The sequence below is a fragment of the Pseudomonas sp. Hz4 genome (genome assembly GCF_054898165.1).
In genome coordinates, this window is record NZ_CM142719.1 from 4,756,190 (window position 1) to 4,870,183 (window position 113,994).

General features: G+C 58.6%; 102 protein-coding genes, 2 tRNA genes and 6 pseudogenes (2 of these 110 only partly in view). 55 read left to right on the plus strand and 55 right to left on the minus strand.

The window, feature by feature from the left end:
• The 6 genes from ACYZTR_RS21810 to ACYZTR_RS21835 all read left to right on the plus strand — a co-directional run.
• A protein-coding gene (locus ACYZTR_RS21810; protein WP_461973728.1) for a branched-chain amino acid ABC transporter substrate-binding protein crosses the window boundary here: on the plus strand, nt 1-543 show its final stretch. It extends 585 nt beyond the left edge of the window; 543 of the gene's 1,128 nt are visible here — the last part of the coding sequence; the start codon falls outside the window, past its left edge; the stop codon is at nt 541-543.
• 232 nt (nt 544-775) lie between these two features.
• Nucleotides 776-1,699, plus strand: coding sequence for a high-affinity branched-chain amino acid ABC transporter permease LivH (gene livH / locus ACYZTR_RS21815; RefSeq protein WP_283190101.1), 924 nt, complete (start codon nt 776-778; stop codon nt 1,697-1,699).
• Entirely contained in the window at nt 1,696-2,952 is a 1,257-nt protein-coding gene (locus ACYZTR_RS21820) for a high-affinity branched-chain amino acid ABC transporter permease LivM (protein ID WP_461973729.1), read from the plus strand. The genes livH and ACYZTR_RS21820 overlap by 4 nt, the downstream gene beginning before the upstream one ends.
• Complete coding sequence (gene livG, locus ACYZTR_RS21825; RefSeq protein ID WP_461973730.1) at nt 2,949-3,716, plus strand: high-affinity branched-chain amino acid ABC transporter ATP-binding protein LivG; 768 nt, start codon at nt 2,949-2,951, stop codon at nt 3,714-3,716. Before ACYZTR_RS21820 ends, livG begins: the two co-directional genes overlap by 4 nt.
• Nucleotides 3,717-4,418: an ABC transporter ATP-binding protein gene (locus ACYZTR_RS21830; protein ID WP_461973731.1), complete on the plus strand. Its 702-nt coding sequence runs from the start codon at nt 3,717-3,719 to the stop codon at nt 4,416-4,418.
• A 559-nt stretch (nt 4,419-4,977) separates the two neighbouring features.
• Nucleotides 4,978-5,229: a DUF6124 family protein gene (locus tag ACYZTR_RS21835; protein WP_461973732.1), complete on the plus strand. Its 252-nt coding sequence runs from the start codon at nt 4,978-4,980 to the stop codon at nt 5,227-5,229.
• 40 nt (nt 5,230-5,269) lie between these two features.
• Here ACYZTR_RS21835 and ACYZTR_RS21840 read toward each other — a convergent pair whose 3' ends face one another.
• A complete protein-coding gene (locus tag ACYZTR_RS21840) occupies nt 5,270-6,184 on the minus strand; it encodes a LysR family transcriptional regulator (RefSeq protein WP_461973734.1) in 915 nt (304 codons plus the stop codon).
• A 105-nt stretch (nt 6,185-6,289) separates the two neighbouring features.
• Here ACYZTR_RS21840 and ACYZTR_RS21845 point away from each other — a divergent pair, with 105 nt between their 5' ends.
• The 3 genes from ACYZTR_RS21845 to ACYZTR_RS21855 all read left to right on the plus strand — a co-directional run bounded on the left by ACYZTR_RS21845 (nt 6,290) and on the right by ACYZTR_RS21855 (nt 9,323).
• Nucleotides 6,290-6,889, plus strand: coding sequence for a short chain dehydrogenase (locus ACYZTR_RS21845; RefSeq protein WP_461979834.1), 600 nt, complete (start codon nt 6,290-6,292; stop codon nt 6,887-6,889).
• Between the two features lie 59 nt (nt 6,890-6,948).
• Entirely contained in the window at nt 6,949-7,614 is a 666-nt protein-coding gene (locus ACYZTR_RS21850) for a COG3650 family protein (RefSeq protein WP_461973736.1), read from the plus strand.
• A 95-nt stretch (nt 7,615-7,709) separates the two neighbouring features.
• Nucleotides 7,710-9,323 carry an NAD(P)/FAD-dependent oxidoreductase gene (locus ACYZTR_RS21855; protein WP_461973738.1) on the plus strand — a complete coding sequence of 538 codons (1,614 nt, stop codon included), beginning with the start codon at nt 7,710-7,712 and terminating at the stop codon, nt 9,321-9,323.
• Nucleotides 9,324-9,445: 122 nt separating this feature from the next.
• Here the strand turns inward: ACYZTR_RS21855 and ACYZTR_RS21860 are convergent, their stop codons facing one another.
• The gene (locus ACYZTR_RS21860; RefSeq protein WP_461973740.1) at nt 9,446-10,540 is read right to left on the minus strand and encodes a PLP-dependent cysteine synthase family protein; all 1,095 of its coding nucleotides are present in this window, start codon (nt 10,538-10,540) and stop codon (nt 9,446-9,448) included.
• 250 nt (nt 10,541-10,790) lie between these two features.
• On the opposite strand from ACYZTR_RS21860, the gene nhaA reads away from it, so the two are divergent.
• The 5 genes and pseudogenes from nhaA to ACYZTR_RS21885 all read left to right on the plus strand — a co-directional run bounded on the left by nhaA (nt 10,791) and on the right by ACYZTR_RS21885 (nt 15,192).
• The gene (gene nhaA, locus ACYZTR_RS21865) at nt 10,791-11,978 is read left to right on the plus strand and encodes a Na+/H+ antiporter NhaA (protein WP_461973742.1); all 1,188 of its coding nucleotides are present in this window, start codon (nt 10,791-10,793) and stop codon (nt 11,976-11,978) included.
• Between the two features lie 121 nt (nt 11,979-12,099).
• Nucleotides 12,100-13,281 (plus strand): annotated as a pseudogene (locus tag ACYZTR_RS21870) (colicin E3/pyocin S6 family cytotoxin).
• A 14-nt stretch (nt 13,282-13,295) separates the two neighbouring features.
• On the plus strand, nt 13,296-13,535 hold the full coding sequence (locus ACYZTR_RS21875; protein WP_461973744.1) for a pyocin S6 family toxin immunity protein: 240 nt from the start codon (nt 13,296-13,298) through the stop codon (nt 13,533-13,535).
• Nucleotides 13,536-13,780: 245 nt separating this feature from the next.
• Nucleotides 13,781-14,965 carry a colicin E3/pyocin S6 family cytotoxin gene (locus tag ACYZTR_RS21880; protein ID WP_461973746.1) on the plus strand — a complete coding sequence of 395 codons (1,185 nt, stop codon included), beginning with the start codon at nt 13,781-13,783 and terminating at the stop codon, nt 14,963-14,965.
• Nucleotides 14,962-15,192 carry a DUF7683 domain-containing protein gene (locus ACYZTR_RS21885; RefSeq protein ID WP_461965616.1) on the plus strand — a complete coding sequence of 77 codons (231 nt, stop codon included), beginning with the start codon at nt 14,962-14,964 and terminating at the stop codon, nt 15,190-15,192. Before ACYZTR_RS21880 ends, ACYZTR_RS21885 begins: the two co-directional genes overlap by 4 nt.
• Nucleotides 15,193-15,273: 81 nt before the next feature.
• On the opposite strand, the gene ACYZTR_RS21890 is transcribed toward ACYZTR_RS21885, so the two are convergent.
• On the minus strand, nt 15,274-15,738 hold the full coding sequence (locus tag ACYZTR_RS21890; protein ID WP_131059267.1) for an outer membrane lipoprotein: 465 nt from the start codon (nt 15,736-15,738) through the stop codon (nt 15,274-15,276).
• Between the two features lie 169 nt (nt 15,739-15,907).
• Between ACYZTR_RS21890 and ACYZTR_RS21895 the strand changes: the two genes are divergently transcribed.
• Entirely contained in the window at nt 15,908-16,144 is a 237-nt protein-coding gene (locus tag ACYZTR_RS21895; protein ID WP_461973748.1) for a hypothetical protein, read from the plus strand.
• Nucleotides 16,145-16,149: 5 nt separating this feature from the next.
• Here ACYZTR_RS21895 and pdxH read toward each other — a convergent pair whose 3' ends face one another.
• The 5 genes from pdxH to dinG form a co-directional block, all read right to left on the minus strand.
• Complete coding sequence (pdxH, locus tag ACYZTR_RS21900; protein WP_461973750.1) at nt 16,150-16,797, minus strand: pyridoxamine 5'-phosphate oxidase; 648 nt, start codon at nt 16,795-16,797, stop codon at nt 16,150-16,152.
• 24 nt (nt 16,798-16,821) lie between these two features.
• A complete protein-coding gene (locus ACYZTR_RS21905) occupies nt 16,822-17,949 on the minus strand; it encodes an OmpA family protein (protein ID WP_461973752.1) in 1,128 nt (375 codons plus the stop codon).
• Between the two features lie 114 nt (nt 17,950-18,063).
• Nucleotides 18,064-19,209, minus strand: a complete 1,146-nt coding sequence (locus tag ACYZTR_RS21910) for a serine hydrolase domain-containing protein (protein ID WP_461973754.1) — start codon at nt 19,207-19,209, stop codon at nt 18,064-18,066.
• Between the two features lie 137 nt (nt 19,210-19,346).
• Nucleotides 19,347-21,857 carry a beta-agarase gene (locus ACYZTR_RS21915; RefSeq protein WP_461973756.1) on the minus strand — a complete coding sequence of 837 codons (2,511 nt, stop codon included), beginning with the start codon at nt 21,855-21,857 and terminating at the stop codon, nt 19,347-19,349.
• 95 nt (nt 21,858-21,952) lie between these two features.
• The gene (gene dinG / locus ACYZTR_RS21920; RefSeq protein ID WP_461973758.1) at nt 21,953-24,097 is read right to left on the minus strand and encodes an ATP-dependent DNA helicase DinG; all 2,145 of its coding nucleotides are present in this window, start codon (nt 24,095-24,097) and stop codon (nt 21,953-21,955) included.
• Between the two features lie 98 nt (nt 24,098-24,195).
• On the opposite strand from dinG, the gene ACYZTR_RS21925 reads away from it, so the two are divergent.
• Nucleotides 24,196-24,654 carry a CopD family protein gene (locus ACYZTR_RS21925; RefSeq protein WP_461973760.1) on the plus strand — a complete coding sequence of 153 codons (459 nt, stop codon included), beginning with the start codon at nt 24,196-24,198 and terminating at the stop codon, nt 24,652-24,654.
• A gap of 109 nt (nt 24,655-24,763) precedes the next feature.
• Here ACYZTR_RS21925 and ACYZTR_RS21930 read toward each other — a convergent pair whose 3' ends face one another.
• The 4 genes and pseudogenes from ACYZTR_RS21930 to ACYZTR_RS21945 all read right to left on the minus strand — a co-directional run bounded on the left by ACYZTR_RS21930 (nt 24,764) and on the right by ACYZTR_RS21945 (nt 26,903).
• A complete protein-coding gene (locus ACYZTR_RS21930; RefSeq protein ID WP_461973762.1) occupies nt 24,764-25,522 on the minus strand; it encodes a collagen-like protein in 759 nt (252 codons plus the stop codon).
• Nucleotides 25,515-25,793: a DUF1145 domain-containing protein gene (locus tag ACYZTR_RS21935; protein ID WP_461973764.1), complete on the minus strand. Its 279-nt coding sequence runs from the start codon at nt 25,791-25,793 to the stop codon at nt 25,515-25,517. Before ACYZTR_RS21935 ends, ACYZTR_RS21930 begins: the two co-directional genes overlap by 8 nt.
• Before the next feature lie 148 nt (nt 25,794-25,941).
• Nucleotides 25,942-26,097 (minus strand): annotated as a pseudogene (locus ACYZTR_RS21940) (OmpA family protein); the annotation flags it as partial.
• 110 nt (nt 26,098-26,207) lie between these two features.
• Nucleotides 26,208-26,903 carry an OmpA family protein gene (locus ACYZTR_RS21945; protein ID WP_461973766.1) on the minus strand — a complete coding sequence of 232 codons (696 nt, stop codon included), beginning with the start codon at nt 26,901-26,903 and terminating at the stop codon, nt 26,208-26,210.
• A gap of 189 nt (nt 26,904-27,092) precedes the next feature.
• Here ACYZTR_RS21945 and ACYZTR_RS21950 point away from each other — a divergent pair, with 189 nt between their 5' ends.
• Nucleotides 27,093-27,590, plus strand: coding sequence for a DUF6231 family protein (locus tag ACYZTR_RS21950; protein WP_461973768.1), 498 nt, complete (start codon nt 27,093-27,095; stop codon nt 27,588-27,590).
• A gap of 56 nt (nt 27,591-27,646) precedes the next feature.
• On the opposite strand, the gene ACYZTR_RS21955 is transcribed toward ACYZTR_RS21950, so the two are convergent.
• Together ACYZTR_RS21955 and ACYZTR_RS21960 are read right to left on the minus strand one after the other, a co-directional pair.
• Complete coding sequence (locus ACYZTR_RS21955; protein ID WP_461973770.1) at nt 27,647-30,316, minus strand: autotransporter family protein; 2,670 nt, start codon at nt 30,314-30,316, stop codon at nt 27,647-27,649.
• 350 nt (nt 30,317-30,666) lie between these two features.
• Nucleotides 30,667-31,758, minus strand: a complete 1,092-nt coding sequence (locus tag ACYZTR_RS21960) for a DUF3616 domain-containing protein (protein WP_461973772.1) — start codon at nt 31,756-31,758, stop codon at nt 30,667-30,669.
• 346 nt (nt 31,759-32,104) lie between these two features.
• On the opposite strand from ACYZTR_RS21960, the gene ACYZTR_RS21965 reads away from it, so the two are divergent.
• On the plus strand, nt 32,105-32,785 hold the full coding sequence (locus tag ACYZTR_RS21965) for a polysaccharide lyase family 7 protein (RefSeq protein ID WP_461973774.1): 681 nt from the start codon (nt 32,105-32,107) through the stop codon (nt 32,783-32,785).
• A 288-nt stretch (nt 32,786-33,073) separates the two neighbouring features.
• On the opposite strand, the gene ACYZTR_RS21970 is transcribed toward ACYZTR_RS21965, so the two are convergent.
• Nucleotides 33,074-33,913: an alpha/beta fold hydrolase gene (locus ACYZTR_RS21970; protein WP_461973776.1), complete on the minus strand. Its 840-nt coding sequence runs from the start codon at nt 33,911-33,913 to the stop codon at nt 33,074-33,076.
• Between the two features lie 494 nt (nt 33,914-34,407).
• Here ACYZTR_RS21970 and ACYZTR_RS21975 point away from each other — a divergent pair, with 494 nt between their 5' ends.
• Genes ACYZTR_RS21975 through ACYZTR_RS21985 form a run of 3 tightly spaced genes read left to right on the plus strand, consistent with a single transcriptional unit; the run spans nt 34,408 to nt 35,674 of the window.
• Nucleotides 34,408-34,929, plus strand: coding sequence for a YchJ family protein (locus ACYZTR_RS21975; RefSeq protein ID WP_461973778.1), 522 nt, complete (start codon nt 34,408-34,410; stop codon nt 34,927-34,929).
• Between the two features lie 44 nt (nt 34,930-34,973).
• On the plus strand, nt 34,974-35,468 hold the full coding sequence (locus ACYZTR_RS21980; protein WP_461973780.1) for an LEA/WHy family protein: 495 nt from the start codon (nt 34,974-34,976) through the stop codon (nt 35,466-35,468).
• The gene (locus tag ACYZTR_RS21985) at nt 35,465-35,674 is read left to right on the plus strand and encodes an SEC-C metal-binding domain-containing protein (protein WP_007906737.1); all 210 of its coding nucleotides are present in this window, start codon (nt 35,465-35,467) and stop codon (nt 35,672-35,674) included. Before ACYZTR_RS21980 ends, ACYZTR_RS21985 begins: the two co-directional genes overlap by 4 nt.
• A gap of 122 nt (nt 35,675-35,796) precedes the next feature.
• On the opposite strand, the gene ACYZTR_RS21990 is transcribed toward ACYZTR_RS21985, so the two are convergent.
• Complete coding sequence (locus ACYZTR_RS21990; protein WP_461973783.1) at nt 35,797-36,345, minus strand: cysteine hydrolase family protein; 549 nt, start codon at nt 36,343-36,345, stop codon at nt 35,797-35,799.
• 329 nt (nt 36,346-36,674) lie between these two features.
• Between ACYZTR_RS21990 and ACYZTR_RS21995 the strand changes: the two genes are divergently transcribed.
• The 10 genes from ACYZTR_RS21995 to pdeM all read left to right on the plus strand — a co-directional run bounded on the left by ACYZTR_RS21995 (nt 36,675) and on the right by pdeM (nt 49,581).
• Nucleotides 36,675-39,125: a penicillin acylase family protein gene (locus ACYZTR_RS21995; RefSeq protein ID WP_461973785.1), complete on the plus strand. Its 2,451-nt coding sequence runs from the start codon at nt 36,675-36,677 to the stop codon at nt 39,123-39,125.
• Between the two features lie 137 nt (nt 39,126-39,262).
• Complete coding sequence (locus tag ACYZTR_RS22000; protein ID WP_461973787.1) at nt 39,263-40,297, plus strand: ligase-associated DNA damage response exonuclease; 1,035 nt, start codon at nt 39,263-39,265, stop codon at nt 40,295-40,297.
• Nucleotides 40,294-41,982 carry an ATP-dependent DNA ligase gene (locus tag ACYZTR_RS22005; protein ID WP_461973789.1) on the plus strand — a complete coding sequence of 563 codons (1,689 nt, stop codon included), beginning with the start codon at nt 40,294-40,296 and terminating at the stop codon, nt 41,980-41,982. Before ACYZTR_RS22000 ends, ACYZTR_RS22005 begins: the two co-directional genes overlap by 4 nt.
• A gap of 205 nt (nt 41,983-42,187) precedes the next feature.
• Nucleotides 42,188-42,970, plus strand: a complete 783-nt coding sequence (locus ACYZTR_RS22010) for a transporter substrate-binding domain-containing protein (RefSeq protein WP_449642644.1) — start codon at nt 42,188-42,190, stop codon at nt 42,968-42,970.
• 56 nt (nt 42,971-43,026) lie between these two features.
• Nucleotides 43,027-43,755 carry an ABC transporter permease gene (locus ACYZTR_RS22015; protein ID WP_461973792.1) on the plus strand — a complete coding sequence of 243 codons (729 nt, stop codon included), beginning with the start codon at nt 43,027-43,029 and terminating at the stop codon, nt 43,753-43,755.
• Nucleotides 43,752-44,462, plus strand: a complete 711-nt coding sequence (locus tag ACYZTR_RS22020) for an ABC transporter permease (protein WP_461973794.1) — start codon at nt 43,752-43,754, stop codon at nt 44,460-44,462. Before ACYZTR_RS22015 ends, ACYZTR_RS22020 begins: the two co-directional genes overlap by 4 nt.
• A gap of 29 nt (nt 44,463-44,491) precedes the next feature.
• Complete coding sequence (locus ACYZTR_RS22025; RefSeq protein WP_461973796.1) at nt 44,492-45,610, plus strand: succinylglutamate desuccinylase/aspartoacylase family protein; 1,119 nt, start codon at nt 44,492-44,494, stop codon at nt 45,608-45,610.
• A 13-nt stretch (nt 45,611-45,623) separates the two neighbouring features.
• A complete protein-coding gene (locus ACYZTR_RS22030) occupies nt 45,624-46,388 on the plus strand; it encodes an ABC transporter ATP-binding protein (protein ID WP_461973798.1) in 765 nt (254 codons plus the stop codon).
• 59 nt (nt 46,389-46,447) lie between these two features.
• Complete coding sequence (locus ACYZTR_RS22035; RefSeq protein ID WP_461973800.1) at nt 46,448-48,925, plus strand: ligase-associated DNA damage response DEXH box helicase; 2,478 nt, start codon at nt 46,448-46,450, stop codon at nt 48,923-48,925.
• Nucleotides 48,925-49,581: a ligase-associated DNA damage response endonuclease PdeM gene (gene pdeM, locus ACYZTR_RS22040; protein ID WP_461973802.1), complete on the plus strand. Its 657-nt coding sequence runs from the start codon at nt 48,925-48,927 to the stop codon at nt 49,579-49,581. Before ACYZTR_RS22035 ends, pdeM begins: the two co-directional genes overlap by 1 nt.
• A 46-nt stretch (nt 49,582-49,627) precedes the next feature.
• Here pdeM and ACYZTR_RS22045 read toward each other — a convergent pair whose 3' ends face one another.
• Both ACYZTR_RS22045 and dcd read right to left on the minus strand, forming a co-directional pair.
• Complete coding sequence (locus tag ACYZTR_RS22045) at nt 49,628-49,837, minus strand: hypothetical protein (protein WP_461973804.1); 210 nt, start codon at nt 49,835-49,837, stop codon at nt 49,628-49,630.
• Nucleotides 49,838-49,943: 106 nt separating this feature from the next.
• Nucleotides 49,944-50,510: a dCTP deaminase gene (gene dcd, locus ACYZTR_RS22050; protein WP_282376893.1), complete on the minus strand. Its 567-nt coding sequence runs from the start codon at nt 50,508-50,510 to the stop codon at nt 49,944-49,946.
• Between the two features lie 354 nt (nt 50,511-50,864).
• Here dcd and ACYZTR_RS22055 point away from each other — a divergent pair, with 354 nt between their 5' ends.
• Nucleotides 50,865-51,074 carry a cold-shock protein gene (locus ACYZTR_RS22055; RefSeq protein ID WP_002554837.1) on the plus strand — a complete coding sequence of 70 codons (210 nt, stop codon included), beginning with the start codon at nt 50,865-50,867 and terminating at the stop codon, nt 51,072-51,074.
• A gap of 110 nt (nt 51,075-51,184) precedes the next feature.
• On the opposite strand, the gene ACYZTR_RS22060 is transcribed toward ACYZTR_RS22055, so the two are convergent.
• Nucleotides 51,185-52,192 (minus strand): DUF481 domain-containing protein, encoded by a 1,008-nt coding sequence (locus tag ACYZTR_RS22060; RefSeq protein ID WP_461973806.1) that lies wholly within the window; start codon nt 52,190-52,192, stop codon nt 51,185-51,187.
• A 163-nt stretch (nt 52,193-52,355) separates the two neighbouring features.
• Here ACYZTR_RS22060 and ACYZTR_RS22065 point away from each other — a divergent pair, with 163 nt between their 5' ends.
• From ACYZTR_RS22065 to ACYZTR_RS22080, 4 genes are all read left to right on the plus strand, one after another.
• Nucleotides 52,356-52,709 carry an MGMT family protein gene (locus tag ACYZTR_RS22065; RefSeq protein WP_008153938.1) on the plus strand — a complete coding sequence of 118 codons (354 nt, stop codon included), beginning with the start codon at nt 52,356-52,358 and terminating at the stop codon, nt 52,707-52,709.
• A gap of 44 nt (nt 52,710-52,753) precedes the next feature.
• Nucleotides 52,754-54,313: an AmpG family muropeptide MFS transporter gene (locus ACYZTR_RS22070; protein WP_461973808.1), complete on the plus strand. Its 1,560-nt coding sequence runs from the start codon at nt 52,754-52,756 to the stop codon at nt 54,311-54,313.
• A 143-nt stretch (nt 54,314-54,456) separates the two neighbouring features.
• Nucleotides 54,457-56,172, plus strand: coding sequence for a proline--tRNA ligase (locus tag ACYZTR_RS22075; RefSeq protein ID WP_461973810.1), 1,716 nt, complete (start codon nt 54,457-54,459; stop codon nt 56,170-56,172).
• Nucleotides 56,173-56,189: 17 nt separating this feature from the next.
• Complete coding sequence (locus ACYZTR_RS22080) at nt 56,190-57,143, plus strand: hypothetical protein (protein ID WP_461973812.1); 954 nt, start codon at nt 56,190-56,192, stop codon at nt 57,141-57,143.
• A 124-nt stretch (nt 57,144-57,267) separates the two neighbouring features.
• Here the strand turns inward: ACYZTR_RS22080 and dinB are convergent, their stop codons facing one another.
• Nucleotides 57,268-58,329, minus strand: coding sequence for a DNA polymerase IV (gene dinB, locus ACYZTR_RS22085; RefSeq protein WP_461973814.1), 1,062 nt, complete (start codon nt 58,327-58,329; stop codon nt 57,268-57,270).
• A gap of 301 nt (nt 58,330-58,630) precedes the next feature.
• On the opposite strand from dinB, the gene ACYZTR_RS22090 reads away from it, so the two are divergent.
• From ACYZTR_RS22090 to ACYZTR_RS22105, 4 genes are all read left to right on the plus strand, one after another.
• Nucleotides 58,631-58,707, plus strand: a tRNA-Met gene (locus ACYZTR_RS22090).
• Between the two features lie 220 nt (nt 58,708-58,927).
• Nucleotides 58,928-59,004: transfer RNA gene (locus ACYZTR_RS22095), tRNA-Met, on the plus strand.
• A 277-nt stretch (nt 59,005-59,281) separates the two neighbouring features.
• Complete coding sequence (gene mprF / locus ACYZTR_RS22100; RefSeq protein ID WP_461973816.1) at nt 59,282-61,924, plus strand: bifunctional lysylphosphatidylglycerol flippase/synthetase MprF; 2,643 nt, start codon at nt 59,282-59,284, stop codon at nt 61,922-61,924.
• Nucleotides 61,924-63,219, plus strand: a complete 1,296-nt coding sequence (locus tag ACYZTR_RS22105; protein WP_461973818.1) for a virulence factor family protein — start codon at nt 61,924-61,926, stop codon at nt 63,217-63,219. The genes mprF and ACYZTR_RS22105 overlap by 1 nt, the downstream gene beginning before the upstream one ends.
• A gap of 117 nt (nt 63,220-63,336) precedes the next feature.
• On the opposite strand, the gene ACYZTR_RS22110 is transcribed toward ACYZTR_RS22105, so the two are convergent.
• The 3 genes from ACYZTR_RS22110 to ACYZTR_RS22120 are packed head-to-tail and all read right to left on the minus strand — an operon-like array spanning nt 63,337 to nt 65,472.
• Nucleotides 63,337-64,008: a PP2C family protein-serine/threonine phosphatase gene (locus ACYZTR_RS22110; protein WP_461973820.1), complete on the minus strand. Its 672-nt coding sequence runs from the start codon at nt 64,006-64,008 to the stop codon at nt 63,337-63,339.
• Nucleotides 64,005-64,703: a hypothetical protein gene (locus ACYZTR_RS22115; RefSeq protein ID WP_461973822.1), complete on the minus strand. Its 699-nt coding sequence runs from the start codon at nt 64,701-64,703 to the stop codon at nt 64,005-64,007. The genes ACYZTR_RS22110 and ACYZTR_RS22115 overlap by 4 nt, the downstream gene beginning before the upstream one ends.
• A gap of 1 nt (nt 64,704) precedes the next feature.
• Complete coding sequence (locus ACYZTR_RS22120) at nt 64,705-65,472, minus strand: MarR family transcriptional regulator (RefSeq protein ID WP_461973824.1); 768 nt, start codon at nt 65,470-65,472, stop codon at nt 64,705-64,707.
• Nucleotides 65,473-66,050: 578 nt separating this feature from the next.
• On the opposite strand from ACYZTR_RS22120, the pseudogene ACYZTR_RS22125 reads away from it, so the two are divergent.
• Nucleotides 66,051-66,357 (plus strand): annotated as a pseudogene (locus ACYZTR_RS22125) (DUF3077 domain-containing protein).
• 87 nt (nt 66,358-66,444) lie between these two features.
• Here ACYZTR_RS22125 and ACYZTR_RS22130 read toward each other — a convergent pair.
• Nucleotides 66,445-68,346, minus strand: coding sequence for a potassium transporter Kup (locus ACYZTR_RS22130; protein ID WP_461973826.1), 1,902 nt, complete (start codon nt 68,344-68,346; stop codon nt 66,445-66,447).
• Between the two features lie 289 nt (nt 68,347-68,635).
• Here ACYZTR_RS22130 and rimO point away from each other — a divergent pair, with 289 nt between their 5' ends.
• The 6 genes from rimO to tsaA all read left to right on the plus strand — a co-directional run bounded on the left by rimO (nt 68,636) and on the right by tsaA (nt 73,810).
• Entirely contained in the window at nt 68,636-69,973 is a 1,338-nt protein-coding gene (gene rimO / locus ACYZTR_RS22135; protein WP_461973828.1) for a 30S ribosomal protein S12 methylthiotransferase RimO, read from the plus strand.
• A gap of 126 nt (nt 69,974-70,099) precedes the next feature.
• Nucleotides 70,100-70,573 (plus strand): GNAT family N-acetyltransferase, encoded by a 474-nt coding sequence (locus ACYZTR_RS22140; RefSeq protein ID WP_461973830.1) that lies wholly within the window; start codon nt 70,100-70,102, stop codon nt 70,571-70,573.
• A gap of 189 nt (nt 70,574-70,762) precedes the next feature.
• Nucleotides 70,763-71,473: an rRNA pseudouridine synthase gene (locus ACYZTR_RS22145; RefSeq protein ID WP_401118818.1), complete on the plus strand. Its 711-nt coding sequence runs from the start codon at nt 70,763-70,765 to the stop codon at nt 71,471-71,473.
• Nucleotides 71,474-71,548: 75 nt separating this feature from the next.
• Entirely contained in the window at nt 71,549-72,019 is a 471-nt protein-coding gene (locus tag ACYZTR_RS22150; protein WP_461973832.1) for a YehS family protein, read from the plus strand.
• A 136-nt stretch (nt 72,020-72,155) separates the two neighbouring features.
• A complete protein-coding gene (locus tag ACYZTR_RS22155) occupies nt 72,156-72,926 on the plus strand; it encodes an SDR family oxidoreductase (RefSeq protein WP_461973834.1) in 771 nt (256 codons plus the stop codon).
• Nucleotides 72,927-73,111: 185 nt separating this feature from the next.
• Entirely contained in the window at nt 73,112-73,810 is a 699-nt protein-coding gene (gene tsaA / locus ACYZTR_RS22160; protein WP_461973836.1) for a tRNA (N6-threonylcarbamoyladenosine(37)-N6)-methyltransferase TrmO, read from the plus strand.
• Nucleotides 73,811-73,921: 111 nt separating this feature from the next.
• On the opposite strand, the gene fpr is transcribed toward tsaA, so the two are convergent.
• On the minus strand, nt 73,922-74,701 hold the full coding sequence (gene fpr, locus ACYZTR_RS22165) for a ferredoxin-NADP reductase (RefSeq protein WP_282376913.1): 780 nt from the start codon (nt 74,699-74,701) through the stop codon (nt 73,922-73,924).
• A gap of 149 nt (nt 74,702-74,850) precedes the next feature.
• Here fpr and ACYZTR_RS22170 point away from each other — a divergent pair, with 149 nt between their 5' ends.
• Entirely contained in the window at nt 74,851-75,777 is a 927-nt protein-coding gene (locus tag ACYZTR_RS22170; RefSeq protein WP_461973838.1) for a LysR family transcriptional regulator, read from the plus strand.
• Here the strand turns inward: ACYZTR_RS22170 and ACYZTR_RS22175 are convergent.
• From ACYZTR_RS22175 to ACYZTR_RS22185, 3 genes are all read right to left on the minus strand, one after another.
• Nucleotides 75,774-76,136, minus strand: coding sequence for a diacylglycerol kinase (locus ACYZTR_RS22175; protein WP_282376914.1), 363 nt, complete (start codon nt 76,134-76,136; stop codon nt 75,774-75,776). The genes ACYZTR_RS22170 and ACYZTR_RS22175 overlap by 4 nt on opposite strands.
• A 76-nt stretch (nt 76,137-76,212) precedes the next feature.
• Nucleotides 76,213-76,863 (minus strand): response regulator transcription factor ErdR, encoded by a 651-nt coding sequence (erdR, locus tag ACYZTR_RS22180; RefSeq protein ID WP_461973841.1) that lies wholly within the window; start codon nt 76,861-76,863, stop codon nt 76,213-76,215.
• Between the two features lie 210 nt (nt 76,864-77,073).
• Nucleotides 77,074-77,832, minus strand: a complete 759-nt coding sequence (locus ACYZTR_RS22185; protein WP_461973843.1) for a tRNA-uridine aminocarboxypropyltransferase — start codon at nt 77,830-77,832, stop codon at nt 77,074-77,076.
• Nucleotides 77,833-78,020: 188 nt separating this feature from the next.
• Between ACYZTR_RS22185 and ACYZTR_RS22190 the strand changes: the two genes are divergently transcribed.
• The gene (locus ACYZTR_RS22190) at nt 78,021-78,446 is read left to right on the plus strand and encodes a PA3611 family quorum-sensing-regulated virulence factor (protein WP_461973845.1); all 426 of its coding nucleotides are present in this window, start codon (nt 78,021-78,023) and stop codon (nt 78,444-78,446) included.
• On the opposite strand, the gene ACYZTR_RS22195 is transcribed toward ACYZTR_RS22190, so the two are convergent.
• A complete protein-coding gene (locus ACYZTR_RS22195) occupies nt 78,447-78,641 on the minus strand; it encodes a hypothetical protein (RefSeq protein ID WP_461973847.1) in 195 nt (64 codons plus the stop codon).
• Nucleotides 78,642-79,007: 366 nt separating this feature from the next.
• On the opposite strand from ACYZTR_RS22195, the gene ACYZTR_RS22200 reads away from it, so the two are divergent.
• Nucleotides 79,008-80,126, plus strand: a complete 1,119-nt coding sequence (locus tag ACYZTR_RS22200) for an LOG family protein (protein WP_461973849.1) — start codon at nt 79,008-79,010, stop codon at nt 80,124-80,126.
• Nucleotides 80,127-80,167: 41 nt separating this feature from the next.
• Here the strand turns inward: ACYZTR_RS22200 and recX are convergent, their stop codons facing one another.
• The 6 genes and pseudogenes from recX to ACYZTR_RS22230 form a co-directional block, all read right to left on the minus strand.
• The gene (gene recX / locus ACYZTR_RS22205) at nt 80,168-80,635 is read right to left on the minus strand and encodes a recombination regulator RecX (RefSeq protein WP_461973851.1); all 468 of its coding nucleotides are present in this window, start codon (nt 80,633-80,635) and stop codon (nt 80,168-80,170) included.
• An 8-nt stretch (nt 80,636-80,643) separates the two neighbouring features.
• The gene (gene recA, locus ACYZTR_RS22210) at nt 80,644-81,696 is read right to left on the minus strand and encodes a recombinase RecA (RefSeq protein WP_150709927.1); all 1,053 of its coding nucleotides are present in this window, start codon (nt 81,694-81,696) and stop codon (nt 80,644-80,646) included.
• 83 nt (nt 81,697-81,779) lie between these two features.
• A complete protein-coding gene (locus ACYZTR_RS22215) occupies nt 81,780-82,280 on the minus strand; it encodes a CinA family protein (protein WP_461973853.1) in 501 nt (166 codons plus the stop codon).
• Between the two features lie 168 nt (nt 82,281-82,448).
• A pseudogene (locus ACYZTR_RS22220) lies at nt 82,449-82,582 on the minus strand (glycoside hydrolase family 19 protein); the annotation flags it as partial.
• 357 nt (nt 82,583-82,939) lie between these two features.
• Nucleotides 82,940-83,287 carry a phage holin family protein gene (locus ACYZTR_RS22225; protein ID WP_461973855.1) on the minus strand — a complete coding sequence of 116 codons (348 nt, stop codon included), beginning with the start codon at nt 83,285-83,287 and terminating at the stop codon, nt 82,940-82,942.
• A 1,283-nt stretch (nt 83,288-84,570) separates the two neighbouring features.
• Nucleotides 84,571-85,305: an XRE family transcriptional regulator gene (locus ACYZTR_RS22230; RefSeq protein WP_461979836.1), complete on the minus strand. Its 735-nt coding sequence runs from the start codon at nt 85,303-85,305 to the stop codon at nt 84,571-84,573.
• A gap of 211 nt (nt 85,306-85,516) precedes the next feature.
• On the opposite strand from ACYZTR_RS22230, the gene mutS reads away from it, so the two are divergent.
• Nucleotides 85,517-88,096, plus strand: a complete 2,580-nt coding sequence (gene mutS, locus ACYZTR_RS22235) for a DNA mismatch repair protein MutS (protein ID WP_461973857.1) — start codon at nt 85,517-85,519, stop codon at nt 88,094-88,096.
• Nucleotides 88,097-88,237: 141 nt separating this feature from the next.
• Nucleotides 88,238-88,561, plus strand: coding sequence for a ferredoxin FdxA (gene fdxA, locus ACYZTR_RS22240; protein WP_461973859.1), 324 nt, complete (start codon nt 88,238-88,240; stop codon nt 88,559-88,561).
• Nucleotides 88,562-89,064: 503 nt separating this feature from the next.
• Here fdxA and ltrA read toward each other — a convergent pair.
• The 9 genes and pseudogenes from ltrA to ACYZTR_RS22285 form a co-directional block, all read right to left on the minus strand.
• A pseudogene (gene ltrA, locus ACYZTR_RS22245) lies at nt 89,065-90,484 on the minus strand (group II intron reverse transcriptase/maturase).
• Nucleotides 90,485-90,962: 478 nt separating this feature from the next.
• Nucleotides 90,963-91,970, minus strand: coding sequence for an RNA polymerase sigma factor RpoS (gene rpoS, locus ACYZTR_RS22250; RefSeq protein ID WP_461973861.1), 1,008 nt, complete (start codon nt 91,968-91,970; stop codon nt 90,963-90,965).
• Nucleotides 91,971-92,075: 105 nt separating this feature from the next.
• Nucleotides 92,076-92,933 (minus strand): peptidoglycan DD-metalloendopeptidase family protein, encoded by an 858-nt coding sequence (locus ACYZTR_RS22255; protein ID WP_461973863.1) that lies wholly within the window; start codon nt 92,931-92,933, stop codon nt 92,076-92,078.
• Between the two features lie 209 nt (nt 92,934-93,142).
• On the minus strand, nt 93,143-93,778 hold the full coding sequence (locus ACYZTR_RS22260) for a protein-L-isoaspartate(D-aspartate) O-methyltransferase (protein ID WP_461979838.1): 636 nt from the start codon (nt 93,776-93,778) through the stop codon (nt 93,143-93,145).
• Nucleotides 93,779-93,819: 41 nt separating this feature from the next.
• Nucleotides 93,820-94,569, minus strand: a complete 750-nt coding sequence (gene surE / locus ACYZTR_RS22265; RefSeq protein WP_461973865.1) for a 5'/3'-nucleotidase SurE — start codon at nt 94,567-94,569, stop codon at nt 93,820-93,822.
• Nucleotides 94,557-95,615, minus strand: a complete 1,059-nt coding sequence (truD, locus tag ACYZTR_RS22270) for a tRNA pseudouridine(13) synthase TruD (protein ID WP_461973867.1) — start codon at nt 95,613-95,615, stop codon at nt 94,557-94,559. The genes surE and truD overlap by 13 nt, the downstream gene beginning before the upstream one ends.
• Complete coding sequence (gene ispF / locus ACYZTR_RS22275) at nt 95,612-96,085, minus strand: 2-C-methyl-D-erythritol 2,4-cyclodiphosphate synthase (RefSeq protein ID WP_461973869.1); 474 nt, start codon at nt 96,083-96,085, stop codon at nt 95,612-95,614. The genes truD and ispF overlap by 4 nt, the downstream gene beginning before the upstream one ends.
• 53 nt (nt 96,086-96,138) lie before the next feature.
• A complete protein-coding gene (fghA, locus tag ACYZTR_RS22280) occupies nt 96,139-96,984 on the minus strand; it encodes an S-formylglutathione hydrolase (protein WP_461973871.1) in 846 nt (281 codons plus the stop codon).
• An 8-nt stretch (nt 96,985-96,992) separates the two neighbouring features.
• Nucleotides 96,993-98,105, minus strand: a complete 1,113-nt coding sequence (locus ACYZTR_RS22285) for an S-(hydroxymethyl)glutathione dehydrogenase/class III alcohol dehydrogenase (protein ID WP_461973873.1) — start codon at nt 98,103-98,105, stop codon at nt 96,993-96,995.
• Between the two features lie 107 nt (nt 98,106-98,212).
• Between ACYZTR_RS22285 and ACYZTR_RS22290 the strand changes: the two genes are divergently transcribed.
• From ACYZTR_RS22290 to ACYZTR_RS22300, 3 genes and pseudogenes are all read left to right on the plus strand, one after another.
• On the plus strand, nt 98,213-99,109 hold the full coding sequence (locus ACYZTR_RS22290; protein ID WP_461973875.1) for a LysR family transcriptional regulator: 897 nt from the start codon (nt 98,213-98,215) through the stop codon (nt 99,107-99,109).
• 168 nt (nt 99,110-99,277) lie between these two features.
• Nucleotides 99,278-99,706, plus strand: a complete 429-nt coding sequence (locus ACYZTR_RS22295; RefSeq protein WP_461973877.1) for a hypothetical protein — start codon at nt 99,278-99,280, stop codon at nt 99,704-99,706.
• A 472-nt stretch (nt 99,707-100,178) separates the two neighbouring features.
• Nucleotides 100,179-100,300, plus strand: a pseudogene (locus ACYZTR_RS22300) (LysR family transcriptional regulator); the annotation flags it as partial.
• Nucleotides 100,301-100,332: 32 nt separating this feature from the next.
• Here the strand turns inward: ACYZTR_RS22300 and ispD are convergent.
• From ispD to lpxA, 11 genes are all read right to left on the minus strand, one after another.
• Nucleotides 100,333-101,040 (minus strand): 2-C-methyl-D-erythritol 4-phosphate cytidylyltransferase, encoded by a 708-nt coding sequence (gene ispD / locus ACYZTR_RS22305; protein WP_461973879.1) that lies wholly within the window; start codon nt 101,038-101,040, stop codon nt 100,333-100,335.
• Nucleotides 101,037-101,315 carry a cell division protein FtsB gene (gene ftsB, locus ACYZTR_RS22310; RefSeq protein ID WP_008028992.1) on the minus strand — a complete coding sequence of 93 codons (279 nt, stop codon included), beginning with the start codon at nt 101,313-101,315 and terminating at the stop codon, nt 101,037-101,039. The genes ispD and ftsB overlap by 4 nt, the downstream gene beginning before the upstream one ends.
• Before the next feature lie 172 nt (nt 101,316-101,487).
• Nucleotides 101,488-102,777, minus strand: a complete 1,290-nt coding sequence (eno, locus tag ACYZTR_RS22315) for a phosphopyruvate hydratase (protein ID WP_449644927.1) — start codon at nt 102,775-102,777, stop codon at nt 101,488-101,490.
• A 156-nt stretch (nt 102,778-102,933) separates the two neighbouring features.
• The gene (kdsA, locus tag ACYZTR_RS22320) at nt 102,934-103,779 is read right to left on the minus strand and encodes a 3-deoxy-8-phosphooctulonate synthase (protein ID WP_461973882.1); all 846 of its coding nucleotides are present in this window, start codon (nt 103,777-103,779) and stop codon (nt 102,934-102,936) included.
• Nucleotides 103,779-105,416, minus strand: coding sequence for a CTP synthase (locus ACYZTR_RS22325; RefSeq protein WP_461973884.1), 1,638 nt, complete (start codon nt 105,414-105,416; stop codon nt 103,779-103,781). Before ACYZTR_RS22325 ends, kdsA begins: the two co-directional genes overlap by 1 nt.
• 274 nt (nt 105,417-105,690) lie before the next feature.
• Entirely contained in the window at nt 105,691-107,019 is a 1,329-nt protein-coding gene (tilS, locus tag ACYZTR_RS22330) for a tRNA lysidine(34) synthetase TilS (protein ID WP_461973886.1), read from the minus strand.
• A gap of 146 nt (nt 107,020-107,165) precedes the next feature.
• Nucleotides 107,166-108,113 (minus strand): acetyl-CoA carboxylase carboxyltransferase subunit alpha, encoded by a 948-nt coding sequence (locus tag ACYZTR_RS22335; protein WP_149419691.1) that lies wholly within the window; start codon nt 108,111-108,113, stop codon nt 107,166-107,168.
• 140 nt (nt 108,114-108,253) lie between these two features.
• On the minus strand, nt 108,254-111,775 hold the full coding sequence (dnaE, locus tag ACYZTR_RS22340; RefSeq protein WP_461973888.1) for a DNA polymerase III subunit alpha: 3,522 nt from the start codon (nt 111,773-111,775) through the stop codon (nt 108,254-108,256).
• 216 nt (nt 111,776-111,991) lie between these two features.
• Entirely contained in the window at nt 111,992-112,633 is a 642-nt protein-coding gene (gene rnhB / locus ACYZTR_RS22345; protein WP_461973890.1) for a ribonuclease HII, read from the minus strand.
• Nucleotides 112,630-113,760, minus strand: a complete 1,131-nt coding sequence (gene lpxB / locus ACYZTR_RS22350) for a lipid-A-disaccharide synthase (protein WP_461973892.1) — start codon at nt 113,758-113,760, stop codon at nt 112,630-112,632. Before lpxB ends, rnhB begins: the two co-directional genes overlap by 4 nt.
• 2 nt (nt 113,761-113,762) lie before the next feature.
• A protein-coding gene (gene lpxA / locus ACYZTR_RS22355) for an acyl-ACP--UDP-N-acetylglucosamine O-acyltransferase (protein WP_461973894.1) crosses the window boundary here: on the minus strand, nt 113,763-113,994 show its final stretch. 545 nt of this gene lie beyond the right edge of the window; the window shows 232 of its 777 coding nt (coding positions 546-777); its start codon lies off the right edge, out of view — the gene reads right to left on this strand; the stop codon is at nt 113,763-113,765.

Here is a 113,994-nt window from a genome sequence, read left to right on the forward strand (position 1 = left end):
GTTGCCGTGTTCGAAGGCATCAACGCCGGCGACAAAGACTTCTCTTCGATGATCGCCAAGCTCAAGCAAGCCAACGTTGACTTCGTCTACTACGGCGGCTACCACCCGGAGCTGGGTCTGATCCTGCGTCAAGCCGAGGAAAAAGGCCTGAAAGCCAAGTTCATGGGTCCGGAAGGCGTGGGTAACGACTCGATTTCGCAGATCGCCAAAGAGGCTTCCGAAGGTCTGCTGGTGACCCTGCCGAAATCCTTCGACCAGGATCCGGCCAACATCGCCCTGGCTGACGCGTTCAAAGCCAAGAAAGAAGACCCAAGCGGTCCGTTCGTGTTCCCGGCCTACTCGGCCGTGACCGTGATTGCCGACGGCATCAAGGCTGCCAAGTCCGAAGACACTGCCAAAGTGGCTGAGGCCATCCACGCAGGCACCTTCAAGACTCCGACTGGCGACCTGAGCTTCGATGCCAAGGGCGACCTGAAAGACTTCAAATTTGTGGTTTACGAGTGGCACTTCGGCAAACCTAAAACTGAAGCAAAACCTCAGTAAGGCGCGGCCAAACTGACTGCCAATAAAGCCCACGGCGTGCCGTGGGCTTTGTTTTACGAATGTATTGGGCCGCGCTGGCGTGATCCGCCAGTCTCCCCACCTGAAAATCTCAAAACCGTCATCAGCGGTTCGCTGGCAAACCTCGCGTTCGAAGTGGATGCAGATCCACGGGGCTCGAGCGGGAAAATGACTCCACCAGTGAAATGCGTATCAGGTTTTTAGGAGCGCTGTAATGCCTGACATCTATCACTTTTTCCAACAGCTGGTTAATGGTCTGACCATTGGCAGCACGTATGCCCTGATCGCCATCGGCTATACGATGGTTTACGGCATCATTGGAATGATCAACTTCGCCCACGGCGAGGTGTACATGATCGGTTCGTACGTGGCGTTCATCGCCATCGCCGGGCTGGCCATGATGGGACTCGACAGTGTTCCACTGTTGATGACCGCCGCTTTCCTCGCGACCATCGTCGTGACCAGTGCCTACGGCTACAGCATCGAACGGATCGCCTACCGCCCCTTGCGCGGCAGCAACCGTCTGATTCCACTGATTTCCGCCATCGGCATGTCGATCTTCCTGCAGAACACGGTTCTGCTGGCGCAAGACTCCAAGGACAAATCCATTCCCAACCTGATCCCCGGCAACTTCTCCATCGGGCCAGGTGGCGCACATGAAGTGCTGATTTCCTACATGCAAATCGTGGTGTTCGTGGTGACCCTGGTCGCCATGCTCGGCCTGACGCTGTTCATCTCCCGCTCTCGCCTGGGTCGCGCTTGCCGTGCCTGTGCTGAAGACATCAAGATGGCCAACCTCTTGGGTATCAACACTAACAACATCATCGCCTTGACCTTCGTCATCGGTGCCGCACTCGCGGCAATCGCGGCCGTGCTGCTGAGCATGCAATACGGCGTGATCAACCCGAACGCCGGTTTCCTGGTCGGCCTCAAGGCCTTCACCGCCGCGGTACTGGGCGGTATCGGCAGCATCCCCGGAGCCATGCTTGGCGGGATCGTACTTGGGGTGGCGGAAGCATTCGGTGCCGATATCTTCGGCGACCAGTACAAGGACGTCGTGGCGTTCGGTCTGCTGGTCCTGGTGTTGTTGTTCCGGCCAACCGGCCTGTTGGGCCGTCCGGAGGTTGAGAAAGTATGACTAGGAATATTAAACAGGCGTTGTTCAGCGCCTTGCTGGTGTGGGCTGTCGCCTACCCGGTGCTCGGTCTGAAACTGACCATCGTCGGCATCAACCTCGAAGTCCATGGCACCAGCGACGCCACCCTGATCACCATCGCCGTGTGCTCGGTGTTGATGTTCCTGCGCGTGCTGTTCGACCAGCAGATCAGCTCGGCCTGGCGCTCCTCGCCAAACATGCCACTGATTCCGGCCAAGGCCAGTAACTTCCTGACCCTGCCGACCACCCAGCGCTGGATCATCATTGCGTTGATCGCCGGCGCCCTGGTCTGGCCGTTCTTCGGCTCCCGCGGCGCGGTGGATATCGCCACACTGGTGTTGATCTACGTGATGCTCGGCCTCGGTCTGAACATCGTGGTCGGCCTGGCCGGCCTGCTCGACCTCGGTTATGTCGGCTTCTATGCCGTCGGCGCCTACAGCTATGCGCTGCTGTCGCACTACTACGGCCTGAGCTTCTGGATCTGCCTGCCGATCGCTGGCCTGATGGCGGCCACCTTTGGCTTCCTGCTCGGTTTCCCGGTGCTGCGTCTGCGCGGCGACTACCTGGCGATCGTGACCCTGGGCTTCGGTGAAATCATCCGTCTGTTCCTGCGTAACCTGACTAGCCTCACCGGTGGCCCGAACGGCATCAGCAACATCGAGAAACCGACGTTCTTCGGTCTGACCTTCGAGCGTAAAGCTGCCGAGGGCATGCAGACCTTCCACGAGTACTTCGGCCTGGCATACAACTCGATCAACAAGGTGATTTTCCTTTACCTGGTGGCGTTGTTCCTGGCACTGGCTGCGCTGTTCGTCATCAACCGCCTACTGCGCATGCCTCTGGGCCGCGCGTGGGAAGCGCTGCGTGAAGACGAAATCGCCTGCCGTGCACTGGGTCTCAATCCTACGGTCATCAAGCTTTCGGCCTTCACCCTGGGCGCCAGCTTCGCCGGTTTTGCCGGCAGCTTCTTCGCTGCTCGTCAGGGCCTGGTGACGCCGGAGTCCTTCACCTTCATCGAGTCGGCGATCATTCTCGCCATCGTGGTATTGGGTGGCATGGGCTCGCAACTGGGTGTGATCCTGGCTGCCACGGTGATGATCCTGTTGCCGGAAATGATGCGTGAGTTCAGTGAATACCGCATGTTGATGTTCGGCGCCTTGATGGTGCTGATGATGATCTGGCGTCCTCAAGGTCTGCTGCCCATGCAACGTCCTCACATGGAGCTGCGCAAATGAGCCGCGAGATCCTTAAAGTCGAAAATCTGAGCATGCGCTTCGGCGGCTTGCTGGCGGTTAACGGCGTGGCCCTGACCGTGCACGAAAAGCAGGTCGTGGCGTTGATCGGCCCCAACGGTGCCGGCAAGACCACCGTGTTTAACTGCCTGACCGGCTTCTACAAGCCGAGCGGCGGCAGCATCCTGCTGGACGGCGAGCCGATCGAAGGCCTGCCCGGCCACAAGATCGCCCTCAAAGGCGTGGTGCGCACCTTCCAGAACGTGCGGTTGTTCAAGGACATGACCGCGGTCGAGAACCTCTTGATCGCCCAGCACCGTCACCTGAACACCAACTTCCTGGCGGGCCTGTTCAAGACCCCGGGGTTCCGCAAGAGCGAGCGCGAGGCGATAGAGTTCGCCGAGTTCTGGCTGGACAAGGTCAACCTCACGGCGTTTGCCAACCGTCCGGCCGGCACCCTGGCCTACGGTCAGCAACGTCGTCTGGAAATCGCCCGATGCATGATGACCCGACCGCGGATCCTCATGCTCGACGAACCGGCCGCCGGTCTGAACCCCAAGGAGACCGAAGACCTCAAGGCGCTGATCAGCATGTTGCGTGAAGAGCACAACGTCACCGTGCTGCTGATCGAACACGACATGAAACTGGTCATGAGCATTTCCGACCACATCGTCGTGATCAACCAGGGCACGCCCTTGGCCAATGGCACGCCGGAACAGATCCGCGACAATCCCGAAGTGATCAAAGCCTACCTGGGGGAAGCGTAAATGCTGCAATTCGAAAACGTTTCCACCTTCTACGGCAAGATCCAGGCCCTGCACAGCGTCAACGTCGAAGTCCGTCAGGGCGAAATCGTGACACTGATCGGCGCCAACGGTGCTGGCAAGTCGACCCTGCTGATGACCCTCTGCGGTTCGCCGCAGGCCCACAACGGCAGCATCCGCTACATGGGTGAGGAACTGGTCGGGCAAAGCTCATCGCAGATCATGCGCAAGAGCATCGCCGTGGTCCCGGAAGGTCGTCGGGTGTTTGCCCGCCTGACCGTGGAAGAAAACCTCTCCATGGGTGGTTTTTTCACCAATAAGGGCGATTATCAAGAACAGATGGACAAGGTATTGGGACTTTTCCCACGCCTGAAAGAACGCTTCGCCCAGCGCGGCGGCACCATGTCCGGTGGCGAACAGCAAATGCTCGCCATCGGTCGTGCACTGATGAGCAAACCCAAGCTGCTGTTGCTCGACGAACCTTCGTTGGGCCTGGCACCGATCATCATCCAGCAGATCTTCGACATCATCGAACAGCTGCGCAAGGATGGCGTGACGGTGTTTTTGGTTGAGCAAAACGCCAACCAGGCGCTGAAGATTGCTGACCGCGCGTACGTTCTGGAGAACGGCCGGGTGGTGATGCAAGGTACTGGTGAAGCGCTGCTGACTGATCCGAAAGTGCGCGAAGCGTACTTGGGTGGTTGAGTCTTTGCGGTAAACAAAAAACGGCCTTCGGGCCGTTTTTTTATGCATTGTAAAATCTGACTTGCAGCAGAGAACAACCGGGGTTGGTTACCTTTATGGTCAGTGCGTAGTCTATTGCCTGTTGGACGGTCGTAATTTCTCGGCGTCGTGTGTTGGATCTGAAATAGCCATCGCGAGCAAGCTCGCTCCCACAGGTTTTTTCGGCGTTTTGAGGGTGTGTTTAATCAGTGTCAGTGTTACTTCCTGCAAGCTACAACGCCTTGCGTCGTTGCCTACAGCTACGCCAGAATCCGCCGGCTTGTGCACCTTGGGCCTGGCCTCTATCGTTTGCTTGCCACTGCCATCAGTGGTCGGGTTTAGTCGCTCGGTAGTTCTCCCGGTTCGCAAAAGCGCCAAAAAGTCAGGTCTTCCATCCCTGCACTTGACGGTGGCTGTGTGCAGGGCGCCCTCGGGCGCGCCGATATCCGGGGTTCTCGATCGGTCGACTAACCTGTGCACAGCCGCCACCTTTTCGTTTAGTCGCGAGCGGGTTGCAGCCTCATAGAGAGAGAACCCGTAAATGTTCAAGAACTCACCCAATCCCCCGCACAATCCTAGCCCGATGTTTGTCGTCGCTCCCGGTATCGATGTGCAAACCCTGCTGGGCCGTGCCTGTGAATCACTGGCCTCGGCAAGTGTGATGGCCAGCAATTTCGCCGCGCTCCTGGAAGGCTCGAATCGCAACATGATGCTCGGCATTCAGCAAAGCATCATGCTCGGTGAGCTGGCGGTGAATCAGGCGCTGGACCTGATCGATCCACAAGAGTCCTGAGGTAAATGATCGTTCCCATCCGCGTGGGAACGATCATGTGTTATCGCTGAAGCCGATCCAGCGCCTCGCCACTGCGCTTGAACCAGCCGATCAGATAATCTGCCAGTACTTGCGTACGTTTCGGCAATCCACCCTGATACGGATGCACTAGGTACATCGGCATGCGACGCGTCTGGTAATCACGCAGGAGCCAGCGCAAACGCCCGCCAGCCAAATCCGCTTGCAGTAAGTACGACGGCAACCGCGCAATGCCGGCGCCGGCCAGTGCCGCTTTCTTCAACAAGCTGTAATGATTGCTGGCGAACGGCCCCGAAACCCGTACCCGCAACAACTCGTGTTGCTGGTGATAAAGCCACTCTTCGCGACCGCTGTAATGGCTATTGAGCAGGCAGCGATGTTCAGCGAGTGCCTGCGGCGTCAGCGGTTCACCATATTGCTCAAGGTAGGCCGGGCTGGCGCAGGTCATTTCATGCCAGGCCAGCAGCGGTCGGGCGACCAGGCGCTCGTCATTTCCCACCTCGGAGCGTACCGCCAGGTCAAAGCCGTCGCGGGACAAATCACGATAGCTGTTGCTCAGGTCCAACTCGATCTGCACCTCGGGGTACTTGCCGGAAAACTCCAGCAATAGCCCATCGAAGAACGTTTCCCCCAGCGACACCGGAACCGTCATACGCACCGGCCCAGCCATGTCATCCTTCAACCGCGCCAATGCCTGACGCGCCCTCTCGACCTGGACTACAAGCGCCTGGGCTTGCGGCAACAGCGCCGCGCCCGCTGCCGTCAAGCTCAAGCGGCGGGTGGTGCGTTGCAGCAAGACCACGGAAAAGCGCGTCTCCAGCAAGCTGATACGCTTGGAGAGCTGGCCCTTGCTGCAACCCAATTGCTGGGCCGCCAAGGTAAAACTCCCGGCTTCGATCAACACGGCGAACGCTGCCAGATCATCCATTTCGCTCATGGATTGTTTCCATTTGAAAACCAAAGGTTGCCTATTAGCGCGCTTATCAATGGAAAAAACCACTCTAGACTGAGACCTCATTCAAACCACTCAAGGATCAGCATGATGAAAATTCTTTTGATAGGGGCAGGCGGCACCATCGGTTCGGCGGTCGACAAAGAGCTGTCCGAGCGTCACGAGATCATCCGCATCGGCCGCAACAGCGGTGATTTCCATGTGGATATCAGCGACAGCGCCTCGATTCGCAAGTTGTTCGAACAGACCGGAAAATTTGATGCACTGGTCTGCGCCGCCGGCAACGTGACCTTCGCGCCCTTGGGCGAAATGACCGAAGAAAGCTTCGCGCTGGGCCTGAAAGACAAGCTGATGGGCCAGGTCAACCTACTGCTGATCGGCCGCGAGTACGCCAACGACGGCGCCTCGTTCACCTTCACCACTGGCGTGCTTAGTCACGACCCGATTCGCAGCGGCGCCTCGGCAGCGTTGGTCAATGGCGCCCTGGACAGCTTCGTCCGCGCTGCCGCCATTGAACTGCCTCATGGTCTGCGCATCAATTCGGTGAGCCCGAACGTTCTGGTCGAAGCCATGGGCGAATACGCGCCGTACTTCCGCGGCTACAAGCCAGTTCCGGCAGCCGATGTGGCATTGGCCTACGCCAAAAGCGTCGAGGGCCTGCAAACAGGTCAGACCTTTCACGTGGGCTAAGCCCTTGTGATGAACGGTCAGGCTGCGTAACGTGGCAGCACTTGTCTGGAGACTCAAAGATGCGTGTTGCCCGTTCCTTAGTCCTTGTTGCCCTGCTTCCGCTATTTGCCGCTTGCCAGTTGTTCGAAAGCCCGCGTGAAAGTGCCTCCCATGTGGGCCAGACCCGCATGCAGGGCCAGTTGACGGCGGCCGATGGCAAGCTGTTGTTCCAGCCGTGCAATGAGCAACGTAGTTACGTGGTCAACGACACCGGCGGCACCAGTGTCCTGCAAGAGGCCGCGACCCTGGCCGATGCACAAGGTAAGTTGTTTGCCGACGTACGCGGCCAGATCGTTGCAAGCGGCGCCGATAGCCGACTCGATCTGGAGCAGTTGTACCGCGTCGAGCGCTCGGGCACCGCGTGCGGCGATCCGAATTTCAAACTGCTGATTCTGCGCGCCGCCGGCCATGGGCCGGAATGGAACGTGAAAGTCAGCGGCAAAGGCATGGTCATCGACCGCGCCGGTCAGCCGCCATTGGCCGTACCTTACGTTGAAGAGCAACTGGGCGATGGCCGCTTCAATCTCAGCACTGAAGCCAATAACCAGCACATCGAATTGTGGGTTGCGCCACAACGTTGCGTCGACAGCACCACCGGCAGCGTCCAGCACATGAGCGCCGAACTGCGCGTCGACGGCCAGGTTCAGCGTGGCTGCGGGTATTTCGGCGGATCGCGTAACGACTGATCGTTTTAGCCTCACGGGAATCATTCTTTGAGGCTTATAATCGCGGGCTTCAAACGCCTTGGCGCAGTTGTGCGCCCCGCGAAACGGATCCTGTCATGTTACGAATCACCGAACTCAAGCTGCCGATCGACCATCCCGATGAAGACCTGCGCCCTGCCATCGTGCAGCGCCTGGGCATCACCAGTGATGACCTGCTCGATTTCACCTTGTTCAAGCGCAGCTACGATGCGCGCAAAAAGTCCTCTGAACTGTGCTTCATCTACACCATCGACCTTAACGTTCGCGATGAGGCGGCGGTGCTGCACACGTTCGCCGATGACCGTAACGTCAACGTGGCGCCGGATGTCAGCTACAAAGTGGTCGGCCAGGCGCCCGCTGATCTTGAGCAACGTCCTGTCGTCGTGGGTTTCGGTCCGTGCGGGATTTTCGCCGGGCTGCTGCTGGCGCAAATGGGCTTCAAGCCAATCATCCTCGAGCGCGGCACCGAAGTACGTCAGCGCACCAAGGACACCTGGGGCCTGTGGCGTAAAAGCGTGCTTAACCCGGAATCCAACGTGCAATTTGGCGAGGGCGGCGCGGGGACATTCTCCGACGGCAAGCTTTACAGCCAGATCAAAGACCCGAAGTTCATCGGACGCAAAGTCCTGCATGAGTTCGTCAAGGCCGGTGCCCCGGAAGAAATCCTCTACGTCAGCAAACCGCACATCGGTACGTTCCGTCTGACCGGCGTTGTGGAAAACATGCGCGAGCAGATCCGCGCGTTGGGTGGCGAAGTGCGCTTCCAGCAGCGGGTGACCGACGTGTTGATCGAGGACGGCCAAATGGTCGGCGTAGAACTCAATGGCGGCGAGCAGATTCATTCGAAACACGTAATTCTGGCCCTCGGTCACAGCGCCCGGGACACCTTTCGCATGCTGCATGGCCGTGGCGTTTTCATGGAAGCCAAGCCGTTTTCGGTGGGTTTCCGCATCGAACACCCGCAGTCGCTGATCGACCGCGCGCGTCTGGGCAAGTACGCCGGCCACCCGAAACTCGGGGCTGCCGACTACAAACTGGTGCACCACGCCAGCAACGGACGTTCGGTCTACAGCTTCTGCATGTGCCCGGGCGGCACCGTAGTGGCGGCGACGTCCGAGCCGGGCCGTGTGGTCACCAACGGCATGAGCCAGTACTCGCGTAACGAGCGCAACGCCAACTCCGGGATCGTCGTCGGGATTACCCCGGAAGTCGATTACCCGGGCGGCCCGCTGGCGGGTATCGAGTTGCAGGAACGCCTGGAATCCCACGCCTTTGTGCTGGGCGGCAGCAACTATAAAGCACCGGCGCAACTGGTCGGCGACTTCATTGCCGGCAAGCCGTCCACCGCATTGGGCAGCGTAGAACCGTCCTACAAACCGGGCGTTGCCTTGGGTGATTTGGCGTTGGCATTGCCCCCGTTTGCCATCGAAGCCATTCGTGAAGCGTTGTCCGCGTTCGAGAAGCAGATTCGTGGTTACTCGCTGCACGATGCCGTGTTGACCGGGATCGAGACGCGTACGTCGTCGCCGCTGCGGATTACCCGTAACGAGTCGATGCAAAGCCTGAACGTGAAGGGCTTGTTCCCGGCGGGTGAAGGCGCGGGTTATGCGGGCGGGATTCTGTCTGCGGGTGTGGACGGGATTCGGATTGCCGAAGCCGTGGCCCGCGACATCCTCGGCCTCGAGGCGTGACACCGAGATGATCGTTCCCACGCTCCGCGTGGGAATGCCTCACCGGACGCTCTGCGTCTGCTTTTGGGACGCGGAGCGTCCCTGGCTGCATTCCCACGCGGAGCGTGGGAACGATCATCGGGTCAGATATTGGCGCGCAGTACGGTGGTTGGAAGCGGCTCACCGCGCTCAACACTCGCCGCCACGGCATCCATCAAACCACTCAACTCATACCCCTGAGCCTTGAGCCAATCCTGATCGTAATAGGTGGTGGCATAGCGTTCGCCGCCATCACACAGAATCGCCACGATCGACCCCGACTCTCCCGCCGCCGCCATCTGCTGGGCCGCCATCAACGCGCCGATCAGGTTGGTCCCGCTCGACCCGCCAACATGACGCCCCAAACGCTGCGCCAGGTAATGCATGGCCGCCAGTGACAGGGCGTCCGGCACTTTGATCATCGCATCGATCACCTTGGGCAGGAATGACGCCTCCACCCGCGGCCGACCAATGCCTTCAATCCGCGACCCATGGTCCAGGCACAGGCTAGCATCGCCAGTCTGGTAGTAATCGAAGAACACCGAACGCTCGGCGTCGGCACACAGCACGCGGGTGCAATGCTGGCGATAACGCACGTAACGGCCCAGCGTCGCGGTGGTGCCGCCGGTGCCGGGGCTGGAAATCAGCCAGCTCGGCTCGGGGTGCAGCTCGAAGCGCATTTGCTGGAAGATCGACTCGGCGATGTTGTTGTTCGCCCGCCAGTCGGTAGCGCGTTCGGCGTAGGTGAACTGGTCGATGAAATGCCCGTCGTGTTCGCGAGCAAGACGTTCGGATTCGGCGTAAATCTGTGTCGGATCGTCAACCAGATGGCTTTTACCGCCGTAGAAGGCGATCTGCGCGATCTTCTCCTTGGAGGTACTCGCCGGCATCACCGCAATGAACGGCAAACCCAGCATACGGGCGAAATACGCCTCGGAAATGGCCGTCGAACCACTGGACGCTTCAATCACCGGCGCACCGGGTTTGAGCCAGCCGTTACACAAGGCGTAGAGGAACAACGAGCGGGCCAAGCGGTGTTTCAGGCTGCCGGTGGGATGGCTGGACTCATCCTTGAAATACAACTCGATGCCCGGAAAACCCGGCAACGGCAAGGGGATCAGGTGGGTGTCGGCGCTGCGCTGGAAGTCGGCTTCAATGATCCGGATGGCTTCGCGGGTCCACTGTCGGTTGTCGCTCATGGTGGTTTTCTCGTCGAATCGGGCAAGAGTCGGCCTTGTCGCAAGGCTCAATCTTCAAGCTTAGGAAAAAACCTACATCACGCACAGGTACAGCTGAGGTCCAATACGTTCGGCAACTGCTAGGCTCAGGTCCTTCACGGCTGTTCGCGTTGTAACGGCATATAACAAAAAAGAATATAACTTTTGTTTTAACAACTAACGGTACGGGTTAGGGTATGCCACCTTTTGAATTCATCGATGGAGAGCGACCTTGCCTCTGCGTAGCACGTTCACGCGTTTCTTTCAGTTGGAAGCTGCCAGCGGTCTGTTATTGATCGCAGCCGCCGCCCTGGCGTTAATCATCAACAACTCCCCGCTGTCGTGGCTTTATAACGGCCTGCTGGACACCCCCGTGGTCGCCCAGATCGGCGCGCTGAAGATCGCCAAGCCTTTGTTGCTGTGGATCAACGACGGTCTGATGGCCATGTTCTTCCTGCTGATCGGCCTGGAAGTGAAGCGCGAAGTCCTTGACGGTCAACTGTCGAAACCGTCGCAAATCGTCCTGCCCGGTGCGGCCGCGATTGGCGGCATGGTGGTTCCGGCGCTGTTCTACTGGTTTTTGAACCGCGACAACCCAGCAGCCCTGGGTGGCTGGGCCATCCCGATGGCCACCGACATAGCCTTCGCCCTTGGCGTACTCGCCTTGCTCGGTAAACGCGTGCCGGTTTCGCTGAAGCTGTTCCTGATGACCCTGGCGATCATCGACGACCTCGGCGCCATCATCGTCATCGCGATCTTCTATTCCGGCGCGCTATCGACCCTGTCACTGGCACTGGCCGCGGCGTGCATTGTGGCGCTAATCGCGATGAACCGGCTCGGCGTGGTCAAGCTCGGACCGTACATGATCATCGGTCTGATCCTCTGGGTCTGCGTCCTCAAGAGCGGTGTCCACGCGACACTGGCCGGTGTGACCCTCGCGTTCTGCATTCCGTTGCGCACGAAAAACGCCGAACCTTCGCCACTGCTGACCCTCGAACACGCCCTGCATCCATGGGTGGCCTACGGCATCCTGCCGCTGTTCGCCTTCGCCAACGCCGGCCTGTCCCTGAGCGGCGTGACCATGGAAAGCTTCACCCACCCCGTGCCCATGGGCATCGCGGTTGGCCTGCTGCTGGGCAAGACCCTCGGCGTCTTCGGCCTGACGTGGCTGGCGGTGAAAATCGGCATCGCCGCCCTGCCCCAAGGCGCCAATTGGGGTCAGGTATTGGGGGTTGCGATCCTCTGTGGCATTGGTTTCACCATGAGCCTGTTTGTCGGCTCCTTGGCCTTCGTGCCCGGCGCCAGTGAATACGCCGGGATGGATCGGATGGGGATTTTGACCGGGTCGATATTGGCGGCGCTGATTGGCTATGCGGTGACGGCGGTATCGAGTCGCAAGCGCTCTGCGCTGCAATCCTGAGCGATAGAGAACACTCTTAGCGACATTCAGGATTCGTCCTACAGCCACGATTGGCCACGTTCGTTAACGTCGCGCAGCCCCTTTTTTGAGGGCTGTCGACGTACGAACGCAAGGAAGATCAGTGGCTGGCAATAAGGACATTCCCCGGGTTCAGAATCCACCGTCAGGCGACGGGCATCACGTCACTCACCGTTTTATGACGGCCACCGAACTGGCCGAGCGCGAGGCCCGATAAAACGCTTACGACGCCATGCTCGCGAGGCAAGACGCCTTCGAGCGGAGTCGTGAGGTCGTCGCCAAAAAGCACGAAGCCGTTCGCGCCGGATGCGTCTTTGCCAAGTCCTGCAAACTGCCGGACGCCATCATCGATTACTCCAATCCTTCGGGAATGGTACCCACCGACAGCCTCAAGGACTACGGAGAAGTTGCCTGGCTCGGCGCTCGCGAGGTAGACGATGCCGGGCTGCTGAACCTGGAAACAATCAGCGGCAGCACCCTCGCGCTCGGCATCGGCCGAATAGCGCTTCGCCTTCCGACCCTGCGTGCACTGCCAGCAATCGGCGTTGCTGGAGCCACGGCATTGGCCGGCGTGGTCGCCCTGTTCTGGACCCCAAGCTTGGGCGACAGCGCGCTTTATACCGAAGACCAGTTGCGCGCCCTGAAACAGGCTCGAACTCGCGTTCGTCTAAGGGTCGAACAACAGGCTGATGGCAGTCTCAAGGGATACGGTTTCTACACCGGCAAGAACCGTGATTGGGAAATGGTTGATGTCGTGCAGTTCAGCTTGCGCGGCAGCCAACAGGTGGCGGATCTCGGGGATGGCGTTGAGCTGATCTGGACGCCGGCTGTGGACGGTTCCGACATCCTCGGGATTCCAGCGCTGGAGGCTGCGCCGCAAGCGCCGCACATTTGGGTTTATCCGCCGACGAAAGCGGCTGACAGCATCATCGTGAATCCGGTTTATCCGCCTGAGTACAGGGATTTCATTCTTGTGTTTCCGGCGGATTCGGGGGTGAAGCCGGTTTACATTGTGGTGAGTGCTTCTGATCATAAATATCATCAGGCACCAAAGGGTCTTACTGCGTTTTCTGATGCAGTGAAAGACAAAGCAAGGAACAACGTTCAAGGTGGGGGCGGACTGCGCAAACGCTGGAAAGATCGCAAGGGGCGGATTTACGAGTGGGATAGCCAACATGGGGCGGTTGAAATGTATGACAAGCAAGGAAAGCATCTAGGCGAATTCGACCCTGAAACAGGGGAACAGACCAAGCCCGCAAAACCAGGAAGAACCACTCCTAAATAGACTGAGAGGTAGTTATGTATTTGTGCATCACCGGATTTTTGCCTGACAGTTTTGAAGATAGCTCGCTGAAGTATGAGCTTGATGTAGATACTGCCTTTAACGACCAGATTATGCAGCTCCTCGGCCATAAAAGCCTAAACGAAATGGCAAGCGGAGAATGGCTATTAACAGCTGAGCAAGTCCAGCAAATTGGTGCTTTGATCAATCAACCCATCCCCCGAGACCTTGAAATATTTATTGGAGTTGAGGCGTAGCTCCACGGGCACCAAGACCACTCCGGTGAGTTTGACGAGCCCTGGAAAATTCGATCAACTTTGCAAACGCCTGATTCGTGGTCTGAGAAAGTATTCTGGACAACAGGACCTACTGAATTACCGACACTGTCGAACTCTCCCAGCAATTTTGAAGACTAGTCCTACAGCCACGATTGACCTCGTTCGTTAACGTCGCACAGCTCCTTTTTTTCGGGGCTGTCGACAGGTGAACGCAAGGAAGATAAGTGGCTGGCAACAAGGAAGTCCCCAGGGTTAAAAACCCACCGTCCGGCGACGGTCATCACGTCACGCACCGCTTCATGACGGCCACCGAACTGGCCGAGCGCGAGGCCCGACAAAACGCTTACGACGCCATGCTCGCGAGGCAAGACGCCTTCGAGCGGAGTCGTGAGGTCGTCGCCAAAAAGCACGAAGCCGTTCGCGCCGGATGCGTCTTTGCCAAGTCCTGCAAACTGCCGGACGCCATCATCGATTACTCCAATCCTTCGGGAATGGTACCCACCGACAGCCTCAAGGACTACGGAGAAGTTGCCTGGCTCGGCGCTCGCGAGGTAGACGATGCCGGGCTGCTGAACCTGGAAACAATCAGCGGCAGCACCCTCGCGCTCGGCATTGGCCGCCTTGCACTCAGCGCGCCGGCTCTCGCCGTTCCGGCCACAGCAGTCGGTGCTGCTGGAGCCACCGTATTGGCCGCGGTAGTTGCAGCGTTCTGGACGCCCAGCCTGGGCGACAGCGCCCTTTACACCGAAGATCAATTGCGCACCCTGAAACAGGCCAGAACCCGCGTTCGTCTACAGGTAGAGCAACAAGCTGACGGCAGTCTCAAAGGCTATGGGTTTTACACCGGCAAGAACCGCGATTGGGAAATGGTCGATGTCGTGCAGTTCGCATTACGCGGCAGTCAGCAGGTGGCGGATCTCGGGGATGGTGTTGAGCTGATCTGGACACCGGCTGTGGATGGTTCCGACATCCTCGGGATTCCAGCGCTGGAGGCTGCGCCGCAAGCGCCGCATATTTGGGTTTACCCGCCGACGAAAGCGGCTGACAGCATTATCGTGAACCCGGTTTATCCGCCTGAGTACAAGGATTTCATTCTGGTATTCCCTGCGGGTTCGGGGGTGTCACCGGTTTATATTGTGGTTAGTGTTACTAACCACAAATATTATCCAGCGCCAAATGGACTGACCGCTTTTCCCGATGCTACGAGAGCAACTCGTAAGACCCCGGTTAAAGGTGGCGGCGGCCTTAGAAAACGCTGGAAAACTCCAAACGGAAAAATTTTTGAATGGGACTCACAGCATGGGGCTGTCGAGATGTACGACAAACGTGGCCGTCATCTCGGGGAATATGATCCGACTACTGGCGAGCAGACCAAACCAGCGGATAACACTAGGAAAGTAGAACCATGATTTACGTCATAGAGGCATTTGACAAAAAAACGGAACTCCTCGCATTCGAAGAAGAGCTGCCGAACGGCCACGATAAAGAACTGAAAGCAATTATGGGATGGACAGCGGATCAACAAGGCTGGGAGGGATACAACCTCACGACCGAGCAGCTCGATGCCTTGGAAGAAATACTCGGAAAGAAAATTTATAATCCAGCATTTCTTTTTCAACTCACCTGCAACGTCTAGAAATAGTGCCGTATAATTCTCACGTCAAACAAAAAACCCCGACCAGTCACCTGATCGGGGTTTTCTTTTACCCGTTCCCGCTTAATGCGAAACGCGGCTAGTCCCATCAACAGTAGCAATCCGCACCCGCTCACCCACACGGAACACTTCATTCTCCTGAACCTGTTGCACGTAGGCGCGCATGCTGCCGTCGTCTTCGCGAACAGTGATTTCCACGCCTTGGGCGCGGGTCAGGCCTTCTTCGGTGGCCGAACCGAGCAGGCCGCCAGCGACGGCACCGATAACGGCAGCAACAATGCTGCCACGACCGCCGCCGATGGCGCTACCGCCCACACCGCCGACAACTGCGCCAGCTGCGCCGCCGATAGGTGTTTTGGTGCCTTCGATTTTCACCGGACGCAACGATTCGATGGTGCCCATGCGAACGGTCTGCACGCGACGCGCTTCGTCACGGGAGTAGGAGTCACCGGTCAGGCTCGATTGGCAGCCAGTGAGCAACATCGCCATCGTGGAAAAGGAAGCAACCAGCAGAACAGACTTACGCATAGCATCAACTCCATAGGACAGGTATTCATTAAACTCCGCAGCTTGACGCCTGTCACGGCCTTGCCCGGATAAAATTGGTTTGATTCAGGCCCGGTACAGGGCGCTACCACGAATTTGACACACAGTAGCGGCAAATTCCGCAATCTGCGCCACTGAACCAAGGATTTTCATGGATTACTTCATCATTGTCGTCACCACCGTCGCCGGTCTGTACTTCCACGGGTGGTTGTACGTGCGGATCAAACGCTGGATGGACCGCGATCTGGCGCTGGCACTGGCGGGGAAAGACGAGCATAAAAAGGCTTTCATGCTCCAGCAACTGGCGAACGCTCAAGCGCAGAAGATCAAGCGCCGAGACCTGCCACAGTGGCTGGAAGCCGCTGCGGCAGGCTATCTTGATCGGTAGACTGTTTAGGGCGCCAGACGTTCAAGAATCCAGTTTGCGCCCTGCAAACGGTAGTTGAGGCGATCGTGCAGGCGGCTCGGACGGCCCTGCCAGAACTCGATGCGCTCCGGTAACAAGCGATAACCGCCCCAATGCTCAGGGCAATGAGGTTGCGTGTCGCTGAAACGTTGCTCGGTGTTCTTGAGCAACGCTTCCAGTTCAGCGCGATCGACGATCACCCGGCTCTGAGGCGAAGCCCAGGCACCGAGACGGCTGCCCAGTGGACGGACCTGAAAATAGGCGTCGGACTCTTCAGGCGTGACTTTCACCACCCGCCCTTCGATGCGCACCTGGCGCTCAAGGGCCGGCCAGAAAAAAGTCATGGCCGCGAACGGGTTCGCGGCCAGATGCTGGCCCTTGGCGCTGTCGTAGTTGGTGAAGAAGGTGAAACCCTGCTCGTCCAGCCCCTTGAGCAGCAGAATGCGGCAATGCGGCCGACCGTCCTGATCGACGGTGGCCAGGGTCATGGCATTAGCTTCCACCGGCGGTTGCTCGGTTTTCACCGCGTCGGCAAACCACTGATGGAACAGCCCGAATGGCTCGGCCGGGGCTTGCGCCTCGGTCAGGCCATCACGGGTGTAGTCGCGACGCATATCAGCCAGGCCCTGGGTCATGGCGCATTCCTTCTGGTTAACGAATCACTTCTTTGTGGCGTCGCCGTCGGCAGCAGCGGCGGTGGCTTTTTTCGAGTCGGCAGCGGCTTTGGCCGGAACGGTCTTTTTCGCCGGAGTCGCGGTTTTAGCAGGCGTTTTCTTGGCGGCGGCTTTCTTGGCCGGGGCCTTTTTGACGGCAGGTACTGCTGCTTTCTTGGCGGCCGGTGCAGGAGTAACAGGCTTGACCACTGGCTTGATGTCCGGGGCAGCAACCATCTTCACTGGTGCCGGGGCCGGCATGTTGTACTTGCTCAGCAACGCGACCATGGTGTTTTGCGGGGTCACCAGCAGTTCCACTCGACGGTTCAAGGCTCGGCCTTCATTGCTGTCGTTGGCAGCACGCGGGGCTTCGCCACCCATACCGCGCAGCATCAGGCGATCACGCTGCAGACCGCTGAGGCGGAAAATCGCCGCCACGGCCTGGGCACGCTCCTGGCTCAGCTTCACGTTGGCCGGTGCGGCGCCCGACGTATCACTGTGGCCGAGAACGAGCACGGCAGTCTTTGGATCAACTTCAAGGATTTTCGCGACGCGAGTGAACGGGCCAAGGGTCACCGGCAGCAGCATGGCCGGACGGTCAGGGTTGAACGAGCCGTCTACCGGCGCTGTCACCACCAAGACGTTTTCACGGCGCTCGAGTTGCAGATTGCTGCCCTTGATCGCTTCGCGCAGGCGCGGTTCGTAGTCATCGAGCCAAGCCTGGGTGACTTTCGGATCGGGCATCGGCACGGCTTTGGCGGTGCTTTGCTCTTTGCCACCGAACGGCCACCACCATTTGCCACCTGCATCGGCCTCAGCCTTGGTCACAGCGGCAGGTTTAGCTTCAGGTTTTACTTCTGGTTTTACTTCTGGCTGCGCCGGGGTCTTGTCGGCGGCATCATCGGAGCCGAACGGCCAGTACCAATGGCTGGAGCTTTCAGTCTTGGCTACCGGAGCCGTCGCGGCAGGCTTCAGGGGTGCCGGAGCCTTAGTCGGAGCCGGGTCTTTAGCGGCGACTTTGTCGGAGGAACCGAACGGCCACCAGCTGCTGCCATCCGAGTCATTTTGTGGAGTTTGCGCGCAACCGGTAATTGCTAAGCACAGGGCCAAAGCGAGAGTTTTATTGGAAGACATTGGACATCCACAAAATGAAGGTAATGAAAAATCAGGCCGGATTGACCCGGATAAACAGACGCTTGGAAACCATAAGGGCCTTTGGGTTCCGACCCTGGACCCCCTGAGCGCGATTTACAGACAAGTGGCCAGTGCCCGCACAAGCTTTTGCGCGCGCGGATCCATCAAGACGTACGGCCCTAAGGTATTTGTCACAAAGCCAAAGGCTACATCGTGTTCCGGGTCAGCAAAACCGATGGAACCGCCGGCACCCGGATGGCCGAACGCACGAGGGCCGAGGCCGTAGGTGGCGTTGGGGACGTCCGGTTGATCGAGCATGCAACCCAGGCCGAAACGGGTCCGGGTCAGTAAAGTCTTGTCCTCGCCGAGGCTGTGTTCGCGCGTCAGTTCGTCAAGCATTTCGCTTTCCAGCAAGCTGCCATTGAGCAGACCGGCATAGAACCCGGCCAGGCTGCGGGCATTGCCGTGGCCATTGGCGGCCGGCTGCTGCATGCGTCGCCACTCGGGTTTGTTGGTGCTGGTCATGATAGACGGCGGATTAGTGAACGCCCTCGTGGTCATGGCCGCCGGCTCGCGCATAGTCACTTGCAGCAAGCGCTGGGCGGCGGCGTCGCCGACATTGCCCTTGCCACGGGCGATGTGCGCCACGCGATGGAACTCTTCATCCGCCAGGCCGACGTGGAAATCCAGCCCCAAAGGCTTCGCGACCCGCGCCACGATGGACTCACCCGGACCACGACCGTCGGCACGACGCAACAACTCACCGATCAGCCAGCCGTAGGTGATCGCCGCATAACCGTGGCCTTGACCGGGCGTCCACCAGGGCGTTTCAGCCGCCAGGGCGTCAACCATGGTTTGCCAGTCGTAAAGGGCTTCCGGGGCCAGCAGCTCACGCACCGCCGGAAGACCGGCCTGATGGCAGAGCAATTGACGCAAGGTGACCGACTCTTTGCCAGCGGCGGCGAACGCCGGCCAGTAGCGAGCAACCGGGGCATCCAGCTGCAGTTTGCCCTCGGCCACCAGTTGCAGGGCGGTCACCGCGGTAAAGGTCTTGGTGCAGGAAAACAGGTTGGCGATGGTGTCGCTGTGCCACGCTTCAGCGCCATCCTTATCGGCGCTACCAGCCCAAAGATCGACGACGGTTTCACCGCCGATCTGGATGCACAGCGCCGCACCACGTTCCTGAGGATCGTCGAACAGCGCCGCGAACGCTTCACGCACCGCTTCGAATTTCAGCTCGTAAAAACCCTGAATCTGCACCCGCAACTCCCCTGGATAGACGCTCTACAAAGTGCCGCATTGTTCCAGCCATTGAAGGTTTTGGGAACAGGGCCGGGCCGGGCGGTCGCCCTCCCGCCCGGTGAAACACTCAGAAAATTTTACGTACTTATCAGCAATCAGTGGCCTTTGCCGGAATGCCCACCCGCGTGGCCAGCGCCCTGCCCTGCGCCTTTGCCAGCATCGCCTTTTCTGCCGCCCTCAGCTTCGTGACCGGTGTTGTCCGCCTCAGCCTGGGCCTTCTCGGCGTCTTTACCGAGCTGATCGACGGTCTGCAAATTGCTCTTGCGTACGCTGTCGACGAAGCCCTGGAACGGCAGATCGGTGATGCCCACCAGACCAAAGTGACCGTTCTCGCCATCCAGCAGGCGACCGGTAACCGGTTGATCGAGGTATTGGAACCAGTGCACCCCGACGATCGACGGTTCGCTCATCGCCTGTTTGAGGAAATTGGCGTAAGCCGGCCCACGGTCCTCTTCCTTTGCCAATTGCGTCACGCCGCCCCAGAACGGGCCGCGATCCGCCGAGCCGAAGTTGAACTCGGTGATCAGCACCGGTTTGTCCAGGCTGCGCAGCTTGGCGAAGTCGTAACCGTCCTGCGGTTGCAGGGTGTACATGTTGAAGCTCAGCACGTCGCAATACTGCGCACAGGACTCAACCGCTTCCGGGGTGCTGATGGCAAACCGGCCGCCCAGCAACAGCTGATTCGGCGCGTGCCACTTGAGCGAGTCGGAAATGGTCTTGAAGTACGTGTCGGCGAAGACCTTCTGGAAGTATTTGAAGTCGGCTTCAATTTCCGGGAGTTCGGCGCTTGGCAGCGGCGGCACGAAGCCCGGGTCTTCCATCAATTCCCAGGCCGGCAAATCAATGCCCCAAGCTTTGGAAAGGCCCGCCTGATTGCGGTATTTATCCCGCAGTTGCTTGAGGAACGCGCGTTTGGCCGGGACGTCGGTGGTCATCTTCAACGTGCCGTACGCCAAGGCGTAGCGAGCTTTTGGGTCGTCGCCGGGGCCGGCCCAAGCCAGTTCGTTGTCGGCAAAGTAACCCATCAGCCATGGATCGTCGCGATGGTCGCGGGTGGCAATGGCCACGGCACGTTCAGTGGCCATGGCAAAACGCGGGTCAAACGGGTCGGGCATGCCGCCCCACCAGTCGCTGCCGGTGCTGATGCTGGCGTAATCGCCGACGATCGACAGCGGCAATGTGTAAGGTACACGGTCAGCGTTCGCCAGCGCCGGGGCGCTCCAGTTGCCGACAGTGTTGAAGCCCCAGGCTTGCAGGCGATCAAGGGTGTGGCTGGCCCAGCGCTGTTCATCAACAACCGCTTTGCAGGGTTCGGCAGGTGTCTGCTCAGCCGTTTTTGCGGTTGTCGCGTCGACTGCGCCGGCCTTGGCTGCTTCGGCGACACCGGATTCGGCAGTCGAAGGAACGACAGGTTGCTCAGCGGCCTTATCGGCTGTTGCCTCAACGGCGTCAGCCTTGGCGGCTTCGGCGACACCGGCCTTGGTGTCGCTGCCCAATGCGCAGGGTTCACCATACAAGCGCTGCAGGTTGGCCCCATAGAAGTCGTACCAGCGACCGGCGTTATATCCACGGCCCTGATCGACACCGTTGCCACCGCGGTTGTCGCCTTCGCCATAGTGGCCGGCCAGCGGTTCGTCGGGTTTTGGCAGGGATTCGAACATCCATTCGCGACCGGCGATGTAAGTCTGGTTGACGTCCGGAGTGACGGTATTGACCCCGAGCGAATAGAACGGATGCCCTTGCGGGGTGACCAGGTACCAGCGACCGTCGCGCTTCTCCGTGCGGAAAAACCCGCTGGCCTTGAATGCCGGGCCTTTGTTCCAGCCACCGAACTTGTCCAGGGACGACTTCTCGCGCTCGGCCAGCCAGGTTTTCAGTTGCTGCTGTTCTTTGGCAGCGACGCTTTTCAGTTGCTCGTCGCTGCTGACTTTCTCTGGCCATTTGGTCCGGGTTGACTGGCCGTAAGCGTCTACAAGACCGCCAAAAGCCGCTTGGGTGAGCGTATCGCCGTCCTGCACACCAAAGCGCTCAAGCAGAATACTTTGGGCGACTTTCGGCTGATCCATCGACAAGGTTACCGATACTACTTGGCTGCGCTCCAGTTCACCGACGCTGCTAGCCAGCAATACGCGTTGCCCCTCAAACGTCATCGGCATCGGCGGACCGGCTTTCAGGCCAAGACTCAATGGCGTAAAGGGCTGCAGCGGCACCCATAAAGTTTGCGCAGGGCCGGCCGGCAAGTCGACGCGGCTTATCAGCGTCTTGCCGTCGTTGCTCTGAATTTTCACGTACAGGGTCACGGCCCAGTCCATTGCGCTCTGAATCCGCAAACTCATGAAGCCCGACTGCGACCAGTCCCAGGCGCCGGTCTGCGGGGTCAGACGCAAGGTCGGTTGTGCCACCGGGTTGAACGTCACCCGGCGCAGCACTTCGCCCTCGGCCGTTTGCTCGGCGTTGGATTGCGGCAGGCTGGCGTCCTGAGTCGCCACCTGGACCACGTCGGCGGGGCGCACGAAGTTGAACAGCGTCTGTTGGCCGGCAGGGGCTGCCAGCAAAGGGGCTGCGAACATGAGCGCGAAAACAGCGGGCAACGAACGGCGGATCATAAGAACGAGGTTCTCCCTAACGACCAACAAGGGCCAGTGGAAAAGCGATGGCAGAGAGATAGACAACGGGTTGGGCAAAATTGCCCAGCCCTGTATCAGGAAATTTCACGACGGAAGGGAGGCAACGCATTGAGGATTGCCTTGCCGTAACGCTGGGTGACCAGACGTCGATCGAGCAACGTGATGGTGCCGCGGTCTTCTTCGGTGCGTAGCAAGCGACCGCAGGCCTGGACCAGCTTCAGCGAAGCATCCGGCACGGAGATTTCCATGAACGGATTGCCCCCCCGAGCCTCGATCCACTCGGCCAGGGCCGCTTCGACCGGATCGTCGGGCACCGAGAACGGAATCTTCGCGATGACCACGTGTTCGCAGTACGCACCGGGCAAGTCGACCCCTTCGGCAAAACTCGCCAGGCCGAACAACACACTGGAATCACCGCCATCGACCCGGGCCTTGTGCTTGTTCAGGGTTTCCTGTTTCGACAGGTTGCCTTGAATGAACACTTGCTTACGCCAGTCGCGATCAAGGCCGTCGAACACGTCCTGCATCTGTTTGCGCGAGGAGAACAGCACCAGGGTGCCGCGCGAACCTTCCACCAAGGCTGGCAGGTCGCGGATGATCGCTGCGGTGTGGGCCGGCGCATCACGCGGATCGGCCTTGAGGTCCGGCACCCGCAGCACGCCAGCGTCCGCATGATGGAACGGGCTCGGGACTACCGCGGTTACGGCTTTTTTCGGCAGGCCGGCACGCATGCGGAACCGGTCGAAGGTGCCGAGTGCCGTCAGGGTCGCCGAGGTCACCAGAGCGCCGTAGGCCACGTTCCACAAATTGCGACGGAGCATTTCCGCCGCGAGAATCGGGCTGGCATTGACCTCGATGTCGAACAGCGAACCGCTTTCGGCCAGGGTCAGCCAGCGAGCCATGGGCGGGTTGTCTTCCGGGTCTTCAGCGGTGAACGCGCCCCACAATTCCCAGTTGCCCGAAGAGCGTGACAACAGGCTGCCGAACAGCGGATACCACTCTTCAGCCTGGTTACTGGCGATGCCGATGTTGACCTCGCCGTCCATGCCTTCCTTGAGCAGTTCGGTCAGTCGGGTAAAAACATCGGTCAGACGGGCAAATCCCTTCTTCAGCTCGATGCCCATTTCGCGCATGTGCTCGTGAACGACCCCGCCGACGAAGCGATGACGTGGCCGCTCGCGACCTTCGACGTCTTCGCCGGGCTTGAAATCGGCGACCTGCTCGCAGGCGGTGAACATGAATTGCTGCTGGGTCTTGATCTCCCGCGCCAGTTCCGGAACTTGTTCGATCAACTTGCCCAGATCACCCGGCAGCGGGTGCTGGGCGAGTAATTTGGTGAGGTTCTTGGCGGTGGTTTCCAGCCAGTCGGCGGTGGAGCGAAGACGTGTGTAATGGGCGAAATGGCCGATGGCTTTATCCGGCAGGTGGTGGCCTTCGTCGAACACGTAGATCGTGTCGCGCGGGTCCGGCAGCACGGCCCCGCCGCCCAGCGCCAGGTCGGCCAGGACCATGTCGTGGTTGGTGACAATCACGTCGACCTTGCCCATGCCTTCGCGTGCCTTGTAGAAGGCGCACTGGCCGAAGTTCGGGCAATGACGGTTGGTGCACTGGCTGTGATCGGTGGTCAGGCGTGCCCAATCGGCATCTTCCAGTGCGGTCGACCAACTGTCGCGGTCGCCGTCCCACTTATTGCCGGCAAGTTTCTCGATCATGCTGGTGAACAGCTTCTGACTGGCCTCATCGACCTCGATCTTGAAGCCTTCTTCTTCGAACAACTGAGCCGTGGCGGTTTGCGCGTGACCTTCCTGAAGCAACATATCGAGCTTGGACAGGCACATGTAGCGCCCGCGCCCCTTGGCCAGGGCAAAGCTGAAATTCAGCCCGCTGTTGCGCATCAGGTCAGGCAAATCCTTGTAGACGATCTGCTCTTGCAGGGCCACGGTGGCCGTGGCAATCACCAGACGCTTGCCGGCGGCCTTCGCAGTGGGGATTGCAGCCAGGCTATAGGCCACGGTTTTACCGGTACCGGTGCCGGCTTCCACCGCGACAATCGCGGGGTCGCCACTGCGCCGGCCTTCGTCGTCGGTGTTGATGTCACCGAGGACCTTGGCAATTTCGGCGATCATCAGGCGTTGGCCGTAGCGCGGTTTGAGGCTCTTGGCTTCGAGAAACCGCGAGTAGGCGCCCTGGATCGTGGTTTTGAGTTCGGTGCTGATCATGATTGTCGGGCGCAAAAAACGCTGGATAAATTTTCAGTGGTTCGGATCGGCCGCTATCATACCCCGCTAATTAATCCTGCGCAGAACGGAGTACCTCAATGACACCTTTTGGCATCGTTTACACCCTGCATGTTCTGTCCGCCCTGGTCTGGGTCGGGGGCATGTTTTTCGCCTGGATGGTCCTGCGCCCCGCTGCGATGAAAGCCCTGGAAGGCCCTGCCCGGTTGAAACTGTGGGTTGAAGTGTTTCAAGGTTTTTTTCGCTGGGTCTGGGTGGCGGTGGTGCTGTTGCCGATCAGCGGTGTCGGCATGATCCATTTGCAATACGCCGGATTTGAAGCCGCGCCGCGCTATGTGCAGGTCATGATGGGGTTGTACGTGGTGATGACGGCGCTGTTTATCCGGATTCAGGCGTTGTTGTTGCCGGAGTTGCGCACGGCGGTGGCGGCGCAGGATTGGCCAATGGGTGCCTCGGTGCTGGGGAGGATTCGCAAGTTGGTGGGGATTAATCTGATTGTCGGGATGGGGCTGGTGGCGATTGCTGCGGCGCGGCCGTGATCGTTCCCACGCTCTGCGTGGGAATGCCTCAAGGGGGCTCCGCGTCCAGTGACGCGGAGCGTCACGGGCTGTATTCCCACGCAGAGCGAGGGAACAATCAGTTAAAGGGTTACAACCGCTGCACGGTTACCGAACCCGTCGCACCCGCTGACCCAGACTGGCCATCAACCCCAGGACGACCGCTTTTTCCGCCATCGGCCTTGTAGACGAAGCAGCCCTTGGCCTTGCCACCCGCTCCAGGCTTGCCGCCAGGCCCGGCCACACCACCGGCTCCACCGGCCACCTGAACCTTGATCTGTTCTGCCGGGTACGCGCGCGGCACTTCCAGCCTTACCAGCGCCCCCGGCGCTCCAGACTGACCATCGCTGCCATTACTGCCATCAGCACCGCGACCGGCCTGACCCCAGGTACAACCCGGCGCCTGACCGTTAGCCCCATCGAGACCGACGAAACCTGGTGCGCCCGCGCCACCGCGAGCGTCCACCCACAATTGCGACGCGTTCAGTGCCTTGATCTGCACATTCAGGTTACGCCCGGAGCGGGCCGCCTTGAGGTAAGTCCCCGGCGCACCGCGAGCAGTGATCTGGCTGCCTTCGGACAACTGCGCACGACTGACCTTCAGCTCAAGCGGCTGTTCGCTGGGTACGATGGCGATCCGCGCTTCACGGCCCAGACGCAATTCACCGACGGTGACCTCGGTCACATTCGAGGGAATCAACAACGTGCCGTAATCGGCCACTTCCAGGCGTTCCAGCTGCAAGGTGCTGGCGGTATTGGGCAAGCGCATCAAAGAGTTGCTTTCGACGCTCACCACCTGAGCGCAAGCCAATGGGCTGATGAGTGCGGCGAGCAGACAGAGTTTACGCATGGGAAGCCTTCGGTACGGTGGGAGCCGGGATGGTTTGCAGGTGGAAAACGCCGAAAAAGAGGATCTTCAGGCGATCACGCCAAGGGTGAGCGCGACCTCTGAGACTGCGGTAGCAGAACACCGCCTCCAGAAAATGGAGCAGTGCCAACAGGCTGCCAACCAGATCGACCAATAGATGCAGAGGATTGATAAGCGGCGCGAGCTGATTGACCAGCACCACCAGCCAGAACAGTAGGGTCAACAACTTCCCCAGCCCCCAAAACACGCTCATACGCTCCTCCGTTGCGAATTATTCTTTGCGAGCACAGTACCGGCTTCCACGCGGGATAAGCCAGAGGCCAACGGAAAATTCTTCATGGAGGCCGCCGAATGGCCACCGAACCGACCTCAATTGTCATCCGACGGCTCTATCACGGGGCTCAGCGATGAATGTGCAACTCCACCCGACGGTTCTTCGCCCGTCCTTCATCCGTTTCGTTTTCGGCCACCGGTTGACTTTCGCCCTGGCCCTCGCTGGTGACTTTGTTTGGCGCCAGGCCCTGACTCAACAGGTAGGCCACCACGCTACTGGCGCGGTCCGTGTGAGAACACTCATGGTGAAAGCTCCTGTGTTACCGGCCAATGCCGGTTACACAGGAGTAAAAACCCGCATCCGCGACTGCACAAGCCACGGAGTACGAGGGGCTTAGCGGTTGATTTTGATTTCCGTGCGGCGGTTCGACGAGCGGCCGTCATCGGTTTTGTTATCAGCGACCGGTTGGCTTTCACCGGCACCGGTGACAGATACGAAGCTGCTGCGTGGTACACCTTGGGAAATCAGGTATTCGACCACCGAGTGCGCACGACGGTCCGACAGTTTCTGGTTGTAGGCATCACTGCCCACGCTGTCGGTGTGACCGGTTACGGTCAACTGCGCGGTGCTCGATTCCTGTTTCAGGCGCGTGGCGATGGTGTTGAGTACATCTTTATCGGAAGGGGTAAGTGTGGCTTTGTCGAACTGGAAGTGAACATCGCGAATGACGATGACTTCTTCTTTAACCACGGCCGCTTCTTCGACCACTGGCGCAGGCACCGGTGGAGGGCAGCCGTCGGCATCGACCTGCACGCCTCTAGGTGTACCCGGGCACTTGTCGCGGCTATCCGGCACGCCATCGCCGTCTTCGTCGCCATCACCGTGAACCCAGCAATAGGCCGCAGCCAAGCCGCCGATGGCCAGCGCACCATACCCCGCCCATGACGTGCTTTCAGTGGCACCAAGACCGGCACCCACAACACCACCGACCGCCGCACAGGTCGGCCAGTCGGTTTTCTGCAAACCTGCGCAACCAGTCAACACACTGGTTAGCAGAACCAAGGGTAATGCTGTGCGAACTATGCTCATAGTTTTCTCCTGAGGGGATCGGCTTAGGACCGATTCAGGAAGTAAAGACCCGAGTTTTAATCTCCGCCAGCAATAGGCCATTGCAGTTTTGTCCCGTGTTCACGGTAGATAGACGCTTTTGGGAGAAACCACCTCTAGGCCCGGTCCCTTGAGCAGGCTAGTCTTGGCAGCTCTGATTGAGGATCTTCGATGATTGCAGGTATTTCTTCGCGCACGCCCCAACAGGCGTTGGCCGCTTTGCTTGATCGTTACGCCCCCGCGCGCCTGTTGCTGATTGGCGCCAGCGAATTCCCCGCGCTTGAGGCCTTCAAGCGGGCGCACCCGGACACCTGTGTTGCACACGCGGCACCCGGGGCGTTGCCTGCCGAATTGGCCGCGCGCCGGTTTGACCTGGCGCTGGTGGTCGATTGCCTCGAGCATTTGCCCAAGCGCGATGGCCTGAACTTGCTTGGCGGAATCCGTAACCTCAACGCCAGTCGCATCGCGGTGCTGGCGGATTTGCCGGCCAGCGGCTGGCAGGAGACCGATTTTTTCTCCCTGGCCCTGCAAGCGAGCGAACGTTTCCAGCGCGACGATCAAGTGCTGACCCTGTTCACCTATGACCTGCTTGACTACAAACAAGTACCTGACTGGCTCAACTCACGCTTTTGGGCCAATCCGGAAAACTTCGGGAAATATTGGTGGTAACGCAATAATCTGACACCTTGCAAACGTTAGATTCCCACTGTTTTAGCAGTAGCCCACTACCAGCTCATTCTGAGCCCCAAGTTGCCACTGATACCCTCCAGTTCATTGGTGTCCAGGTGGGTGCTGTAATCGACACTCCCATACACGCTAACGCTAGAAGAAAGTTTGGCGACAATCCCCGCGCCGACGTCCGCCGAAGAGGATTTGTGCTCGCTCTTGATGCGGTCGACGCCGTTGTAGGTGACCGTGTCGTAACCGTTAAAGGTGCGCCAAGCGTTGGCCCTCAAATAGGGCTCAAACGGAATGTTGTGCGCCACATATCGGCCTTTGAGGCGGGCGCCGAGTCGGCCAGTCCAGTAGTCCTGTGAGTCAAATGACACGTCGGAAATACCGTCGTTCTGGTCATCCAGATCGATACGTTGGTTAATCACCTGCGCCTGGGGTTCAATCACCCAGTTTTCCGACACGGGAATGGGGTAACCCACTTCCAGCGACAAGGCGGCGGCATGCCCTTCGGTGTCCATTTTCACCCCACGCTCGGAGCGGTTGTCGCCGTCCAGACTGGACCACATCGCTACGGAATCAACGTACCAGCCGGCGGGGTCAGTCAATGTCCAGTAGCCACCAACGTGATCACCGTCGAGTTTCACCCGGCCTGAGCGGCGGTCGTGAAAGCCTTCGGCAAAACCATCGATATCGCCTTGCAGGTGACTGTGGCCGACAAACAAGCCAAAGCGTTGCACCTGTCCTTCGCCGGTTTGCGAGGCGTACAGGTCATGACCTATCTGGAAACCCTGGAGCGAACCGTCGAAGCTCGGTGCCACAGTGCCGGACCAGCTCTTTTGCAGGTTACTGCCATAGACGCGGCCCCAGCCTGCGGGAACAGCACTGGTTTCGGTGAGCAGACTTTGTTCGCCCTGTCTCTCGTGGAAAGTGCCCAGTGCTTGCAGGGTCATCAATTGAGCGGCGGGAATTACCACGGAGTACACCGGCACTTCCAGGCGATACAACGGAATCGGGTCTGCGCCGGCCACCGCTGTAGGAATCGGTGGTGTGGTGGCGGCCGGTAGAGGGGAAGTCTGCGCGGCGATCTGCGTGGGTGCAGGGTCGGCTGGCTCGGCGGGGGCGACAGGTCGAGCGGTTGGCGGTTCGACCGCGGGCTCATCCGGGTCCACCACCGGCGCAGGTTGCACCATGGGTGGCGGCGCTAGCGGCACTATAGGTGGTGGTGTCACGACTGGCGGGACGGAGGGCGGCGGCACTGCGACGACAGATGAACGCAGGTACCAGTTGTTCTCGGAGCCGGCCGTGACGCCTCCCTTGAACAGGTAGTACTCATAGGCCCCGGCCGATAACGAACTTTTCAATGCGAAGGCATCGCTGCTGCTGGTGGCGCCGTTTCGCGCTTGCACCACTTCGATGCCGTTCTGCTGGGTCAAACTGCCCAGCCCACTCAGGTTGGTCACGCCCAATTGGGTATTGCCGGTGATGCTGCCCTGGGATACCACCAGTTTGTCGCTGGCCGAGCTATCGTCACCTAGCACGGTTTGCAGCAGCAATTGCCCGTTATTGCCGAAGTAGTTGCCGTGGACCGTCAAGGAGTCGGTAGCGTTGTTGCTGCCGCTGATCATGTCGATGACGCCGGCGTTGTTCAGAGTTGCCGACTGGCCTGCAGTAAAGGGGCGGATGCTGCCTCGGGTTACAGCCAGGCTGCTGCTGCCATCAATCGAAAAGACTCCGGTTCCGGTCGCGCTGTCCCCTAGGAAAAGATCCCCAGAAAGATCGAAGTGCGAGTTGTTCGTGAGGTTGAGGCTTTCCCAGCCGAGGTACCGGGCGGCATTCGCCGAAGTGGTGTTGTCGACGTTCAACTGGTCGGTGCCCAAGCCGCCGTCGATAGAAGGCGTGAGGCTCAACAGGCTTTCATTCAGGCCACGGAGCAGCGCCGTATCGTTGCCGTCGCCCATTAGCACCGCTGATTTGATTAAGCCGCCATTGATCCAGGTGAACTGGTCATTGCCGACGCTGGCGCGGATCTCGCCGGATATCACCCCGCCGCTGACTGTGATGCTGTCTTCCCCACCACTGACACTGATATTGCCGCCAATGTTGCCTCCAGAGACGATAATTGCATCGTTGCCGAACCCGACGACCAGATTGCCGAGAATCGAACCGCCGGACATGTCAAAGATATTGTCATCCAGCTTCATGTCGACTCGGCCGATAGTCCCGGCGGTCACTTTGGCCACATCACCGTCTTCATACGCACCGACGATGGTGCCGCCCGTCATCAGAAAGGTATCCCGCCCATCGCCCTGCGCCAGGGACTGGATTTGCCCGCCGCTCATGACGAAATCATCGATGCCATTGCCTTGTGATACCGCTCCGGTGACCGTTCCGGCGCTGATTTGAAAGCGGTCGGCACCGTCGCTCAGGGTGATGGCGCCGAGTATGCGACCGGAGTTCATGTCGATCAGGTCTGTACCGGCACCAAAATTAACATTACCGGCTATGGTTCCAGAGCCGCCGGACGGAAAAACAAGGCTATTGTTGCCGAGTAGATCGCTGAGGCTTCCAGCATGGGTGCCACCGTCACAGACGTAAGAAGTGTTACCTGCCCCAGCGTTCAGGGAGCATGCGGCCTGACTTTGTTGTGCTGCCAGACTTAGTAGCGATAAGGCTCCCACTCGAACGAGTTCATTTTTTCCGATACGAAGCACAGAATGCATAGGGATCGACTCTTATTGAGTGACACAATTTGACTCTGCAGCTATGTCTAGTCCAAGGATTCAAGACCTACAAGCGAAGTGTGTGTTTAGAATTTGCCCTGGTAAGTTTTCGGGCTGCCCATGAATGCCACGTTATGAGAGGACTAGACAGCCGTATATGGACTCCTCCTCATTGCAAGCCCCTTTTCTTTGGCGCCCGTGCCGACTGCACACGTTTAAAGGCAACGCCGAGCCATTTCACCGCGATGAAGACCGACTCGAACTGCAGGGCCAGTGCTGCAAGTCCGAGGGTGGCGACCAGCAGCCCAGGCAAACTGATCTACAGGCCGCGTTGACGTCGATGTGCGTGGCTAATCCAGGATGAACAGGTCCCCTTCCACATCCGTATCGCCGTGTTTACGACTCTGCGCCGCAGAGTCGTAGACGATCATCAGAACCTCCCCAGGCTGCTCGCCCGATTGGAACAGACACATGCCCTCAGCGTGATCGTTGCCTTGCCCGAAAGGCACCTCCAGCACCTTCTCCAATTGATCGGTGAAGACCACGCTTTCCTCGTCGGACGCGAAACCGCCGCGCCAGCGGAAGACCGTTACCGGACCGTCCTGCTCCATGGTGGGGCCCGCCAGGATCAGCAGTTCGTCACCGCGGGTGCACAGGTCACGCAAGCCCAAGCCATTGAGCGCGAAGAAGTGCTTGCGGTAGCGGCGCCCATCCGGACCGATCTTCTTCAGCACCAGCGTGTCAGACGAGGCGTCGTTCAGCTCGGGTTCGATCTCCAACAACACGGCCCAGCCGCGTAGAACCGGTCCACGCAGCCCCAGCAGAAGGCGCGAGCCGATCATCACCAACCCTTCGATATCGAAGCCGTTGTCCTTACCCGGGATACGCAGGAAGTCGCGTAGCTGAGGATCTTCAGCAATGGCCGCGGTCAGGTCGTTACCGACTTCGTTGCCCTGCAGCTGCGCCGCTGTACGTCCATCGGCATCCACTTTCCTGGCGAGTACATAGCTGTTGTTCTGCTGCACCACAGGGATGCGGGCCAGCAGAAAACGATTGCCGTCCGCCTCTACCGTCGACAGGCGCTTGATATTCTTCTGTGCAGAAGTGCCGGCCTCGGACTTCTTGCGCTTCAGGCTATGGGAACCCACCACCCAGAGGTAACCACTGTCACGGCCATAGGCCAAGCCCTCGATATCGATCTCGGCGTCTTGTTTCGGTAGGGGCAGATCCAGATATTCCAGGAGCGGAAACGATTGGTGCTCGTCGCACCTTACGACGCCGCCGGGCGCAGCATCCTGGATTTTCAGGCGTTCCAGGCTCGTGGTTTCGTCGTTCGCCACCCAGAGTGTGTCGTCAATTTGCTGAGCGGCCGAAAGGCCATCGCGCAACGACGCAAACGCCGGATCAAAGCTCAACAGCGCAAAATTGCTTCGGTGGCTCATGAGCGGTCTCCTGTCTTTATGGCGCGGCGCGCCGGTTATTCAAAACCGGATTCTGCGCGTGTTCTTCGTCCAGTGCATGCACTCGTCCTAGCCGACCCGTCCACTGATGGCTCAGGTCCCTTCGCTGCAGCTCCGAAGCAAACCGGATTAGTTCCATCAACTTCCAAAATAGCCGACTAACGGTGCCCCCCGTAGGCACAAAGCCTGCAATAACCATCTCGACGAACATTTGACGTCAATCTACCGCCATACGGATTTCCTAGTCAGCAGACCCAATTGACACAGCTATAGCGTCGGTTCGAGCGCAACTGTGGCCGCAACATTCCCCGCATACAGGATTATTGACATGATCGACCTCGCCACCTGGAATTTAAGCATCCCTGAAGGCAGCCCACCGGCCACCATAGAAACGCCTCGACTGGCGCAAGGCTTCAAGGACCAGTATTTCAGTTCTGAAGCCGCTACCCTTTCCTTCTGGGCACCTGTGACCGGTTCCAGGACAGCCAACGCTGTTTACCCGCGCAGCGAGTTGCGGGAAACCTATAGCGATGGAACGCTGCGCAACTGGCAGTATTCAGCGGCGGACAACAAACTGCGGGCGAGTCTGGCCGTCAATCAGGTACCCAGCACCGGCAAGATCGTGATTGGTCAGATTCACAACAAGGACAGCAACAGCCCCATGGTGAAGCTGGAATACCAGTACAAAACGTCGGCTTCGACGGGGAACATTGTCGCCAAGGTGCGCATGCGTCCCGACGATAAAGAGGGCCAGGTCATCACCATTGCGACGGGTGTGCCGCTCAACCGCAATTTTTCCTACCAGATCCACCTCAGCCCGAAGGGCGCGCTGGGCATCAGCGCAGCAGGATACAACTGGAGAACCACCATCGACCCGAGTTGGAAGACCAAGCCACTGTATTTCAAAGCGGGTGCGTATGTGCAGGACAACACCGGCTATCCCACCGAGGGCGGAAAAGTGACGTTCAGGATGCTGGAGATCCAACACAACATTTCGTCGCTTCTTTAGGTCACTACCGTTGGCACGCCGATCCGAAGGGTGAAGACTTTAGTAAACTTCCTCGTCGATCGGCTACCAAGTGGCTAGCTGTCAGTGAACTCAACCGCGCGAGCCAAAAGCAGTCGTTTGAGACTGGCTAATGGGTGCCCCCTTTTCCCTATGGGACTTACGTTGGGGCTCGTGAACACCGCTTTTTCGGCCGTTTTTGCGTTGTCTTGCCTGCCTCGCCTACGGTTTTCAACGGCCTGCTAGCGGGCTTGCACGACCTTGGGCAAGCCCATTAGCAAGCATCAGCGATCAATTCCGCTCGGATTGCAGCAGGCGTGGCTTAAACATGCCGTTGGCGATCATCGGCGCGGGCTCTTCATCGCCGTGATGCTGGCAGAGGAATTCGCGTATCGCTTCGGCGGTTCGCCTGGCGCTGGTCACCACGAAAAAATGCCCCTCGCCCTGCAGGACGTGCAGTTCGGCACGGCGAATGGTGCGGCGCAGGATGTGCGCGTTGTACAGCCGCACCAGGGTGTCGCGTTCGCCGGTGAGGATCAGCGTGCGCTGGCGCAGTCGGAACAGCCGCAGCAGGCTGGTCCAGCCGACCAAGGCGGTGAGCTGGTGGTAATAGGTTCGCGGGTTGACCGTGAGCATGCCGTTCACCACACCGAAGCGCAGCAGCGTCTGTATCGAATTGCGCGAGCCTTCTTGCTTGCGCGGTTTGGCACTTTTGCTCCTGCCAAAAAAATCCAGGATGTCGGCGGGATTCACCAGCATCGCCGGGCCGGCCGAGGTCGCCGCGAGGATCAGCCGGCGCACCATGCTCGGGTAACGCAGGGCGAATTCTTGCGCCAACGCACCGCCCCAACTCACGCCGAACACATCGACCTGGTCGATTCCCAATTGCTTGAGCATCTCGGCGATCAGGTCGGCATGGCGCGGCAGACGCATCGGCCAGCGGGGCATTTGCGATTTGCCGACTCCGGGCACGTCCAACGTAATGGTCCTGTAGTCCACCAGTTCATCGCGCAGGGGATCGAAGGTACGGATCAAACCACCCAGGCCGTTGAGCAAGAGCAGCGGTGAGCCTTGGCCGCGGATTGAAACGCTCAACTGCAAGTCTTTAATGGTTAATGTGTGCGTTGTCATGGTTTCCCCCTTGACCTACCCGCTGTTAAGACAGCGTCTGGCGTTTGCGTTGCAAAAAAGGGTGACATTTGTTGGCATGGCTCTGCGAATCATCTAGATATCGTCGATTGGCTCCGCGCGGTTTAAAAGTACCGTTGGGCTGGGCATCTGCGCGGCGCGGGTCATACGGCCTATGGCTTTGAACGACCTCGATCTGCGAGAGTTGGTGGGGCGTCTCTGCGAGGCCGAGTTGGTAAGTCGGGGATTGTCTGCTGTACTTGCGCCCTTTTTGGCAAGGTGCACAGCGAAGTTTTTAGCTTACTGAGCGCTATCACCGTCCTCGTTGACTTCCTGAAATCGCGTGCCCTCCCACCGTCATAGACTAACCTCCACCTCTGACGAACGCTCAAATGAGAGGGTTGCCATGGGATTGCAATGAGGCATATTGGCAGTCACTCACTCGTTCCATGCGTACAAAATACTTAAAAAAGTTAGATTAGGTAAGTGACTGATTTATGGAATCTAAAACACATGTAACTGTTAACAAGGCTCCGGAAGCAGTTAGTACATCCATTTGCCCCTGCGGCAGCGGCACCCTGCTGGATGCCTGCTGCGGTCATTACCATGCCGGCCATCCGGCGCCTTGTGCCGAAGCCTTGATGCGTTCGCGCTACAGCGCCTATGTGTTGGGGCTGATCGATTACCTCGTGACAACCACCCTGCCCGCGCAACAGGCCGGCCTCGATCGACAGTCCATCAGCGACTGGAGCGCCCAAAGCACCTGGCTGGGCCTTGAAGTGGAAAGCTCGGAGGTCTTCGGCGGTCAGCCGGAACACGCCTTCGTGACCTTCACCGCGCGCTGGCACGATGGCAGCGGTGAACACAGCCACCGCGAGCGCTCGTCGTTCGTGCAGAACGCCGGCCACTGGTACTTCATCGACCCCACCGTACAACTCAAGTCCGGACGCAATGATGCGTGCCCTTGCGCCAGCGGACAGAAATTCAAAAAATGTTGTGCGGGTTATTTCGGCAGTTGAGGTAATCGCAAGAGACTAGACTGGGCATCAAAGGGAGTCACTCCATGCTCAGTCAACGGCGCGTCTTTCAAACCCTCACCTTGCTCCTGTTTCTGGGGCTCGGCGGCTGCGCGTCCTGGTTCGGCGACGATCTGCCGGAGCCGCAGGTGCATCTGGTCAAGGTCGAAGTGGTCCAGGCCAAGTTGATGCAGCAACGATTCCTCCTGCACTTTCGCGTCGACAACCCCAACGACGGTGACCTGACGGTGCGGGGCATCGAGTACCGCATTCACTTGGGCGACATGCTGCTGACCGAGGGCGAGCACGAGCATTGGTTCACGGTCGGTCCCAAGCGCAGTGCCTACTTTAAAGTGCCGATCCGCACCAATCTGTGGCCCAAGGTCCGGGATCTGGTGAAAATGCTGAAAAAACCCGACCAGCCCATCCCCTATCGCCTGGAAGGTGAATTGGAAACCGGTTTATTCATCGCCCACTACGTGCACCTGGCGCGTAATGGCGTGATAATCCCCGCCGATTTAATTCCGGAGCAAAACCGATGACCCAGCAACCCCATGTCCATGGCCCTGACTGCAACCACGATCATGACCATCACGACCACCATGATCACGACCACGGCCATGTTCACGGTCCGAACTGCGGCCACGCCCACCAGGAACCGGTGCGCAACGCCCTGAAAGACGTCGGTCGCAACGACCCTTGCCCCTGCGGCAACGGCAAGAAATTCAAGAAGTGCCACGGCGCATAACGTACTGACGCACTGCTCTGCGTAGGAGCGAGCGGTGCGCGATCCGACGACTTGCCCGCGAAGAACGATGACGCGGTATGCCTGAATGTCCGAAGCGCCCTTTTCGCTGGCAAGCCTCGCTCCTACAAAATCTGCACGGTGCTCACGACCGTCGCATATTCGCCCTGCAAATTACCCAGCGACATCGCATGCACTTCCTCGGCTGTATGGGCGTTGCCGAAGTAATCAGCCTTGTCGAAGGTAAAACACGCGTCCTCCGCCACCCACGCATCAAACCCCAGGTTCCCGGCCGTTCGCGCCGTGGATTCCACCGAGTTGTTAGTCGCCACGCCAACAATCACCAGTTGATCAATCCCAGCCTCGCGCAAACTCGCCTCCAAACTGGTCGAACAAAACGCATCCGGGACCTGCTTTTGTATGAGCTGCTCGCCGGTTCGTGGCTGGAACCGCACCTGAAACTCCACCCCGGACTGCTCCGGCCAGAACACCGATTCCGGCGACCGGGACAGGTGCTGCACGTGAATCACCGGTCGCCCGGTTCGCCGCCAATGCGTTAGCAAATCGAGGATTCGCTCCTCGGCCCGAGGATTATTTCGGCGACCCAGTTTGGGATGCAGGATGCCTTTTTGTTGATCAATGATGATCAGCGCCGCGTTCGTTTTGAGCTCCATGCCGGTTTTTCTCATGCTGGGTCAGTGAATTTCACGCACTTCAGCATCACCTCCTTTTACAGGCAAGCTATCGAATGCAAACAGGACGAATCCTGAAAAACGACGCAGTCCCCTGTGGCGAGGGGGCTTGCCCCCGTCGGACCGCGTAGCGGTCCGAAACCACCACCGATGAAGAAATAACCCCGCCGCCGCTTGCGCGCCCACCTCCTGCTCACTAACGTAGCGCCTTTAATGTGCCCGGCCTCGGAAGTCCGTTCAACTTTTGACGCCGTCAAAAGTGAACAGCGACGTTCGAGGCCGGGCACCACTACCCCCGCAGGAGCTTTGCCATGGCCTCGCCAGCCCTTATACATTTCCTTCCCCGGTTCGGCGTTGCCGCAGCAGTGGCCAGTGTTTTAAGCCTGACCGGTTGTCAGACCTGGAACACCCAGGACACCCTCCCGTCGACCACCGGCGTGCAGCCGCTCAAGGGCCTGGCGCAGAACGTTTCGGTACGCCGCAATGCCATGGGCATGCCGCTGATCGAAAGCAACACCTTCCACGACGCGCTGTTCACCCTGGGTTATGTCCACGCCATCGACCGCATCACGCAAATGGTCACCCTGCGCCTATTGGCTCAGGGCCGTTTGTCGGAGATGTCCGGTCCGGACCTGCTGGACGCTGACCGCTACATGCGCGCCGTCAACCTGAAGAAAAGTGCCGGCGAGCTGTACAAGGCGTCTTCGCCGCGCCTCAAACGTTTCTTCGAAGTCTATGCGCGCGGGGTCAACGCCTACCTGTTCCGCTACCGCGACAAGTTGCCAGCAGACCTCGCAGCCACTGGTTACAAGCCTGAATACTGGAAGCCGGAAGACTCAGCGCTGATTTTCTGCCTGCTGAACTTCAGCCAGTCGGCCAATCTACCGGAAGAGATTGCCTCGCTGATGCTGGCCCAGACCGTCAGCACCGACAAACTCCCGTGGCTGACGCCGTCTGCCCCCGATGAAAAGCTGCCGCTGGCCGAAGCTGAAAAACTTCAGGGCATCAAGCTCAACGGGCAAATCCCAGGCCTGGCCGACATCAGCAAAGCCACGAGCCAACTGTCCGATCTGAATCTACTGGGCGCCACCTCGTCGAACAACTGGGCGATTGGCCCGCAACGCAGCCGCAGCGGCAAAAGCTTGCTGGCCAGCGACAGCCATGGGCCACTGGGCGTGCCGTCGTTGTTCAGTTACGTACAGATTCGCTCGCCGAAATACCAGGCTTCTGGTGTGTCGATTGCCGGTTTGCCAATGGTGCTCGGCGGTTTCAACGGCAAAGTGGCGTGGAGCATGACCACCGTCATGGGCGACAACCAGGACCTGTTCCTGGAAAAAATCAAACGCCAGGGCAACGGACTTTCCTACGAGGTGGGCGGCAAATGGCAGCCGGCGATCGTGCGTAACGAAACCTACTTCGTCAAAGGCCAGCGGCCGATTCGCGAAGTGGTGTACGAAACCCGTCACGGCCCGCTGCTCAACAGTGCCCAAGGCATGACGCTGGCTAACGGTTTCGGCCTGGCCTTGCAGACGCCAAACTTCACCGACGACAAGACACTGGACGCGTTTTTCGACCTGTCCCGGGCGCAGAGTGTCGAGAAAGCCTCGGACGCCAGCCGTGAAATCCGCGCCATTGCGCTGAACCTGGTATTTGCCGACGCCAGCAACATCGGCTGGCAGGTCACCGGTCGCTACCCCAACCGTCGCGAAGGTGAAGGCCTGATGCCGTCGCCGGGCTGGGAAGGTCGTTACGATTGGGACGGTTACGCCGACCCGATGCTCCATCCCTATGACCAGGATCCGGCCCAAGGCTGGCTCGGCACAGCCAACCAGCGAGTCATTCCCCATGGCTACGGCATGCAACTGTCCAACTCCTGGTCAGCGCCGGAACGTGGCGAACGCATGGCCGAACTGGCGGGTGTGGGCAAACACGACACACGCAGCGTGATCGCCATGCAATACGATCAGACCACCACCTTCGCCGCCAAGCTGAAGAAAATGTTTGCAGCACCGGGCATGTCCCAGCCGCTCAAGCAGGCCATCGAAGCGTTGCCTGAGGCGGATCGCGGCAAGGCGCGCGAGGCGTATACCCGCCTGATGGCCTTCGACGGCAAACTCAGCCCGACCTCCGCCGATGCAGCGATTTATGAGCTGTTCCTGCAGCAAAGTACCCAACAGATTTTCCTCGATGAACTGGGTCCGGAAAGCAGCCCGGCGTGGAAAGCCTTTATCGCCAACGGCAAGTTGTCCTACGCGGCCCAGGCCGATCACTTGCTGGGGCGTGAGGACAGTCCGTTCTGGGATGACGCTCGCACACCGCAGAAAGAAGACAAACCGGCGATCCTCGCCCGCAGTCTGGCGGCGGCGATCAGCGCTGGCGACAGTCAGTTGGGCGGCGATCACAAAGCCTGGCAGTGGGGCAAACTGCACCGCTATGAATGGAAGAATGCCAGTGGCCAGACCGTGCGCGGTCCATTCGCGGCGGGTGGCGATCACACCACGCTCAATACCTCCGCGTTCGCCTGGGGTCAGGATTTCAACACGACCCTGGCGCCGGCCATGCGCTTTATCGTCGACTTCGGCCAGGCCGAACCGCTGATGGGCCAGAACGGCACCGGCCAGTCCGGTAACCCGGCCAGCCCGAACTACCTCAACAGCATTGATCCATGGCTGAAGGGGCAATACATGAGCTTGCCGATGCAGCCGCAGAATTTTGACAAGGTGTATGGTAAGACGCGGTTGACGCTGACACCGGGCAAGTAATCCCTTTCGCGACTGATTGTGACTGATCGTTCCCACGCTCCGCGTGGGAACGATCGGTTAGCGGTTCTGAAACCAATAGAACTTCTCGCCTCGCGCCACCCTCATAGCTAACAAGTCCCTCCATTTTTGGTAACAACATGGACCTTGTTATCGCGCGTCCTGAAGGTTTGTACTGCCCCGCCGGCGATTTCTATATCGACCCGTGGCGGCCAGTCGAGCGTTCAGTCATCACCCATGCTCACGGCGACCATGCCCGTACCGGTAACCAGCATTATCTGGCGGCCGCTCCCGGCGAAGGGATTTTGCGTGCGCGATTGGGTCAGGATATCAACCTGCAAACCCTGCCTTACGGTCAACCTCTGACTCATCAAGGCGTGACCCTGAGCTTTCACCCCGCCGGCCATGTGCTTGGCTCAGCCCAGGTGCGGCTGGAATACGGCGGTGAAGTCTGGGTCGCCTCGGGCGATTACAAGATCGAGCCCGACGGCACCTGTGCGCCGTTCGAACCCGTGCGCTGCGATACCTTCATCACTGAATCGACCTTCGGCCTGCCAATTTATCGCTGGCAACCACAGGCGCAGGTGTTTGCGGAGATCAATCAGTGGTGGCGGGCCAATGCCGCCGCCGACAAAACCAGCGTGCTGTTCTGCTATTCCTTCGGCAAGGCCCAGCGCATTCTCCACGGCATCGACGCCAGCCTCGGCCCCATTCTGGTGCATGGCGCTGTGGAACCACTGAACCGGGTGTATCGCGAGAGCGGTATTTACCTACCGCCAACGATCTATGCCGGCGAGGTCAAAAAGAGCGATCCGATGATGCGCAAAGCCTTGGTCATCGCCCCACCTTCTGCTGGCGGCAGTACCTGGATGCGCCGATTCGGCGACTACAGCGACGGCTTCGCCAGCGGCTGGATGCGCTTGCGTGGCACACGGCGACGGCGCGGCGTGGACCGTGGCTTCGTACTGTCTGACCACGCCGACTGGCCGGGTCTGCTCTGGGCCATCGAACAGACCGGGGCGCAACGGGTCATGGTGACCCATGGTTCGGTGGGTGTACTGGTGCGCCATCTGCGCGAACAGGGTCTGGACGCCCAGAGTTTCAGCACCGAGTACGGCGACGATGAGGAAGAAAATGCAGCCGTCGAACCTGCAAGTGCCGAGGTGCTGCCATGAAGGCCTTCGCCGAGTTATACGCCGAACTCGACGCCACAACATCGAGCAACGCCAAACTCGCGGCGATGCAACACTACTTCGCCAAAGCCGCGCCGGAAGATGCCGCATGGGCTGTTTATTTTTTGTCGGGCGGGCGACCTCGACAACTGGTGCCGGTGCGCATCCTGCGAGAGCTGGCGGTAGCGTACTCCGGCCTCTCGCCGTGGCTGTTTGAAGAGAGTTATCAGGCCGTCGGCGATCTCGCGGAAACCATCTCACTGGTATTGCCCGAAGCGCTGCACAGCTCCAACGATGGTTTGGCGGTTTGGATTGAAGACAAACTGCTGCCACTGCGCGGTGAAACCCCGCAAGTCCTCGCCGAGCGACTGCCAGCCCTGTGGTCGCAACTGGACCGCCAGAGCCTGATGCTCTGCATCAAACTGATCACCGGGAGTTTGCGCGTCGGCGTATCCAAGTTGTTGGTAACCCGTGCCTTGGCGGCCATGGCCGGGCTCGACAGCAAACGAGTGGCCCAACGACTGGTGGGTTACACCGACCTGTCCCACCGCCCGAGTGCGCCCGGTTACTTGAAGCTGATCGCCGCTGAATCAACTGACGAACATGCGCAACGCGGTGGTCAGCCCTACCCGTTTTTTCTCGCCCACGCGCTATCGCAACCCGTTGAACAATTCGAAGCCCTGCTTGGCCCCGCCAGCCACTGGCAAGTGGAATGGAAGTGGGACGGCATCCGCGCGCAGGTCGTCAAACGCGACGGGCGGCTGTGGATCTGGTCGCGAGGTGAAGAGCTGGTCACCGAGCGTTTTCCCGAACTCGATAGTCTGGTTCACTGCTTGCCCGATGGCACCGTGATCGACGGTGAAATCGTTGCTTGGAAAGCCGCACAACCCACCACCGAGGACGCCTTCAACCCTCATTCCCCAGCCTTACCCGCGGTAAAACCTTTCGCTCTGCTGCAACAGCGGATCGGCCGTAAAACCCTGGACAAAAAAATTCTCGAAGCAGTGCCGGTGGTCGTTCTCGCCTACGACCTGCTGGAATGGCAAGGCGAAGACTGGCGCAACCAGCCTCAGGCCACGCGTCGCACTCAGCTGGAACAGGTGGTTAAAACCTGCGCTAACCCGGTGCTGCAGCCCTCCCCTGTGCTCAATGGCGAAGACTGGTTCGAGCTCGCCCGACAACGGGAAGCCTCCCGCAGTCTTGGTGTCGAAGGCATGATGCTCAAAGCCCGGGATGCGCTGTATGGCGTCGGGCGGACCAAGGACATGGGCGTCTGGTGGAAATGGAAAGTCGACCCGTTCATCGTTGACGCGGTGCTGATCTATGCGCAACGCGGCCATGGTCGCCGGGCCAGTCTCTACAGCGATTACACCTTCGCGGTGTGGGACGGACCGCCTGAGGCGAGCAAACGCACACTGGTGCCGTTCGCCAAGGCTTATTCAGGGCTGACCGACGAAGAAATGCGTCAGGTCGACAGCATCGTGCGCAAGACCACCGTAGAGAAATTCGGGCCGGTGAGCAGTGTGACGCCGAGCCTGGTGTTTGAACTGGGATTTGAGGGTATCGCCCTGTCCAAACGACACAAGAGCGGGATTGCGGTGCGGTTTCCGAGGATGTTGCGCTGGCGGCGGGATAAGTCGGTTGAAGAGGCTGACAATCTTGGGACGTTGCAGGATTTACTCAGCTGACGATCAGGTTATGCTCCACGCCAGTGCATCAAATGTTCAACGCCCGTCTTCGTGCACAAATCCCTCCTTGCCATTTCTTGAATCACCTTTTAAAACACTTGTTCGGGACTCTGGTTCGGAAATTGCTACTTTCAGTAGGTCTTACGCTTTCCAGTAACAATAATTCTGCGCCACAAGCGCTCTATTGGTTTTTAGGGATTGAATAATGAAAAAAGCATTGCTGACCCTTTCTGCACTGGCGTTGTGCATGGCTGCCGGCTCCGCGCTGGCCAAGGAATACAAAGAACTGCGTTTTGGCGTTGACCCTTCTTACGCTCCGTTCGAGTCCAAAGCAGCTGACGGTAACCTGGTGGGCTTCGATATCGATCTGGGTAACGCGATCTGCGCCGAGCTGAAGGTCAAGTGCAAATGGGTCGAAAGCGATTTCGACGGCATGATTCCGGGCCTGAAGGCCAATAAATTCGACGGTGTGATCTCTTCGATGACCGTCACCCCGGCCCGCGAAAAAGTCATCGACTTCTCCAGCGAGCTGTTCTCCGGCCCAACCGCTTACGTGTTTAAGAAAGGTTCCGGCCTGACCGAAGATGTGGCTTCGCTGAAGGGCAAGACCGTCGGCTACGAGCAAGGCACCATTCAGGAAGCGTACGCCAAAGCTGTTCTGGACAAGGCGGGCGTGAAAACCCAGGCCTATCAGAACCAGGATCAGGTGTATTCCGACCTGATGTCCGGCCGTCTCGACGCGGCGATCCAGGACATGCTGCAAGCTGAACTGGGGTTTTTGAAGTCGCCTAAAGGCGAGGGCTACGAAGTCAGCAAGCCGGTTGACAGCGAATTGTTGCCGGCCAAAACAGCGATCGGTATCTCTAAAGGTAACAAAGACCTCAAGGCACTTTTGGATAAAGGTATCAAAGCGTTACACGACGATGGCACCTACGCCACCATTCAAAAGAAACACTTTGGCGATCTGAATCTGTACAGCGGCAAATAATGCGCGGCGCCCATCTCACGATGGGCGCTTTTTTTATCCGATCAGGTTGCTGATTTATGTTCGAAAACCTCTTACAAAATCTGGGGCTCTCAGCCTTCAGCCTCAAGGGCTTCGGTCCGTTGCTGATGGAAGGCACCTGGATGACCATCAAATTATCGGCGTTGTCGCTGCTGGTGGCCGTATTGCTCGGCCTGCTTGGCGCCACAGCCAAACTGTCAAAAGTTAAACTGGTACGTGTTCCGGCCCAGCTCTACACCACGCTGATTCGCGGTGTACCGGATCTGGTATTGATGCTGTTGATTTTCTACAGCCTGCAAACCTGGTTGACGTCGTTTACCGATTTCATGGAATGGGAATACATTGAGATCAACCCGTTCAGCGCCGGGGTCATCACCCTGGGCTTCATTTATGGCGCGTATTTCACCGAAACCTTCCGCGGGGCGATCCTCGCCGTGCCTCGGGGTCAGGTCGAAGCCGCCACCGCTTATGGCCTCAAACGCGGCCAGCGTTTTCGTATCGTGGTGTTCCCGCAGATGATGCGTTTCGCCCTGCCGGGCATCGGTAACAACTGGATGGTGATGCTCAAGGCCACCGCGCTTGTCTCGATCATCGGCCTTGCCGACCTGGTCAAGGCTGCGCAGGATGCCGGTAAAAGCACCTATCAACTGTTTTACTTCCTGGTGCTTGCCGCGCTGATTTACCTGCTGATCACCAGCGCCTCAAACTTCGTCCTGCGCTGGCTCGAACGCCGTTACGCCGCCGGTTCCCGGGAGGCCGTACGATGATCGAACTCTTGCAGGAATACTGGAAACCCTTCCTTTATACCGACGGCTATAACATCACCGGCCTGGCCATGACCCTGTGGCTGCTCAGTGCGTCGATCTTCATCGGTTTTCTGGTGTCGATTCCGCTCTCCATCGCCCGCGTTTCGCCGCACTTCTACATCCGCGGGCCAGTGCAGTTCTACACCTACCTGTTCCGCGGTACGCCGCTGTATATCCAGCTACTGATTTGCTACACCGGTATCTACAGCCTGGCCGCCGTGCGCGCCCAGCCAGTGCTTGATGCGTTCTTTCGCGATGCGATGAATTGCACCATCCTGGCCTTCGCCCTGAATACCTGCGCCTACACCACGGAGATTTTCGCCGGGGCAATTCGCAGCATGGCCCATGGTGAAGTCGAAGCGGCCAAGGCTTACGGTCTGACAGGCTGGAAGCTTTATGCCTACGTGATCATGCCTTCGGCCCTGCGTCGCTCGTTGCCTTATTACAGCAACGAAGTGATTTTGATGCTGCACTCGACCACCGTGGCGTTCACCGCGACCATCCCGGACATATTGAAAGTCGCGCGGGATGCCAACTCGGCGACCTTCCTGACCTTCCAGTCGTTTGGCACCGCCGCGCTGATCTACCTGACCGTTACCTTTGCGCTGGTCGGCCTGTTCCGCCTCGCCGAACGCCGATGGCTGGCCTTCCTAGGGCCGACCCACTAGGACCCGCTTTCAGGAATAAAGAGACGAACATGCGCCACCAGATTCATGACCTGCTGGCCCCACTGCCGGGGACCGCACGACAGATTCACAGTTTCCACTTCGGCCCTGAGTCGGCCAAAGGCAAGATCTACATCCAGTCGTCCCTGCACGCCGATGAAATGCCCGGCATGCTGGTGGCCTGGCACCTCAAGCAACGCCTGGCGGAGCTGGAAGTCGCCGGCCGTCTGCGCAGCGAAATCGTGCTGGTGCCAATAGCCAACCCGGTCGGCCTCGAACAAGTGCTGATGGATGTGCCGCTGGGCCGTTACGAACTCGAAAGTGGGCAGAACTTCAATCGCTGGTTCGTCGATTTGAGCGAAGCCGTCGGCAACGAGATCGAAGGCCAACTTGGCGACGATCCGCAGCTCAACCTCCAACTGATTCGCAGCTGCCTGCGCAATGCCCTCGCTCAGCAGACTGCCAGCACGCAACTGCAATCCCAGCGCCTGGCCCTGCAACGGCTGGCCTGCGATGCCGATATGGTGCTGGACCTGCATTGCGATTTCGAAGCGGTCGCTCACCTTTACACCACGCCCGAGGCCTGGCCGCAGGTTGAGCCGCTGGCGCGGTACATCGGGGCTGAAGCCAGTCTGCTGGCCACCGATTCCGGCGGTCAGTCGTTCGACGAATGCTTCACCCTGCTCTGGTGGCAGTTGAAGGAGCGCTTCGGCGAACACTTCGACATTCCGTTGGGCAGTTTTTCGGTCACCGTTGAATTGCGCGGTCAGGGCGACGTCAATCACCCGTTGGCCAGCCTCGATTGCCAGGCGCTGATCGATTACCTGATGCACTTCGGCGCCATTGCTGGCGAACCCGCGTCGCTGCCTGAGCTGCCCTACCCGGCGACACCGCTGGCCGGCGTTGAACCGGTGGCAACAGCGGTCGGCGGGTTGCTGGTGTTCACCGCGCTTCCAGGGGAATACCTCGAAGCCGGGCAACTGATCGCCGAAATCATCGACCCGATCACTGATCGCGTCACCCCCGTTCATTGCACCGCCGCCGGCCTGATGTACGCCCGCTCGCTACGGCGCATGGCCACTGCCGGCATGGTGATCGCGCACGTCGCGGGCACCGAGGCCTATCGCAGCGGCTACCTACTTTCGCCTTGAGGATGCATGCCCCATGTACAAACTGACCATCGAAGGCCTGCATAAAAGCTATGGCGATCATCATGTGCTCAAAGGCGTTTCACTCAAGGCCAACACCGGCGACGTCATCAGCCTGATCGGCGCCAGCGGCTCGGGCAAAAGTACCTTCCTGCGTTGCATCAACTTTCTCGAACAGCCCAACGATGGCGCAATGAGCCTGGACGGCCAGAACATCCGCATGATCAAGGATCGCCACGGCATGCACGTGGCTGACGCCGATGAACTGCAACGGATCCGCACCCGCCTGGCCATGGTGTTCCAGCACTTCAACTTGTGGAGCCACATGACCGTGCTGGAAAACATCACTATGGCCCCGCGAAGGGTGCTGGGTTGCAGTAAGAAAGAGGCCGAAGACCGTGCCCGACGTTACCTCGACAAGGTCGGGCTGGCAGCGCGGGTGGCCGATCAGTACCCGGCGTTCCTCTCCGGCGGTCAGCAGCAACGGGTCGCCATTGCCCGCGCATTGGCCATGGAACCGGAAGTCATGCTGTTCGACGAACCGACCTCCGCACTCGACCCGGAACTGGTGGGCGAAGTGCTCAAAGTGATCCAGGGCCTGGCCGAAGAAGGCCGGACCATGATCATGGTGACTCACGAAATGAGCTTCGCCCGCAAAGTGTCGAGTCAAGTGTTGTTCCTGCACCAAGGGTTGGTAGAGGAAGAAGGTGCACCGGACGACGTGTTGGGCAATCCGAAAAGTGAGCGGCTAAAGCAGTTCCTGAGCGGTAATCTCAAGTAAAACTAATCCCGTGCCGGCGTGGTCACTGAAAGAGGACTTTCAGAGCGCACACGGCCGGCATGGGAACCTCCCCCAACTTCGCAAAACAATGGTTTACCGCTCGCGGCTGGAAGCCGTTCGTCTTTCAGAAACACGTGTGGGCGGCCGTTAAACGCGGTGAGTCCGGGTTGCTGCATGCCAGCACCGGCGCCGGTAAAACCTATGCCGTCTGGTTTGGCGCGCTTAATCGCTACGCCTCTTCTGTAGAACAACCTCGTAAACGAAAAACGCTTGCCGAACCGCTGACGGTGCTGTGGATAACGCCCATGCGCGCCCTGGCCGCCGACACCGCTCGCGCACTGGAAACCCCGCTACACGACCTGCAGATTCCATGGAGCGTCGGCCTGCGGACCGGCGATACCAGCAGCAGCGAACGTGCGCGCCAGAGTCGACGATTGCCCACCACGCTAATCACTACCCCGGAAAGCCTCACCCTGATGCTCGCCCGTGCTGACGCACACACTGCGCTGTCGACCCTGCGCATGGTGGTGGTCGACGAATGGCACGAACTGCTGGGCAACAAGCGCGGCGTGCAACTGCAACTGGCCCTTGCCCGTTTGCGCCGCTGGCATCCGGCGCTGATTGTCTGGGGCGTTTCCGCGACCCTGGGTAATCAGGCCCACGCCGAACAGGTGTTAATCCCACAGGGCACTGGCATCAGCGTCCAGGGCCAAACCCATAAAGAACTACGCGTCGACACGCTGCTGCCGCCCGCCATCGAGCGATTTCCATGGGCCGGGCACATCGGGCTGAAGATGTTGCCGCAGGTCATCGCCGAGATCGATTCCAGCCCCGGCAGCCTGGTGTTCACCAACACCCGTGCGCAATCGGAGATCTGGTATCAAGCCCTATTGGAAGCGCGCCCCGATTGGGCTGGATTGATTGCCTTGCATCACAGTTCACTGTCACGCGACACCCGCGACTGGGTCGAGCGCGCCCTCAAGGAAGGTCAGCTCAAAGCCGTTGTCTGCACGTCCAGTCTGGATTTGGGGGTGGACTTCCTGCCAGTGGAACGAGTGCTGCAAATCGGTTCGGCCAAAGGCGTGGCGCGACTGATGCAGCGTGCAGGTCGTTCCGGTCATGCACCAGGGCGAGTTTCACGGGTGACGCTGGTGCCGACGCATAGCCTCGAACTGATCGAGGCGGCTGCGGCACGGGACGCCGTAGCACAACGGCGAATTGAACCACGCGAGTCTCCCCATAAACCGCTGGATGTGCTCGTTCAGCATCTGGTCAGCATGGCGCTGGGAGGTGGTTTTCTGCCCGATGAGTTGTACGAGGAAGTCCGCGGCGCCTGGGCTTATCGCGACCTTACGCCGGCGGACTGGACTTGGGCGTTGGCTTTCGTTCGCCACGGCGGACTTTCCCTGACGACTTATCCGGATTATCGCCGGGTCGAACCGGATGAACACGGTGTCTGGCGCGTACCCGATGCGCGATTGGCCCGAAGGCATCGCATGAGCATCGGCACGATCGTCAGCGATGCGAGCATTCAGTTGAAGTTCTGGAGCAAAGGCGGTGGTGGCAAGCAACTGGGCAGCGTCGAGGAAGGGTTCATCGCACGGCTCAAGCCCGGTGACGGCTTTCTGTTCGCGGGGCGCTTGCTGGAGTTGGTGCGGGTGGAAAACATGACCGCCTATGTAAAACGCAGCATCGCGAAAAAAGCGGCGGTGCCGCGCTGGAATGGTGGGCGCATGCCACTGTCCAGCGAGTTGGCCAATGCGGTGGTCGCACGCTTTAGCGCGGCGGCGCAGGGCGAGTTCGCCGGGCCGGAAATGCGGGCGCTGCGTCCACTTTTAGAGGTGCAACAACGCTGGTCCGGGTTACCGACCTCGGACACTTTGCTGGCCGAAGCGCTGAAATCACGCGAAGGCTGGCACCTTTTCCTCTACCCTTTCGCCGGGCGTCAGGTCCATCTGGGGTTGGCGAGCTTGTTGGCATGGCGGGTCAGTCAGCAGCAGGCGGTGACGTTTTCTATTGCGGTGAATGATTACGGGCTGGAGTTACTCAGCGCTACCTGCGTGGATTGGTCCGACCCTCTGCCCACAGGACTATTAAGTCCGGAGCATCTGCTCAGGGATGTGCTCGCCAGTCTGAATGCCGGTGAACTCGCGCTTCGCCGTTTTCGGGAAATCGCACGAATTGCCGGGCTGGTGTTTGCCGGCTACCCCGGCGCACCGAAAAGCACCCGCCAGGTTCAGGCCTCGAGTGGCTTGTTTTTCGAAGTGTTCAAGCAATACGACGCCGGAAATCTGCTACTGGCCCAGGCAGGGGAAGAAGTCCTGCGGGAGGAATTGGATATTCATCGACTGAAACAGACGCTGGAGCGGATCAACCGACTGAAACTGGACCTGCATCACATTAAACGTCCTACGCCGCTCGGGTTTCCGCTGCTGGTGGAGCGCATGCGGGAAAGTATGAGTTCGGAAAAACTCGCGGATCGCATCAGGCGCATGGTCACAGATCTTGAAAAAACCGCCGGAACCGGGAAAGCCTGATGAATACGCCCTATCCCGTGCAATTGGCTGGCGAAGAATTGTGGCTGCTGCCAGAAAAAGCCATTTACTGGCCCGCCCAACAAGCGCTGCTGATTGCCGACGTGCATTTCGGCAAGGCTGCGGCCTATCGAAGCCTCGGCCAACCCGTGCCTCATGGCACCACCGCCAGCAACATTGCCGTGCTGGACGGAATACTGGCGGCCCTGCCCTGCCATCAGCTGATTTTCCTCGGGGATTTTCTTCACGGCCCCGGTTCCCACGCAACGGCGACACTAAACGCCTTGGCTGAATGGCGCGCCCGACACCGCGATTTGCCTATGACACTGATCCGCGGCAATCACGACAGGCGGGCGGGCGATCCGCCGGCCTCGTTAAACATTCGTGTGGTGCCCGACCCATTGCTGCTGGGGCCGTTTGCCTTGCAGCATGAACCCGACTCACACCCAGGCCGGCACGTAATCGCAGGCCATGTGCACCCGGTTTTTCGGCTGAACGGCCGGGGACGGCAGCGTCTGCGGCTGGCGTGTTTCAGGCTCGGTATGGAAATTAGCCTGCTACCGGCCTTCGGCGCGTTTACCGGCGGATATCAAGTCGAACGGGACGATAGCTGTAGGATTTTTGTCATCGGCGCCAATGAAATATGGCCAGTTAGCTGAAGTCTTTAAGGACATCAGTTGACTGGCCATTCATTCCAGCAACAGATCAAGCTACAGGCGCGGGAGGCGGTTCATCCGGCAGGGTGGGCTCACCGGGTTCGGCAGGTTGTTCGTTGGGGGTGTCGGGACCAGGCTGACGGGGGATGCCCCCTGCCATGCTGATGGGTGGATGTGCCAACAAGGACCAGGCCAAAACGCCAACCTGATTGGGCTCAAGCCTTGCCAGTTCGGCACTTATTCGGGGATCGATCTTCATAGAGCACTCCTGAGCGATGGCCCCGTGCGCGTTACGCGAACCGGGCAGTACACCTAATAGAGTACCTACCCGCTCAAGAATTCCCACGACTTGCCAAACGAACCGATCAAGTGCGTGGCAGGGTGACGCCGCGCTGGCCCTGATACTTGCCGCCACGGTCCTTGTAGGACACTTCGCACTCTTCGTCGGACTCGAAGAACAGCATCTGGGCCACGCCTTCGTTGGCGTAGATTTTTGCCGGCAACGTAGTGGTGTTGGAGAACTCCAGGGTCACATGGCCTTCCCACTCGGGCTCGAGCGGCGTCACGTTGACGATAATGCCGCAACGAGCGTAGGTACTTTTACCCAGGCAGATCGTCAGCACATTGCGCGGAATACGAAAGAATTCCACGGTGCGCGCCAAGGCAAAGGAGTTCGGCGGGATGATGCAGACATCGCTCTTGACGTCGACGAAGCTCTTCTCGTCGAAGTTCTTCGGATCAACGGTCGCCGAGTTGATATTGGTGAACACTTTGAATTCATCGGCGCAGCGTACGTCGTAGCCATAGCTCGACACGCCGTAGGAAATCACTCGGTCGGCGCCTTCGCCGCGCACCTGGCGCTCTACGAAGGGCTCGATCATGCCGTGCTCTTGCGCCATGCGGCGAATCCACTTGTCCGATTTGATGCTCATGGCGGGTGTCCTGAATAGCGAGGTGGAAAAAATCTGTCCGGCATCTTACCGGGCGCGCGCTTCGTGTTCAAAGTCCGGGGCACAATTCTCGCCAATCCCCCGTAAAATGCGGCCCTTCGCCGCAATCAGGCGCACCGTCAGTCATGAAAACAGAGAAACCTTCGCAGGAAGCATTGGCACGTTCCGGAAAAAGGGTTAAGGTGGCGCCACTGTGCTGCTTGTGTCACTGAGAATCTCTACACGATATGTTGAATTTCGATCCAACCATCTACAAGAATTTTTCCTGCTCTTTGCACTCAGTCTCGGCCAGGGTTCTTCCTGCGTCGCAGTTATCTTTGTTCAAGGAGTTACACCATGTCTAATCGCCAAACTGGTACCGTTAAGTGGTTCAACGATGAAAAAGGCTTCGGCTTCATCACTCCACAATCCGGTGACGACCTGTTCGTTCACTTCAAAGCTATCCAATCCGACGGCTTCAAAAGCCTGAAAGAAGGCCAACAGGTTTCTTTCATCGCTACCCGCGGTCAGAAAGGCATGCAAGCTGAAGAAGTTCAAGTTATCTAACTTGTACTTGCTTTAGTAAAAGCCCCGCCCTTAAAAGCGGGGCTTTTTTGTGCCTGTCTGTTTTGCAGGCAAAAAAAAAATCGCAGCCCATGGCTGCGATTTTTTGCGTCTTACCAGGTCACGCCAAACCCTGCGGTGTATCGAGTCTTGTCCAGATCGGCATCGTCGGTACCGCTGATAATGTCCCGCTCGGCCTTCAGGTTAAGCGACGCCCAATCGGTCACCTTGTAGCGCAAGCCCATTTCGGCATCGAGCGCGTAATCCGCCACGCCCGACAACGGCTTACCCACTTCACCATTCGTGAAGAACTCCACCTTCTTACCGATCAGGTAGCGGTTGTAATCCCACTTCATCGCCAGGGAATAGAAGTTTTCTTTGCCGCCGTCGGCGAACTCATAGTCCGTGCGGTTGACCAGCGAGCCCAGGGAGAATGCGCCCAACTCGTCGTCCCAGAACTGGTAACCGGGGCCTGTACCGACCGTGCGCTGGCGGGAAAGGTCTTCAACCTTGTCGCGCTTATAGACCGCCCGACCTTGCCAGAACCATTTCTCGGTCAGGAAGCGGTCGAGGGAGTACTCGCCCCGCCAGTTGTCCGTAGTGACCACGTCATCCTGGAATTCCCGGTTGTACTCGCCTTCCGCGGTGTGCCGCCACCGACCATGGCGCGCAGTGGTTTTGAAGTCGATGTCATAGTCATCGGTGTCTTTTTCCGCCCGCTGATAATCAAGCGCCGCGTCGACATTCCCCTTCCACACCAAATCCTCAACCACCGGTTTGGGCTTGAGGATCTGTTGGATACTGGCCAACTCGACGGTCTTGGGACCGTCGCCATTGGCCAAAGTAACCTTGCCGTCATCTGCCGCATGCAGCGCCTTGGCCTTTTCGCCCGTGTAGGCATCCTGTTTGACCAGCAATTGCTGATCACTTTCCAGGGTTTTAACCTGCTTCCAGTCGATAGGGACGGCACCGGCGTATTCGGTCTGGATCAACAGCTTGCCGCCATCGAAAACGGTGATCTTGCCGCTCAGCTTGTCACCGTTCTTCAACCAGACGGTATCGGCGAGCAAGGGCGTGGAAGCACTGGCGACAGCGAGGCACAGCAGAGTTCTGGACAACATAAGCAATACAGGCTCAAGTTTGCGAAAAAAAGTCGGCATTATCCATACGAATAAGACCCTAGCAAGGACTGACCCGACTATTTCTATTGAGTTCATTTCTCAATGGGTGATCCAGGATTTACTCTACAGACGGTAAGGCAAACTTTTTTCAGGAACTGCGGACGTGACCGACTCAACCACTGAAACCGATAGTCCGGCGCAAATCCGACGCACGGCGCTCTACCTGACGCTGGCCCAAGTCCCCGAGGGCAAAGTCGTGAGTTACGGCCAACTTGCCGAGCTGGCGGGATTGGGTCGCGCCGCCCGCTTTGTCGGGCGGACACTGAGCCAACTGCCGGGTGACAGCAAATTACCCTGGCACCGCGTACTCGGTGCCGGCGGGCGTATCAGCCTGCCTGCGGGCAGTCCTTCGGGGGATGAACAACGCGCGCGTTTGCGCATGGAGGGCATCAGTATCCTGAACAATCGTGTTGATATTCAGCGCCATGGCTGGCGCCCGGTAGAGCACAGCGGTTAGAGTGCGCGCTTTGTTTCCGTATTTCTTGAGGCAGACTTCAGCCCATGCCCCGTAAAACCTGGCGCGCCGCGCTCGCCGCCTATGCCAGCCCCTCGACGCTCGTACTGTTGCTGCTTGGTTTCGCCGCCGGCCTGCCCTACATGCTGGTGTTTTCGACACTTTCGGTCTGGCTGCGCGAAGCCGGCGTGGCTCGCGAAACCATCGGCTATGCAAGCCTGATAGGCCTGGCCTATGCCTTTAAGTGGGTCTGGTCACCGCTGCTCGACCAATGGCGCCTGCCATTCCTCGGCAAGCTCGGGCGACGACGTTCCTGGCTGGTGCTTTCCCAGGCACTGGTCATCCTCGGCTTGATCGGGATGGGTTTCTGCGACCCGCAAAAGCATTTGTCCTGGCTGATCGCCATTGCCGTGGTTGTCGCCTTCGCTTCGGCGACGCAAGACATCGCGGTCGACGCCTATCGCCTGGAAATCGCCGACGACAGTCGCCAGGCCGCGCTTGCCGCCAGTTATATGTCCGGGTATCGGATTGCAGCGTTGCTGGCCACCGCCGGCGCCCTGTTCTTCGCGGAAGGCTTCGGCTCCACCGGTTTCAACTATAAACATTCAGCATGGGCCGGCACCTACATCCTGTTCGGCGCCTTGATGGTTCCGGCGCTGCTGACCTCCCTCTTCATGCGCGAACCGCCGGTGCCCCTGCGCACGCAACTGCAGGCCGGGCGCTACAGCTTTGTGCATCAACTGGCTTCGGTTTTTGTGCTAATCGTGCTGTTGGTGTCCGTACCGGCCATGTTCACTCAGTTCTATAACACGGACTTTGCCAGCGTGCTGTTCGAAAGCACGAGCGTGCTTGACCTGCTGCTCGACGACCGCGCGTTCCTGCGGGCGATCCTCTACACCACGCTTACTGCCCTGTGCCTTTCGGCCATGGGCCGCCGCGGCCTGGCGCCGGTGCTGACGCCGATCAACGACTTTATTCTGCGGTACCGCTGGCAGGCGTTTTTGCTGCTCGGGCTGATTGCCACCTATCGGATGTCCGATACGGTCATGGGCGTTATGGCCAACGTGTTCTACATTGATCAGGGCTTCACCAAGGATCAGATTGCCAGCGTCAGCAAGATCTTTGGCCTGATCATGACGTTGGTTGGCGCCGGCATGGGCGGCCTGCTGATCGTGCGCTTTGGCATCCTTCCGATTCTGTTCATCGGCGGCATCACGTCGGCCGGCACCAACCTGCTGTTCCTGATGCTCGCCGACATGGGCGCCAACCTGAACATGCTGATTGGCACCATCTCCCTGGACAACTTCAGCTCGGGCCTGGCGACCTCGGCGTTCGTCGCCTACCTGTCAAGCCTGACCAACCTCAAATTCTCCGCAACCCAGTACGCCCTGCTCAGCTCGATCATGCTCTTGCTGCCACGCCTGATCGGCGGTTACTCAGGTGTCATGGTGGAGAAGTTCGGCTATCACAACTTCTTCCTGATCACCGCCCTGTTAGGCGTGCCGACCTTGCTGTTGATCGCCTTGCACTGGTTCCAGGAGAGCCGTCGTGCAGGTCCGACACCAACGCCAGAACCGGTTCCGACCCAGGTCGCGGAAGAATCGTAGGCTCGTAACAAAGGAAGCATCGCAGAGGGTGCGGCGATTCCCGCCCTCCTGCCACACCGCCGACCGCACGCCTGTACGCCAGCAGATCTCGCCCGTACAATGCTCCGTCATTTCTCGTCATCAGCAACCGACAACGGCCAACCATGCGCACCAGTCAATTTTTGCTCGCCACACAGAAAGAAACGCCTTCCGACGCGGTCGTGATCAGCCACCAGCTGATGCTGCGCGCCGGCATGATCCGCAAGCTTGCCTCGGGCCTGTACACCTGGCTGCCGATGGGCTTGCGAGTGATGCGCAAAGTCGAAGCCGTCGTTCGTGAAGAAATGAACGCCGCTGGCTCTCTCGAAGTGTTGATGCCGAGCACCCAACCGGCTGAGCTGTGGCAGGAATCCGGTCGCTGGGAAGAATACGGCCCTGAATTGTTGCGCTTCAAGGATCGCCACGGTCGCGACTTCTGCGCCGGCCCGACTCACGAAGAAGTGATCACCGACCTGATGCGCAACGAGTTGAGCAGCTACAAACAGCTGCCGATCAACCTGTACCAGATCCAGACCAAATTCCGTGACGAAATCCGTCCACGTTTCGGTTTGATGCGCGGTCGCGAATTCATCATGAAGGACGCCTACTCCTTCCACGCTGACCAGCCATCGCTGCAGATCACCTACGACCGCATGCACCAGGCGTATTGCAACGTGTTCACCCGTCTGGGCCTGAAGTTCCGCCCGGTTGAAGCCGACAACGGCTCCATCGGCGGTGCCGGTTCCCACGAGTTCCACGTGCTGGCCGAGTCCGGCGAAGACGATATCGCCTTCAGCAACGGCTCCGACTACGCCGCTAACATCGAAAAAGCCGAAGCCGTGCCGCGCGAAACGTCCCGCGCCGCACCGAGCGAAGCGCTGCGCCTGGTCGACACGCCGAACGCCAAGACCATTGCGCAACTGGTCGAAGGCTTCAATCTGCCGATCGAAAAGACCATCAAGACCCTGGTGGTTCACGCTGAAGAGCAAGGCAAGCTGATTGCCCTGATCATCCGTGGCGACCACGAGCTGAACGAAATCAAGGCCGGCAACCAGCCGGGCGTTGCCAGCCCTCTGGTCATGGCATCCGAAGCCGAACTGCGCGACGCCATTGGCGCCGGTGCCGGCTCCCTTGGCCCGTTGAACCTTCCACTGCCAATCATCATCGACCGCTCTGTCGAGTTGATGAGCGACTTCGGCATCGGTGCCAACATCGACGACAAGCACTACTTCGGCGTGAACTGGGAGCGCGATCTGCCGGTTCCAACCGTTGCCGACCTGCGCAACGTCGTCGCCGGCGACCCAAGCCCGGACGGCAAAGGCACCCTGGAAATCAAGCGCGGCATCGAAGTCGGGCACATTTTCCAGCTGGGCGACAAGTACAGCAAAGCGATGAAGTGCGAAGTGCTAGGCGACAACGGCAAGCCAGTCACCCTGCAAATGGGTTGCTACGGCATCGGCGTTTCCCGTGTGGTGGCGGCTGCCATCGAGCAGGGCAACGACGCCAACGGGATCATCTGGAGCGACACGCTGGCTCCGTTCCAGATTGCTCTGGTACCGCTGCGCTACGAAACCGAACAGGTTCGCGAAGCCACCGACAAGCTGTATGCAGAACTGACTGCAGCCGGCTTCGAAGTATTGCTGGACGACCGCGACAAGAAAACCAGCCCGGGCATCAAGTTCGCGGACATGGAGCTGATCGGCATTCCTCACCGGATCGTGGTCAGTGACCGCGGCCTCGCCGAAGGCAATCTGGAATACAAGAGCCGTACCGAACCCGAAGCGCAAGCGCTGCCGGTCGCTGACGTGCTGTCCTTCCTCCAGGCCCGTATCCGCCGCTGAAACCAGATAGAGAAGTCATGTTCAAGCGAAACACCTTAGGCCTCGGTGGTGCCGCCCTGTGCGGCACCCTGCTGGTCAGCGGCTGTGCCAATCACATGTCGCAACGCAGCGAGCACGAGGAACGTGTCGAGCGCAAATTGCTCGATCACAGCCTGCAGATCGATGTCGGCGAGCCAAAGGTGCTTGAGCTGCCGCAACGTCGGGTGAAGATCCACGAACAGAAGACTTTCGAAGTCACTGAATTCGAAGTCACCCGCCACTACGACCGCTACACGCCTTACCAACCCTGGCGGGAGGCTTACGAAATCCCGCTGGGTGCGGTGGCCGTGGTGGCCGGGGTCGGTGCGAACGTGGTCAACGTGTTCGCCCTCGGCAACCTGCCGGACAGCGTGACGAAAGATTGGTTGAGCTACGGTTTCGCCGGGCTCAACCCGTTCATGAACGCGCAGTCTCATGGTCGCGCGCAACAGAACCTGGCGGGAATCGACGAGGTCCAGCTCGACAAGCGCACCGAATACTCAAGCCTGCCATGGAGCGAGCGTCCGGTTGAGGTCAAGGCCGGCAAGGAAACGTTCAACCTGAGCACCGACAAAAACGGCGTACTGCGCGTGAACCTGCTGGACAGCCCGTTCGCCGAACATGACATCAATCATCTGAGCCGACTGCTGATCAGTGTCGAAGATGCCCAAGACGAAGTGCACACCGATTCGTCCCTGGCGGTCAGCAGTTCCTTGCGTGGCAAGCTGCTCGAAGCTCACGGGCTGATTTACGACGACCTCGAAGACGACGAAGTGAGCCAGTGGGTACACCGGGTCAAACGTCTGTCGGAACTGGGTCTGGAAGAAGAAGCCACCGAGCTGGAACAGAGCCTGATCGAACTGACGCGCAACGATCCTGAGTTGCAGACCGAATTCCTCAAGTCGCTGACCAAGGATGCCGGGCGACTGGTAGCCGATCCGGGACCGAATTAAACCCGGAAAAGCTTCGCGGGCAAGCCTCGCTCCTACAGATTTGGGTTGAACGCGGTATCGCGCACGACACAAATCCGTAGGAGCGAGGCTTGCCCGCGAAGAGGCCATCACATTCACCGCAAATCTACCGCTCAAACAACTCCATCTGCTCAAACCCACCCCGCAAATCCTCCAGCCGCACTCCAATCCCCAACAAACGCACCGGTTTGCCGCCGCGATTGAACGCCTGGGTCAGCAACAACTGATAGCTCCCCAAATCCCGCCCTGCCCCGGCCTGCTCCAGAGTGGTCTGGGTGAAGTCATGGAATTTCACTTTGACGAACGGCTTGCCCGGCCGATAGCTGCTGTCGATTCGCGCCATGCGGCCGGCGAGGGTTTCCAGCAACTCAGGTAATTTATCAAGGCAGCTCAACAGATCCGGCAGGTCCACGTCGTAGGTGTTTTCGACGCTGATCGACTGCCGGCGACTGTCGTTGTGCACTAACCGGTCATCGATCCCACGAGCCAGGCTCCAGAGTCGCTCGCCGAAGCTGCCGAATTCCCGCACAAGCGCCAATTTGTCCCATTCGCGCAGATGCGAGCAATCAACAATACCCAGCTTGCCCAGTTTGTCTGCAGTCACCTTGCCAACGCCGTGCAGCTTGCTCACCGGCAAACCACTGACAAAATCCTCGACCTGATCCGGCGTGATGACAAACAAGCCGTTGGGCTTCTTCCAGTCGCTGGCGATCTTGGCCAGAAACTTGTTCGGCGCTACGCCAGCCGAAACGGTGATGTGCAGCTGATTAGAGACACGACGGCGAATGTCTTGGGCGATCCGCGTGGCGCTGCCGCCGAAATGCGCGCACTCCGACACGTCGAGGTAGGCCTCATCCAGCGAAAGCGGCTCGATCAAGTCGGTGTAATCACGAAATATCGTGTGAATTTCCTTAGAAGCCTCTCTATAGGCCTCCATACGCGGCTTGACGATGGTCAGATCAGGGCACAGCTTCAAGGCGTGGCCGGAAGACATGGCCGAGCGCACCCCATACGCCCGCGCTTCATAATTGCAGGTGGCGATCACGCCGCGCCGATCCGCCGAACCACCCACCGCCAGCGGCTTACCGGCCAGGCGCGGGTCGTCACGCATCTCGATGGCAGCGTAGAAGCAGTCACAATCGACGTGGATGATTTTTCGCTGCGTCATATAAAAGCAGTGTTCATGGTGAAGAAATGGAGTCTTGGCGAGTCAGATCGGCAGTATCTCACTGACACCTGTATATAGCACCAGTACTCAGAATGTTCTTTTCCACTCGTAGGAAAAGTGCCTAATGCATTTATTTTTTCAATCGAAAAGCGCCACCCGATAGAGCTGAAAGCCTTGCCATACCAGCCTTACAGCCAATCACCCACCCTTCTTTTAAAGCTAAGCGATTGAACAGGAAGAGGTTTTCTCTGAATTGAAGGTTGACAGCCCGCCGATCCTCTGTAGAATGCCGACACACAGACGCGGGATGGAGCAGTCTGGTAGCTCGTCGGGCTCATAACCCGAAGGTCGTCGGTTCAAATCCGGCTCCCGCAACCAAACATCAAAAAAGGCTACTCGAAAGAGTGGCCTTTTTTGTGCGTGCTTGTTTTGTAAAAATGAAGTGCTACGCCTACACGGCGCAGAAATGAGAAATGGTTCTAATTCCGAAACCTAGGTCTCCCCCACGACCGTTCGCCGCTCATTTACGCTAATTTGACACTATTCAGGATTAAGGGTTGACACCCAGGCGTATCTCTATAGAATGCCGCCACACAGACGCGGGATGGAGCAGTCTGGTAGCTCGTCGGGCTCATAACCCGAAGGTCGTCGGTTCAAATCCGGCTCCCGCAACCAAACATCAAAAAAGGCTACTCGAAAGAGTGGCCTTTTTTGTATCTGTTGAAAAAGTCCTTTCGCAACAATGACCTGCCACTGTGTAGTCAGCCGTTCGTGATCACCCCTACTTCGAGCCCAGACTAAGCTGAACCGCAGACAAAACCCTCTATGACTGATGACGCACCCTCACCAATACCCGGTGAGAGGCGTTAATATTTGTGATTATTTTTTCTACAGGGATTGGTAACTTGGCTGGATACCCCCATCCTGTCGCGCACAATCCAAGAGGTGATTGATGCGCGCCAACTCGTCTGATTCACAAGACACCGTCACAGCGACACAACCGATCAAGGCCGAGCGTCTGCGCTTGCTTGATCGAATCAGCAAATACCGCCAGCCCATCGGCTTGGCAGCTACTTTGCTGTTGTTCGCTATCGCGCTGATTGCCTGTCGCCACCTGTTGAGCGAACTCGACCTGTACGCTCTGCATGACTCGATTCTCGACGTTCCGAAACCGGCATTATTGGGCGCGCTGGGCGCAACCGTGGTCGGCTTTATTATTCTGCTGGGCTACGAATGGTCGGCCAGCCGCTATGCGGGCGTGACACTGGCGCCGCGAATCCTGGCCCTGGGCGGGTTCACCGCATTCGCCATCGGCAATGCCATCGGCCTTTCGATGCTTTCGGGGGGCTCGGTTCGTTACCGTTTATATGCGCGTCATGGCCTGGGAGCTTCTGAAGTCGCCCACATGACGCTGTTCGCCAGCCTCTCGCTCGGCTGCGCCCTGCCCCCACTGGCCGCCCTCGCCACCCTCAGCAACTTGCCTGCCGCCTCTGCCGCGCTGGGTTTGTCCGAGACGCTGCTTGGCGCGATTGCGGTGGCCGTACTGCTGCTGTTTACGGTACTGGCCATCGGCATCTACCGCCGCCGCCTGCCAGAACAGCCTTATCCGGACAACCTGCTGGTCAAGGCTGGACGCCGCACTTTGCGCCTGCCGGGCCGTCGCCTGACGTTCCTGCAACTGATCATCACGGCCCTGGACGTCGCCGCCGCGGCAACCGTGCTCTATTTGCTGCTGCCTGAAGCGCCGCCCTTTGGCGCGTTCCTCCTGGTGTACCTGCTCGCCCTGGCCGCCGGTGTGCTCAGCCACGTTCCCGGCGGTGTCGGGGTGTTCGAAGCAATTCTGCTGGCCGCCTTCTCCGACAAACTCGGCGCCGCGCCACTCGCTGCCGCCCTGCTGCTCTATCGCATGATCTATGTGGTGCTGCCGTTGCTGGTGGCCTGCTTATTCCTGCTGATCAACGAAGGTCAGCGCCTGTTTCAATCGCGCCAGTCTTTAAGGGTGGCGTCCGGCCTGGCCGCGCCGATTCTGGCGGTGCTGGTATTTCTGTCCGGCGTGGTGTTGCTGTTCTCCGGCGTCACCCCGGAAATCGACACACGCCTGGAACACATCGGCTTTCTGATCCCGCATCGACTGGTCGACGCCTCGCACTTCGGTGCCAGCCTGGTTGGCGTACTGTGCTTGCTGCTGGCTCAAGGGCTGCGCCGCCGACTGTCGGCCGCCTGGATGCTGACCACCATATTGTTGCTGGTCGGCGCCCTGCTCTCGCTGCTCAAGGGCTTCGATTGGGAAGAAGCCTGCCTGCTGACCCTGACTGCAAGCTTGCTAGGGGTTTTCCGCAGCTCGTTCTATCGCCCCAGCCGCCTGACCGAACTGCCGTTCTCGCCGCTGTATCTGGTGGCCAGCCTGTGCGTACTCGGTGCGTCGATCTGGCTGTTGCTGTTCGCCTATCAGGACGTCCCGTACAGCCACCAACTCTGGTGGCAGTTCACCCTCGACGCTGACGCGCCACGGGGCTTGCGCTCGCTGCTCGGCGCCGCGGTCCTGCTGGTGGTGGTGTCCCTGACCTGGCTGTTGCGCACCGCGCGCCCGGTGATCCATCTGCCAACGCCGGATGAACTGGATCGCGCGGTAAAGATCCTCATGGCCTCCGCACAACCGGATGGCGGCCTGGCCCTGACCGGTGACAAGGCGCTGCTGTTTCACCCCAACGACGAGGCGTTCCTGATGTACGCCCGCCGTGGTCGCAGCCTGGTGGCCTTGTATGACCCGATCGGCCCGACCCAGCAACGGGCGGAAATGATCTGGCAGTTCCGCGACCTCTGCGACATCCACCACGCCCGCCCTGTGTTCTATCAAGTGCGCGCCGAGAACCTGCCGTACTACATGGACATCGGCCTGACCGCGATCAAGCTCGGCGAAGAAGCCCGGGTCGATCTGCTTCGCTTTGATCTCGAAGCCAAGGGCAAAGAGATGAAAGACCTGCGTTACACCTGGAACCGTGGCACTCGCGATGGCCTGTCGCTGGAGATCTTTGATCCGGGGCAAGCGCCAATGGATGAGCTCAAGGTGATTTCCGATGCCTGGCTGACCGGCAAAAACGTGCGCGAGAAAGGCTTCTCGCTCGGCCGTTTCAGCGATGACTACCTCAAGCATTTCCGCGTCGCGGTGATTCGTTTCGAAGGGCGCCCGGTGGCGTTCGCCAACCTGCTCGAGACCTACGGCCATGACCTGGCCAGCCTCGACCTGATGCGCGCGCACCCGGACGCCCCCAAGCTGACCATGGAGTTCATGATGGTCGGCCTGATTCAACATTATAAAAATCATGGATACGCACGCTTCAGCCTGGGCATGGTGCCGTTGTCGGGGTTGCAACCCCGTCGTGGTGCACCACTGACCCAGCGTCTGGGCTCGATGGTTTTCCGCCGTGGTGAGCAGCTCTACAACTTCCAAGGTTTGCGCCGCTTCAAAGACAAATTCCAGCCTGACTGGGAACCTCGTTATATGGCCGTGCCCGCCGGACTCGATCCGCTGGTTGCCCTGGCCGACACTGCCGCCCTGATTGCGGGCGGCTTGACTGGATTGGTGAAACGCTGATGATTCAACGCTCCTTGCGGTACGTACTGGCCACACTGGTAGTGTTGGCCCTGATTCTCGGTGGCGGTTACTGGTACCTGAAACGCCCGGCGCCCGAACCGACCCTCGAACGGCTGACCCCGGCCGATGGCGCCGCGATGACCCGTGTCATCCCGGGTAACACGCCACGCGCCCAAGTGCTGGTGGCGGTCGATGAAGACCAGAAGCTCAGCGACAAACAATTGATAACCCTGAGCCGCACCGGCTCGGCGCAGATTGTTCAGGTGATCCTGCCCAAAGACTGCTTGCTGCAAAGTCGCGCCCTGCAATCGGCCCTGAGAGAGCTCAAAAGCCCGGCGACCCTGGTCAGCGGCATCGGCCCTGGCGCCGTGCTGGCGTGGCGCTGGTTGTCCGAGCAGAAGGACGACAAGGCTCAAGCCGTTTCGGTGGATTTGGCCCTGGAAAAAACCGGCTGCACGCACCTGTTGCCGAAAAGCGCCACTCACGGTCACTGGTTGGTGGCCTGGAACGACAACCCGGACGACACCAGCGCCGGCTTCGTGCGCGACCAACCCAACGCCGAAACCAGCATCAGCGACTACGACATCAACCTGCCCCAAGTGCTGAACAACGAACTGCGCAAGATCCTCGTTGGCGGCGATAAAGCTGCGGGCGGTCTGCAGATCCCGGTGGTTGAAGTCCCGGCCGGTCAGGCCAAGGACACTGTCACCCTGTTCCTTTCCGGTGATGGCGGCTGGCGCGACCTGGACCGTGACGTCGCGGGCGAGATGGCGAAGATCGGCTACCCGGTGGTCGGCATCGACACCCTGCGCTACTACTGGCAGCACAAGAGCCCGGAGCAAAGCGCTCTGGACCTGGCCGAACTGATGCAGCACTACCGGCAGAAATGGGGCACCAAACGCTTCATCCTGACCGGCTATTCGTTCGGCGCCGACGTCCTGCCGGCGATCTACAACCGACTGGCCGAATCGGAGCAGCAACGCGTCGATGCGATCATCCTGCTGGCCTTCGCCCGCACCGGCAGCTTCGAAATCGAAGTCGAAGGCTGGCTCGGCAACGCCGGCAAAGAAGCTGCCACCGGCCCGGAAATGGCCAAGCTGCCGCCGGAGAAAGTGGTGTGCATCTACGGAGAAGAAGAAGTCGACGAGAGCGGCTGCACCGACAAGACCGCGGTGGGCGAAGCGATGAAACTGCCTGGCGGTCATCACTTCGACGAGAACTACCCGGCGCTGGCCCAGCGTTTGGTGGACATCATCGAGAAGCGTCAGGCCAAGGACGAGACGGCTCAGGAGTGATCTGAGCCCCACACGAAAAGCCCCCGCTACCTCACGATTGCGGGGGCTTTTTACATGTACAAACATGAAGCGCTACCAGCTAGCCGGACTGCATGTGGATGTTCTGTGCTTCCAAGGCTAAAGCTGAACATCTATCCACGTTACGTCATCTTCAACAGCGATAAAGTCGCTATCCGGTGCTGCCAACAAGCTGCTTTGCTGCGACTCCGTTAACTCCGCCCAGAAGCCATCGGTTACGAACACCAGTCGCTCACCGACGGCCAATTGGTGAAAAACAAAGTCAGGGTCCGGGACACGATTAACCTTCAGGCATCGGGTTACCCAGTTTCGAGCTGGATCTTGCGCCAGCTCACGGTGCGAACGGTCGCGCCTCCAATTGGCCTTGCAGTGGGGCGGCGTAATCCAATCGATCGTGCCTGCCGGTGTCACTACACCGCACGAACAGTCCCCCTCATACGCAAGCGTGAGCTTCCCATGAGCAGCAAAACCGACCAGGTAACAAGTGGTCCCTGTCTGGTCCGCAAACAAAATGGGGTGAAGCTCGGCCAGCACTGAACCAAGTACCCGCTCAACTGCTCCGTGCTCTGTGATATCGCCCCCCTGATCTATGTGTTTCGGGTAGGCGGATAAAACACCTTTTACGAAGCATTCAGCCAGTTGGCCACTACCGGGCTTCGACGTACCGTCCGTGATGACGAACAGCCCTCTGTCGCCGTCGCAGAGAGCTCCAGCACAGTCATGATTGGCTTTCCTGGTCCGTCCTACTACCGATCTGGTGTCGTATCTCATGCGTTGCCCAAGTCCTTCATCCGCATGTGGATGATTCGCCCTCTACCCGGATTAGCCTGCACCGAGCCCGAGCTTTCAATCACGTAGTCGATACCACTGAGCGCCGTGAGTTCTCGAATGCCAGCCGTGATGAATTCCTTGAGCTCAGACTCAGCTTGGCTAATTTCCTCCAGAAGCTCTGGACGACCATCAATCAAGATGATGATGTCTTCGACATCCTTGTGGTAGGGGTTGCCCTCACCGCGACCGCTAAAGGCCTCTAGTTTGGTGGCAAGAAAGTAGGTCGGTTTAAAGATCTGGATAACGATACCGCTGGGCAACGTAAATTTATCAGCCTTCGCCAGCCCTTCCACGAACCAACGATTGGCATATCCGAGAACAGCTGGGTCAGAAGGCATCACGTCGACGACGACGTCGTTGAAGCGAAAACGACAGTTGACCTCATCCTCGCCAGTGATCTTGAAATTCTTAACCGCCAGGCGTTCTGTGAGGCGTTGCCAGGCGCTAATGCCTGCCAGCTCGATCACGAGGTCGACATCATCGGTGAAACGAATGTCGTCCAGCACAGCAGTATCAGTGACCAGCATGGCCGTGGTGCAACCGCCGACAAAGGCAACCTCAGTGAGAAACGCCTCCCCCAAGCCGTCTGCAACAAATTCTATGAGCTCATAGTTGTGATCAGCGTTTGATGACATGTTATTTCAGCCCCATCCCTGCTTTTAGAATGTTAACCGCCACACCACACTCTCGCGGGCCACCAAGACGGATCGCATCAGCAAGCGCAAGATAGTGATAAAGGGTTCTGTCCCTCTTCACCGCTTCCGGCACCGTCTTGTAGAGCGGCTCTATCGCCTGACCACGCTCAGTTCCGAGTGCATCAGGCCAAACCGGAATCAACCCGCCAGCGCTCTTGATGCTTTTGGACAGGGCTGGCGCTGCGAAGCCTGTTGGAATACCGCGAACCATCGCGCCCGGCTTCACGGGAAAAAAGTATTTCAGAGCGTGCTCGGTGATTTTCAGCAGCTCTCGCCGATTAACTTTCGGAAGCCCGGTGTCGTAGTCATTGGCGAGCATTCCGGACTCACGACACCTAGCTATAGAGTTTGAAACCTCGCTTTTGCTTAGCCCAAGAGACGCAGATAACGCACGCAACGAGTAGCCTTCACTCCAGCTCGCCAGCGGCGGAGAAGGTACAGGCTCCGACCACCCTTCCCACCCATCCTCATCGCCCAAGGATGAGTCGAACTCCTGGCGGTGGAATACAGCTTCTTCACCATCAGCGGGATAGGTGATTAGCGGCTGCCCCACTCGCCCCCCTGCCGTCATTCCATTTATCTGCTGGGGCTTCAACAAATCCTCAACCATGTTCGAATTAGACTCAGATTCCATCTTTCCAAAGAGATTCTCTTCCTGGGCGTGCAGGCTGGCCATCTTGAACAAAAGCAAAATGTCTTGACTCTTCATGAAGCTAAAAACTCCAAGTGTCCACATTCCATAAAACGTGGACACTTGTCTCATTAGAAATATCGATCCGTCAAGTACTTTCGGTATTTATCAGTTTTCACTGGGAAACCTGCAGATCGCCTGGCAATTCGCGAACAGGTTGGATAGTGACAATTCCGGTTTCATTCGTCTGCTGCAACAACGCAAAAATCCAGCGAGTTGTAAAATCGCTCGCCGCGTTTAGTTTCGTTTACTTAAGGTGGCGAAATATCGGATGACGCCCGTAGACCTTGTAGGCAAACTCCGAATCGTGCTTTTTGGGCACTTTGATGCCTTGTTGCGCTTTTCTTCGACGGGATACTCTCCGGACTTCGCTGACCATTCAGCGATCGGGCTTGGAAACCCGTCGAACCGCAACGCTACAGCACCCTTCACGAATGCAGCCGATTTCATGGCAGCGATCTTGAGTAATGGCGGCTGTGCGTGGGACGCCTTCGGGCGTGCCGGTTCCTTGGTTCCCGGTTTTCCAACCTGCGTACAGCTGCCACCCATTCGCTTGGAAACGAACGTGGCAGCTTCTCGAACCCAGGAGTAAAACCATGACCAAAACAAATCAATCAGAACCCTCAGAGCTGAAAACCATCGGCCTCACCCCCTTCATCTACTGCTCGAACCAGGCACTGTTCCGTGTCAGTCGAGACGTTCCCCTCGGTGATGCGCTAGCCATGGCCTCTGATTTTCTGTTCCTTGCCAAGGAGCTGACTAAAGATGCTGCCTACGCCCGAGACACCGACCGACACGCCTGGGCCGCGCATTACCTGACGGCAATGTAAGGCAGTGATTGATGATGTAGTGAAGGTGCTGACGCCGCCACCTGCTCGGACAAAGGCTGAATCTAAAAAATAGCTGCCTAAGCGCGATTAAAGGCACCGAGACACCAGACACAAAAAAGCCCCCGCTACCGCAATGGCAACGGGGGCTTTTTGATCCGGCTTACATCTCTACCTGAGTCCCCAGCTCAATCACCCGGTTCAGCGGCAGATTGAAGAAGCGCAGGTTGCCATTGGCGTTCTGCAACATGAAGGCGAACAGCGTCTCACGCCAGCGTGCCATGCCTTCAAGTTTGGAAGCGATGACCGTCTCGCGGCTGAGGAAGTAGGTGGTGCGCATCGGGCTGAAGTCCAGTTCATCGAGATGACACAGCTTCAGCGCTTGCGGCACGTCCGGCTCGTCGACGAAGCCAAAGTGCAGGATCACCCGGAAGAAACCTTCGCCGTGGGATTCGACCTCGAAACGCCGTTGCGCAGGCACCCGCGGGATGTCTTCGTACACCACCGTCAGCAACACCACTTGCTCGTGCAGCACCTGGTTATGCAGCAGGTTGTGCAACAGCGCATGAGGCACGGCATCCGGCCGCGCCGTGAGGAACACGGCAGTACCCTGGACACGATGCGGTGGTTGCACGGCGATGCTGCTGATGAAGATCGGCAGCGGCAAGCCACCCTCGTCGAGACGGTCGACCAGCAGTTGCTTGCCGCGTTTCCAGGTGGTCATCAGCACAAACAGCGCGATACCGGCGATCACCGGGAACGCCCCGCCCTGAATAATTTTCGGTACGTTGGCAGCGAAGTACAGACCGTCCACCAACAGGAAACCGAGCAACAGCGGAACCGCGAGCACCGGAGGCCATTTCCACAGCAGTAATATCACCGCCGACACCAGAATGGTGGTCATCAGCATCGTCCCGGTCACGGCCACGCCGTAGGCCGAGGCCAAGGCACCGGAGGACTCGAAGCCCAACACCAACAGAATTACGCCGACCATCAGCGCCCAGTTCACCGCGCCAATATAAATCTGGCCTTGTTCGGCACTGGAGGTGTGCTGAATGTGCATGCGCGGAATGTAGCCGAGCTGGATCGCCTGACGGGTCAAGGAGAACGCACCGGAAATCACCGCCTGAGAGGCAATGACCGTGGCCAGGGTCGACAACCCCACCAACGGAATCAGTGCCCAACTTGGCGCCAGCAAGTAGAACGGGTTACGCGCCGCTTCCGGATCACCCAGCAGCAAGGCGCCCTGACCAAAATAATTCAGCACCAGCGCCGGCAGCACGAGGATGAACCACGCACGGGCAATCGGCTTGCGACCGAAGTGGCCCATGTCGGCGTACAGCGCTTCGGCGCCGGTCAGTGCCAGCACCACCGCGCCAAGAATGGTCACACCCATGCCTGGGTGTGCGACGAAGAAACGCACGCCCCAGACTGGGTTCATCGCTTGCAACACTTCCGGGTGTTGCAGGATGCCGTAGACACCCAGCGCCCCCAGCACCACAAACCAGGTCACCATGATCGGCCCGAACAGAATGCCGATCCGCGCGGTGCCGTGACGCTGAATCAGGAACAGCGCCACCAGCACGATCAACGACAGCGGCACCACCCAATGGTCAATGCCGTCAAATGCCAGCCCCAGGCCTTCAATAGCCGAGAGAACGGAAATCGCCGGCGTGATCATGCTGTCGCCGTAAAACAGCGCCGCACCAATCAGCCCGCAGACCACCAGAAACCCCCTCAACTTGGGATGCCCCGCCGCTGCCCGCCGAGCCAGTGCAGTCAAAGCCATGATCCCGCCTTCGCCTTGGTTGTCGGCGCGCAGTACGAACATCATGTACTTGATCGACACCACCCAGATCAGCGACCAGAAAATCAGCGCCAGAATCCCCAGCACCCCGTCATGATTGACGGGCACGCCATAGCCACCGGAAAACACTTCTTTGAGGGTGTACAGCGGGCTTGTGCCGATATCGCCATAAACCACCCCGACCGCCGCGACCAGCATGCCAATCGGCTTTGCCGCAGAATGCTCGGCACCCGCTGCCTGACTACTTGCCTGACCCATCCACCACTCCTACTACCCAGTACGGACTTCTTTGGAAGAAGCACTATGCTTTGCCGCGCAGCATGCGCTGTTTTACTTCACGTTACAGACGTTTTGTTGACTGTAAAAAATCGGTAAAGCGTAACGGCGCGAAGCATAGCGCAGCACTCGTCGTATTTCCCTGCATAAAGCTGGTCAAGTGAGCTCCCCATCGCTAGAATTGCGCACTTTTTGATCAGAGGCACACCGAGTGCCCGTCTGTCGCCTTGCCGTTCATGGCTGGAGGCGTCACAAAACACCGAGGTTAGACATGTCCACCACTCCTGCGCCGGCCAATCCAAAGGTTGGCTTCGTATCCCTGGGTTGCCCTAAAGCACTGGTCGACTCCGAGCGCATCCTTACCCAGCTGCGTATGGAAGGCTATGACGTTGTGTCCACTTATCAGGACGCTGACGTCGTGGTGGTCAACACCTGCGGTTTCATTGACTCGGCCAAGGCTGAGTCCTTGGAAGTGATTGGCGAAGCCATCAAGGAAAACGGCAAGGTCATCGTGACCGGCTGCATGGGCGTCGAAGAAGGCAACATTCGCAAGGTGCACCCGAGCGTGCTGGCCGTGACCGGTCCGCAGCAGTACGAGCAAGTGGTCAACGCCGTGCACGACGCCGTGCCGCCGCGTCAGGATCACAACCCGCTGATCGACCTGGTGCCGCCGCAAGGTATCAAGTTGACCCCGCGCCACTATGCGTACCTGAAGATTTCCGAAGGCTGCAACCACAGCTGCAGCTTCTGCATTATTCCGTCGATGCGCGGCAAACTGGTCAGCCGTCCGGTCGGCGACGTGCTCGACGAGGCCCAGCGCTTGGTCAAGGCCGGTGTCAAAGAGCTGCTGGTGATCTCGCAAGACACCAGCGCCTACGGCGTCGATGTGAAATACCGCACCGGTTTCTGGAACGGCGCGCCGGTGAAAACCCGCATGACCGAACTCTGCGAAGCCCTGAGTTCCCTCGGTGTCTGGGTTCGCTTGCACTACGTTTACCCTTACCCGCACGTTGACGAGCTGATTCCGCTGATGGCGGCCGGGAAAATCCTGCCGTACCTGGACATCCCGTTCCAGCACGCCAGCCCGAAAGTCCTGAAAGCCATGAAACGCCCGGCCTTCGAAGACAAGACCCTGGCCCGAATCAAGAACTGGCGCGAAATCTGCCCGGACCTGATCATCCGTTCGACCTTCATCGTCGGCTTCCCCGGCGAAACCGAAGAAGACTTCCAGTACCTGCTGAACTGGCTGACCGAAGCCCAACTCGACCGCGTCGGTTGCTTCCAGTACTCGCCTGTCGAAGGCGCACCGGCCAACCTGCTGGACGCGGCCATCGTGCCGGACGACGTCAAACAAGACCGCTGGGATCGCTTCATGGCGCACCAGCAAGCCATCAGTTCGGCTCGTCTGCAAATGCGCGTTGGCCGTGAAATCGAAGTGCTGGTGGACGAAGTCGACGAGCAAGGCGCCGTCGGCCGCTGCTTCTTCGATGCCCCGGAAATCGACGGCAACGTGTTCATCGACAACGGCAGCAACCTGAAACCAGGCGATAAAGTCTGGTGCAAAGTGACCGACGCCGACGAATACGACCTGTGGGCTGAACAGATCTAAACGCAAAAAATACGAAAAGCCCCGCTCTCTTGACAAGATGCGGGGCTTTTTTACGTCTATCGTTTTATGAGGAAAGGATTCTCAACATTCACAGAAACAGCGAGTAAAAAGAAGGAGCATCCGGCCATGCGCCAACATTCGGTCATCCACACGCCGAAACACAGCGACTACGAAGAGCTCACGCAAGTCTGGGAAGCCTCGGTGCGCGCCACCCATGACTTTCTGCCGGACCGCTACATCGAACTGCTGAAGAACCTGGTGCTGACCCGCTACCTCGACGCGGTGATGCTGATCTGCACCAAAGACTCGCGCCAGCGCATCACCGGGTTTGCCGGGGTGGCGGCGGGCAAGATCGAAATGCTCTTCATCGACCCGACTCACCGTGGCCAGGGCCTGGGCAAGCAGTTGCTACGCTATGCCATGGAACACCTGAATGCCGATGAACTGGACGTCAACGAACAGAACCCGCAAGCGCTGGGTTTCTACTTCAAACAGGGCTTCGAGGTGATCGGTCGCTCTGAGCATGACGGCATGGGCCAACCTTATCCGCTGCTGCACATGCGTCTGCGCCAAAACCAGCAACACTCGCGGCATGGCTGACACAGCGATGAACCACTGTGGGAGCGAGCCTGCTCGCGAAGGGGCCATCAGTTTCACATCAATGTTGACTGATAAACCGCTCTCGCGAGCAGGCTCGCTCCCACAAAAAGCTTTACTGCGCAAATGGACCCGCGATTAACCGGCGCCAGGCAGGTACAATGCCCACCCCTTTTTTGTTACGGCCCTGTCATGACTGACCCGATTCGTCTCTCCAAACGCCTCATCGAACTCGTCGGCTGTTCCCGTCGGGAGGCTGAGCTGTTCATCGAGGGCGGCTGGGTTACCGTGGACGGCGAAGTCATCGACGAGCCGCAGTTCAAGGTCGACACGCAAAAAGTCGAGCTTGATCCAGAAGCCAAGGCCACTGCGCCGGAGCCGGTGACCATCCTGCTGAACGTGCCCGTGGGCATGGATGCGGAAACGGCCATGGCGACGATCAGCGCCGAGACCTTGAGCGAAGAACATCGCTTCAGCAAACGTCCGCTCAAGGGCCACTTCCTGCGCCTGACCGCCAGCACCGACTTGCAGGCCAATGCCAGCGGTCTGCTGGTGTTCACCCAGGACTGGAAGATTCTGCGCAAACTCACCGCCGACTCCGCCAAGATCGAGCAAGAGTATGTGGTCGAAGTTGAGGGCGAGATGGTGGCGCACGGCCTTAACCGCCTGAACCACGGACTGACTTACAAGGGCAAGGAACTGCCGCCGGTCAAGGCCAGCTGGCAGAACGAAAACCGTCTGCGCTTTGCGATGAAGAACCCGCAACCGGGTGTGATCGCCCTGTTCTGCCAGGCCGTAGGCCTGAAGGTGGTCGCCATCCGCCGCATCCGCATTGGCGGCGTGTCCATCGGTAAAGTGCCGTTGGGGCAATGGCGCTACCTGTCCGGCAAAGAGAAGTTCTAATACTTTTCACGCCGCCACACTTTTCGGCGCCGCTGTGTATGCGGCGCCCACTGCTGAATATCAGGATTGCACACCATGATTCATAACGACGTACTGCGCAGCGTGCGCTACATGCTCGACATCAACGACAAGAAAGTCATCGAGATCATCAAGCTCGGCGGCATGGACGTGACCCTGGAAGACCTGGTGACGTACCTCGACAAGAAAGAGGAAGACGAGGAAGGCTTCGTACGCTGCCCGGACGAAGTCATGGCGCATTTCCTCGACGGACTGGTGACCTTCAAGCGCGGCAAGGACGAAAGCCGTCCGCCACAGCCGATCGAAGTGCCGGTGACCAACAACATCATCCTGAAAAAGCTGCGTGTGGCCTTCGAACTGAAAGAAGACGACATGCACGCGATTCTCAAGGCGTCCGAGTTCCCGGTGTCCAAGCCTGAGCTGAGCGCGCTGTTCCGCAAATTCGGCCACACCAACTACCGCCCGTGCGGCGACCAGTTGCTGCGCAACTTCCTCAAGGGCCTGACCCTACGCGTGCGCCCGCAGTAAGCGTCCGCCAGCCTTGAGCTGCAAACCTGTAGCTCAAGGCCAGGCTGTATAGACCCTCATTCCTCGCAAAAATAGTGGCTCCGATTCTGGCGGCTGACGACTAGGGTGTATTGACCCTCAGCTCTCAGGATTCGCCATGCACCCGTACTTTTCCCTGCAAGGCCGCACCGCTCTGGTGACCGGCGGCACCCGTGGTATCGGCAAAATGATCGCCAAGGCTTATGTCGAGGCTGGCGCCACTGTGTACGTGTGCGCCAGGGATGCCGAAGCCTGTCAGCAAACGGCTGATGAGCTGAGTGCGCTCGGTCACTGCCATGCCCTGGTGGCCAATCTCGCCACTGAAGAAGGCGTGCTTCAGTTGGCCACACAATTGGGAGAACAGATCACCCAGCTGGACATTCTGGTGAACAACGCCGGCACCACGTGGGGAGCGCCGTTGGAGAGCTACCCGGTCAAGGGCTGGGAAAAGGTCATGCAGCTCAACGTGACCTCGGTGTTCAACTGCATTCAACAGTTTTTGCCGCTACTGTGTAAGGCCGGTTCGCCAGCGAATCCGGCGCGGATCATCAACATCGGTTCAGTGGCCGGTATTTCGTCCTTCGGCGAACAGGCTTATGCCTACGGGCCGAGTAAAGCGGCCCTACATCAACTGTCTCGGATTCTCGCGCGGGAGCTGGTGAGCCAGCACATCAACGTCAACGTCATCGCACCGGGGCGCTTTCCGAGCAAGATGACTCAGCACATCGGCAACGATGAACAGGCGCTGGCCGACGACACGGCGTTGATTCCGATGAAGCGCTGGGGTCGGGAGGAAGAGATGGCGGCGCTGGCGATCAGTTTGGCGAGTACGGCTGGGGCGTACATGACCGGGAATATTATTCCTTTGGATGGTGGTTTCAGCCTCTAGATCGGCGGTGCGGCCATCGCAGGCAAGCCATGCTCCCACAGGGTTCTCGAGCGAACACAAATTTTGTGTACGCCATGAAACCTGTGGGAGCGTGGCTTGCCCGCGAAGAGGCCGGCTCAGCCACCACCAGACTTGAGGCCGGCCGGGTTATCATGCTCGCCCTCATCCCGCTTCGACCCCAAACCATGACTTACAGCGTTTCCCCCATCGGCTTCGTGCGCTCCTGCTTCAAGGAGAAGTTCGCCATCCCGCGCCAGCCACAACTGGCCCCGGCCGCTCGCGGCGTGCTGGAACTGGTGGCGCCGTTCGATCAGGGTGACGCCGTGCAAGGTCTGGAGCAGGTCAGCCATGTCTGGCTGCTGTTTCTGTTCCATCAGGCCCTGGAAGAAAAGCCACGACTGAAAGTGCGCCCTCCTCGCCTCGGCGGTAACAAATCCATGGGCGTGTTCGCCACCCGCGCGACGCATCGCCCCAATGGCATCGGCCAGTCAGTGGTGAAACTGGACAAGGTTGAAGCCAATCGGCTGTGGATATCGGGAATCGACCTACTCGACGGCACGCCGATTCTCGACATCAAACCCTACGTGCCTTATGCCGACATCATCGATACGGCCTCTAACAGCATCGCCAGCGCTGCGCCTCAGCTGATTCCCGTACAGTGGACAGATTCAGCGCTGCAACAGGCTCACGGGCATGCTCAGCGCCTTGAAGAACCGCTGGTGGCGTTGATCGAGCAATGCCTGGCACAAGACCCACGTCCGGCGTACCAGATTCCTACGCCCGAACGGGAATACGGCGCACAGTTCTGGGATCTGGATGTGCGTTGGCATTACCCCGAGGCGGGGGTGATCCGCGTTCTTGAAGTCATTCCTGCAAATGTCTGAATGCCAGAAACGAAAAAGCCCGCGCTACCTTCTCAGGCAACGCGGGCTGATCGTTCCCACGCTTCGCGTGGGAAGGCATCCAGTGACGCTCTGCGCCACCCAAACAACGTCCTACTTCTCGACGAACGCACGCTCGATCAGGTAATCACCCGGCTCGCGCATCCGCGGCGAAACTTTCAGGCCGAAGCTGTTCAACACTTCGCTGGTCTCGTCGAGCATGCTCGGGCTGCCGCACAGCATGGCGCGGTCGTCCTGCGGGTTGATCGGTGGCAGACCGATGTCGCTGAACAGCTTGCCGCTGCGCATCAGGTCGGTCAGGCGACCTTCGTTCTCGAACGGCTCGCGGGTCACGGTCGGGTAGTAGATCAACTTGTCACGCAGGGCCTCGCCGAAGAACTCATTCTGCGGCAGGTGCTCGGTGATGAATTCGCGGTAAGCGACTTCGTTGACGTAACGCACGCCGTGGCACAGGATCACTTTTTCGAAACGCTCGTAGGTTTCCGGGTCCTGGATGACGCTCATGAATGGCGCCAGACCGGTACCGGTGCTGAGCAGGTACAAATGTTTGCCAGGCTTCAAGTCATCCAGCACCAGCGTGCCAGTAGGCTTTTTGCTGATGATGATCTCGTCGCCTTCCTTCAGATGCTGCAGCTGGGAAGTCAACGGACCATCAGGCACCTTGATACTGAAGAATTCGAGATGCTCTTCCCAGTTTGGGCTGGCAATCGAGTAAGCGCGCATGAGCGGCCGGCCGCTGGGCTGTTGCAGGCCGATCATCACGAACTGACCGTTCTCGAAGCGCAGGCCCGGATCGCGGGTGCACTTGAAGCTGAACAGAGTGTCGTTCCAGTGATGAACACTGAGGACACGCTCGTGGTTCATGTTGCTCATGTACGTGGGACTCCTGGGATTTTGTCTGCGCATGCTCTGCGCCTGCTCAGCGAAAAGTGAGCTGCTGTGCGCAATTGCATCGCATTCTAATGGCAGCCACAATATCTGTTAACTGGATTATTAAGATAAGGGTTATCGGTTATATAGATATGCGATTTACTCTCCGTCAACTTCAGGTATTCGTCGCCGTCGCCCAGCAGGAAAGCGTATCCCGTGCCGCGGGTCTGCTCAACCTCTCGCAATCGGCGGCGAGCACCTCGATCACCGAGCTAGAGCGTCAGTCCAGCTGCCAGCTGTTCGACCGCGCCGGCAAACGGCTGAGCCTCAACGCTCTTGGCAAACAGCTGTTGCCGCAAGCGGTGGCGCTGCTCGATCAGGCCAAAGAAATCGAAGACTTGTTTAATGGCAAGTCGGGATTCGGCTCTCTGGCGGTCGGCGCGACCCTGACCATCGGCAATTACCTGGCCACCTTGCTGATCGGCAGCTTCATGCAGCGCCATCCGGAAAGCCAGGTGAAGCTGCACGTGCAGAACACTGCCAACATTGTGCAACAGGTTGCCCACTATGAAATTGATCTGGGTCTAATCGAAGGCGACTGCAGCCATCCGGACATCGAAGTGCAGAGCTGGGTCGAGGATGAGCTGGTAGTGTTCTGCGCGCCCCAGCATCCGCTGGCCAAACGCGGCTCGGCGACTATGGAAGAGCTGACCCACGAAGCCTGGATTCTGCGTGAACAGGGTTCTGGCACGCGACTGACCTTTGACCAGGCCATGCGTCACCATCGCAGCTCGCTGAATATCCGACTGGAGCTTGAACACACCGAGGCGATCAAGCGTGCTGTGGAGTCCGGGTTGGGGATTGGGTGCATTTCTCGCCTGGCACTGCGCGATGCATTTCGCCGTGGCAGCCTGGTGCCTGTGGAGACACCGGATCTGGACCTGGCGCGGCAATTCTATTTCATCTGGCACAAACAGAAATATCAGACGTCGGCTATGCGCGAATTCCTCGACCTGTGCCGCGCTTTCACCGCCGGGGTTCAACGCAGCGACGAGATTGTGCTGCCCACCATCGCTTAAAGCAGAATCACCGCCCACACCAGCGCGATCATGCTCAACGCCACGAACTGAGCGGCGCTGCCCATGTCCTTGGCGTTCTTGGACAGCGGGTGCAATTCGAGGGAAATGCGGTCGATGGCCGCTTCCACTGCCGAATTGAGCAATTCGACGATCAATGCCAGCAGACACACCGCAATCAGCAACGCCTGCTCGACGCGACTGACGTTCAGGAAGAACGACAGCGGGACCAAGATGACGTTGAGCAACACCAGTTGCCGAAAGGCCGCTTCGCCGGTGAAGGCAGCGCGCAGGCCGTCCAGGGAATAACCGGAGGCGTTAAGGATGCGTTTTAGACCGGTTTGGCCTTTGAAAGGTGACATAAAGTAGGCAACTGACCAAGAAGGAAGTGGGAAAGCTAGATTAAGCAAAGTCAAAAAAGCGTGAACATGCAGCGCCTTAGTGGTTCGAAATTGACTCAAGTTGTTGCAGGAGCAACGCCGCCTGAGTCCGGGTCCGCACATTCAGCTTGCGAAAAATCGCTGTCACGTGGGCCTTGATCGTCGCTTCGGAAACACTCAGCTCGTAGGCAATCTGCTTATTCAGCAAACCTTCACAGACCATGGTCAGGACACGAAACTGCTGGGGCGTGAGGCTCGCAAGGCCTTCGCTGGCGGCCTTGGCTTCGGCGGAAACGCTGACCGCCTCGAACGCCTGGGGCGGCCAAAACACATCACCATCGAGCACCGCGCGTACGGCTTTCTGAATGACGCTCAGGTCGCTGGACTTGGGAATGAAACCACTGGCGCCGAATTCACGGGACTTCACCATGATCGAAGCCTCTTCCTGGGCCGATACCATGACCACCGGAATCTGCGGATACTGACCGCGCAGCAGCACCAACCCAGAAAAACCGTAGGCCCCCGGCATGTTCAGGTCCAGCAGCACTAAATCCCAGTCGGACTTCTCGTCCAGACGGGTTTCCAACTCGGCAATGCTCGCTACTTCCACCAGACGGGCTTCGGGGCCCAGTCCCAGAGTCAACGCTTGATGCAGGGCGCTACGAAAAAGAGGGTGGTCATCGGCAATCAGGATTTCGTATGTGGCCATTTTTCAAATGATCCTGTTTTTCAAACAACTCGAGGTGCAGCCACGGAGCTGCACCAACAGGGCACGTTCAACGCCAATAACGTGGTTATTCACGTAAAGAATACGGCGTATCAAATTTCGGCCGCGCCCTAATCGGCGCCAAGCATGCCCAGCGAAGCCGGGGTGGTCAAGTTGCATGGCCTGTCCCGTTCCTTGCAGTATGGGCGACTCTCAGCTCGGGGCAGGCGCTGCGTTCTCAACGAAGGGCATCAGCTCAGCATGTGCCGGCGTTGAAACGTTCATTTCAAGCTGATGTTTGGCGTCGAGGTAATGTTGGCTGAACACGTCGAAATAAGCGTCCAGCGCCGACGCTGCCTCGGTATCACCCGCAAGATCGAGACACAGCGCCGCCACCTCGGCCGTGCACAAATGCTCGCTGCGGGTCGACCTGCGCAACCGGTACCGCGACAGCTTCTCGGGCAACAGGCTCAGGATCGGAAGCCGATCAAAGTAGGGGCTTTTACGGAAAATCTTCCGCGCTTCTGTCCAGGTGGCATCCAGCAGGATAAACAGCGGACGCTTCGAACTGTCGGCATCGACGCTGTTTGTGACACGCTCGGGTTGGACGTACTCACCCGGAAACACCAGATAGGGTTGCCATTGCGGGTCGGATAGCAGCGCCAGCAGTTGCTCATCAACCTCCGTACGCGACCAGATGAACGCATGGTTGTCGCGCACCACATCGGCGATCAGCCAACCGGTGTTGCTCGGCTTGAACACTTCCTTGTTGGTCATGATCAGGCACACGCCAGAGCGGGCCTCGACCTGCGGGCGCCAGGCGCACAGGCAATGGCTCTCGATCACGCGGCAGGCTCGGCAACGCGGCGCCCTCCAGCCTCGGGCCTGAATCGGCTTGACGCCTTCTTCCTCCCGCTCATCGCGCAAGCGGGCTACTGCATTTGCAGCAAAGCGTGGGGTGGCAGGGTTCATCGCAGGCAACGCTGGCAGGGGAAGAAAATCGACACAAAAACACTCGGCAGGGCAGAAAGTGGCGGCAGTTTATCAGAGCAGTCGGCGCAAGCCTGTACCGTCCAGGTCTCGTCCCCTATAATTCGCCGCCACTGAACGCACAGTCATGTGACGGGTCGAACCACCAGTCACTGAACCAGGAGAGTTTCATGCTGCGCCTTATCGTTCCCACCGCTGCAATTTTGCTGGCGTCGTCCTTCAGCGCTCAAGCTGCTTCCTTGAGTGAGCAGAATCTCAGCAGAGAGCTGCGAAACGTCGCCACACAAAGCAGTGCTGGCACTCCACGGGCGATCAACGAAGACATTCTTGATCAGGGCTACACCGTCGAAGGCAACACGCTGATCAACCATCTGAGCGTACAAAGCAGCCACGCCAACAAGATGCGTGCCGACCCGAAAGCCGTGTATTTCCAGCTGGGCGCTTCTGTGTGCAACAACCCATCGTTCCGCAAGCTGATGGCCAAGGGCGCGGTCATGCGTTACGACTTCACTGAGGTGAAGACTAACCGCTCGGTCGGCTCCGCCAGCTATCAGGAATCGGATTGTCCGAAAGCGGCCCCGACCAAGAAGAAATAATCAATGGGAATTGGCGCGCCGCTGTTCATCTTCGGCGCGCAGTTCTGCCACCAGCGCCTGCAAGTAACGTGAACGTCGGTCGGCCCCCTCCAGACGCCGGCAGCATTCCTCTTCGAGACTCACATGATGGGTCTCGGCCGATGACTTCAGTAATCGATACAGTTGCGTATCGATCTCCAGAATGACTCTGGCCATAGCTCTCGCCTCCTTGCACCTCGCCCTTGCTTGAGCGATAAAATCCTTGAACCGCTTGTACCGTGCGCCCTGCCTTTGAGCGCAAAGTTGTCGTGTCATGCCTGTCATTCAGTAAATCAGACTATCGCACACACGGACTGCGTTCAGACGAGCGGTGAAAGCACCTTGAAAATCGCCAATAAGCGGTTGCCAGGAAAGGCTTTACCGCGCAATGATCAAGTCAGCAAAAATCTCTGCGAGGGTCTAGATTCATAGTGTTCACGTTCACTTTTCAGGGCAGGAAGGGGGCCGCCCATTACACGTCTTGTTGTGCAAATGTTTCCTTCATCCAAGGGAAAAACAGAGCCTGTATGGAAGGAGAAGTTGATGCCTTACCAACCGAATGACCTCCTGAGCCGTCATTTTGAAGAAAGCGGCCACGACCTCATCAGCAAGGTCGAAGAGCAACTCAACCTGGTTTCACCCAACAGCCCGAACATTCCGATCTACCGAGATATGATCCTGACCGTGCTACGCATGGCCCAGGAAGATCACAACCGCTGGAATGCCAAGATCACCTTGCAAGCCCTACGCGAACTGGAACATGCCTTCCGTGCGCTGGAACAGTTCAGGGGGCGCCGCAAGGTCACCGTTTTTGGCTCGGCCCGAACACCGATAGAACATCCTTTATACGGTCTGGCCCGGGAGCTTGGCGCCGCACTGGCGCGCTCAGACCTGATGGTTATCACCGGTGCCGGTGGCGGCATCATGGCGGCGGCCCACGAAGGTGCCGGCCTGGCACACAGCCTGGGATTCAATATCACCCTGCCTTTCGAGCAGCATGCCAATCCCACCGTGAATGGCACCACCAACCTGCTGCCTTTTCACTTCTTCTTTACCCGCAAGCTGTTCTTCGTCAAGGAAGCCGATGCGCTCGTCCTGTGCCCTGGCGGTTTCGGCACCCTGGATGAAGCGCTGGAAGTGCTGACTCTGATCCAGACCGGTAAAAGCCCGCTGGTGCCCGTGATACTGCTGGACGCTCCCGGCGGCAAGTTCTGGCAAGGTGCGTTGGACTTCATTCACCATCAACTGGAGGAAAATCGCTACATCCTGCCGACCGATATGAAGCTCGTGAGCCTGGTCTATAGCGCGGAAGAGGCTGTGGAGCAGATCAACCAGTTCTACAGCAACTTCCACTCCAGCCGCTGGCTCAAGCATCAGTTCGTGATTCGCATGAATCACAAACTAAGCGATCAGGCACTCGAACACATGCAGGAGGCATTTGCCGACCTGTGTCTGAGCGATCATTTCCATCAACATGCCTACAGCGGAGAGGAACACGACGAACCGCAGTTCAGCCACCTGGCGCGACTAGCCTTCACCTTCAATGCGCGTGATCATGGTCGGCTGCGGGAACTGGTGGATTACATCAACCTGTCGGAAAACTGGGCGCAGTCCAAACCCCAGGAGCAACAGCGCACGCGGGAACCGTCCAAGGTTACGTAGGCAAAAAAACGGCCCGCTATCTAAATAGCGAGCTGTTTCAGTCAATCGTCCATCCCTCGGCCGCTGAACAAGCGGCTGATCATTTCCATGGAATATCCCCGATAACTCAGGAACCTGCCCTGTTTGGCACGCTCCCGGACGTCTATCGGTAAATGCCCGGAAAACTTTCGCCGCCAGGTGTCTTCCAGTTGTTCCTGCCAGTTGAAACCGCTCTCGCGCAAAGCGAGTTCGATGTCGGTACGTTGCAGGCCGCGCTGACTCAACTCTTCACGAATACGCAAAGGACCATAGCCGGAACGGGCGCGGTAAGAAACAAAGCTTTCGAGATAACGGGACTCGGACAGCAGACCTTCTTCCGTCAAACGGTCGAGTGCCGTGTCGATCATTTCAGGGAGGGCGCCGCGTTGACGCAGTTTACGCGTCAACTCGACTCGACCGTGCTCGCGTCGCGCGAGCAGGTCCATTGCGGTTCGCCGCACCGCGACGAGTGTATCGAGTACGGCGGTCATCGGATCAATCAGATATCAGCGTCAGCCAGGTCATCAGCAGTCTCTTTGACTGGCGATGCTTTGACGTCCGGTGCTGGAGTCAGCAGCTTGTCGCGCAACTGCTTCTCAAGTTTCTTGGCGATTTCCGGGTTGTCCGCCAGGAACTTGGCCGAGTTGGCCTTGCCCTGACCGATCTTGGTGCCTTCGTAGGCATACCAGGCACCGGACTTCTCAACGAAACCGTGCAGCACGCCGAGGTCGATCATCTCGCCGTTGAGGTAAATACCCTTGCCGTAAAGAATCTGGAACTCGGCCTGACGGAACGGCGAAGCCACCTTGTTCTTCACAACCTTGACGCGGGTTTCGCTACCAACCACTTCATCACCTTCTTTCACCGCGCCAGTACGGCGGATGTCCAGACGAACCGAAGCGTAGAACTTCAGCGCGTTACCACCGGTGGTGGTTTCCGGACTGCCGAACATCACGCCGATTTTCATACGGATCTGGTTGATGAAGATAACCAGGCAGTTGGCGTTCTTGATGTTACCGGTGATTTTACGCAGCGCCTGGGACATCAGACGGGCTTGCAGGCCCACGTGCATGTCACCCATTTCGCCTTCGATTTCAGCTTTTGGAACCAGAGCGGCCACGGAGTCGACAATGATCACGTCAACCGCGTTGGAACGCACCAGCATGTCGGTGATTTCCAGGGCTTGCTCGCCGGTGTCCGGCTGCGAAACCAGCAGGTCGTCGACATTGACGCCCAGTTTGCCGGCATATTCAGGGTCGAGGGCGTGTTCGGCGTCGACGAATGCGCAGGTCGCGCCAGCTTTTTGAGCCTGGGCGATCACCGACAGTGTCAGCGTGGTTTTACCGGAGGATTCAGGACCGTAGATTTCAACGATACGGCCTTTTGGCAGACCGCCAATGCCGAGCGCGATGTCCAGACCCAGAGAGCCAGTGGAGATAGCCGGGATCGCCTGACGGTCCTGATCGCCCATACGCATTACGGCACCCTTGCCGAATTGACGTTCGATCTGACCCAGGGCCGCAGCCAAGGCTTTCTTCTTGTTGTCGTCCATTAAAGTCCTCACGTAATCAATAAGGCCTGACGGCCAACACCTGTATAAGTAGCCAGTATTATTCCACAGCGTTTCAGGATCGCCTACCCCTGATTTGAGATTTCTCCAGCGGCATGGCGCAGCAGCCCCTCTAGCGCGGCCTTCACCGTTTGTCGGCGGACCTCGTCACGACTACCGGGAAAGTGCTGCACCTCGCTGAACAGTTGCTCGCCAACGCCCCAGGCCAGCCACACGGTGCCCACCGGCTTGCTCGGCGAACCGCCATCCGGCCCCGCCACACCGCTGACCGCCACGGCAAAACGCGCCTGGCATTTTTCCTGCGCGCCTCGGACCATGGCCTCGACCACCTCGCGACTGACCGCCCCCACGGTAGAAAACAAATCGATCGGGACATCCAATTGCTGGGTTTTCTGGCGGTTGGAGTAGGTGACATAACCGGCCTCGAACCACGCTGAGCTGCCCGGAATCCGGGTGATCGCCTCGCTGATCCCGCCACCGGTGCAGGACTCGGCGGCAGTGACGTGGGCATTGAGAACCTGCAAACGCCTGCCAAGTTCAGCGGCCAGTTGGGTGATTTCTTTCACGGTCATCTCCTGAGCAAGCGGAATGAGAACTACCGTACACGAGCGGATAACGCTTGCAAGGCGCAGGATCGATCAAAATGTTAGCGAAGCGCCAAGACAGCAACACCGGGCCACCGGCCAACACAACCAGCAATACAACAACACCTTTCGCTCGGTAAGACGCTGGAGTCAAACCAAAGGCTGGCATAACTCCGCCCTCGCCCGCGCCCAGAGCTGCAGGCGGTCTTGCAGTCCGTTCAGACCGCCATTGATCCGACAGGTATGCTGTTGAGCTGGTCACGGTCGGCCAGTTCATTGAGGCCAGCCATAGCGGTGTTGAGAGCGGAAATGAAAACGCCCACTTGGGTGGGAGCGTTCGGCATAACGTTCTATAGCTGTTGTCGTGTAATAGTCATGACGCCCCCCTGAAACAAGGCGAGAGTCCGGTTCCCATTTATAGGCAGCAGCGTGCGAAAAACACGCTGCTGTAGATAAAGCCATTTCAATAACGTTAATTAACTCAAACCGATTAACTTCTTTAGTTGAATCACGCTTTCACCGGACAAAAAAAAACCGCTGTCGGCGGGTTTTAGTGAAAGTTACTCCCCATGAAAAACCCGCATCCTTGCGGGTCGGATGCCGGTCGGCACCGCTGTTCGCCACTCCATTGGGCTTTGTGTTCAGTGATCCTGGCCGGTATCTCGCGGCGGCACTTCGCAAACGCCAATACGTTTGGCTGCCCAGCGTTCATAAAGACCAATGGCAACGTCTGCCCCTGCCATCGCCGTGAGGCAACCGAACGCGCAAGCCGTCCAGATCGACACGCCGGCGGCATACAGCAGCATGATTGCCGAGATCCCGCAGACCATGCAGGCCCCGGATCGCAAGGCCAGACGTCGCAGCAATGACCAGCCGCGAGCGCCTTCCTTGTCGGCGCGCCACATCTCGCCGGACACTCCGCCCACCAGGGCGAGGACGATGACGAGCCAGATCGGCATCTCCAGCAACGCCTGTTGCTCGATTGACATGTCACACCTCCTGGGGGTGATTGATGAGTGATGTGTGTGTCTTTCAAACGGTGTCTCTTGAGGTGCCCGACGGTAGGTTGGCATTCCAAAAAGCCCGGTATTGGCCGTAACGCTGTTCACTTAAGGTTGGGGTACATATCCGTTTCTGCGGTAACGGCGGCTAGCGGTTTCGCTCTTACAGCGAGTCACTTTGAAAAGCCCAAAGTAACCAAACGCTTTTGCCCCGCCATTCGGTGCCTCGCTTAGACTCGGCATGCCCTCACTCCGGCATTGCTCCGGGGGCCCGCCGCCATCGGCCATCCATGGCCGGGGGCGGCTACCGCGGCATCCTTGCCGCGGTGCCCCCTGCGCAACGCCTGCGTTCGGCCTCTGGGAAAGGGGCGGCAGATCTGAAGCCAAAGCAAAGCAACAGCAACGGCAAGATCAAAAGATCGCAGCCTCGCTTCGCTCGACAGTTCCTACAGGTAATGCGTTCACTTGAAGCCAGGCCGGCCGGTAGGCCGCCTCGCTTTGGCGTTTGCGGTGCACGCCCCCTCACGCCCTGAGCCTCTCCGTCAACCCGGCATGGATGCCGGGTTAGCCGCCCCCGGCCATGGATGGCCGATGGAGTGAGGGCATGCCAAGCCTGGGCGAGGCACCGAACGAAAGGGGCAAGAGCCTGGCCAAGAGCCCTTGGTTACTTGGGGCTTTTCCAAGTGACCTGCTTTAAGAGCAGAACCATAAGCCGCCGTTACGCAGAAACGGATATGTACACGATCAACAAAAGACAGGTCGGCCGCTTCGCTTTTGCTTTTGATCCACCGCCCCCCTCGCTACGCATGTGTGTGTGTGTGTGCTTGGAAACACCGAGCTAAAGTGAACAGCATTGCGGTATTGGCCGGGCTTTTCAGTAATGCGGTCCTTCGCGTTGACCTTTCGGCGCTACTGGCGCGATACGGATCGATTCAACTTTTGTTTTTCCGACCGCGGTCCCTGCCCGCCGGATAACTGCTTCTGGTGCTTTACGCTGCACACCCGGGTCAGTTGCCAACCCTCTGAACCGTTGAGGCCGGTTCATCGCTGCCTTTGTGGTGGAACTAAAGAGCTTCGTTTCGAGCCGCTTTGTTGAGCGGCTTGAGACAAAGAATATGCATGTATGCATATACAGTCAATGCATAAATGCATTTATTTATGCACTGTCAATGCACTGGCGCATGAAAGTCCCGCAGGCAAAGGCGCTGACGGCTTTTCGACAGGCGAAAAAAAACCCGCTCGGTGGCGGGTTTTATCTGACAACGTTGAGGTTAACGGGCGTACATGCCCCACCAGAAGACGTGACCGAGGATGACAATCTGCTCTTCCTGGATTTCCTGGAAGGTGTAGTCCTCGTCCGGATGTTCATCGCGATTGAAGCTGCGCAAGCGTATCCCGGTAGGCAGGCGATAAAGCTGTTTCACCCGCAGCTGGCCGTTATGGTTGATGGCATAAAGGTCGCCATCCACGATATCGCCGATCCCGCACTTGCCGGCATTAACGCCGACGGTGGCGCCGTCGCGCAGTACCGGCAACATACTGTTGCCGCGCACCGTCACGCATTTGGCCTGATCGAACTGAACGCCGTTGTGGCGCAGACTGCGCTTGCCGAAGCGCAGGCTAGAGCGCTCGCTCTCTTCGATGACGAACCTTCCTGATCCTGCAGCCAATTCAACCTCGCGAAGAAAGGGGACCGATACCTCATCATCATCGACGGGCGTATCATCGTCCCACAGACTTATGTCCTTGAGTTCCGAATGCAATTGATCGCGCCCGGTGCTGGCTGCCGGCGCGACATCCGCACGGCCCCGCAACTGGTCGGTGCTCACGGCGAAGTACTCGGCGATCTTCGAGATGTGTTTATCCGAGGGATCGACGATTTTCCCGCCGAGAATCCGCGAGAGAGTGGATTGAGGCACGCCGATGCGACGGTGAAGCTCCGTGGGGGAGATCCCGTGGTGATCGAGCAGTGCTCTTAAGACGGTAGAAACATTGCGTTTTTGCATAAAGCGCATAGTGCGTGTTCTTTTTGCGGAAGACAAATGCCAAATTGCATAAACAGCGCATAAGCCGTGCATAAACAGGAGAAATCTATCGCGGGGCTTTCATGCCTGCGTCGGGTGGACCGCCCATGTTAACCTTGCGCCCATCGCGGAAAAGCCGGGCCGATGCCCCTCCTTTGCCTTACACCTTTCAACGAATTTGCCTGATTATCCGATGAATAAAGCACTCTCCGATCTGTCCTCCCACACGCCAATGATGCAACAGTACTGGCGCCTGAAGAACCAGCACCCTGACCAGCTGATGTTCTACCGCATGGGCGACTTTTACGAGATCTTCTATGAAGACGCGAAGAAAGCCGCCAAGTTACTGGACATCACCCTGACTGCCCGCGGGCAGTCGGCCGGTCAGGCGATTCCGATGTGTGGGATTCCTTACCATGCCGCGGAAGGCTACCTGGCGAAACTGGTGAAGCTCGGCGAGTCGGTGGTGATCTGTGAGCAGGTCGGCGACCCGGCCACCAGCAAAGGGCCAGTGGATCGTCAGGTGGTGCGAATCATCACACCCGGTACGGTCAGTGATGAAGCGCTGCTGGATGAGCGTCGGGATAACCTGATCGCGGCGGTGCTGGGTGACGAGCGACTGTTCGGTCTCGCCGTGCTGGACATCACCAGCGGCAACTTCACCGTGCTGGAAATCAAGGGCTGGGAGAATCTGCTGGCAGAACTGGAGCGGGTCAATCCGGTGGAACTGATGATTCCGGATGACTGGCCCAAAGACCTGCCGGCGGAGAAACGTCGTGGGGTTCGTCGCCGTGCGCCGTGGGATTTCGAGCGCGATTCGGCGCTGAAAAGTCTTTGCCAGCAATTTTCCACTCAAGACCTGAAAGGTTTCGGCTGCGAAAACCTGACCCTGGCCATCGGCGCTGCCGGTTGCCTGCTCAGCTACGCCAAGGAAACCCAGCGCACCGCCCTGCCCCATTTGCGCAGTCTGCGGCATGAACGCCTGGACGATACCGTGGTGCTGGACGGCGCGAGCCGCCGCAACCTCGAACTGGACACCAATCTGGCGGGCGGGCGCGACAACACACTGCAATCGGTGGTCGATCGCTGCCAGACCGCCATGGGCAGTCGTCTTCTGACCCGCTGGCTGAATCGCCCGCTGCGGGATCTGACCGTATTGCTGGCACGCCAGACCTCGATTACCTGCCTGCTCGACGCCTACCGTTTCGAAAAGCTGCAACCGCAGCTCAAGGAGATCGGCGACATTGAGCGGATCCTGGCGCGAATCGGCCTGCGCAATGCCCGTCCTCGTGACCTGGCTCGCCTACGCGATGCGCTTGGTGCATTGCCTGAGTTGCAAGTGGCGATGACTGAGCTGGAAGCTCCACACATCATTCAACTGGCGAAAACCACCAGCACCTACCCGGAACTGGCGGCACTGCTGGAAAAAGCCATCATCGACAACCCGCCCGCGGTGATCCGAGACGGCGGCGTGTTGAAAACCGGTTACGACGCCGAGTTGGACGATTTGCAATCGCTCAGCGAAAACGCCGGGCAGTTCCTGATCGACCTCGAAGCCCGTGAAAAGGCCCGCACCGGCTTGTCTCATCTGAAAGTCGGTTACAACCGCATTCACGGCTACTTCATCGAGTTGCCAAGCAAGCAGGCTGAGTCGGCGCCGGCAGACTATATCCGTCGCCAGACGCTGAAAGGTGCCGAGCGCTTCATTACACCAGAACTGAAGGCGTTCGAAGACAAGGCGCTGTCGGCGAAGAGCCGTGCCTTGGCTCGCGAGAAGATGCTCTACGAAGCACTGCTCGAAGATTTGATCGCCCAGTTGCCACCGCTGCAGGACACCGCCGCGGCACTGGCCGAGCTGGACGTGCTGAGCAACCTCGCCGAGCGTGCGCTGAACCTCGATCTGAACTGCCCGCACTTCGTCAGTGAGCCGTGCATGCGCATCAGCCAGGGTCGTCACCCGGTGGTCGAGCAAGTCCTGACCACGCCGTTCGTGGCCAACGACCTGAGCCTGGACGACAACACCCGCATGCTGGTGATCACCGGTCCGAACATGGGCGGTAAATCCACCTACATGCGCCAGACCGCTTTGATCGTATTGCTGGCACACATCGGCAGTTTCGTGCCAGCGGCCAGTTGCGAGTTGTCTCTGGTGGACCGGATCTTTACCCGGATTGGTTCCAGCGATGACCTTGCTGGCGGGCGCTCGACCTTCATGGTCGAAATGAGTGAAACCGCGAACATTTTGCACAACGCCACCGAGCGCAGCCTGGTGCTGATGGACGAAGTCGGTCGCGGCACCAGTACCTTTGACGGTCTGTCCCTGGCGTGGGCTGCGGCCGAACGCCTGGCACATCTGCGGGCATACACGCTGTTTGCCACCCACTACTTTGAGCTGACCGTGTTGCCGGAAGCCCAGCCGTTGGTGGCCAACGTGCACCTCAATGCCACTGAGCACAATGAGCGGATCGTGTTCCTGCATCACGTGCTGCCCGGACCTGCAAGCCAGAGCTATGGCCTCGCCGTTGCGCAGTTGGCCGGCGTACCAAGTGAAGTGATCGTACGCGCTCGTGAACACCTGGGCCGACTGGAAGCCACCGCCCTGCCCCATGAAGTGCCGAAGCCAACCAAGGGCAAACCCGCCGCGCCGCAGCAGAGCGATATGTTCGCCAGCCTGCCGCATCCGGTGCTGGATGAACTGGCAAAGCTCAATCTGGACGACATGACCCCGCGTCGTGCGCTCGAAATGCTCTATACACTTAAGACACGGATCTAACGCACTGGCCTGCAAGCTGTTAGAATCTCGCGCGGTTTGGGATGCTGCTGATTAATAGCCTGACCAGCAGACTATCGCTCCCAAACCTGGCGACCCCAACGTGAAGGGGCTCCGCTGCCGCCGCCTGAGGAGAAAATTAGAATGACCTTCGTCGTCACCGACAACTGCATCAAGTGCAAGTACACCGACTGCGTAGAAGTCTGTCCGGTGGACTGCTTTTACGAAGGCCCGAACTTCCTGGTGATTCACCCGGATGAGTGCATCGACTGCGCACTGTGCGAACCAGAATGCCCTGCCGTGGCCATCTTCTCCGAAGATGAAGTCCCGGATGACATGCAGGAATTTATTCAGTTGAACGTTGAGCTGGCGGAAATCTGGCCCAACATCACCGAGAAGAAAGAATCGATGCCCGATGCCGAAGAGTGGGATGGCGTCAAAGGCAAGATCAAAGACCTCGAACGCTGATTACTCCCGCGTTCTCGAAAAGGCCCCTCGCGGGCCTTTTTGCTTTTCTGCAGGCAAAAAAAGGGGCGGTTTGACCCGCCCACATTTTTTCCCTATTCCCTGTATTCCTTTTCATCGTCCTGATGAATCGCTTCCTGCGATGTCCTTTCCCCTCATCCTTGAAGGGCGTGTCTGTCCGTCGACACAGTTCAGATACTAGAGAGTTCGCTACCAAGAGCAATTGCCCCGGATAGTTAAAACTGCCTGTCATACGTTGTTCATCAAAGAATATAACCATATAAATCAACACGTTAATATTCTCTCACGTAAGAATATATACGACTGCCACTCATGGAGTTAGCGAACACTTACGAAAGAGTCAGCAAACACTTACAGCGAGAGACTACAAACCAGAGGCGATTAGAGAGGGGAACTCACACCCTTTCTATCAGGATCGAGTAGGAGGCGAATTTACATCGGCCGTCCTCTCACACCACCGTACATACGGTTCCGTATACGGCGGTTCAGGCGATGCGGTTAAGCCGGTTTATCGTATCCAGTATCGAGACCAAGCCAAGTTGGTCCCACAGCTTCTTCGGCAGCGCCTGATTCATGTGCGACGCTCCCGAGTTCCACCATGGGCCTCGCCTATTGAACGCTGATTTGCAGGCACGTGCTTCGCCAAGCCCCAAGCGCATCAGGTTGCGCGCCCTCGTTGAGGACTGCTTCCATTGGCGCCAAATGGCGCAGCGAAGTTTACGGCGCACCCAACCATCCAGCTCCTCAAGGGGTCGTTTACTCTGGCTAAGCTTGAAGTAGCCTGCCCAGCCGCGTAGCACAGGGTTGATCCGCTCGATGACGCTCGCCATCTTGTGGCCCCGTGCTCCGCGTAGCAGCGTTCTGAGCTGGCCGCGTAAGCGATTCAAACTCATCAACGCCACTTTAAGCTTCGGCTGTTTGTGCAAGCTCATCCCATAACCCAAGTAATCACAGACCCAAGGTCTTGCCACACGGCTCTTTTCCCGATTTAGCGCCAGTTTCAGCCGCTGATTCAGGAAACGCTCAACACCAGCCAACACCCGTTCTCCAGCACGATGACTGCTCACATAAATGTTAGCGTCGTCTGCATAGCGCACGAAGCGGTGGCAACGCCGTTCCAGCTCTTCATCGAGTTCATTGAGCAGGATGCTCGACAGCAGCGGCGAGAGAGGGCCGCCTTGCGGCGTCCCCTCTTGCCGTCGGCTGGCGATCCCACCCGACATGGCCCCGGCTTCGAGGTAACGGCGGATCAGTTTGAGCACGCGTTTATCTTCGACATGACGCTCAACTTTAGCCATCAGAACATCGTGGTTCACTCGATCAAAGCACTTCTCAAGATCAAGTTCCACGCACCAGCGGTGGCCCGCTGCCACATGGGCACGGGCTGTTTCGATGGTTTGGTGAGCACTTCTTCCCGGACGAAAACCGTAGCTGTAGTCCGAAAACAGAGGATCGAAGATCGGCGTGAGCTGTTGCAGCAAAGCCTGTTGGATCAGGCGATCCACCACACTGGGAATGCCCAGCTGTCGCGTTCCACCCTTGGGTTTGGGGATTTCGACGGCGCGTACACCTTGCGGGTGATACTCAGGCCAGCAGCCGAGCCTTGAGGATCGGCCAATACTGTTTCACGTGGCCCGCCAACTGGTCGACCGTCATGCCATCGGCACCCGGTGCGCCCTTGTTGCTGATCACGCGTTTATACGCACGCTTGAGGTTGGCCGGTGCAAGCACCCGCTCCATCAGCGTGTCCGGCTCCGCTTTTGTCCACGCCACAGACGCCGCCGATGTTTGCGCCCTGTCAGCCGTCATCCTCGGATACCGTCCGGAACCTGGGGTAACAGTTTTCTCTTGGAGAATATTCTGCGTTTCAACATTCGACGAGACTCTGACGCCTACTGGCGGCATAACCTGTTCGGCCCTTGGTGGCGTGGTTACTCGCCACTTACTACCGCCTCGGCTGACTTCTGCAGGTTCATCCCGTCGCCTCTCGGCGCTCGGTAGCACAGTGGCAAACCTACAGATCTCCCAGGGTAATTCGCGCGACCTTCCTGCTTATGCCTGTCGGATCTACGTCACAGCGTTCCGTGCAAGTATTGGGCTTTGAAGATTTTGGCCTTCTTACCCCGCTGCGCCGCCTCTATCCGCTTCCTGTTCGTCAGGCCAGCATTTTGCCTCGGGCTTCCTTCAGATTCGCAGTCATCCGCGACACCCTTGCCTCTGGCTAACACTTCCCCTTGCCGGGTGTGTAGAGGACTTTCACCTCCAAGTCACCAGCGAGGCCACCACCGCCCAGCTGGTTGCGCTTACGCGCAACGCGCCATGCCTGGCGCACCAATAAAAAACCCCGACCAGTCGGGGTTTTTAATGCCAGCCAGCAAATGACTTATTGAAACAGCGACTCGCTCGACAGGCCATTCTTCTCAAGAATCTCCCGAAGACGCTTCAGGCCTTCAACCTGAATCTGTCTGACCCGTTCCCGGGTCAGGCCAATTTCAAGGCCTACATCTTCAAGCGTGCTGCTCTCGTGACCGCGCAGTCCGAAGCGGCGTATCACCACTTCACGTTGCTTGTCGGTCAGCTCCGAGAGCCATTGATCGATGCTCTGGGACAGGTCGTCATCCTGCAACAATTCACATGGATCGGTTGGACGGTCATCGGTAAGGGTGTCCAGCAGGGTTTTATCCGAATCCGGACCCAGCGAGACGTCGACCGAAGAAACCCGCTCGTTCAGGCCGAGCATGCGCTTGACTTCCGCCACTGGTTTTTCCAGCAGGTTGGCGATTTCTTCGGGTGAGGGTTCGTGATCGAGTTTTTGAGTGAGCTCCCGTGCAGCCCGCAGGTACACGTTGAGCTCTTTGACCACATGTATCGGCAACCGGATGGTCCGGGTCTGATTCATGATCGCGCGCTCGATGGTCTGACGAATCCACCAGGTCGCGTAGGTCGAAAAGCGGAAACCACGTTCGGGGTCGAACTTCTCTACTGCCCGGATAAGACCGAGGTTGCCCTCTTCGATCAGGTCAAGCAGTGACAGACCACGATTGACGTAACGCCGGGCGATTTTCACCACCAGCCGCAGGTTACTTTCAATCATGCGTTTGCGCCCAGCCGGATCTCCACTTTGCGACAAGCGCGCAAAATGAACTTCTTCTTCGGGGGACAGCAGAGGGGAAAAACCAATCTCATTGAGGTACAGCTGCGTGGCATCGAGTGCACGCGTGTAGTCAATGTACTTGTGTTGCTTTAACGAGGCGGAGTGTTTGGATTTGGCACGAACGGAAGGTGGAGCAGCCCCTTCATCATTCGACATCGAATCCGTACCGATGCCGGTCTCCATCAGGAGAACCTCATCGTCGATGTCAAACTCCGGCACTTCTTTACTGAGAGCCATTGTTATAGTCCTTTGGTGAGTTCGACCTCAGGCTCAAGCGGCGCCTTTATCCTTGGCAACGCTGGAGCCTGTTCCCTCTACGTGAAGAAACAGGCTGGAAAGCGATCAACGACGTGGCAGAAATTGCAGCGGATCTACGGGTTTACCTTGCCGGCGAATCTCAAAATGCAGCTTCACCCGGTCTGTTCCCGTTGACCCCATTTCGGCAATTGTCTGTCCGACCTTGACCTGCTGCCCCTCCCGAACCAACAGCCTGCGGTTATGTCCGTAGGCACTGACGTAGGTATCGCTGTGTTTGATGATGACTAATTCGCCGTAGCCCCTTAAGCCACTCCCGGCGTATACCACCGTCCCATCAGACGCAGCTAAAACAGGCTGTCCCAAATCCCCGGCGATATCAATTCCTTTATTCAAACTCCCGTTTGAAGAGAATTTACCAATGAGAATGCCATTAGATGGCCATCCCCAGCCAGTCGGGGCCGCGCCAGCCGGAGGCAATGGAGCGGGTGCCGACTTGTTCGCGACGGACGGTACAACCATCGCTGTACCCGTGGTCGCACCTGTTACCGGACGACGGAAGACCGTGGTTTTACTCGATGACGAAGGCGTTGAATTCGACGAACTGACCACCGCTGTCGGTGTTGAACCGGTGCGACCGTCAAAGCGAATCGTCTGACCCGGATGGATCGTGTAAGGCGTAGGAATGTTGTTGCGTGCCGCGAGGGCCTTGTAGTCCCAGCCGTAGCGAAAGGCGATGGAGAACAAGGTGTCTTTAGGTCGCACCACGTATTGACCCGTGGTCACTGCCGGACGCTGGGCGACGGTGTTGTTGCGATCGACGACGCGGACATCGCTTGATTTATTGCTTGAGCAACCGACCAGCAAGGTGCTCAAGACAAAGCCAGTCACCCAGCGCTGAAAGCTCGTTTTACCCATTCGCTGCGCAATGACTGTGAGACTCACCCGCCGCTCCCTTTGTGGTGGCTGAAAATGTGGATTGCCGTGTTCTGGCACGAATGTCGCGAGTATAACGGGCCGTGCAGGCTTTACCTTTAATGAAGCGAAAGGGCTTGCGCACACGTTTGCTTTCTGACGATGAGTCCCGTTTAACTTATCGATGCCGCTGTAAGACAGAAGCAATCGAAGAGAATTCAGCGCCCTGAAACAAATGCTCAGGCGAGTGGCCCATTGAGTAATGGGACAAAGCGTACAGCCCCCAGAACACGCCTGGAAAAGCCCTGCTCTTCCCGAATGATCAGCATCAATTGTTGAACCTCACCCGACCCAACCGGGATCACCAGCCGTCCTCCCGGCGCTAGTTGATCGAGCAGCGCCTGAGGGACATCGGTCGCCACCGCGGTCACGATAATGCCGTTGTACGGTGCCAGCGCCGGCCAGCCTTCCCAACCATCGCCCCAGCGGAATACCACGTTGCGCAGGTTCAGTTCCACCAGGCGCTCCTTGGCCCGATCCTGCAAAACCTTGATGCGCTCGACCGAAAATACCCGTTCGACCAGTTGCGACAGCACCGCCGTCTGGTAGCCCGAACCGGTGCCGATTTCCATCACCTTGTCGAGAGGACCTGCCTCCAGCAGCAACTCGCTCATGCGGGCCACCATATAAGGCTGGGAGATGGTCTGGTTATTGCCGATTGGCAGCGCGGTGTCTTCATAGGCGCGGTGAGCCAGCGCCTCATCGACGAACAGGTGACGCGGCGTACGGCGGATGACTTCCAGCACCTTGGCGTTGGAAATCCCCTCATCATAAAGCCGCTGAATAAGGCGCTCGCGAGTCCGCTGAGAGGTCATGCCGATGCCGCGACGCAGCATATCGTCTTGTTCACGACCCATTAGTGCAGCCCCTCCAGCCAGCCATCGAGACTTCTGAAGGCATCATTGAAGGTGCGATCCAGTTGTAGTGGAGTGATTGAAACATAGCCCTGCATCACCGCATGGAAATCGGTGCCCGGGCCGCCGTCTTCAGCATCGCCTGCCGCCGCAATCCAGTAACCGGATTTACCGCGCGGATCGACCACTTTCATCGGCGCCGCAGCACGTGCGCGATGCCCGAGACGGGTCAGTTGAATACCCCGGATGTGGTCCAGCGGCAAATTGGGAATGTTCACGTTCAGTACCGTACGCGGTGGCAGTTCAAGGTCCGCGTGAGCCTCTATCAGTTTGCGCGCAAAGTACGCGGCTGTGGGAAGGTTCTCCACTTGCCGTGAGGCCAACGAAAAGGCAAACGAAGGACGCATCAGGAAACGTCCCTCAAGGGCCGCCGCCACGGTGCCGGAATACAACACGTCATCACCCAGGTTGGCGCCCAGGTTGATGCCCGAAACCACCATGTCCGGCTCACGCTCCAGCAAGCCATTGAGGCCCAGGTGCACGCAATCGGTCGGTGTGCCATTGAGGCTGATAAAGCCGTTGGCCAGGGTTTGCGGGTGCAACGGACGGTCGAGCGTCAGCGAGCTGCTGGCGCCGCTTTTGTCCTGGTCCGGGGCGATAACCACGCATTCGGTGTAATCCGCCAGCGCAGCATAAAGCGCGGCGAGACCGGGTGCGGTCACCCCATCGTCGTTAGAAATTAGAATACGCATGGGCTGTCCGTCTGCCCCACCGGCACCAGATCAACGAGCTCGCGCACCAATACAGTGGCGAAGCATCCGGCCGGGAGGACGAATTCCAGTTGCAGAATGTCAGGCTCGGGATAATGCCACGTCAACCCACCAATGGGCAGCCGCAGGATGCGACGTTCGTGGCTCATACCGGCGTTAATCAACCAATCACGCAAGTCCGCTTCGCGAGTGGCGATTGCCTGCTCCAGTTCATGGACAGCGCCAGTCGCCGGCGAGTCACCTTCGCCCCACTGCGGACCGGTCGGGTGCAGATCGAGAATCGCCAGACGCGGGTCGCTGCACTCGGCAACACCTGCCGGAAAGAAGCTGCGGCTGTCGGTGAAGGCCAGCAGATCACCGACCTGGGCACGCTGCCAGGTGCCATCGGCGACGCGCGCCGCCAGCACCTGATTGAAGAGAAAACTGCGCGCGGTGGAGAGCAACCGCGAACGCACGTTGCGTTGTTCCGGCAAGGCTTTGCGAGCAGCCCACGCACGGGCATCGACCACGTTACCGCCGTCAAACCCAAAACGCTGAGCGCCGAAATAGTTGGGAATACCTTGCTGGGCGATCAGTTGCAGACGCTCCTCGATCGCCGCTTTGTCGCCCGCGAATTGCGTCAGCCGCAACGTGAAGCCATTGGCTGAGTGAGCACCGCGTTGCAACTTGCGTTTGTGTCGGCCGGTCTTGAGGATTTTCAGCGTATCGTTTTGCGCCGCCGACAGATCAGGATCGGCCTTGCCCGGCAGCTGCACGCTAAACCACTGGCGAGTCAGCGCCTGACGATCCTTGAGGCCCGCGTAACTGACGGTGCGCAATGGCACGCCTGCCGCCTTGGCGATCCGCCGTGCCGCTTCTTCGGTATTCAGACCGCGTTTTTCCACCCAGATCCACAGGTGCTCGCCATCGCCACTGAGGGGAATATTGAGCACTTCGTCGACCTGAAAATCTTCTGCCGTGGCTTTCAACACCGCGGTGCCGAGAGCGTCACCATAGGCCCGCGGGCCGAGCAATTGCGCCTCGTTCATGCGCGCAGCAACAAGGCAACGCAATGCACGGCAATGCCTTCTTCGCGACCGACAAAGCCGAGCTTTTCGGTGGTGGTAGCTTTCACGTTCACTTGATCCAACTCAACTTGAAGATCCGCGGCAATCAGCGCGCGCATCGATTCGATATGCGGGGCCATTTTTGGGGCTTGGGCGACGATGGTGTTATCGACGTTGCCGACCTTCCAGCCCTTGGCGTGGATCAGTGCGACGACGTGACGCAACAGCACGCGACTGTCGACGCCCTTGAATGTCGGGTCGGTGTCTGGAAAATGCTTGCCAATATCACCCAACGCAGCGGCGCCGAGCAAGGCATCGCTCAAGGCGTGCAGCAGGACGTCACCGTCGGAGTGAGCGAGCAGCCCGAAGCCGTGTGCGATTCGCACGCCGCCCAGAGTAATGAAATCGCCTTCAGCGAAACGGTGCACATCATAGCCGTGGCCAATACGCATAAAAAAACGCCCCGATTTTTGTCAGGGCATGATTCTACCTGCTTTGTCGGACATTAGGCGCTTAGAGCGCGACCATGATGTTGCAAGTGGTCGCCGATGAAGCTGGCGATGAAGAAATAGCTGTGGTCGTAGCCGGGTTGCAGACGCAACGTCAGCGGATGCCCCGCCAGTTTCGTAGCCTGCTGCAACGCTTCAGGCTTGAGCTGGGTGGCCAGAAAATCGTCGCGATCACCTTGGTCGACCAGCAGCGGCAGCTTCTCGTTTGCCTCGGCGATCAACGCGCAGGCATCCCATTCGCGCCACTTCGATCGGTCTTCGCCCAGGTAACGGGAAAAGGCTTTCTGGCCCCACGGGCAATCCATCGGGTTGTTGATTGGCGAGAACGCCGACACCGATTGATAACGCCCCGGATTACGCAACGCGCAGACCAGCGCACCGTGGCCGCCCATGGAGTGACCGCTGATACCGCGCTTGTCCGATGCCGGGAAATGAGCCTCAACCAATGTCGGTAATTCCTGCACGACATAGTCATGCATCCGATAGTGCCGGGACCAGGGTTCCTGCGTGGCGTTCAGATAAAACCCGGCACCGAGACCGAAGTCCCAGGCGCCTTCCGGATCACCCGGCACATCGGGACCGCGAGGGCTGGTGTCCGGCGCGACGATGATCAATCCAAGCTCGGCGGCCATGCGCATCGCACCGGCCTTTTGCATGAAGTTCTCGTCGGTGCAGGTCAGGCCGGACAACCAGTACAGCACCGGCAACTTGCCACCCTGCTCCGCTTGCGGCGGCAGGTACACGGCAAACACCATGTCGCAGCCGAGCACATCGGAGCGGTGCCGGTAGCGCTTGTGCCAGCCGCCGAAGCTTTTTTGACAGGAGATATTTTCCAGGCTCATGACCGACCTCAGAAATGGATGACGCTGCGGATGCTTTTGCCTTCATGCATCAGATCGAAAGCCGTGTTGATATCTTCCAGGCCCATGGTATGGGTGATGAAAGTATCCAGCGGGATTTCGCCGGTTTCGGCCATTTCGACATAGCTCGGCAGCTCGGTGCGACCACGCACACCGCCAAATGCCGAACCGCGCCAGACGCGACCGGTCACCAGCTGGAATGGACGGGTGGCGATTTCCTGCCCGGCACCGGCAACACCGATGATCACCGACTCGCCCCAACCCTTGTGGCAGCACTCAAGTGCGGCACGCATCAATTGAACGTTGCCGATGCATTCAAAGGAAAAGTCGACGCCGCCGTCGGTCATGTCGACGATCACTTCCTGGATCGGACGATCGAAATCTTTAGGGTTCACACAATCGGTTGCACCCAACTGCTTGGCGATCTCGAATTTGGCCGGGTTGATGTCGATGGCAATGATCCGCGCAGCCTTGGCTTTGACCGCGCCGATGACCGCCGACAGACCGATGCCGCCGAGGCCGAAAATGGCGACGGTATCACCTGGTTTCACCTTGGCGGTATTGAGGACGGCACCGATGCCGGTAGTGACACCGCAACCCAGCAGGCAGACTTTTTCCAAGGGTGCTTCTTTAGGAATCTTGGCGACGGAGATTTCCGGCAACACGGTGTACTCGGAGAATGTCGAAGTACCCATGTAGTGGAAAATTGGTTGGCCCTTGTAGGAAAAGCGCGAAGTGCCATCTGGCATCAGGCCTTTACCCTGAGTCGCGCGAATGGCCTGACACAGGTTGGTTTTGCCCGACAGACAGAATTTGCACTGACGGCATTCCGGGGTGTACAGCGGGATCACATGATCGCCGACAGCAACGGAGGTCACGCCCTCACCGATTGCTTCAACCACCGCGCCACCTTCATGACCGAGGATCGACGGGAAGATGCCTTCCGGATCCGCACCGGACAATGTGTAGGCATCGGTATGGCAGACACCGGAGGCAACCACGCGAAGCAGGACTTCACCGGCCTTGGGCATGGCGACATCGACTTCAACGATCTCGAGGGGTTTCTTGGCCTCGAAGGCAACGGCAGCGCGCGACTTGATCATGTGGATTCTCCGGTTAATAAAAACGAGTCAGGGAGTGTAATACAGCGAGCTACGGTGAATAATCAGGACAAAAGCAAAACATTATTGCTGTACAGGGATAATCCTCAATGTCCGAAAACCGCTGGGAAGGTATCGACGAATTCGTCGCCGTCGCCGAATGCAGCCAGTTCACGGCTGCCGCGGAACGCCTTGGGGTTTCGTCCTCCCACATCAGTCGACAAATAGTACGCCTTGAAGAGCGGCTGCAAACGCGCCTGCTTTACCGCAGCACCCGCCGGGTCACTTTGACCGAGGCCGGGCAAACCTTTCTGCAACATTGCCAGCGTTTACAGGATGGTCGAGAAGAAGCACTGCGAGCGGTGGGCGACCTGACCAGTGAACCCAAAGGCATGCTGCGCATGACCTGCGCCGTGGCGTATGGCGAACGATTTATCGTGCCGTTGGTGACCCGTTTCATGGGGCTCTATCCGCAACTGCGAATCGACATTGAACTGAGCAATCGTCAACTCGACCTCGTGCATGAAGGCCTGGACCTGGCAATCCGCCTCGGTCGCCTGCAAGACTCGCGGCTGGTGGCGGCGCGTCTGGCGCCACGGCGGATGTACCTGTGCGCTTCGCCGTCCTACCTGGAACGGTATGGTCGCCCGCATAGCTTGTCGGAACTGAGCCGCCACAACTGCCTCATCGGCAGCTCGGATCTCTGGCAACTGGAACAGAACGGGCGGGAATTTTCGCAGCGGGTGCAGGGAAACTGGCGCTGCAACAGTGGGCAAGCTGTTTTGGATGCGGCGCTACAAGGGGTTGGATTGTGCCAGCTGCCGGACTACTACGTGCTGGAGCATCTGCACAGCGGCGCCTTGATTTCGCTGCTGGAGGCGCATCAACCACCAAACACGGCGGTGTGGGCGCTTTATCCACAACAGCGGCATCTCTCACCAAAGGTCAGGAAGTTGGTGGATTACTTGAAGGACGGGTTGGCCGAGCGACCGGAATATTTGCATTAAGCCACTAACGGCACAATTTCGAACAAATAACAACTGTCAGGTATGCCAGTTGCAGAACGGCCTTCGCAATGATTCCATGCATTAGCGAAGACTAACCATGATCTTAATTCCTTGCGAATACAGGGCGGACACCGCCGTGCGCATTACAACCCCTCACTGAAGGTACTTATGATGAACAGCTTTAAAGACCTAAAACTCAATGCAACAAAAACACCAAGCACGCTTTCGCTTGAATACGCTACTGATGGACAAGAACCTCCCACCCAATATGAAACTGGGCTTTACGAGATAGCACCCATGGGAGATTTTGAATACCTTTCTCTAATAATGCCGAAGGCAACACCCTATGAAACCGACCTGTATATAAATTCCGGCCCAAAACTATTTGAGTCTAGAAGTTACGATCTCGCTAAAAGCGAAATTATTGCAGTCACGAAGTATTGGGTAGATAAAGACAACCGAATCGTGCTTAACAGCGGCACTATAAAAATCGAACGAATGGAATCATCCATAACATTTGAGATTGACGTATCAGGTAACAACGAAAACGCTAAAGTAAGGATTAAAGGACACGTGACGGCCCCAATTGGAATATAAATGCCGCCTTTTACTTCATACAGGGCAATACTACTGCTTGCCCTGTATGTTTACACAGCTAAAAACAGCTCTTAACTAAAAATAAGTCGGCTCGTATCTGCGGTACTCAAATGCTACTGCAGCTAACTAAATTCCCAACTAATCCGCATCTCCTGGACAATTAACTTTGACGTTGACCATTCGCTTTCGGTTAGTTCACGCCATCGGTAATGTTTCATCAATGACCGCCGCCTCCGCCCCCTCCCGACCTTCAGCTAGCGTCAACACACCGGGACAATATATCAGAGGTATAAACCTGCCAGACCCGTTGCGATCGTCGCACTCCATCGCTCGCCCTTGCTTTTCGACTTCGTTTGAGAATGTCGCGTACCGCAACGGCGACCGGATCAACAGCGGGTCAATCGGTTATTTTCCCGAGTTCATTGCAACTAAATCGGTCCTCATAGCGTCATGGTAGATAGCGGGCAGCTCTCAGCCGTCGATCACCGCAGTGTGGGCGTTGTACCTGCCGCAGCGGCATCTATCGCCAAAGGTGTACAAACGGTGGATTTTCTAAAGAAAGGATTGGCCGAACGGCCAGAGTATTGGGTTTGAAAGCAAAAGATCGGGCTGCGTTCGACGATCTTTTAACGCCGGTTAGCCCAACGCTGACGTAACCATTCGAGGTCTTCAGGGCGAGTGACCTTGAGGTTGTCGGATCGGCCTTCGATCAACCGCGGAGCCATACCTGCCCACTCCATCGCCGAAGCTTCGTCAGTGATGACCGCGTCTGCCACCAGACTGTCGGCCAATGCCCGATGCAGCGCACCAAGGCGAAACATCTGCGGTGTATAGGCCTGCCAGATCACATTGCGATCCACGGTTTCCAGCACACGCCCGTGCTTGTCGACGCGCTTGAGGGTGTCCCGTGCAGGAACAGCCAACAAACCACCGATCGGATCGTCAGCCAGTTCGCTCAGTAACTTATCGAGATCATTCCGGGCCAGATTCGGCCGTGCGGCATCGTGAACCAACACCCAATCCTCATCATCAGCGCCCAGCGCATGCAAATGCAGCAACGCATTGAGCACCGACCCGGAGCGCTCGGAGCCGCCTTCAACCCGCTGAATACGCAGATCGCAAGCACACGCCAGGTTCGGCCAATAAGGATCATCAACAGCAAGACTGACCACCAACCCCTTCAGGGACGGATGATCAAGGAAACAGCCGAGGCTGTGTTCGAGAATAGTGCGCCCGCCCAATTGCAAGTATTGCTTGGGACGGTCCGCGGCCATACGGGCACCGACGCCCGCGGCAGGAATCACGGCCCAGAAGGCCGGTAACGACTGAATCATTGGGCCAACTGGTAAAGGGTTTCACCGTCCTTGACCATGCCCAACTCATGGCGGGCCCGTTCTTCAACGGTCTCCATGCCCTTTTTCAACTCACTGACTTCGGCGTCCATGACCCTATTGCGCTCCAGCAAACCTTCATTCTCAGCGTGTTGATCCGCGATCTGCTGAGTCAGTTCGGCCACTTGCGCCAGGCTGCCATTACCCACCCACAGGCGGTATTGCAGGCCAGCCAGCAGCAGGAGCAAGACGAGGAACAACCAATTGGGACTGCGCATCGAATATCAGGTATCCAGTGAAAAAAGACAGCCATGCCAAAACTTTGAAGCATCTGATAGCACGAAGCCTGGAAAAACCAGGCTTGTGCTAATAAGGCATCAGATTAGTGGCAAATCCATCGCTGGAGCGATTTTTCCGACACAATCCGGTGTCTTTTTTACTATCCAGCAATCAGCCGCGGAATTCGCTGCGACCGTTGTACTTGGCTTTGCCATTCAACTGCTCTTCGATACGCAGCAGTTGGTTGTACTTGGAAACGCGGTCGGAACGGCACAGGGAACCGGTCTTGATCTGGCCAGCCGCAGTGCCCACAGCCAGGTCGGCAATGGTCGAATCTTCGGTTTCGCCGGAGCGGTGCGAGATTACGGCAGTGTAACCAGCGGCCTTGGCCATCTGGATGGCTTCCAGGGTTTCGGTCAGGGTACCGATCTGGTTGAACTTGATCAGGATCGAGTTGGCGATCTTTTTATCGATGCCTTCCTTCAGGATCTTGGTGTTGGTGACGAACAAGTCGTCGCCTACCAGCTGAACCTTCTCGCCGATTTTGTCGGTGAGGATTTTCCAGCCAGCCCAGTCGGACTCGTCCAGGCCATCTTCGATGGAGATGATCGGGTAACGCTCGGTCAGACCTTTCAGGTAGTCGGCGAAACCTTCAGCGGTGAATACCTGGCCTTCGCCGGACAGGTTGTATTTACCGTCTTCGTAGAATTCGCTGGCCGCGCAGTCCAGTGCCAGGGTCACGTCGGTGCCCAGCTTGTAACCGGCGTTGGCCACGGCTTCGGAGATCACTTTCAAAGCGTCTTCGTTGGAGGCCAGGTTCGGCGCGAAACCACCTTCGTCACCGACAGCAGTGCTCAAGCCACGGGCTTTCAGAACGGCTTTGAGGTGATGGAAAATCTCGGTGCCCATGCGCAGGCCTTCCGAGAAAGACTTGGCGCCAACCGGCTGAACCATGAATTCCTGGATGTCGACGTTGTTATCGGCGTGCTCGCCACCGTTGATGATGTTCATCATCGGAACCGGCATCGAGTAAACACCCGGGGTGCCGTTCAGGTTGGCGATGTGAGCGTACAGCGGCAGGTCCTGGTCCTGTGCTGCTGCCTTGGCTGCTGCCAGGGAAACGGCGAGGATCGCGTTGGCGCCCAGGGAACCTTTGTTTTCGGTACCGTCGAGCTTGATCATCGCGTGATCCAGGGCTTTCTGGTCGCCTGGGTCTTTACCCAACAACAGGTCGCGAATCGGACCGTTGATGTTGGCGACGGCTTTGAGTACGCCCTTGCCCAGGTAACGGCTCTTGTCGCCATCACGCAGCTCAAGCGCTTCACGCGAGCCCGTGGAAGCACCGGACGGCGCGCAAGCGCTACCGATGATGCCGTTATCGAGAAGCACGTCCGCTTCCACGGTGGGGTTGCCACGGGAGTCGAGAACTTCACGACCTTTGATGTCGACGATTTTTGCCATTGTTGTAAACACTCCAAAGTTGACGAAAACGACGCAGCTGAAGGAAATCTTGTATCGCCGGCAAATGATGTGCAGCGGGCAGACTTGCGGACGATAAGGCCCAGGCCCGAGGGCCTGAGCATTAATTCGTGCGGTACTTTACCGGAGAAACGAGGATTACGCGGTTTCTACCGTCGGAAAACTCTTCACCAGTTCGTCCAAAGCTTTGAGCTGGGCCAGGAATGGCTCCAGTTTGTCCAGACGCAAGGCGCAAGGGCCGTCGCATTTGGCGTTGTCCGGGTCCGGGTGAGCTTCGAGGAACAGACCGGCCAAAGACTGGCTCATACCGGCTTTTGCCAGATCAGTGACCTGGCTGCGGCGACCGCCGGCGGAATCGGAGCGACCGCCAGGCATTTGCAGCGCGTGGGTCACGTCGAAGAACACCGGGTATTCAAACTGCTTCATGATGCCGAAGCCGAGCATGTCGACGACCAGGTTGTTGTAGCCGAAGCTCGAACCGCGCTCGCAGAGGATCAACTGATCGTTACCCGCTTCCACGCACTTGCTCAGGATGTGTTTCATTTCCTGAGGTGCGAGGAACTGGGCTTTCTTGATGTTGATCACCGCACCGGTCTTGGCCATCGCGACCACAAGGTCGGTCTGGCGCGACAAGAAGGCCGGCAGCTGGATGATATCGCAGACTTCAGCGACGACCGCGGCCTGATCAGGCTCGTGGACGTCGGTGATGATCGGCACGCCGAAAGCTTGCTTGATGTCCTGGAAAATCCGCATGCCCTCTTCCAGGCCGGGGCCACGGTAAGAGGTCACGGAGGAACGGTTGGCCTTGTCGAAGCTGGCCTTGAACACGTAAGGGATCCCGAGTTTCTCGGTGACCTTTACGTATTCTTCACAGACCTGCATCGCCATGTCGCGGCTTTCCAGCACGTTCATGCCACCGAAAAGCACCATTGGCTTGTCGTTGGCAATCTCGATATCGCCTACGCGAATGATCTTCTGCGCCATCAGATTTGCGCCTTCTTCTGGTGTTGAATCAAAGCTGCTTTAACGAAACCGCTGAACAACGGGTGACCGTCGCGTGGCGTCGAGGTGAACTCAGGGTGGAACTGGCAAGCGACGAACCATGGATGATCCGGGGCTTCAATCACTTCAACCAGCGCGCCATCACCGGAACGACCGGAGATTTTCAGACCGGCCTCCATGATTTGCGGCAGCAGATTGTTGTTCACTTCGTAGCGATGACGGTGACGCTCGACGATCACGTCCTTGGCGTAGCAATCGTGCACCAGGGAGCCTGGCTCCAGCAGGCAATCCTGAGCGCCGAGGCGCATGGTGCCGCCCAAGTCAGAGGCTTCGGTACGGATTTCGACAGCGCCGGTGGCGTCTTCCCACTCGGTGATCAGACCCACGACCGGGTGACCGCTTGCACGGTCGAACTCGGTGGAGTTGGCGTCTTTCCAGCCCATGACGTTACGAGCAAACTCGATCACGGCCACTTGCATGCCCAGGCAGATGCCCAGGTACGGGACCTTGTTTTCACGAGCGTATTGAACGGCAGTGATCTTGCCTTCCACGCCACGCAGACCGAAGCCGCCCGGTACCAGAATCGCGTCGACACCTTCCAGCAGCGCAGTGCCCTGGTTTTCGATGTCTTCGGAGTCGATGTAGCGCAGGTTGACCTTGGTGCGGTTGCTGATACCGGCATGACTCATCGCTTCGATCAGCGACTTGTAGGCGTCCAGCAGTTCCATGTACTTGCCGACCATGGCGATGGTGACTTCATGCTCAGGGTTGAGCTTGGCGTCGACCACGGCTTCCCACTCGGACAGATCGGCGCCGCCACATTGCAGGCCGAAACGCTCGACAACGAAATCATCCAGGCCCTGGGCGTGCAGAATGCCCGGGATCCTGTAGATGGTGTCGGCGTCTTCCAGCGCGATCACCGCACGTTCTTCAACGTTGGTGAATTGCGCGATCTTGCGACGCGAAGAGATGTCGATCGGGTGATCGGAACGGCAGACCAGCACGTCTGGTTGCAGACCGATGGAACGCAGTTCCTTGACCGAGTGCTGAGTAGGCTTGGTTTTGGTTTCACCGGCAGTGGCGATGTACGGCACCAGCGTCAGGTGCATCAGCATCGCGCGCTTGGCGCCGACTTCGAAACGCAATTGACGGATCGCTTCGAGGAACGGCTGGGATTCGATGTCACCCACGGTGCCACCGATTTCGACCATGGCCACGTCGGCATCGCCGGCGCCCTTGATGATCCGGCGCTTGATTTCGTCGGTGATGTGCGGAATTACCTGAATGGTGGCGCCCAGGTAATCACCACGGCGCTCTTTGCGCAGGACGTGTTCGTAGACACGGCCGGTGGTGAAGTTGTTGTTCTGGGTCATGGTCGTGCGGATGAACCGCTCGTAGTGGCCCAGGTCCAGGTCGGTCTCGGCGCCGTCGTGGGTGACGAACACTTCACCGTGCTGGAACGGGCTCATGGTGCCCGGGTCAACGTTGATGTACGGGTCCAGCTTCAGCATGGTGACCTTAAGTCCCCGCGCCTCCAGGATGGCCGCCAATGAAGCCGATGCGATGCCTTTCCCCAATGAAGAAACAACACCGCCCGTGACGAATATGTAGCGCGTCATGAAAAACCCTAGAAGTCTGCGTTAAAGCGGTCCGAGCCGCCGGGGAAAGCGAAGGAAGGCCGAAGCCCCCGATCACCTGCATTAATCACAGTGCACCTTTCAAAAAAACCGCCGCGTTGGGACAGACCGGAAAAAGAAACACCGGTAGGTTGCTCGCTACACATTTTTTGGAATCGCCCAGCAAAGACTGCTTGGTAATCGGCAACTCCTGCAATTCAGGCGAATCCACAGAAGTTGTATCAAGAAGGGAGCGTAGTCTACCGGAAAGCCCCTTTCAGCTCAAACCTTGATCTTCGGTCAGTGGCTGCCAATGCAAACTCCAACGCTCCTTTGCACTGCCGTCCAAGCCCCGCAGGTTGGCCACCGCCAGCAAATGCTCGCCTCGGTAGAGCAGCGGCAATCTGCCACGGGCGAAACCCGGCACGCCGCTTTCGTTGAGCAATCGCTTCAGATCGCGATGGCCGCGACCGGGCAAATTCATCACCTCACCTCCCTCACGATAGCGGATATGCAGCAGGCCATCGGGGATTTGGCCGGTGAGTGTGAGCACGCCGTTGTCCGGCAACACCAGCGATAGCGAGGGGTCGGGCCAGTTTCCGACGGCGGGCGACGGGCGCAACCAACTGCCGGACAACCACCAGATACGCCCACCCGCCCGATGCAGTTCGCCATCCGCCAGCCGCCAGATCGGGCAGGCATCGCCGGTGGCATCGCGTAAATCCTCCCAACCCGACCAATGGTCACAGTCTGGCAGTCGCGTCAGCGGTTTGAGCCAATGACTTAACGCATTACGCTGACGAGAAGCGGACAGCTTTTCCAATGCCGTCAGCTCCAGCGACGGCAATCCCAGCCAGTCAAAATCGTTGGCCGTGCTGGCGTCAGTCAGGTCGATTTGCGCAAGCTCATCGAGCAATCCCTGCGCTTCACTCAGATGGGCAACGCTACGGGCCATGGTCGCCAACGCTTGCGGCCAGCGCTCGGTCAATACAGGGAAAACCTGATGCCGCAGGTAATTACGCGAGAACTGTCGGTCCTGGTTCGAAGGGTCTTCGATCCAGTTCAGCCGATGCTCGGACGCATAGGCTTCAAGTTCAGCCCGCGTTACATCGAGCAATGGGCGAAGCAGCTGCCCTTTACCGAGCGGGCGCTGGCGTGGCATCCCCGATAATCCCCTCACCCCCGCCCCACGCAACATCCGAAACAACAGGGTTTCTGCCTGATCGTCACGGTGCTGGGCGGTCATCAACACTTCATTGGCTTGAGTCGCCTCGATGAACGCGGCATATCGCGCATCCCGGGCTGCACGCTCAAGGCTGGCGCCGGGCTGGACCTGCACGCGAACAACGTGCAGCGGCACATCCAGAGCATCGCAGACCGACTGACAATGATCCGGCCACGCATCAGCCGCAGCCTGAAGGCCGTGATGGACGTGGAGGGCGTTTAGCGCCGGCAGGGATTCGGTTTTTGCGAGGTGTGCGAGGAGGTGCAGCAGAACGGTAGAGTCGAGACCACCGGAAAAGGCGATGCGCCAGGTCTTGGCGTTACGCCAGGGTTCGAGATTCAGCAGGAGCCTGGAAGGCAGATCAATCATGGGCTGACTCATATCGATCACTCCACACAAAACAAATGTGGGAGCGGGCTTGCTCGCGAAGGCTGCTCAACATTCAACACATCGGTTGACTGTTATATCGCTTTCGCGAGCAAGTCGGATCGCCGCATCGCCGCTCCCACATTGAAGCCGAGGTCAGATCAGAGACCGTAGCTCATCAGACGCTCGTATCGACGGGCCAACAGCGCTTCGTTATCGAACTTCTTCAACATCGCCAGCTGCGAGCTCAGCTCGGCACGGATCGATGCAGCCGCAGCGGCTGGATTACGGTGCGCGCCACCCAAAGGCTCGCCGATCACTTTATCCACAATACCCAGGCCTTTGAGGCGCTCGGCAGTGATGCCCATGGCTTCAGCGGCGTCCGGTGCTTTCTCGGCGGTCTTCCACAGAATCGAGGCGCAACCTTCCGGCGAAATGACCGCGTAGGTCGAGTACTGCAGCATGTTCAGTTGATCGCAAACGCCGATTGCCAAAGCGCCACCGGAACCACCTTCACCAATTACGGTGGCGATGATTGGGGTTTTCAGGCGTGCCATGACGCGCAGGTTCCAGGCAATCGCTTCGCTCTGGTTGCGCTCTTCAGCGTCGATACCTGGGTAGGCGCCCGGGGTGTCGATGAAGGTCAGGATCGGCATTTTGAAACGTTCGGCCATTTCCATCAGACGGCACGCCTTGCGGTACCCTTCCGGACGCGGCATGCCGAAGTTGCGGCGAACTTTCTCGCGCACTTCACGGCCTTTCTGGTGACCGATGATCATCACCGGCTCATCGTCCAGACGGGCGATACCGCCGACGATGGCAGCGTCGTCGGAGAAATGACGGTCGCCGTGCAATTCGTCGAACTCGGTGAAGATGTGTTCGATGTAGTCCAAGGTGTACGGGCGACGCGGGTGACGCGCCAGACGCGCGATCTGCCAGCTGGTCAGCTTGCCGAAGATGTCTTCGGTCAGCGTGCTGCTTTTGTCCTGCAGGCGGGAGATCTCATCGCCGATATTCAGCGAATTGTCATTACCGACCAAGCGCAACTCTTCGATCTTGGCTTGCAGGTCGGCGATCGGCTGTTCGAAATCTAGAAAATTCGGGTTCATAGGCGTCCGTCTTGGGTCGACATCCAAGAGAGCTTGGGCCGGCCGGTTGTCTATTCGCGCCCTACCTTAAGGGAGAGGCGCGTTCAGGTCGAGATTAAAGATTCAGGTCGAGATCAGGCCCCTTCAATAGGACCTGACCGTCAACGGTATTGGAGAAAGACGTTGTCTCGCCCGAACTGGTCACGCAGGGCTTGAATCAAAGCATCCGCCGGGTCGATTCGCCAGGTCTCGCCGAACTGCAGCAAGGCTTTCGCATCGGGGCTCGTGTATTCCATGGTGATCGGGCACGCACCGCGGTGACGCTTGAACAGTTCACCCAGCCAGCGTAGCTGATCGCCCTTGAGGTCCTTGGTCTGCAGCTTCAAGCGCAGGCTTTCGGCCAGATTGGTGCGCGCATCTTCCATGCTCATCACCCGCTTGACCCGCAGCCGCAGGCCGCCGGAGAAATCGTCGTTACTGACTTCGCCTTCGACCACCACCATCGCGTCAGTCTGCAACAGCGACTGCGCCGAATGGAATGCTTCGGCGAACAGCGACGCTTCGATCCGTCCAGAGCGGTCGTCGAGGGTAATGAAACCCATCTTGTCGCCCTTTTTGTTCTTCATGACTCGCAAGGCGATGATCATGCCCGCGACGGTCTGGGTATCACGAGCCGGTTTCAGGTCAATGATGCGCTGACGAGCGAAGCGGCGGATCTCGCCTTCGTATTCGTCGATCGGGTGACCGGTCAGGTACAGTCCCAGGGTGTCTTTCTCCCCTTTCAGGCGTTCCTTGAGGGTCAGCTCCTTGGCCTTGCGGTGATTGGCGTAGACGTCGGCGTCTTCTTCGACGAACAGCCCGCCAAACAGGTCGGCATGGCCACTGTCGTGGGTGCGAGCGGTTTGTTCGGCGGCCTTGATCGCCCCTTCCATCGCTGTCAGCAACACCGCGCGGTTTTGGTCGATGTTGGCTTGATAGGCTTTCGGTTCGTCATGAAAAAACGGCCCTAGACGATCCAGCGCACCGCTGCGGATTAAACCGTCCAGGGTGCGTTTGTTGATACGCTTGAGATCGACGCGGGCGCAGAAATCGAACAGATCCGTGAACGGACCGTCCCGACGCGCCTCGGTGATCGCTTCCACCGGACCTTCGCCCACACCCTTGATCGCGCCGAGGCCGTAAATAATGCGGCCTTCTTCATTTACGGTGAACTTGAACTCAGAGGTATTCACATCCGGCGCGTCGAGACGCAGCTTCATGGTGCGAATTTCTTCGATCAAGGTCACGACCTTGTCGGTGTTGTGCATATCCGCCGACAGCACCGCCGCCATGAACGGCGCCGGGTAATGCGTTTTCAGCCACGCGGTCTGGTAAGACACCAGGCCGTAAGCGGCGGAGTGGGACTTGTTGAAGCCGTAACCGGCGAATTTTTCCACCAGGTCGAAAATGTTACCGGCCAGGTCCGCGTCGATATTGTTAGCAGTGCAACCTTCAATGAAACCGCCGCGCTGCTTGGCCATTTCTTCGGGCTTTTTCTTACCCATGGCCCGACGCAGCATGTCCGCGCCACCCAGGGTGTAGCCGGCCATGACCTGGGCAATCTGCATCACCTGTTCCTGATACAGGATGATGCCGTAAGTCGGTGCCAATACGGGTTTAAGGCCTTCGTACTGGTAGTCCGAATGCGGGTACGCCAGTTCGGCGCGACCGTGCTTACGGTTGATAAAGTCGTCCACCATGCCCGATTGCAACGGGCCCGGACGGAACAGGGCCACCAGTGCGATCAAGTCTTCCAGACAGTCAGGCTTGAGCTTTTTGATCAGCTCCTTCATGCCCCGGGACTCGAGCTGGAACACCGCCGTGGTTTCGGCTTTTTGCAGCAACTGGTAGGTCGGCTTGTCATCCAGCGGAATGAAAGCAATGTCCAGCGGCGGCTCATCAACCTTGGCGCGGTCGCGGTTAATCGTTTTCAGCGCCCAGTCGATGACCGTCAGCGTCCGTAGACCGAGGAAGTCGAACTTCACCAGACCGGCAGCCTCAACGTCGTCTTTGTCGAACTGGGTTACCAGACCATCACCGGCCTCGTCGCAATAGATAGGCGAAAAGTCAGTCAGTTTGGTCGGCGCAATAACCACCCCACCGGCGTGCTTGCCGACGTTACGCACAACGCCTTCAAGCTTGCGGGCCATTTCCCAGATTTCTGCGGCCTCTTCATCGACCTTGATGAAGTCACGCAGGATTTCTTCCTGTTCGTAGGCCTTTTCCAGGGTCATGCCGACTTCAAACGGAATCATCTTCGACAGTCGATCCGCCAGTCCATAGGACTTGCCCTGCACCCGCGCCACGTCACGGATCACCGCTTTTGCCGCCATGGAACCGAAGGTGATGATCTGGCTTACGGCGTTGCGGCCGTATTTTTCGGCCACGTATTCGATGACCCGATCGCGCCCATCCATGCAGAAGTCGACGTCGAAGTCGGGCATCGATACCCGTTCCGGGTTAAGGAAACGTTCGAACAGCAGGTCATATTCCAGTGGATCGAGGTCGGTGATCTTCTGCACATAGGCCACCAGCGACCCGGCACCCGACCCACGACCCGGACCTACCGGCACCCCGTTGCTCTTGGCCCACTGGATAAAGTCCATAACGATCAGGAAGTAACCGGGGAAGCCCATCTGGATGATGATATCCAGCTCGAAATTCAGCCGGTCGACATAGACCTGACGCTTGGCTTCGTAGTCTTCGGTGGTGTCTTTGGGCAACAGGACACTGAGACGGTCTTCCAGACCGTCGAAGGAAACCTTGCGGAAGTATTCATCGATGGTCATGCCATCGGGAATCGGGAAGTTGGGCAGGAAGTGCTTGCCCAGCTTCACTTCGATGTTGCAGCGCTTGGCAATTTCGACGGTGTTTTCCAGCGCCTCGGGCAAGTCACTGAACAGCTCGGCCATTTCCTCGGTGCTTTTGAGGTATTGCTGATCGCTGTAATTCTTCGAACGCCGCGGATCGTCGAGGGCACGGCCCTCACCGATGCAAACGCGGGTTTCGTGCGCCGCAAAGTCTTCCTGCTTGATGAAGCGCACGTCGTTGGTCGCCACCAGCGGCGCACCGATTTTCTCGGCCAGGGCCACGGCGCCGTGCAATTGTTCTTCATCGTAGGGGCGGTTGGTGCGCTGGATCTCCAGATAGAAACGGTCCGGGAACACCGCCATCCATTCGCGGGCCAGGGTTTCGGCCTCGGCCGGGTTGCCGCCGAGCATCGCCAGGCCGATCTCGCCTTCTTTCGCTGCCGACAGCATGATCAAGCCTTCGCTGGCTTCGGCCACCCACTCGCGCTCGATGATGACCGAGCCGTTGCGCTGGCCGTCGATGAAGCCGCGGGAGATCAGTTCGGTGAGATTGCGATAGCCCACGGCGTTCATCGCCAGCAGGCTGATCCGGCTCAACGGGCTGTCCGGGTCCTTGTTCGACAGCCAAAGGTCGGCGCCGCAGATCGGCTTGATCCCGGCGCCCATGGCCGCTTTATAGAATTTGACCAGGGAACACATATTGTTCTGGTCGGTGACCGCTACGGCAGGCATGTTCATGCCGACCAGGGTCTTGACCAGCGGTTTGATCCGCACCAGACCATCGACCAGGGAATACTCAGTGTGCAGGCGTAGATGAACGAATGAAGCCGGCATAGTGATCCTGTCTGTATACGTGAAGACAACAAGGCCCGGAAATCCGGCGTTTAAAGCTACTACGCTTGGTAATCCAGCGTTGAACGGCAGTTCGAAATGCTCATTGACTAACGTCAACTCCGCTTTCTCGCTGCCGTTCGTCTTGTCTTACCTGCGCTCGTGACGCTTTAAATCGCCGGATTGTACCGGGCCTTTAACAAAACATCAGCCTGCCGACTAGTTCTCGATCAGACTTTCCCGCGCTTCATAAGCCAGGCGCACCGGGGCAAACGAGCGGCGGTGAATCGGCGTTGGCCCCAAGCGGGCCAGCGCCTCCAGATGAACGGGCGTCGGGTAGCCTTTGTGGCCGCCAATGCCGTAACCCGGGTAAATCAGCTCGAACGCTGCCATTTCGCGGTCGCGGCTGACCTTGGCCAGAATCGACGCGGCTGCGATGGCCGGTACCTTACCGTCGCCCTGTATCACCGCTTCGGCGCGCATGGACAGTTTCGGACAACGGTTGCCGTCGATCATCGCCAGTTTCGGTGTGATGTGCAGGCCTTCGACTGCGCGCTGCATGGCCAGCATGGTGGCGTGAAGGATGTTCAGCTCGTCGATTTCTTCGACTTCGGCCCGGGCGATGCACCAGCTCAGGGCTTTTTCGCAGATCTCGTCGTAGAGCTTTTCGCGGCGGGCTTCGGTGAGCTTCTTCGAATCGTTCAGGCCCAGGATCGGACGGTTCGGATCGAGGATCACCGCGGCTGTCACGACTGCACCGCAGAGCGGGCCGCGACCGACTTCGTCGACGCCTGCGACCAGATCTTCAACTTCGGCGACCAGAGTGAAGTCCAGGCCCATCTGAGTGCTTGCTTTGCTCATTGTGTTTTGCCGATCAGGTTCAGTACCGCGTCCGCCGCCTGATTGGAGGCGTCCAGACGTAAGGTACGGTGAATTTCATCGAAGCCGCGGGTCTGTTCTTCACCGCCTTCGATCAGTGGCGACAGCGTCTGGGCCAAGGCTTCAACTGTCGCGTCGTCCTGCAGCAACTCCGGCACCAACAGGCGCTGTGCCAGCAGGTTAGGCAACGAGATATACGGGCTTTTCACCATGCGCTTGAGAATCCAGAACGTCAGCGGTGCCAAGCGGTAAGCGACCACCATCGGCCGCTTGTACAACAACGCTTCAAGCGTAGCGGTGCCGGAGGCGATCAGCACAGCGTCACAAGCCGCCAGGGCCAGATGTGAGTTGCCATTGAGCAAGGTCAATGGCAAATCGCGACCGGCCAGCAATTCTTCCAGCTGCTCTCGGCGCTCAGGGCTGGCGCACGGCATGACGAAACGTACGCCGGGACGCAAGGCCCGCAGGCGCTGGGCGGTATCGAGGAACAGCGCACCGAGACGACCGACTTCGCCACCGCGACTGCCCGGCATCAGCGCAACCAACGGCCCGTCTGGCAAGCCGAGTTCAGCCCGCGCGGCAGCGCGATCCGCTTCAAGCGGGATAGCATCAGCCAGGGAGTGCCCGACAAACCGCACCGGCACGCCCTTCTCTTCATAAAATTTCGCTTCAAACGGGAACAACGTCAGCATCAGGTCGCAGCCTTCGCGAATCTTCAGCACCCGCTTCTGCCGCCACGCCCAAACCGACGGGCTGACGTAATGCACGGTCTTGATCCCGGCCTGACGCAGCTTCAGTTCGATATTGAGGTTGAAGTCCGGGGCATCGATGCCGATGAACACATCCGGCTTCTGGGCGATCAGGTCCGCAATCAACTTCTTGCGTCGAGCCATCAGCTCGCGCAATCGGCCCAGCACTTCCACCAGGCCCATGACAGAGAGACGTTCCATCGGGAAATACGAGGTCAGGCCTTCAGCCTGCATCAGCGGACCGCCGACACCGATGAACTCGACCGCCGGATGCTGAGCCTTGAGTGCGCGCATCAGACCCGCGCCCAGAATGTCACCGGAAGCCTCACCCGCCACCAGCGCAACACGCAGATTAGCCATGATTAACGAGTGATGCCGCGGGTCGAAGACTGGATGGAATCACGGAATACCGCGACTTCAGGAAACTGTGCCGACGGCTCGGCCAGTTCGGCGAGCGCCTGTTCGACCGTCAGCCCCTGGCGGTAAACCACCTTGTAGGCACGACGCAACGCGTGGATCGCATCTTCGCTGAAACCGCGACGACGCATGCCTTCGAAGTTCATGCTGCGGGCTTCGGCCGGGTTGCCAAACACA

Excerpts from the sequence above, each read along its gene's own strand:
- ACYZTR_RS22260 (WP_461979838.1), bottom strand. The coding sequence starts at position 93,778 with ATGACCTCTCAGCGGACTCGCGAGCGCCTTATTCAGCGGCTTTATGAT.
- ACYZTR_RS22155 (WP_461973834.1), top strand. The coding sequence starts at position 72,156 with ATGCACCCGTACTTTTCCCTGCAAGGCCGCACCGCTCTGGTGACCGGC.
- rpoS (WP_461973861.1), bottom strand. The coding sequence starts at position 91,970 with ATGGCTCTCAGTAAAGAAGTGCCGGAGTTTGACATCGACGATGAGGTT.
- ACYZTR_RS21975 (WP_461973778.1), top strand. The coding sequence starts at position 34,408 with ATGGAATCTAAAACACATGTAACTGTTAACAAGGCTCCGGAAGCAGTT.
- livG (WP_461973730.1), top strand. The coding sequence starts at position 2,949 with ATGAGCCGCGAGATCCTTAAAGTCGAAAATCTGAGCATGCGCTTCGGC.
- ACYZTR_RS21990 (WP_461973783.1), bottom strand. The coding sequence starts at position 36,345 with ATGGAGCTCAAAACGAACGCGGCGCTGATCATCATTGATCAACAAAAA.
- erdR (WP_461973841.1), bottom strand. The coding sequence starts at position 76,863 with ATGGCCACATACGAAATCCTGATTGCCGATGACCACCCTCTTTTTCGT.
- ACYZTR_RS22000 (WP_461973787.1), top strand. The coding sequence starts at position 39,263 with ATGGACCTTGTTATCGCGCGTCCTGAAGGTTTGTACTGCCCCGCCGGC.
- pdeM (WP_461973802.1), top strand. The coding sequence starts at position 48,925 with ATGAATACGCCCTATCCCGTGCAATTGGCTGGCGAAGAATTGTGGCTG.
- ACYZTR_RS22170 (WP_461973838.1), top strand. The coding sequence starts at position 74,851 with ATGCGATTTACTCTCCGTCAACTTCAGGTATTCGTCGCCGTCGCCCAG.
- fghA (WP_461973871.1), bottom strand. The coding sequence starts at position 96,984 with ATGAGCCTGGAAAATATCTCCTGTCAAAAAAGCTTCGGCGGCTGGCAC.
- ACYZTR_RS21845 (WP_461979834.1), top strand. The coding sequence starts at position 6,290 with ATGAAAATTCTTTTGATAGGGGCAGGCGGCACCATCGGTTCGGCGGTC.
- mprF (WP_461973816.1), top strand. The coding sequence starts at position 59,282 with ATGCGCGCCAACTCGTCTGATTCACAAGACACCGTCACAGCGACACAA.
- ACYZTR_RS22115 (WP_461973822.1), bottom strand. The coding sequence starts at position 64,703 with ATGTCATCAAACGCTGATCACAACTATGAGCTCATAGAATTTGTTGCA.
- ACYZTR_RS21885 (WP_461965616.1), top strand. The coding sequence starts at position 14,962 with ATGATTTACGTCATAGAGGCATTTGACAAAAAAACGGAACTCCTCGCA.
- ACYZTR_RS21830 (WP_461973731.1), top strand. The coding sequence starts at position 3,717 with ATGCTGCAATTCGAAAACGTTTCCACCTTCTACGGCAAGATCCAGGCC.
- ACYZTR_RS21925 (WP_461973760.1), top strand. The coding sequence starts at position 24,196 with ATGACACCTTTTGGCATCGTTTACACCCTGCATGTTCTGTCCGCCCTG.
- ACYZTR_RS22075 (WP_461973810.1), top strand. The coding sequence starts at position 54,457 with ATGCGCACCAGTCAATTTTTGCTCGCCACACAGAAAGAAACGCCTTCC.
- kdsA (WP_461973882.1), bottom strand. The coding sequence starts at position 103,779 with ATGGCGCAGAAGATCATTCGCGTAGGCGATATCGAGATTGCCAACGAC.
- ACYZTR_RS22015 (WP_461973792.1), top strand. The coding sequence starts at position 43,027 with ATGTTCGAAAACCTCTTACAAAATCTGGGGCTCTCAGCCTTCAGCCTC.
- ACYZTR_RS21950 (WP_461973768.1), top strand. The coding sequence starts at position 27,093 with ATGATTGCAGGTATTTCTTCGCGCACGCCCCAACAGGCGTTGGCCGCT.
- fpr (WP_282376913.1), bottom strand. The coding sequence starts at position 74,701 with ATGAGCAACATGAACCACGAGCGTGTCCTCAGTGTTCATCACTGGAAC.
- mutS (WP_461973857.1), top strand. The coding sequence starts at position 85,517 with ATGAATAAAGCACTCTCCGATCTGTCCTCCCACACGCCAATGATGCAA.
- tilS (WP_461973886.1), bottom strand. The coding sequence starts at position 107,019 with ATGAGTCAGCCCATGATTGATCTGCCTTCCAGGCTCCTGCTGAATCTC.
- ACYZTR_RS21985 (WP_007906737.1), top strand. The coding sequence starts at position 35,465 with ATGACCCAGCAACCCCATGTCCATGGCCCTGACTGCAACCACGATCAT.
- ACYZTR_RS21915 (WP_461973756.1), bottom strand. The coding sequence starts at position 21,857 with ATGATCCGCCGTTCGTTGCCCGCTGTTTTCGCGCTCATGTTCGCAGCC.
- surE (WP_461973865.1), bottom strand. The coding sequence starts at position 94,569 with ATGCGTATTCTAATTTCTAACGACGATGGGGTGACCGCACCCGGTCTC.
- ACYZTR_RS21980 (WP_461973780.1), top strand. The coding sequence starts at position 34,974 with ATGCTCAGTCAACGGCGCGTCTTTCAAACCCTCACCTTGCTCCTGTTT.
- ACYZTR_RS22140 (WP_461973830.1), top strand. The coding sequence starts at position 70,100 with ATGCGCCAACATTCGGTCATCCACACGCCGAAACACAGCGACTACGAA.
- ACYZTR_RS21935 (WP_461973764.1), bottom strand. The coding sequence starts at position 25,793 with ATGAGCGTGTTTTGGGGGCTGGGGAAGTTGTTGACCCTACTGTTCTGG.
- ACYZTR_RS22020 (WP_461973794.1), top strand. The coding sequence starts at position 43,752 with ATGATCGAACTCTTGCAGGAATACTGGAAACCCTTCCTTTATACCGAC.
- ACYZTR_RS21895 (WP_461973748.1), top strand. The coding sequence starts at position 15,908 with ATGGATTACTTCATCATTGTCGTCACCACCGTCGCCGGTCTGTACTTC.
- ACYZTR_RS21820 (WP_461973729.1), top strand. The coding sequence starts at position 1,696 with ATGACTAGGAATATTAAACAGGCGTTGTTCAGCGCCTTGCTGGTGTGG.
- ACYZTR_RS21850 (WP_461973736.1), top strand. The coding sequence starts at position 6,949 with ATGCGTGTTGCCCGTTCCTTAGTCCTTGTTGCCCTGCTTCCGCTATTT.
- ACYZTR_RS21890 (WP_131059267.1), bottom strand. The coding sequence starts at position 15,738 with ATGCGTAAGTCTGTTCTGCTGGTTGCTTCCTTTTCCACGATGGCGATG.
- dnaE (WP_461973888.1), bottom strand. The coding sequence starts at position 111,775 with ATGCCGGCTTCATTCGTTCATCTACGCCTGCACACTGAGTATTCCCTG.
- pdxH (WP_461973750.1), bottom strand. The coding sequence starts at position 16,797 with ATGACCCAGGGCCTGGCTGATATGCGTCGCGACTACACCCGTGATGGC.
- dinG (WP_461973758.1), bottom strand. The coding sequence starts at position 24,097 with ATGATCAGCACCGAACTCAAAACCACGATCCAGGGCGCCTACTCGCGG.
- ACYZTR_RS22120 (WP_461973824.1), bottom strand. The coding sequence starts at position 65,472 with ATGAAGAGTCAAGACATTTTGCTTTTGTTCAAGATGGCCAGCCTGCAC.
- eno (WP_449644927.1), bottom strand. The coding sequence starts at position 102,777 with ATGGCAAAAATCGTCGACATCAAAGGTCGTGAAGTTCTCGACTCCCGT.
- ACYZTR_RS22110 (WP_461973820.1), bottom strand. The coding sequence starts at position 64,008 with ATGAGATACGACACCAGATCGGTAGTAGGACGGACCAGGAAAGCCAAT.
- ACYZTR_RS21855 (WP_461973738.1), top strand. The coding sequence starts at position 7,710 with ATGTTACGAATCACCGAACTCAAGCTGCCGATCGACCATCCCGATGAA.
- livH (WP_283190101.1), top strand. The coding sequence starts at position 776 with ATGCCTGACATCTATCACTTTTTCCAACAGCTGGTTAATGGTCTGACC.
- ACYZTR_RS21860 (WP_461973740.1), bottom strand. The coding sequence starts at position 10,540 with ATGAGCGACAACCGACAGTGGACCCGCGAAGCCATCCGGATCATTGAA.
- ACYZTR_RS22175 (WP_282376914.1), bottom strand. The coding sequence starts at position 76,136 with ATGTCACCTTTCAAAGGCCAAACCGGTCTAAAACGCATCCTTAACGCC.
- tsaA (WP_461973836.1), top strand. The coding sequence starts at position 73,112 with ATGACTTACAGCGTTTCCCCCATCGGCTTCGTGCGCTCCTGCTTCAAG.
- ACYZTR_RS22285 (WP_461973873.1), bottom strand. The coding sequence starts at position 98,105 with ATGATCAAGTCGCGCGCTGCCGTTGCCTTCGAGGCCAAGAAACCCCTC.
- ACYZTR_RS22055 (WP_002554837.1), top strand. The coding sequence starts at position 50,865 with ATGTCTAATCGCCAAACTGGTACCGTTAAGTGGTTCAACGATGAAAAA.
- ACYZTR_RS22070 (WP_461973808.1), top strand. The coding sequence starts at position 52,754 with ATGCCCCGTAAAACCTGGCGCGCCGCGCTCGCCGCCTATGCCAGCCCC.
- ACYZTR_RS22045 (WP_461973804.1), bottom strand. The coding sequence starts at position 49,837 with ATGAAGATCGATCCCCGAATAAGTGCCGAACTGGCAAGGCTTGAGCCC.
- ACYZTR_RS21930 (WP_461973762.1), bottom strand. The coding sequence starts at position 25,522 with ATGCGTAAACTCTGTCTGCTCGCCGCACTCATCAGCCCATTGGCTTGC.
- ACYZTR_RS21905 (WP_461973752.1), bottom strand. The coding sequence starts at position 17,949 with ATGTCTTCCAATAAAACTCTCGCTTTGGCCCTGTGCTTAGCAATTACC.
- ACYZTR_RS22105 (WP_461973818.1), top strand. The coding sequence starts at position 61,924 with ATGATTCAACGCTCCTTGCGGTACGTACTGGCCACACTGGTAGTGTTG.
- dcd (WP_282376893.1), bottom strand. The coding sequence starts at position 50,510 with ATGAGCATCAAATCGGACAAGTGGATTCGCCGCATGGCGCAAGAGCAC.
- ACYZTR_RS22335 (WP_149419691.1), bottom strand. The coding sequence starts at position 108,113 with ATGAACCCGAATTTTCTAGATTTCGAACAGCCGATCGCCGACCTGCAA.
- ACYZTR_RS22295 (WP_461973877.1), top strand. The coding sequence starts at position 99,278 with ATGATGAACAGCTTTAAAGACCTAAAACTCAATGCAACAAAAACACCA.
- ACYZTR_RS22030 (WP_461973798.1), top strand. The coding sequence starts at position 45,624 with ATGTACAAACTGACCATCGAAGGCCTGCATAAAAGCTATGGCGATCAT.
- ACYZTR_RS21945 (WP_461973766.1), bottom strand. The coding sequence starts at position 26,903 with ATGAGCATAGTTCGCACAGCATTACCCTTGGTTCTGCTAACCAGTGTG.
- ACYZTR_RS22130 (WP_461973826.1), bottom strand. The coding sequence starts at position 68,346 with ATGGGTCAGGCAAGTAGTCAGGCAGCGGGTGCCGAGCATTCTGCGGCA.
- ACYZTR_RS22025 (WP_461973796.1), top strand. The coding sequence starts at position 44,492 with ATGCGCCACCAGATTCATGACCTGCTGGCCCCACTGCCGGGGACCGCA.
- ACYZTR_RS21970 (WP_461973776.1), bottom strand. The coding sequence starts at position 33,913 with ATGACAACGCACACATTAACCATTAAAGACTTGCAGTTGAGCGTTTCA.
- fdxA (WP_461973859.1), top strand. The coding sequence starts at position 88,238 with ATGACCTTCGTCGTCACCGACAACTGCATCAAGTGCAAGTACACCGAC.
- dinB (WP_461973814.1), bottom strand. The coding sequence starts at position 58,329 with ATGACGCAGCGAAAAATCATCCACGTCGATTGTGACTGCTTCTACGCT.
- ACYZTR_RS22200 (WP_461973849.1), top strand. The coding sequence starts at position 79,008 with ATGCCTTACCAACCGAATGACCTCCTGAGCCGTCATTTTGAAGAAAGC.
- truD (WP_461973867.1), bottom strand. The coding sequence starts at position 95,615 with ATGAACGAGGCGCAATTGCTCGGCCCGCGGGCCTATGGTGACGCTCTC.
- ACYZTR_RS22290 (WP_461973875.1), top strand. The coding sequence starts at position 98,213 with ATGTCCGAAAACCGCTGGGAAGGTATCGACGAATTCGTCGCCGTCGCC.
- ftsB (WP_008028992.1), bottom strand. The coding sequence starts at position 101,315 with ATGCGCAGTCCCAATTGGTTGTTCCTCGTCTTGCTCCTGCTGCTGGCT.
- ACYZTR_RS22230 (WP_461979836.1), bottom strand. The coding sequence starts at position 85,305 with ATGCAAAAACGCAATGTTTCTACCGTCTTAAGAGCACTGCTCGATCAC.
- ACYZTR_RS21960 (WP_461973772.1), bottom strand. The coding sequence starts at position 31,758 with ATGAGCCACCGAAGCAATTTTGCGCTGTTGAGCTTTGATCCGGCGTTT.
- recA (WP_150709927.1), bottom strand. The coding sequence starts at position 81,696 with ATGGACGACAACAAGAAGAAAGCCTTGGCTGCGGCCCTGGGTCAGATC.
- ACYZTR_RS22080 (WP_461973812.1), top strand. The coding sequence starts at position 56,190 with ATGTTCAAGCGAAACACCTTAGGCCTCGGTGGTGCCGCCCTGTGCGGC.
- ACYZTR_RS22195 (WP_461973847.1), bottom strand. The coding sequence starts at position 78,641 with ATGGCCAGAGTCATTCTGGAGATCGATACGCAACTGTATCGATTACTG.
- rnhB (WP_461973890.1), bottom strand. The coding sequence starts at position 112,633 with ATGAGCAAAGCAAGCACTCAGATGGGCCTGGACTTCACTCTGGTCGCC.
- ACYZTR_RS21955 (WP_461973770.1), bottom strand. The coding sequence starts at position 30,316 with ATGCATTCTGTGCTTCGTATCGGAAAAAATGAACTCGTTCGAGTGGGA.
- ispF (WP_461973869.1), bottom strand. The coding sequence starts at position 96,085 with ATGCGTATTGGCCACGGCTATGATGTGCACCGTTTCGCTGAAGGCGAT.
- ACYZTR_RS22185 (WP_461973843.1), bottom strand. The coding sequence starts at position 77,832 with ATGAACCCTGCCACCCCACGCTTTGCTGCAAATGCAGTAGCCCGCTTG.
- ACYZTR_RS22190 (WP_461973845.1), top strand. The coding sequence starts at position 78,021 with ATGCTGCGCCTTATCGTTCCCACCGCTGCAATTTTGCTGGCGTCGTCC.
- ACYZTR_RS21995 (WP_461973785.1), top strand. The coding sequence starts at position 36,675 with ATGGCCTCGCCAGCCCTTATACATTTCCTTCCCCGGTTCGGCGTTGCC.
- ACYZTR_RS22145 (WP_401118818.1), top strand. The coding sequence starts at position 70,763 with ATGACTGACCCGATTCGTCTCTCCAAACGCCTCATCGAACTCGTCGGC.
- ACYZTR_RS21965 (WP_461973774.1), top strand. The coding sequence starts at position 32,105 with ATGATCGACCTCGCCACCTGGAATTTAAGCATCCCTGAAGGCAGCCCA.
- ACYZTR_RS22060 (WP_461973806.1), bottom strand. The coding sequence starts at position 52,192 with ATGTTGTCCAGAACTCTGCTGTGCCTCGCTGTCGCCAGTGCTTCCACG.
- lpxB (WP_461973892.1), bottom strand. The coding sequence starts at position 113,760 with ATGGCTAATCTGCGTGTTGCGCTGGTGGCGGGTGAGGCTTCCGGTGAC.
- ACYZTR_RS22005 (WP_461973789.1), top strand. The coding sequence starts at position 40,294 with ATGAAGGCCTTCGCCGAGTTATACGCCGAACTCGACGCCACAACATCG.
- ACYZTR_RS21875 (WP_461973744.1), top strand. The coding sequence starts at position 13,296 with ATGTATTTGTGCATCACCGGATTTTTGCCTGACAGTTTTGAAGATAGC.
- recX (WP_461973851.1), bottom strand. The coding sequence starts at position 80,635 with ATGACCGCCGTACTCGATACACTCGTCGCGGTGCGGCGAACCGCAATG.
- ACYZTR_RS21840 (WP_461973734.1), bottom strand. The coding sequence starts at position 6,184 with ATGAGCGAAATGGATGATCTGGCAGCGTTCGCCGTGTTGATCGAAGCC.
- ACYZTR_RS21835 (WP_461973732.1), top strand. The coding sequence starts at position 4,978 with ATGTTCAAGAACTCACCCAATCCCCCGCACAATCCTAGCCCGATGTTT.
- ispD (WP_461973879.1), bottom strand. The coding sequence starts at position 101,040 with ATGATTCAGTCGTTACCGGCCTTCTGGGCCGTGATTCCTGCCGCGGGC.
- ACYZTR_RS22225 (WP_461973855.1), bottom strand. The coding sequence starts at position 83,287 with ATGTCAATCGAGCAACAGGCGTTGCTGGAGATGCCGATCTGGCTCGTC.
- ACYZTR_RS22150 (WP_461973832.1), top strand. The coding sequence starts at position 71,549 with ATGATTCATAACGACGTACTGCGCAGCGTGCGCTACATGCTCGACATC.
- ACYZTR_RS22325 (WP_461973884.1), bottom strand. The coding sequence starts at position 105,416 with ATGACGCGCTACATATTCGTCACGGGCGGTGTTGTTTCTTCATTGGGG.
- rimO (WP_461973828.1), top strand. The coding sequence starts at position 68,636 with ATGTCCACCACTCCTGCGCCGGCCAATCCAAAGGTTGGCTTCGTATCC.
- ACYZTR_RS22010 (WP_449642644.1), top strand. The coding sequence starts at position 42,188 with ATGAAAAAAGCATTGCTGACCCTTTCTGCACTGGCGTTGTGCATGGCT.
- ACYZTR_RS22035 (WP_461973800.1), top strand. The coding sequence starts at position 46,448 with ATGGGAACCTCCCCCAACTTCGCAAAACAATGGTTTACCGCTCGCGGC.